Source organism: Lysinibacillus sp. fkY74-1 (genome assembly GCF_053165895.1).
This window is the reverse complement of record NZ_CP170173.1, coordinates 1,902,668-2,016,470: the sequence shown is the minus strand read 5'-3', so window position 1 is coordinate 2,016,470 and position 113,803 is coordinate 1,902,668. Positions and strand designations below refer to the sequence as shown.

At 35.8% G+C, this 113,803-nt stretch carries 139 protein-coding genes, 7 pseudogenes and 2 CRISPR repeat arrays (2 of these 148 cut by a window edge); of the genes and pseudogenes, 33 read left to right on the top strand and 113 right to left on the bottom strand.

Annotated elements, in window-relative coordinates; genetic code table 11:
• The 18 genes from ACE1MS_RS09810 to ACE1MS_RS09725 all read right to left on the bottom strand — a co-directional run.
• On the bottom strand, positions 1–225 hold the beginning of the coding sequence (locus tag ACE1MS_RS09810; protein WP_447402895.1) for a hypothetical protein. 516 nt of this gene lie to the left of the window's left edge; the window shows 225 of its 741 coding nt (coding positions 1–225); the start codon lies at positions 223–225; its stop codon lies off the left edge, out of view.
• Positions 222–1,358: an ATPase, T2SS/T4P/T4SS family gene (locus ACE1MS_RS09805; protein WP_396627951.1), complete on the bottom strand. Its 1,137-nt coding sequence runs from the start codon at positions 1,356–1,358 to the stop codon at positions 222–224. Before ACE1MS_RS09805 ends, ACE1MS_RS09810 begins: the two co-directional genes overlap by 4 nt.
• A 3-nt stretch (positions 1,359–1,361) precedes the next feature.
• Entirely contained in the window at positions 1,362–1,601 is a 240-nt protein-coding gene (locus tag ACE1MS_RS09800; protein ID WP_031417588.1) for a YdbC family protein, read from the bottom strand.
• 37 nt (positions 1,602–1,638) lie between these two features.
• Positions 1,639–2,346, bottom strand: a complete 708-nt coding sequence (locus ACE1MS_RS09795) for a hypothetical protein (protein ID WP_031417587.1) — start codon at positions 2,344–2,346, stop codon at positions 1,639–1,641.
• The gene (locus ACE1MS_RS09790; protein WP_447402894.1) at positions 2,339–4,570 is read right to left on the bottom strand and encodes a VirD4-like conjugal transfer protein, CD1115 family; all 2,232 of its coding nucleotides are present in this window, start codon (positions 4,568–4,570) and stop codon (positions 2,339–2,341) included. The genes ACE1MS_RS09795 and ACE1MS_RS09790 overlap by 8 nt, the downstream gene beginning before the upstream one ends.
• A gap of 55 nt (positions 4,571–4,625) precedes the next feature.
• Positions 4,626–4,760, bottom strand: coding sequence for a hypothetical protein (locus ACE1MS_RS09785; protein ID WP_268988025.1), 135 nt, complete (start codon positions 4,758–4,760; stop codon positions 4,626–4,628).
• Between the two features lie 5 nt (positions 4,761–4,765).
• Positions 4,766–5,191 carry a hypothetical protein gene (locus tag ACE1MS_RS09780; RefSeq protein WP_031417585.1) on the bottom strand — a complete coding sequence of 142 codons (426 nt, stop codon included), beginning with the start codon at positions 5,189–5,191 and terminating at the stop codon, positions 4,766–4,768.
• Between the two features lie 86 nt (positions 5,192–5,277).
• Positions 5,278–6,459 carry a hypothetical protein gene (locus ACE1MS_RS09775; RefSeq protein WP_396627953.1) on the bottom strand — a complete coding sequence of 394 codons (1,182 nt, stop codon included), beginning with the start codon at positions 6,457–6,459 and terminating at the stop codon, positions 5,278–5,280.
• Between the two features lie 59 nt (positions 6,460–6,518).
• Positions 6,519–6,944, bottom strand: coding sequence for a hypothetical protein (locus tag ACE1MS_RS09770; protein WP_396627954.1), 426 nt, complete (start codon positions 6,942–6,944; stop codon positions 6,519–6,521).
• A 26-nt stretch (positions 6,945–6,970) separates the two neighbouring features.
• The gene (locus ACE1MS_RS09765; protein ID WP_447402893.1) at positions 6,971–8,371 is read right to left on the bottom strand and encodes a toprim domain-containing protein; all 1,401 of its coding nucleotides are present in this window, start codon (positions 8,369–8,371) and stop codon (positions 6,971–6,973) included.
• Positions 8,358–9,332, bottom strand: coding sequence for a hypothetical protein (locus ACE1MS_RS09760; RefSeq protein ID WP_207974152.1), 975 nt, complete (start codon positions 9,330–9,332; stop codon positions 8,358–8,360). The genes ACE1MS_RS09765 and ACE1MS_RS09760 overlap by 14 nt, the downstream gene beginning before the upstream one ends.
• 46 nt (positions 9,333–9,378) lie before the next feature.
• The gene (locus tag ACE1MS_RS09755) at positions 9,379–9,612 is read right to left on the bottom strand and encodes a pilin (RefSeq protein ID WP_031417580.1); all 234 of its coding nucleotides are present in this window, start codon (positions 9,610–9,612) and stop codon (positions 9,379–9,381) included.
• Positions 9,613–9,615: 3 nt separating this feature from the next.
• Positions 9,616–9,819: a hypothetical protein gene (locus ACE1MS_RS09750; protein ID WP_031417579.1), complete on the bottom strand. Its 204-nt coding sequence runs from the start codon at positions 9,817–9,819 to the stop codon at positions 9,616–9,618.
• A 93-nt stretch (positions 9,820–9,912) separates the two neighbouring features.
• Positions 9,913–10,074: a hypothetical protein gene (locus tag ACE1MS_RS09745; RefSeq protein WP_164908704.1), complete on the bottom strand. Its 162-nt coding sequence runs from the start codon at positions 10,072–10,074 to the stop codon at positions 9,913–9,915.
• A 74-nt stretch (positions 10,075–10,148) separates the two neighbouring features.
• A complete protein-coding gene (locus ACE1MS_RS09740; protein ID WP_164908703.1) occupies positions 10,149–10,310 on the bottom strand; it encodes a hypothetical protein in 162 nt (53 codons plus the stop codon).
• Between the two features lie 102 nt (positions 10,311–10,412).
• Positions 10,413–10,946 (bottom strand): hypothetical protein, encoded by a 534-nt coding sequence (locus ACE1MS_RS09735; protein WP_396627957.1) that lies wholly within the window; start codon positions 10,944–10,946, stop codon positions 10,413–10,415.
• 68 nt (positions 10,947–11,014) lie between these two features.
• The gene (locus ACE1MS_RS09730; protein WP_447402892.1) at positions 11,015–11,887 is read right to left on the bottom strand and encodes a hypothetical protein; all 873 of its coding nucleotides are present in this window, start codon (positions 11,885–11,887) and stop codon (positions 11,015–11,017) included.
• 272 nt (positions 11,888–12,159) lie between these two features.
• Positions 12,160–12,714, bottom strand: a complete 555-nt coding sequence (locus ACE1MS_RS09725; RefSeq protein ID WP_447402891.1) for a recombinase family protein — start codon at positions 12,712–12,714, stop codon at positions 12,160–12,162.
• 314 nt (positions 12,715–13,028) lie between these two features.
• Between ACE1MS_RS09725 and ACE1MS_RS09720 the strand changes: the two genes are divergently transcribed.
• On the top strand, positions 13,029–13,436 hold the full coding sequence (locus ACE1MS_RS09720; RefSeq protein ID WP_447402890.1) for a GNAT family N-acetyltransferase: 408 nt from the start codon (positions 13,029–13,031) through the stop codon (positions 13,434–13,436).
• Between the two features lie 1,260 nt (positions 13,437–14,696).
• Here ACE1MS_RS09720 and ACE1MS_RS09715 read toward each other — a convergent pair.
• The 27 genes and pseudogenes from ACE1MS_RS09715 to ACE1MS_RS09585 form a co-directional block, all read right to left on the bottom strand.
• On the bottom strand, positions 14,697–14,849 hold the full coding sequence (locus tag ACE1MS_RS09715; RefSeq protein WP_143815496.1) for a hypothetical protein: 153 nt from the start codon (positions 14,847–14,849) through the stop codon (positions 14,697–14,699).
• A gap of 2 nt (positions 14,850–14,851) precedes the next feature.
• Positions 14,852–15,211, bottom strand: a pseudogene (locus ACE1MS_RS09710) (heteromeric transposase endonuclease subunit TnsA); the annotation flags it as partial.
• A gap of 829 nt (positions 15,212–16,040) precedes the next feature.
• On the bottom strand, positions 16,041–16,376 hold the full coding sequence (locus ACE1MS_RS09705) for a hypothetical protein (RefSeq protein ID WP_447402889.1): 336 nt from the start codon (positions 16,374–16,376) through the stop codon (positions 16,041–16,043).
• Positions 16,377–16,470: 94 nt separating this feature from the next.
• Positions 16,471–21,309 carry a DNRLRE domain-containing protein gene (locus ACE1MS_RS09700; RefSeq protein ID WP_447402888.1) on the bottom strand — a complete coding sequence of 1,613 codons (4,839 nt, stop codon included), beginning with the start codon at positions 21,307–21,309 and terminating at the stop codon, positions 16,471–16,473.
• A 166-nt stretch (positions 21,310–21,475) separates the two neighbouring features.
• Positions 21,476–21,839 (bottom strand): annotated as a pseudogene (locus tag ACE1MS_RS09695) (heteromeric transposase endonuclease subunit TnsA); the annotation flags it as partial.
• 517 nt (positions 21,840–22,356) lie between these two features.
• Positions 22,357–23,487 carry a hypothetical protein gene (locus ACE1MS_RS09690; RefSeq protein WP_447402887.1) on the bottom strand — a complete coding sequence of 377 codons (1,131 nt, stop codon included), beginning with the start codon at positions 23,485–23,487 and terminating at the stop codon, positions 22,357–22,359.
• A gap of 721 nt (positions 23,488–24,208) precedes the next feature.
• Positions 24,209–25,264: a hypothetical protein gene (locus ACE1MS_RS09685; RefSeq protein WP_447402886.1), complete on the bottom strand. Its 1,056-nt coding sequence runs from the start codon at positions 25,262–25,264 to the stop codon at positions 24,209–24,211.
• Positions 25,265–25,307: 43 nt separating this feature from the next.
• Positions 25,308–25,700: a hypothetical protein gene (locus ACE1MS_RS09680; RefSeq protein WP_447402885.1), complete on the bottom strand. Its 393-nt coding sequence runs from the start codon at positions 25,698–25,700 to the stop codon at positions 25,308–25,310.
• 64 nt (positions 25,701–25,764) lie between these two features.
• A complete protein-coding gene (locus ACE1MS_RS09675; RefSeq protein WP_447402884.1) occupies positions 25,765–25,944 on the bottom strand; it encodes a hypothetical protein in 180 nt (59 codons plus the stop codon).
• Between the two features lie 81 nt (positions 25,945–26,025).
• Positions 26,026–26,463 carry a hypothetical protein gene (locus ACE1MS_RS09670; protein WP_447402883.1) on the bottom strand — a complete coding sequence of 146 codons (438 nt, stop codon included), beginning with the start codon at positions 26,461–26,463 and terminating at the stop codon, positions 26,026–26,028.
• Positions 26,464–26,513: 50 nt separating this feature from the next.
• Entirely contained in the window at positions 26,514–27,017 is a 504-nt protein-coding gene (locus ACE1MS_RS09665; protein WP_447402882.1) for a hypothetical protein, read from the bottom strand.
• A 54-nt stretch (positions 27,018–27,071) separates the two neighbouring features.
• Positions 27,072–27,296, bottom strand: a complete 225-nt coding sequence (locus ACE1MS_RS09660) for a hypothetical protein (protein WP_447402881.1) — start codon at positions 27,294–27,296, stop codon at positions 27,072–27,074.
• Between the two features lie 40 nt (positions 27,297–27,336).
• Entirely contained in the window at positions 27,337–27,849 is a 513-nt protein-coding gene (locus ACE1MS_RS09655) for a hypothetical protein (protein ID WP_447402880.1), read from the bottom strand.
• Between the two features lie 120 nt (positions 27,850–27,969).
• The gene (locus ACE1MS_RS09650; RefSeq protein WP_447402879.1) at positions 27,970–28,473 is read right to left on the bottom strand and encodes a hypothetical protein; all 504 of its coding nucleotides are present in this window, start codon (positions 28,471–28,473) and stop codon (positions 27,970–27,972) included.
• 234 nt (positions 28,474–28,707) lie between these two features.
• Positions 28,708–29,250, bottom strand: a complete 543-nt coding sequence (locus ACE1MS_RS09645; RefSeq protein ID WP_447402878.1) for a hypothetical protein — start codon at positions 29,248–29,250, stop codon at positions 28,708–28,710.
• Between the two features lie 26 nt (positions 29,251–29,276).
• A complete protein-coding gene (locus tag ACE1MS_RS09640; protein ID WP_447402877.1) occupies positions 29,277–29,948 on the bottom strand; it encodes a DUF2786 domain-containing protein in 672 nt (223 codons plus the stop codon).
• Positions 29,949–30,026: 78 nt separating this feature from the next.
• Positions 30,027–30,305, bottom strand: a complete 279-nt coding sequence (locus ACE1MS_RS09635; protein ID WP_447402876.1) for a hypothetical protein — start codon at positions 30,303–30,305, stop codon at positions 30,027–30,029.
• 9 nt (positions 30,306–30,314) lie between these two features.
• Positions 30,315–30,680 (bottom strand): hypothetical protein, encoded by a 366-nt coding sequence (locus ACE1MS_RS09630; RefSeq protein WP_447402875.1) that lies wholly within the window; start codon positions 30,678–30,680, stop codon positions 30,315–30,317.
• Positions 30,681–30,713: 33 nt separating this feature from the next.
• Positions 30,714–30,878 (bottom strand): hypothetical protein, encoded by a 165-nt coding sequence (locus ACE1MS_RS09625; protein WP_447402874.1) that lies wholly within the window; start codon positions 30,876–30,878, stop codon positions 30,714–30,716.
• Positions 30,879–30,946: 68 nt separating this feature from the next.
• The gene (locus ACE1MS_RS09620) at positions 30,947–31,270 is read right to left on the bottom strand and encodes a hypothetical protein (RefSeq protein ID WP_447402873.1); all 324 of its coding nucleotides are present in this window, start codon (positions 31,268–31,270) and stop codon (positions 30,947–30,949) included.
• A gap of 29 nt (positions 31,271–31,299) precedes the next feature.
• Positions 31,300–31,725, bottom strand: a complete 426-nt coding sequence (locus tag ACE1MS_RS09615; RefSeq protein WP_447402872.1) for an ArpU family phage packaging/lysis transcriptional regulator — start codon at positions 31,723–31,725, stop codon at positions 31,300–31,302.
• A gap of 96 nt (positions 31,726–31,821) precedes the next feature.
• Positions 31,822–32,028, bottom strand: coding sequence for a hypothetical protein (locus tag ACE1MS_RS09610; protein ID WP_031417561.1), 207 nt, complete (start codon positions 32,026–32,028; stop codon positions 31,822–31,824).
• Positions 32,029–32,130: 102 nt separating this feature from the next.
• The gene (locus ACE1MS_RS09605; protein WP_196243971.1) at positions 32,131–32,286 is read right to left on the bottom strand and encodes a DUF6906 family protein; all 156 of its coding nucleotides are present in this window, start codon (positions 32,284–32,286) and stop codon (positions 32,131–32,133) included.
• Between the two features lie 14 nt (positions 32,287–32,300).
• Positions 32,301–32,915, bottom strand: a complete 615-nt coding sequence (locus tag ACE1MS_RS09600; RefSeq protein ID WP_051889589.1) for a Rha family transcriptional regulator — start codon at positions 32,913–32,915, stop codon at positions 32,301–32,303.
• A 21-nt stretch (positions 32,916–32,936) separates the two neighbouring features.
• Positions 32,937–33,308, bottom strand: a complete 372-nt coding sequence (locus ACE1MS_RS09595; RefSeq protein ID WP_036167994.1) for a hypothetical protein — start codon at positions 33,306–33,308, stop codon at positions 32,937–32,939.
• A 334-nt stretch (positions 33,309–33,642) separates the two neighbouring features.
• The gene (locus ACE1MS_RS09590) at positions 33,643–33,921 is read right to left on the bottom strand and encodes a hypothetical protein (protein WP_447402871.1); all 279 of its coding nucleotides are present in this window, start codon (positions 33,919–33,921) and stop codon (positions 33,643–33,645) included.
• Between the two features lie 84 nt (positions 33,922–34,005).
• On the bottom strand, positions 34,006–34,197 hold the full coding sequence (locus ACE1MS_RS09585) for a hypothetical protein (protein ID WP_447402870.1): 192 nt from the start codon (positions 34,195–34,197) through the stop codon (positions 34,006–34,008).
• Between the two features lie 151 nt (positions 34,198–34,348).
• Between ACE1MS_RS09585 and ACE1MS_RS09580 the strand changes: the two genes are divergently transcribed.
• Complete coding sequence (locus ACE1MS_RS09580) at positions 34,349–34,870, top strand: helix-turn-helix domain-containing protein (RefSeq protein WP_447402869.1); 522 nt, start codon at positions 34,349–34,351, stop codon at positions 34,868–34,870.
• A gap of 236 nt (positions 34,871–35,106) precedes the next feature.
• Here ACE1MS_RS09580 and ACE1MS_RS09575 read toward each other — a convergent pair whose 3' ends face one another.
• Entirely contained in the window at positions 35,107–35,271 is a 165-nt protein-coding gene (locus ACE1MS_RS09575; RefSeq protein WP_447402868.1) for a hypothetical protein, read from the bottom strand.
• A 341-nt stretch (positions 35,272–35,612) separates the two neighbouring features.
• On the opposite strand from ACE1MS_RS09575, the gene ACE1MS_RS09570 reads away from it, so the two are divergent.
• Together ACE1MS_RS09570 and ACE1MS_RS09565 are read left to right on the top strand one after the other, a co-directional pair.
• Complete coding sequence (locus tag ACE1MS_RS09570; protein ID WP_447402867.1) at positions 35,613–36,812, top strand: tyrosine-type recombinase/integrase; 1,200 nt, start codon at positions 35,613–35,615, stop codon at positions 36,810–36,812.
• Positions 36,813–37,117: 305 nt separating this feature from the next.
• Positions 37,118–37,250, top strand: a pseudogene (locus ACE1MS_RS09565) (IS1595 family transposase); the annotation flags it as partial.
• Between the two features lie 111 nt (positions 37,251–37,361).
• On the opposite strand, the gene ACE1MS_RS09560 reads toward ACE1MS_RS09565, so the two are convergent.
• From ACE1MS_RS09560 to ACE1MS_RS09520, 9 genes are all read right to left on the bottom strand, one after another.
• Complete coding sequence (locus tag ACE1MS_RS09560; RefSeq protein WP_012294197.1) at positions 37,362–37,517, bottom strand: hypothetical protein; 156 nt, start codon at positions 37,515–37,517, stop codon at positions 37,362–37,364.
• Between the two features lie 187 nt (positions 37,518–37,704).
• Positions 37,705–37,989 carry a hypothetical protein gene (locus ACE1MS_RS09555; RefSeq protein ID WP_036161459.1) on the bottom strand — a complete coding sequence of 95 codons (285 nt, stop codon included), beginning with the start codon at positions 37,987–37,989 and terminating at the stop codon, positions 37,705–37,707.
• A gap of 13 nt (positions 37,990–38,002) precedes the next feature.
• On the bottom strand, positions 38,003–38,713 hold the full coding sequence (locus ACE1MS_RS09550; RefSeq protein ID WP_036161455.1) for a hypothetical protein: 711 nt from the start codon (positions 38,711–38,713) through the stop codon (positions 38,003–38,005).
• A gap of 485 nt (positions 38,714–39,198) precedes the next feature.
• A complete protein-coding gene (locus tag ACE1MS_RS09545) occupies positions 39,199–40,080 on the bottom strand; it encodes a helix-turn-helix domain-containing protein (protein ID WP_207974148.1) in 882 nt (293 codons plus the stop codon).
• A 1,419-nt stretch (positions 40,081–41,499) separates the two neighbouring features.
• A complete protein-coding gene (locus tag ACE1MS_RS09540; RefSeq protein WP_197224378.1) occupies positions 41,500–42,048 on the bottom strand; it encodes a histidine phosphatase family protein in 549 nt (182 codons plus the stop codon).
• A 565-nt stretch (positions 42,049–42,613) separates the two neighbouring features.
• Positions 42,614–43,405 (bottom strand): nucleotidyl transferase AbiEii/AbiGii toxin family protein, encoded by a 792-nt coding sequence (locus ACE1MS_RS09535; RefSeq protein WP_447402866.1) that lies wholly within the window; start codon positions 43,403–43,405, stop codon positions 42,614–42,616.
• 558 nt (positions 43,406–43,963) lie between these two features.
• Positions 43,964–44,536, bottom strand: a complete 573-nt coding sequence (locus tag ACE1MS_RS09530; protein WP_447402865.1) for a hypothetical protein — start codon at positions 44,534–44,536, stop codon at positions 43,964–43,966.
• A 65-nt stretch (positions 44,537–44,601) separates the two neighbouring features.
• Positions 44,602–45,390, bottom strand: coding sequence for a class I SAM-dependent methyltransferase (locus tag ACE1MS_RS09525; RefSeq protein ID WP_447402864.1), 789 nt, complete (start codon positions 45,388–45,390; stop codon positions 44,602–44,604).
• Entirely contained in the window at positions 45,378–45,809 is a 432-nt protein-coding gene (locus ACE1MS_RS09520) for a BrxA/BrxB family bacilliredoxin (protein ID WP_012294187.1), read from the bottom strand. Before ACE1MS_RS09520 ends, ACE1MS_RS09525 begins: the two co-directional genes overlap by 13 nt.
• A 360-nt stretch (positions 45,810–46,169) precedes the next feature.
• Here ACE1MS_RS09520 and ACE1MS_RS09515 point away from each other — a divergent pair, with 360 nt between their 5' ends.
• Together ACE1MS_RS09515 and ACE1MS_RS09510 are read left to right on the top strand one after the other, a co-directional pair.
• Positions 46,170–46,727, top strand: a complete 558-nt coding sequence (locus tag ACE1MS_RS09515) for a hypothetical protein (protein WP_197148931.1) — start codon at positions 46,170–46,172, stop codon at positions 46,725–46,727.
• A gap of 107 nt (positions 46,728–46,834) precedes the next feature.
• A complete protein-coding gene (locus tag ACE1MS_RS09510; RefSeq protein ID WP_197148929.1) occupies positions 46,835–47,017 on the top strand; it encodes a hypothetical protein in 183 nt (60 codons plus the stop codon).
• A gap of 481 nt (positions 47,018–47,498) precedes the next feature.
• Here ACE1MS_RS09510 and ACE1MS_RS09505 read toward each other — a convergent pair whose 3' ends face one another.
• The 5 genes from ACE1MS_RS09505 to ACE1MS_RS09485 all read right to left on the bottom strand — a co-directional run bounded on the left by ACE1MS_RS09505 (position 47,499) and on the right by ACE1MS_RS09485 (position 49,042).
• Complete coding sequence (locus ACE1MS_RS09505; RefSeq protein ID WP_447402863.1) at positions 47,499–47,942, bottom strand: IS3 family transposase; 444 nt, start codon at positions 47,940–47,942, stop codon at positions 47,499–47,501.
• 8 nt (positions 47,943–47,950) lie between these two features.
• On the bottom strand, positions 47,951–48,136 hold the full coding sequence (locus ACE1MS_RS09500) for a hypothetical protein (RefSeq protein WP_012294199.1): 186 nt from the start codon (positions 48,134–48,136) through the stop codon (positions 47,951–47,953).
• Between the two features lie 12 nt (positions 48,137–48,148).
• Entirely contained in the window at positions 48,149–48,271 is a 123-nt protein-coding gene (locus tag ACE1MS_RS09495) for a transposase (RefSeq protein ID WP_197148927.1), read from the bottom strand.
• 173 nt (positions 48,272–48,444) lie between these two features.
• Positions 48,445–48,669: a hypothetical protein gene (locus ACE1MS_RS09490; RefSeq protein WP_197225035.1), complete on the bottom strand. Its 225-nt coding sequence runs from the start codon at positions 48,667–48,669 to the stop codon at positions 48,445–48,447.
• 145 nt (positions 48,670–48,814) lie between these two features.
• Complete coding sequence (locus ACE1MS_RS09485) at positions 48,815–49,042, bottom strand: hypothetical protein (protein WP_197225024.1); 228 nt, start codon at positions 49,040–49,042, stop codon at positions 48,815–48,817.
• A 1,590-nt stretch (positions 49,043–50,632) separates the two neighbouring features.
• Between ACE1MS_RS09485 and ACE1MS_RS09480 the strand changes: the two genes are divergently transcribed.
• A complete protein-coding gene (locus ACE1MS_RS09480) occupies positions 50,633–51,160 on the top strand; it encodes a GNAT family N-acetyltransferase (RefSeq protein ID WP_197148914.1) in 528 nt (175 codons plus the stop codon).
• Between the two features lie 266 nt (positions 51,161–51,426).
• Here the strand turns inward: ACE1MS_RS09480 and ACE1MS_RS09475 are convergent, their stop codons facing one another.
• Positions 51,427–51,609 (bottom strand): hypothetical protein, encoded by a 183-nt coding sequence (locus ACE1MS_RS09475; RefSeq protein WP_036215091.1) that lies wholly within the window; start codon positions 51,607–51,609, stop codon positions 51,427–51,429.
• 1,114 nt (positions 51,610–52,723) lie between these two features.
• Here ACE1MS_RS09475 and ACE1MS_RS09470 point away from each other — a divergent pair.
• Positions 52,724–52,846, top strand: a complete 123-nt coding sequence (locus ACE1MS_RS09470; protein WP_080695187.1) for a YjcZ family sporulation protein — start codon at positions 52,724–52,726, stop codon at positions 52,844–52,846.
• A gap of 239 nt (positions 52,847–53,085) precedes the next feature.
• On the opposite strand, the gene ACE1MS_RS09465 is transcribed toward ACE1MS_RS09470, so the two are convergent.
• From ACE1MS_RS09465 to ACE1MS_RS09445, 5 genes are all read right to left on the bottom strand, one after another.
• Positions 53,086–53,313, bottom strand: a complete 228-nt coding sequence (locus ACE1MS_RS09465) for a hypothetical protein (protein ID WP_012294177.1) — start codon at positions 53,311–53,313, stop codon at positions 53,086–53,088.
• A 194-nt stretch (positions 53,314–53,507) separates the two neighbouring features.
• Entirely contained in the window at positions 53,508–53,708 is a 201-nt protein-coding gene (locus ACE1MS_RS09460) for a cold-shock protein (RefSeq protein WP_008175097.1), read from the bottom strand.
• Positions 53,709–54,018: 310 nt separating this feature from the next.
• Positions 54,019–54,579, bottom strand: a complete 561-nt coding sequence (locus tag ACE1MS_RS09455) for a DUF4256 domain-containing protein (protein ID WP_099805201.1) — start codon at positions 54,577–54,579, stop codon at positions 54,019–54,021.
• 1 nt (position 54,580) lies between these two features.
• Complete coding sequence (locus ACE1MS_RS09450) at positions 54,581–54,889, bottom strand: RNA polymerase alpha subunit C-terminal domain-containing protein (RefSeq protein ID WP_447402862.1); 309 nt, start codon at positions 54,887–54,889, stop codon at positions 54,581–54,583.
• Between the two features lie 73 nt (positions 54,890–54,962).
• Positions 54,963–56,393, bottom strand: coding sequence for a hypothetical protein (locus ACE1MS_RS09445; RefSeq protein WP_036166175.1), 1,431 nt, complete (start codon positions 56,391–56,393; stop codon positions 54,963–54,965).
• Between the two features lie 368 nt (positions 56,394–56,761).
• Between ACE1MS_RS09445 and ACE1MS_RS09440 the strand changes: the two genes are divergently transcribed.
• Complete coding sequence (locus tag ACE1MS_RS09440; protein WP_447402861.1) at positions 56,762–56,926, top strand: hypothetical protein; 165 nt, start codon at positions 56,762–56,764, stop codon at positions 56,924–56,926.
• A gap of 134 nt (positions 56,927–57,060) precedes the next feature.
• A pseudogene (locus tag ACE1MS_RS09435) lies at positions 57,061–57,255 on the top strand (SDR family NAD(P)-dependent oxidoreductase); the annotation flags it as partial.
• Positions 57,256–57,424: 169 nt separating this feature from the next.
• Here ACE1MS_RS09435 and ACE1MS_RS09430 read toward each other — a convergent pair.
• The gene (locus ACE1MS_RS09430; protein WP_447402860.1) at positions 57,425–60,643 is read right to left on the bottom strand and encodes a collagenase; all 3,219 of its coding nucleotides are present in this window, start codon (positions 60,641–60,643) and stop codon (positions 57,425–57,427) included.
• 376 nt (positions 60,644–61,019) lie between these two features.
• Between ACE1MS_RS09430 and ACE1MS_RS09425 the strand changes: the two genes are divergently transcribed.
• Positions 61,020–61,184: a YjcZ family sporulation protein gene (locus tag ACE1MS_RS09425; protein WP_012294171.1), complete on the top strand. Its 165-nt coding sequence runs from the start codon at positions 61,020–61,022 to the stop codon at positions 61,182–61,184.
• An 894-nt stretch (positions 61,185–62,078) separates the two neighbouring features.
• Here ACE1MS_RS09425 and ACE1MS_RS09420 read toward each other — a convergent pair.
• The 4 genes and pseudogenes from ACE1MS_RS09420 to ACE1MS_RS09405 form a co-directional block, all read right to left on the bottom strand.
• A complete protein-coding gene (locus tag ACE1MS_RS09420) occupies positions 62,079–62,276 on the bottom strand; it encodes a hypothetical protein (protein WP_447402859.1) in 198 nt (65 codons plus the stop codon).
• A 9-nt stretch (positions 62,277–62,285) separates the two neighbouring features.
• Entirely contained in the window at positions 62,286–62,750 is a 465-nt protein-coding gene (locus tag ACE1MS_RS09415) for a hypothetical protein (RefSeq protein WP_422762419.1), read from the bottom strand.
• Positions 62,751–62,800: 50 nt separating this feature from the next.
• Positions 62,801–62,893: pseudogene (locus tag ACE1MS_RS09410) on the bottom strand (HAD hydrolase-like protein); the annotation flags it as partial.
• Positions 62,894–62,913: 20 nt separating this feature from the next.
• Entirely contained in the window at positions 62,914–63,309 is a 396-nt protein-coding gene (locus ACE1MS_RS09405; protein WP_031419957.1) for a pyrimidine dimer DNA glycosylase/endonuclease V, read from the bottom strand.
• 78 nt (positions 63,310–63,387) lie between these two features.
• Between ACE1MS_RS09405 and ACE1MS_RS09400 the strand changes: the two genes are divergently transcribed.
• Positions 63,388–63,849, top strand: coding sequence for a GNAT family N-acetyltransferase (locus ACE1MS_RS09400; protein WP_036161441.1), 462 nt, complete (start codon positions 63,388–63,390; stop codon positions 63,847–63,849).
• A gap of 370 nt (positions 63,850–64,219) precedes the next feature.
• On the opposite strand, the gene ACE1MS_RS09395 is transcribed toward ACE1MS_RS09400, so the two are convergent.
• Positions 64,220–65,992, bottom strand: a complete 1,773-nt coding sequence (locus ACE1MS_RS09395) for an oleate hydratase (protein WP_012294163.1) — start codon at positions 65,990–65,992, stop codon at positions 64,220–64,222.
• A 302-nt stretch (positions 65,993–66,294) separates the two neighbouring features.
• The gene (locus tag ACE1MS_RS09390) at positions 66,295–66,549 is read right to left on the bottom strand and encodes a hypothetical protein (protein WP_031419952.1); all 255 of its coding nucleotides are present in this window, start codon (positions 66,547–66,549) and stop codon (positions 66,295–66,297) included.
• 150 nt (positions 66,550–66,699) lie between these two features.
• Here ACE1MS_RS09390 and ACE1MS_RS09385 point away from each other — a divergent pair, with 150 nt between their 5' ends.
• From ACE1MS_RS09385 to ACE1MS_RS09375, 3 genes are all read left to right on the top strand, one after another.
• On the top strand, positions 66,700–67,152 hold the full coding sequence (locus ACE1MS_RS09385; RefSeq protein WP_031419950.1) for a CBO0543 family protein: 453 nt from the start codon (positions 66,700–66,702) through the stop codon (positions 67,150–67,152).
• A 387-nt stretch (positions 67,153–67,539) separates the two neighbouring features.
• Positions 67,540–67,734, top strand: a complete 195-nt coding sequence (locus tag ACE1MS_RS09380) for a hypothetical protein (RefSeq protein WP_031419947.1) — start codon at positions 67,540–67,542, stop codon at positions 67,732–67,734.
• Between the two features lie 393 nt (positions 67,735–68,127).
• Positions 68,128–68,343: a hypothetical protein gene (locus ACE1MS_RS09375; protein WP_416277773.1), complete on the top strand. Its 216-nt coding sequence runs from the start codon at positions 68,128–68,130 to the stop codon at positions 68,341–68,343.
• A gap of 461 nt (positions 68,344–68,804) precedes the next feature.
• On the opposite strand, the gene ACE1MS_RS09370 is transcribed toward ACE1MS_RS09375, so the two are convergent.
• Complete coding sequence (locus ACE1MS_RS09370) at positions 68,805–69,233, bottom strand: HEAT repeat domain-containing protein (RefSeq protein ID WP_012294160.1); 429 nt, start codon at positions 69,231–69,233, stop codon at positions 68,805–68,807.
• A gap of 217 nt (positions 69,234–69,450) precedes the next feature.
• On the opposite strand from ACE1MS_RS09370, the gene ACE1MS_RS09365 reads away from it, so the two are divergent.
• From ACE1MS_RS09365 to ACE1MS_RS09345, 5 genes are all read left to right on the top strand, one after another.
• On the top strand, positions 69,451–70,404 hold the full coding sequence (locus tag ACE1MS_RS09365; RefSeq protein WP_036166190.1) for a bile acid:sodium symporter family protein: 954 nt from the start codon (positions 69,451–69,453) through the stop codon (positions 70,402–70,404).
• A 185-nt stretch (positions 70,405–70,589) separates the two neighbouring features.
• Positions 70,590–70,778 carry a hypothetical protein gene (locus tag ACE1MS_RS09360; protein ID WP_031419943.1) on the top strand — a complete coding sequence of 63 codons (189 nt, stop codon included), beginning with the start codon at positions 70,590–70,592 and terminating at the stop codon, positions 70,776–70,778.
• Positions 70,779–70,981: 203 nt separating this feature from the next.
• Positions 70,982–71,854 (top strand): DMT family transporter, encoded by an 873-nt coding sequence (locus ACE1MS_RS09355; RefSeq protein WP_447402858.1) that lies wholly within the window; start codon positions 70,982–70,984, stop codon positions 71,852–71,854.
• 133 nt (positions 71,855–71,987) lie between these two features.
• Entirely contained in the window at positions 71,988–72,185 is a 198-nt protein-coding gene (locus tag ACE1MS_RS09350; RefSeq protein WP_227256804.1) for a hypothetical protein, read from the top strand.
• 74 nt (positions 72,186–72,259) lie between these two features.
• Entirely contained in the window at positions 72,260–72,763 is a 504-nt protein-coding gene (locus ACE1MS_RS09345; RefSeq protein WP_012294157.1) for a DinB family protein, read from the top strand.
• Positions 72,764–72,818: 55 nt separating this feature from the next.
• Here the strand turns inward: ACE1MS_RS09345 and ACE1MS_RS09340 are convergent, their stop codons facing one another.
• The gene (locus tag ACE1MS_RS09340) at positions 72,819–73,622 is read right to left on the bottom strand and encodes an SDR family NAD(P)-dependent oxidoreductase (RefSeq protein ID WP_031419939.1); all 804 of its coding nucleotides are present in this window, start codon (positions 73,620–73,622) and stop codon (positions 72,819–72,821) included.
• 165 nt (positions 73,623–73,787) lie between these two features.
• On the opposite strand from ACE1MS_RS09340, the gene ACE1MS_RS09335 reads away from it, so the two are divergent.
• A complete protein-coding gene (locus ACE1MS_RS09335; protein ID WP_031419938.1) occupies positions 73,788–73,988 on the top strand; it encodes a hypothetical protein in 201 nt (66 codons plus the stop codon).
• Positions 73,989–74,451: 463 nt separating this feature from the next.
• Here the strand turns inward: ACE1MS_RS09335 and ACE1MS_RS09330 are convergent, their stop codons facing one another.
• The 6 genes from ACE1MS_RS09330 to ACE1MS_RS09305 form a co-directional block, all read right to left on the bottom strand.
• The gene (locus tag ACE1MS_RS09330) at positions 74,452–75,003 is read right to left on the bottom strand and encodes a DUF1697 domain-containing protein (RefSeq protein WP_012294154.1); all 552 of its coding nucleotides are present in this window, start codon (positions 75,001–75,003) and stop codon (positions 74,452–74,454) included.
• 94 nt (positions 75,004–75,097) lie between these two features.
• A complete protein-coding gene (locus tag ACE1MS_RS09325) occupies positions 75,098–76,135 on the bottom strand; it encodes a threonine aldolase family protein (protein ID WP_036161437.1) in 1,038 nt (345 codons plus the stop codon).
• Between the two features lie 342 nt (positions 76,136–76,477).
• Positions 76,478–76,693 (bottom strand): hypothetical protein, encoded by a 216-nt coding sequence (locus ACE1MS_RS09320; protein WP_051563229.1) that lies wholly within the window; start codon positions 76,691–76,693, stop codon positions 76,478–76,480.
• A 235-nt stretch (positions 76,694–76,928) separates the two neighbouring features.
• Complete coding sequence (locus tag ACE1MS_RS09315) at positions 76,929–77,111, bottom strand: hypothetical protein (RefSeq protein WP_230584388.1); 183 nt, start codon at positions 77,109–77,111, stop codon at positions 76,929–76,931.
• Between the two features lie 72 nt (positions 77,112–77,183).
• Positions 77,184–77,741, bottom strand: coding sequence for a hypothetical protein (locus tag ACE1MS_RS09310; RefSeq protein ID WP_031419931.1), 558 nt, complete (start codon positions 77,739–77,741; stop codon positions 77,184–77,186).
• Between the two features lie 190 nt (positions 77,742–77,931).
• A complete protein-coding gene (locus ACE1MS_RS09305) occupies positions 77,932–78,135 on the bottom strand; it encodes a KGG domain-containing protein (RefSeq protein WP_036161432.1) in 204 nt (67 codons plus the stop codon).
• 225 nt (positions 78,136–78,360) lie between these two features.
• On the opposite strand from ACE1MS_RS09305, the gene ACE1MS_RS09300 reads away from it, so the two are divergent.
• The 3 genes from ACE1MS_RS09300 (at position 78,361) to ACE1MS_RS09290 (ending at position 80,910) form a co-directional block, all read left to right on the top strand.
• Positions 78,361–78,981, top strand: coding sequence for a hypothetical protein (locus ACE1MS_RS09300; protein ID WP_012294147.1), 621 nt, complete (start codon positions 78,361–78,363; stop codon positions 78,979–78,981).
• 149 nt (positions 78,982–79,130) lie between these two features.
• Entirely contained in the window at positions 79,131–79,838 is a 708-nt protein-coding gene (locus ACE1MS_RS09295; protein ID WP_447402857.1) for a DNA alkylation repair protein, read from the top strand.
• Positions 79,839–80,307: 469 nt separating this feature from the next.
• On the top strand, positions 80,308–80,910 hold the full coding sequence (locus ACE1MS_RS09290; protein WP_447402856.1) for a stalk domain-containing protein: 603 nt from the start codon (positions 80,308–80,310) through the stop codon (positions 80,908–80,910).
• 42 nt (positions 80,911–80,952) lie between these two features.
• Here ACE1MS_RS09290 and ACE1MS_RS09285 read toward each other — a convergent pair whose 3' ends face one another.
• On the bottom strand, positions 80,953–81,237 hold the full coding sequence (locus ACE1MS_RS09285; RefSeq protein ID WP_012294144.1) for a hypothetical protein: 285 nt from the start codon (positions 81,235–81,237) through the stop codon (positions 80,953–80,955).
• A gap of 113 nt (positions 81,238–81,350) precedes the next feature.
• The gene (locus ACE1MS_RS09280) at positions 81,351–82,130 is read right to left on the bottom strand and encodes an N-acetylmuramoyl-L-alanine amidase (protein WP_036161427.1); all 780 of its coding nucleotides are present in this window, start codon (positions 82,128–82,130) and stop codon (positions 81,351–81,353) included.
• Between the two features lie 610 nt (positions 82,131–82,740).
• Here ACE1MS_RS09280 and ACE1MS_RS09275 point away from each other — a divergent pair.
• Both ACE1MS_RS09275 and ACE1MS_RS09270 read left to right on the top strand, forming a co-directional pair.
• Positions 82,741–83,022, top strand: a complete 282-nt coding sequence (locus ACE1MS_RS09275) for a hypothetical protein (RefSeq protein ID WP_243432685.1) — start codon at positions 82,741–82,743, stop codon at positions 83,020–83,022.
• 57 nt (positions 83,023–83,079) lie between these two features.
• Positions 83,080–83,196, top strand: a pseudogene (locus ACE1MS_RS09270) (phosphotransferase); the annotation flags it as partial.
• 226 nt (positions 83,197–83,422) lie between these two features.
• Here the strand turns inward: ACE1MS_RS09270 and ACE1MS_RS09265 are convergent.
• The 5 genes from ACE1MS_RS09265 to ACE1MS_RS09245 form a co-directional block, all read right to left on the bottom strand.
• Complete coding sequence (locus tag ACE1MS_RS09265) at positions 83,423–84,235, bottom strand: DnaD domain protein (RefSeq protein ID WP_207889865.1); 813 nt, start codon at positions 84,233–84,235, stop codon at positions 83,423–83,425.
• 213 nt (positions 84,236–84,448) lie between these two features.
• Positions 84,449–84,868 (bottom strand): hypothetical protein, encoded by a 420-nt coding sequence (locus ACE1MS_RS09260; RefSeq protein ID WP_031419921.1) that lies wholly within the window; start codon positions 84,866–84,868, stop codon positions 84,449–84,451.
• 108 nt (positions 84,869–84,976) lie between these two features.
• Positions 84,977–85,285: a hypothetical protein gene (locus ACE1MS_RS09255; RefSeq protein ID WP_036166213.1), complete on the bottom strand. Its 309-nt coding sequence runs from the start codon at positions 85,283–85,285 to the stop codon at positions 84,977–84,979.
• A gap of 103 nt (positions 85,286–85,388) precedes the next feature.
• A complete protein-coding gene (locus ACE1MS_RS09250) occupies positions 85,389–85,598 on the bottom strand; it encodes a hypothetical protein (protein WP_447402855.1) in 210 nt (69 codons plus the stop codon).
• A gap of 34 nt (positions 85,599–85,632) precedes the next feature.
• A complete protein-coding gene (locus ACE1MS_RS09245; protein WP_031419919.1) occupies positions 85,633–85,917 on the bottom strand; it encodes a DUF5316 domain-containing protein in 285 nt (94 codons plus the stop codon).
• A 178-nt stretch (positions 85,918–86,095) separates the two neighbouring features.
• Here ACE1MS_RS09245 and ACE1MS_RS09240 point away from each other — a divergent pair, with 178 nt between their 5' ends.
• The 3 genes from ACE1MS_RS09240 to csaA all read left to right on the top strand — a co-directional run bounded on the left by ACE1MS_RS09240 (position 86,096) and on the right by csaA (position 87,533).
• A complete protein-coding gene (locus ACE1MS_RS09240; RefSeq protein ID WP_031419918.1) occupies positions 86,096–86,812 on the top strand; it encodes a hypothetical protein in 717 nt (238 codons plus the stop codon).
• A gap of 114 nt (positions 86,813–86,926) precedes the next feature.
• Positions 86,927–87,103, top strand: a complete 177-nt coding sequence (locus ACE1MS_RS09235) for a hypothetical protein (protein WP_008179752.1) — start codon at positions 86,927–86,929, stop codon at positions 87,101–87,103.
• A gap of 97 nt (positions 87,104–87,200) precedes the next feature.
• Positions 87,201–87,533, top strand: coding sequence for a chaperone CsaA (gene csaA, locus ACE1MS_RS09230; RefSeq protein WP_012294135.1), 333 nt, complete (start codon positions 87,201–87,203; stop codon positions 87,531–87,533).
• A gap of 11 nt (positions 87,534–87,544) precedes the next feature.
• On the opposite strand, the gene ACE1MS_RS09225 is transcribed toward csaA, so the two are convergent.
• The 3 genes and pseudogenes from ACE1MS_RS09225 to ACE1MS_RS09215 all read right to left on the bottom strand — a co-directional run.
• A complete protein-coding gene (locus tag ACE1MS_RS09225; protein ID WP_447402854.1) occupies positions 87,545–88,432 on the bottom strand; it encodes an AraC family transcriptional regulator in 888 nt (295 codons plus the stop codon).
• Positions 88,433–88,839: 407 nt separating this feature from the next.
• Positions 88,840–89,397 carry an isochorismatase family protein gene (locus ACE1MS_RS09220; protein WP_036215800.1) on the bottom strand — a complete coding sequence of 186 codons (558 nt, stop codon included), beginning with the start codon at positions 89,395–89,397 and terminating at the stop codon, positions 88,840–88,842.
• 102 nt (positions 89,398–89,499) lie between these two features.
• Positions 89,500–89,785: pseudogene (locus ACE1MS_RS09215) on the bottom strand (O-methyltransferase); the annotation flags it as partial.
• An 89-nt stretch (positions 89,786–89,874) separates the two neighbouring features.
• Between ACE1MS_RS09215 and ACE1MS_RS09210 the strand changes: the two are divergent.
• The gene (locus ACE1MS_RS09210) at positions 89,875–90,075 is read left to right on the top strand and encodes a hypothetical protein (RefSeq protein WP_036161417.1); all 201 of its coding nucleotides are present in this window, start codon (positions 89,875–89,877) and stop codon (positions 90,073–90,075) included.
• A gap of 245 nt (positions 90,076–90,320) precedes the next feature.
• Here the strand turns inward: ACE1MS_RS09210 and ACE1MS_RS09205 are convergent, their stop codons facing one another.
• From ACE1MS_RS09205 to ACE1MS_RS09180, 6 genes are all read right to left on the bottom strand, one after another.
• On the bottom strand, positions 90,321–90,857 hold the full coding sequence (locus tag ACE1MS_RS09205) for a CueP family metal-binding protein (RefSeq protein WP_447402853.1): 537 nt from the start codon (positions 90,855–90,857) through the stop codon (positions 90,321–90,323).
• Positions 90,858–91,122: 265 nt separating this feature from the next.
• The gene (locus tag ACE1MS_RS09200; RefSeq protein WP_036215788.1) at positions 91,123–91,956 is read right to left on the bottom strand and encodes a GNAT family N-acetyltransferase; all 834 of its coding nucleotides are present in this window, start codon (positions 91,954–91,956) and stop codon (positions 91,123–91,125) included.
• Positions 91,957–92,362: 406 nt separating this feature from the next.
• A complete protein-coding gene (locus ACE1MS_RS09195) occupies positions 92,363–92,518 on the bottom strand; it encodes a hypothetical protein (RefSeq protein ID WP_012294129.1) in 156 nt (51 codons plus the stop codon).
• Positions 92,519–92,675: 157 nt separating this feature from the next.
• Positions 92,676–92,846, bottom strand: a complete 171-nt coding sequence (locus ACE1MS_RS09190; protein WP_155273159.1) for a hypothetical protein — start codon at positions 92,844–92,846, stop codon at positions 92,676–92,678.
• A gap of 14 nt (positions 92,847–92,860) precedes the next feature.
• Positions 92,861–93,481 carry an NAD(P)-dependent oxidoreductase gene (locus tag ACE1MS_RS09185; protein WP_036161414.1) on the bottom strand — a complete coding sequence of 207 codons (621 nt, stop codon included), beginning with the start codon at positions 93,479–93,481 and terminating at the stop codon, positions 92,861–92,863.
• Between the two features lie 80 nt (positions 93,482–93,561).
• A complete protein-coding gene (locus ACE1MS_RS09180) occupies positions 93,562–93,948 on the bottom strand; it encodes a hypothetical protein (RefSeq protein WP_036161410.1) in 387 nt (128 codons plus the stop codon).
• Positions 93,949–94,147: 199 nt separating this feature from the next.
• Here ACE1MS_RS09180 and ACE1MS_RS09175 point away from each other — a divergent pair, with 199 nt between their 5' ends.
• Positions 94,148–94,516 carry a hypothetical protein gene (locus ACE1MS_RS09175; protein ID WP_031419906.1) on the top strand — a complete coding sequence of 123 codons (369 nt, stop codon included), beginning with the start codon at positions 94,148–94,150 and terminating at the stop codon, positions 94,514–94,516.
• 89 nt (positions 94,517–94,605) lie between these two features.
• Here the strand turns inward: ACE1MS_RS09175 and ACE1MS_RS09170 are convergent, their stop codons facing one another.
• Together ACE1MS_RS09170 and ACE1MS_RS09165 are read right to left on the bottom strand one after the other, a co-directional pair.
• Positions 94,606–94,905 carry a hypothetical protein gene (locus tag ACE1MS_RS09170; RefSeq protein WP_012294124.1) on the bottom strand — a complete coding sequence of 100 codons (300 nt, stop codon included), beginning with the start codon at positions 94,903–94,905 and terminating at the stop codon, positions 94,606–94,608.
• Positions 94,906–95,066: 161 nt separating this feature from the next.
• Positions 95,067–95,267, bottom strand: coding sequence for a hypothetical protein (locus ACE1MS_RS09165; protein WP_012294123.1), 201 nt, complete (start codon positions 95,265–95,267; stop codon positions 95,067–95,069).
• Between the two features lie 75 nt (positions 95,268–95,342).
• On the opposite strand from ACE1MS_RS09165, the gene ACE1MS_RS09160 reads away from it, so the two are divergent.
• Positions 95,343–95,639, top strand: a complete 297-nt coding sequence (locus tag ACE1MS_RS09160; RefSeq protein WP_031419903.1) for a hypothetical protein — start codon at positions 95,343–95,345, stop codon at positions 95,637–95,639.
• A 6-nt stretch (positions 95,640–95,645) separates the two neighbouring features.
• Here ACE1MS_RS09160 and ACE1MS_RS09155 read toward each other — a convergent pair whose 3' ends face one another.
• From ACE1MS_RS09155 to ACE1MS_RS09145, 3 genes are read right to left on the bottom strand one after another with little or no spacing between them, the layout of a single operon-like run.
• The gene (locus ACE1MS_RS09155) at positions 95,646–96,329 is read right to left on the bottom strand and encodes a DUF1963 domain-containing protein (RefSeq protein WP_012294121.1); all 684 of its coding nucleotides are present in this window, start codon (positions 96,327–96,329) and stop codon (positions 95,646–95,648) included.
• Positions 96,319–96,894: a DNA-3-methyladenine glycosylase I gene (locus ACE1MS_RS09150; protein WP_031419900.1), complete on the bottom strand. Its 576-nt coding sequence runs from the start codon at positions 96,892–96,894 to the stop codon at positions 96,319–96,321. The genes ACE1MS_RS09155 and ACE1MS_RS09150 overlap by 11 nt, the downstream gene beginning before the upstream one ends.
• Before the next feature lie 24 nt (positions 96,895–96,918).
• The gene (locus ACE1MS_RS09145) at positions 96,919–97,515 is read right to left on the bottom strand and encodes a class I SAM-dependent methyltransferase (protein WP_012294119.1); all 597 of its coding nucleotides are present in this window, start codon (positions 97,513–97,515) and stop codon (positions 96,919–96,921) included.
• A gap of 167 nt (positions 97,516–97,682) precedes the next feature.
• On the opposite strand from ACE1MS_RS09145, the gene aac(6') reads away from it, so the two are divergent.
• The gene (aac(6'), locus tag ACE1MS_RS09140) at positions 97,683–98,117 is read left to right on the top strand and encodes an aminoglycoside 6'-N-acetyltransferase (RefSeq protein WP_447402852.1); all 435 of its coding nucleotides are present in this window, start codon (positions 97,683–97,685) and stop codon (positions 98,115–98,117) included.
• 68 nt (positions 98,118–98,185) lie between these two features.
• Here aac(6') and ACE1MS_RS09135 read toward each other — a convergent pair whose 3' ends face one another.
• The 11 genes from ACE1MS_RS09135 to ACE1MS_RS09085 form a co-directional block, all read right to left on the bottom strand.
• Positions 98,186–98,377 carry a hypothetical protein gene (locus tag ACE1MS_RS09135; protein WP_012294117.1) on the bottom strand — a complete coding sequence of 64 codons (192 nt, stop codon included), beginning with the start codon at positions 98,375–98,377 and terminating at the stop codon, positions 98,186–98,188.
• A 452-nt stretch (positions 98,378–98,829) separates the two neighbouring features.
• Positions 98,830–100,389, bottom strand: a complete 1,560-nt coding sequence (locus ACE1MS_RS09130; protein WP_426390116.1) for a right-handed parallel beta-helix repeat-containing protein — start codon at positions 100,387–100,389, stop codon at positions 98,830–98,832.
• 279 nt (positions 100,390–100,668) lie between these two features.
• Positions 100,669–101,376: direct repeats of the CRISPR family, unit length 33 nt; unit sequence ATTTCAATCCACACTCTCCATACAGAGAGTGAC.
• Between the two features lie 170 nt (positions 101,377–101,546).
• Complete coding sequence (gene cas2 / locus ACE1MS_RS09125; RefSeq protein ID WP_036215780.1) at positions 101,547–101,837, bottom strand: CRISPR-associated endonuclease Cas2; 291 nt, start codon at positions 101,835–101,837, stop codon at positions 101,547–101,549.
• Positions 101,838–101,846: 9 nt separating this feature from the next.
• Positions 101,847–102,878 carry a type I-C CRISPR-associated endonuclease Cas1c gene (gene cas1c / locus ACE1MS_RS09120; protein ID WP_036215776.1) on the bottom strand — a complete coding sequence of 344 codons (1,032 nt, stop codon included), beginning with the start codon at positions 102,876–102,878 and terminating at the stop codon, positions 101,847–101,849.
• A complete protein-coding gene (cas4, locus tag ACE1MS_RS09115; protein ID WP_422762518.1) occupies positions 102,878–103,528 on the bottom strand; it encodes a CRISPR-associated protein Cas4 in 651 nt (216 codons plus the stop codon). The genes cas1c and cas4 overlap by 1 nt, the downstream gene beginning before the upstream one ends.
• On the bottom strand, positions 103,518–104,354 hold the full coding sequence (cas7c, locus tag ACE1MS_RS09110; RefSeq protein ID WP_036227498.1) for a type I-C CRISPR-associated protein Cas7/Csd2: 837 nt from the start codon (positions 104,352–104,354) through the stop codon (positions 103,518–103,520). Before cas7c ends, cas4 begins: the two co-directional genes overlap by 11 nt.
• Positions 104,355–104,367: 13 nt before the next feature.
• A complete protein-coding gene (gene cas8c / locus ACE1MS_RS09105; protein WP_422762428.1) occupies positions 104,368–106,281 on the bottom strand; it encodes a type I-C CRISPR-associated protein Cas8c/Csd1 in 1,914 nt (637 codons plus the stop codon).
• Entirely contained in the window at positions 106,278–106,994 is a 717-nt protein-coding gene (cas5c, locus tag ACE1MS_RS09100; protein ID WP_036215766.1) for a type I-C CRISPR-associated protein Cas5c, read from the bottom strand. The genes cas8c and cas5c overlap by 4 nt, the downstream gene beginning before the upstream one ends.
• Positions 106,995–107,168: 174 nt before the next feature.
• Positions 107,169–109,607: a CRISPR-associated helicase Cas3' gene (gene cas3 / locus ACE1MS_RS09095; RefSeq protein WP_447402851.1), complete on the bottom strand. Its 2,439-nt coding sequence runs from the start codon at positions 109,605–109,607 to the stop codon at positions 107,169–107,171.
• A gap of 211 nt (positions 109,608–109,818) precedes the next feature.
• Positions 109,819–111,117: direct repeats of the CRISPR family, unit length 33 nt; unit sequence ATTTCAATCCACACTCTCCATACAGAGAGTGAC.
• Positions 111,118–111,363: 246 nt separating this feature from the next.
• Positions 111,364–112,314 (bottom strand): LPXTG cell wall anchor domain-containing protein, encoded by a 951-nt coding sequence (locus ACE1MS_RS09090; protein ID WP_447402850.1) that lies wholly within the window; start codon positions 112,312–112,314, stop codon positions 111,364–111,366.
• A 72-nt stretch (positions 112,315–112,386) separates the two neighbouring features.
• On the bottom strand, positions 112,387–113,803 hold the 3' portion of the coding sequence (locus ACE1MS_RS09085; protein WP_332290482.1) for a methyl-accepting chemotaxis protein. Its footprint extends 266 nt past the window's final position; only the last 1,417 of its 1,683 coding nucleotides appear in the window; its start codon lies off the right edge, out of view — the gene reads right to left on this strand; its stop codon occupies positions 112,387–112,389.

The window sequence follows — 113,803 nt, the reverse complement described above, 5'->3', positions numbered from 1 at the left end:
TAATAACTCACTTATATGCATTTGGTACTTTTTTAATTGGCGATTTTTTACGGTAAAGACAAAGAAGAAAAAAAGAGCACCTATACAGCCGACAATAATACTTGTAGTACGCTCTTTTGAAATGAGATAGAAAAACTGATAGTTTGCCAAAAACCAGATAAATAAATAAAACGCGATTTCCCAGCCATAAAATAGAGCGCGTGCTTCTTTTAATAATTGTTTCATGACTGTTTACTGCCTCCTTTTGGCAAAAATTCGTCTGGAACTAAATGAATTAATTCTTTATCCTCTAGTTCTGCCAATGTCTTTTCTGATAAAGGGTGATAACGCTGTTCAATACGATATTTGCCTGTTTTTTGGTCCCTTACTTTCACTTCTCTATACACATAGTTTCCTACTGCACCCTTAGAAGTAAAATCTGTATATTCCATCAACTCTTTGACCCTCCGTATAGTTTTTCCTCCTTTCTTTCTTTTCCCTTGTAAATAACAACCCCAACGTAGAAATTCTACAATTTCACTACCAATTAATTGATCTTCAATAATGGCATATGCTGGCGATTGACGTATCATTGGAATAAAACGGGAAGGAATATTCTTAGCTCCTTTGGCATGAAGTGTTGTAATAATAGCATGATCTGTTTTAGCACTATCTAATACATCTGCTGAAACTGCCCCACGTGTTTCAGCGATAATGGTCCAATCAGGATTATTTCGAAGTGCTGTTTTCACACCATCGCTCATTTCAAAGACTCCTGGTATTGTCTTTAAACTCGTAATATCCTTTTCAGGATATAATGCTTTAATATGACTATCACGTGTATCTTCAATTAAGAAAATATTTGCATCTTCTTCTGTATATCCAACTAACAACTTTTGGAATTCAGTTTTCCCCGAACCTGTTCGTCCACAAATTACTAGGTTGTCTTCTGAGAGCATTAATACATTAAATAATCTTTCAAGTGGTTCATGCTCTCCTGTCACTAAATCAGCAATTGAACTAATAGCTAAATGTGGACGAGAAATACGGATTGCTAAATTAATACCGTCTGGACTAATACGTTGGTGTGTTGCACTAATACGCAAAATTCCAATTTCCGTATCCAATTGTGGTTCACTATGTGAAAAATTCCTTTTTTGAACATCAGAAATTTGTTTCACTAGCCTCTGCACTTCTTCCTTGCTTGGTTGGTCTGGCGCTAAATATCGTCCTTTTTCATTATCTTGTATCCTCAATTGTGTTCCATTAAATCTAATATCTGTGATAGTTAATTGTTTCAAATAAGGCCCTAAAAAACTTTGCTCCAATATTTCATTAATTCTTTTTTCTAGTAGTTCCTGCTCGCTCATTACGTTCATTTTTTATACCTCCATTTGTTCAATAGACAAACATTTTTGTAATCCTTCCAACAATAGTTGGGCTTCTTCCATCGTAAGTGATACGCCTTTTCCTGCTTTTTCTTTTTGAGGAGACCACCACCGTATATCAATAGTAGTTGGTTTATGATACCAACTTACTTTTGACAATTCCCTTGTCCATCCCGTATCAGCAGTCCGTAAAAGTGCTACATCTTCAATAATTTCAAATGTTTCTTTAGCCAATTCACCATCCTCCTTTGCCGTATATTTTTATAATTTTTTATTTAGGCATGGTATTTAATGCATCTGTCACATTCGTCATGTAATGCATGAAAATGACACCAGCAAATCCGATCACTAAAAAAAGCGATATAAGGATTGGAAATAAACCAAACTTATCGCTTGCATTCATCTTATGTTGAATCAGTTCATCGACCTTATTTTCCTGAAGGTTTTGGATATATCGCTCTAATTCCTGTATAGACTCTTTTTCTACGCCTTGTTCACTAAATTGATAAATCATGTTCATAACCATGTAAGCTTCACTAGAACCTATATAATCCGCAAATGCTAAATAGGCATTTCGATCATTACCATTCTCGATTTTTTGTATAAGTTTGATCAATTCCTTATCTAATGGATCAGGCGTATAGTATATTGTTGCTTTCAATGTTTGATAGACATTTCCTGAACTAGGCAATAATGCTATGAAGCTTTGCAGGAACTGCGGAAACAAAAAGGAATTCTTTACATCAATATTGTTTTTGGTTGATAGCAATTTTAAATAGGCAAATTTCCACCCTAGATAAAAGGCAGCAGGCAAACCAATTAGCCATATTGGCATTTTAATGACCATTATGACCATTGCATAAAGCATGGTTACAACTACAGCATATAAAATCCGATGGATTAGAAATTTCTTCTTGTCTTTTCTAAAGAACTCCAAATGAGCGTCAAGCAACCGTTCTTTCAACAACTCGTTAAACATCTTCTTTTAAACTCCCTTCCATAATCATTTTTTGTATAGTAGTTATCTTTTCATCCTGAGTTGCCACATTTTCATCCAGCATTGTTTTTGCACGTTGTTCTCGCAGAATGTCTGTCCATTCTCTCAAAACTTTATTTGGCAAATATTTTTTTAAATCCGGAAAAATTCTCCGTTCAAAGACAACCGAATCAATACTTGATCCATAAGTAAGGTAACTAAAGAACTGTAAAAATGACCACGTTGGAATTTCGTCTACATAATCATCATTTGTTCGTAAAACCTGATACAAGGTCCTTGTCAATTTAGAAAATTCAGCTGCACTCATTGCTAAAGACATGCATACATAAAGATCCCTTTCACTTTTAGAAGTAAAGACCATATCTGACATTTTTAAATTGTGATACTGATTAGACATGATTGGCAGCGATAATATGGATTTACTATTATCAAAATCCTCTGCTAGATACTCCCAACGGAACTTTGCAGCTGTAACTCCCGTATTAAAAATTGGCTTAGGTACGATTTTTTTCCGCTCATTATCTTGACGCTTATTGGCGCGAACAACCACTGATTCTCCCTCTTTTAACTGCATTAATTCATCAGGCATGAGTAAGGCACGTTCTTTCACAGATTCGCTATGCGATTTATCTGTAGACAATAGTTTCCCACTACGACTCACATCTGTAATAGTTTTTGTCCCAATGAGTGCAGAGAACTGTTCTGCTGTCGCTTTATCTTTCGTTAAAATATATATTTGGTTTGAGCAGTTACCAATGATTGTATCTGCATCGTCACCATACAAGGATTTCATTTGAGAATAGGCTTGTATAATTAAATGGAACCTAAACCCTCGGCCAGCTCCTACAGTAACCATACCGTCCATACCATCCACTACTGGCATATTCCCGAATTCATCGAGTAAAGCATGGACATGGCGTTTCATTTTTCCACTAGGACTCATCGTAGCCTTTTCAGCATTTACTCGATATAATTGGCTCACAAAAATACTGGCTAAAACGTGGTTTGATTTATCATAGTCAGGCGTTACCATAAAGACAGCAATCGGTTTGTCACCAAATCCGATCTCTGTTAAATCTAAACTGTTGTAACTTGTTAGTTTTGCATTAGGCTCTAATGTGAAAATCTGCAATTTATCCATCGCTGATGAGAAAATTCCTGCACGTGTATTTCCAGCAGCAAAGTTACTTGTGGCATACATCATTCGAGCCGGATTGATTTCATCTCTTGCTTGGAAAAATTGGTCTAATGCGTTATCCCCTTCCTCACTGTTATCACTACCAAGTGTAGAAAGGAAATTAGCCACAGAATATAAATTAATGGTATCCTCTTTACCTGTAAGGAGGGCATCTTCAGTCAAGGCTAAAATGATTGCCGTTACCAAAGATTGAGCTGAGTTGGACCAAAACTTATCTTTTGCTGATGGATCATTGTACAACATGAATCCTACGCTATTTGCATACTGTTGGGCCAAACTCGTATTTCCTGATTTCCACGCATCGATAACAACTTGCAATGGATTAAATCCCATTCCCATATATTGTTGAATTAAGTTAAATACATGTACTTCATAGCCACGAGCTATTAGCGTGTCATAACTAGCTGCAGCAAGCTCCCCCTTTGGATCGTTGACAACTAAGGAGGGCTTATTTTTGGCTCTGCTTAGTACATCTATTTCAGGAAAAACAAAAGTTTCCCCTTTACCTGATCTCGTAATCCCAATAACCATCGTATGAATAGGTCCCTCATCGATTAATAGACGGTACGGACGCCCTTTTTCCTGTAACGCTGAAATAATTACGCCACCATCACCGTCATATTCTTTTTCTGCTGCAGGGATAATTTTGTATTGCTTCTTTAATTCGCGTGGTTGTTCGAATTCACTTGTGCCATGCTGGCCTTTATTCAAATCAACAAAATTCAACCGAATTCTATAGATAAATTTCACGAATCCTATAGTGCTTAGGATTGCAAACCCAATATAAAAAGGCATCCAGTTCGATTGAAATTCTAAAAAGCTTCGCCAATCGATTGAAAAGGATACACTCTTTGGATCTGCCTGGAATTGTTGAAACGATGCTAGTAATGATTGAAGGAATGCCAGCACAAAATTAGAAACAAAAAACATGAGTGACCAAAAAACAATTGAAAAAACAAGAAGCCCTCTAGGTTGCGCTAATCGTTGTAAATATTTTGTTTCATTCATAGACCTAACTCCTTTCTTTAAATTTCCAACAAAAAACACGTCCTGGATGTAGTGATTACATCTGAACGTGTTTGATTTCTTGTTCCTCTTTTTGAGGGGCAATATCTTCATAACTCATATTTATATAAGCCATAGTAGCGACACATACAAAAAACAAAAACCAAATTGCTTTTTTGAGATATTTTTTCATAGGCATCACCTTTCAGGCGTTTTTGCAGAATACGATTTTGTGATTTCAGTTGGCGGATTAGCTTCATTAGAATTACTACCATTTTTCCCTGTGGAACGCTTCATAATGACGATTTTATCCTGGACATTTAGCGTTTTCTTACCACGCACATTTTGATATTCGTAATTATATCCAATGACAATTTCTTCTCCAAACTTGACAAGCCCTGGCTTGGAGAAAGTCACCGTTAAATCCTTTTTCTTTAAGCGTTTAGTTACTTGTGTAACATGCTCAGACACACCGCCCTCTTCTTTAACAAGCTCTGTGACCTCTTCAGTCATCTTCAAAAAAGCATGTTGTTGGAAAGCATCGATAGACATCATGAGAAGAAAAGGAAAAACCACAGCTGCAAATAACGCTGTGGCCAGAATGGCACCTTTTAAGTTTGACATATCATTTCTCACTCCCTTCTAGTGAATTGCTAACCACTTGGCCAAAGCTTATGGTCCTAGCAATTAAAGGTAGAAATTTTTTGTCCTTAATTACTCATATACTCAAAGTCTAGTTGATATTGATAGTAGTTATTGTAAGTACGTGTGTCTTTTTCTGGTCTTGTTACATTGCCCTGGTAAAGAGATACTTCTGGACGCTGAACAGTACCACTATATAACAATTTTCCAACAACAAAATATTCCGTTCCCGAAGCTTGCAAATACATCCAATCTTCTTCTAGATATATTCCTTCTTCTGGATACATTTCTTTACTACATGGTGATTTAAGATTTACCTTTTGACCTGTATTGTCTAATAAACCATACTCATCAACATAGTCTGGGTTATTCATAACGGTATTGTAGTCCATTTCTATCTTCTCAAAAGTACCACCATATTTTTCTCCTATATAGCCCTCATACCCTTCTGAATCAGAATACTTTGTATGACGATTTAAGCTAGCTGAATAACCTTCTTTTTCCCACTGCCCATTATGACAAGCGTATCCCATTCTTCCATATAAAGGTTGTTCATAATCAACAATTTTCTTTGATGAAGCTGGTATTTTATCATAAAGTTGTAATGTTCCTCGGTAACCATCTTTATTGTAATCAAGAGCTTTTTGTTCAGTAACAAACTTCGTATCAGCTGGAATGTATTCCCCACCTGTTTGAACTTTTTTTGAGATGTTTCCTTTAGAAACCTTCACGGTTACTTCCTCACCATTAACACGAACAATTTCGGCATCTCCAGTATTTGAAGTAACACGTAGTAAATTTTTTAACCCAGGTATCCTAATTGTGTATTCTCCATTAGCATTCAACGATTCAGGTGTTGTTGCAGAGTATGTTTGAGGTAACTTCGGTGGGTTACTACCACCATCTGCTACTATACGTTTGGCAATTACTACTTTATTTTGTGTATCTAACTTTTGTTTCCCCCGTACATTTTCATATTCATATTGATAACGAATAACAATCTCTTCCCCAAATTGAACTAAACTAGGTTTTGAAAAGGTCACTATGTAGCCTTTACTTTTTAGGTTATTCGCTACCTGTTGTACTTGATCAGAAACTCCGCCTTCTTGTCTAAGAAGCTCTGCCATTTTTTCGGTTGTACTCAAATAAGCACGCTGCTGCAAGGAATCGATACCAAAACTTAATAAGAAAGGAAACACTACACCAACCCAAAGTGCCATCGCTAAAATTGCACCTTTAAGATTTGACATGCTTGTGTTTCACCACCCTTCCCTTAAAATAAAAGGCACTCACCAAATTTGGCGAGTACCTACTCCAATTCATTCAGTGTTAAGTGTCGTTCAGCAGTTCCCTTTACTTTACCTTTTTGATCAATATATCGAATTCGATACTGGATACCACGAATATCTTTATCAATAGTTGTTGCTTTTCCTCCAGCGTCTACAAATGCATAATTCACTTGAAGCTTGTAGGTAAGATTCTTTTGAGTTGTCGCGATTTCAGCAAGTAAATTTTCTACTAATTCCTTTTTGTCCACATACAAAGCATCCTTTTCTGATTGTCCCCGTTCATTTAGGTCCGTACGAATAGCACCTATATGAGCCGTTTCCAATAACACTTCTGTTTCAGCCATTGTACGTGTCGTTATGTTCTGTATTGATGCCCCGTAAGCAATGTAACCTACGAATGCTACAAACGCTAATAGTGGTACAAACCATTTCAAAAAAGTCGTCATTAAAACAAAATCTCCTTTCTTGTGTCTTATCGTTCATATGGAACTTTCCGCATTTGATTTTCTTTTTTGAAAAGTTGCTGATTAACAGATTTCTCAAAAGACTTGTGATCATCCAGAGAAAATCTTATTGGCGATAAGGCATCATCAGGATATTCAAAAACTTTGTACTCTAAATTCATTTTTTCTAAAAATATGATCATTTTATTTGTTTCTTCGTGGCCAGCTAATGTTTGTGGCATAGCCAAAACAAATGTTTTGTCTCGGAGTTCCCTGTTTAACATTAATTTCTGAATAGGCTCTTTAAAATCAGCTTTGTCCTCTCCCTGTAAAACCATTACACCACATTCTGAATTAACACTTCGGAACGATAAGGCATCTAATCTGGAATCGCATATTACCACATGTTGCATGGACTTTTTAATATCAATATAATTTCTGCTGTTTGTATCAAATTTTTTATCGAAAAACTGAAAATAACGATGGAACTTCTCTTTCTCCTTTACTAAAAAATCATTGCCGTCTTTACATGTTTCAGGGTATATAAAAATTTGATAATCAGCTTGAATTTCTTCGAGACAACCGACTATTTCCTTTGAAGCTTTATAGCCAGCTATATCATCATCCATAGCAACAAGAAATCGTTTATTTTGAAACTTTTCCGGATTTTCTTTGATATAGTTGCAAAGAGTCCTGTATTTTCGAGAACCTGTTAAGGCCATAACTCCAACCGTTTCATCGATTTCGCGGAAAGATAAACTATCCAAAATAGCTTCTCCAATAACAATCGTCTTTGCCTCTTCAGGAATATCCACAAAAAAATCCCTCGCATCATTTGAGGGATTCACAACTAATTGTATTTCTTTTGGTTCGATACTGGTGTTTATGGATGAGCGTAATAAAATTCGATCTATACGGCCATCCTCACCAAATAACGGAAGCACTAGGTTTCTTTGACACATCCAATGATTATTTGCATAATCTTTCGGCAATAATCCATTCGCATATTCAAACATAAATTTTACGCCTTCTGGATTGGAAAAATCGGCAATAAACGGGGTAGTAGTTGACCTAGAAAGACCACGATAGCCGTTGTCTAATGTATCACTTTCCATATTGTGAATAACATGATTCATTAGTTTTGTAAATTCGTCCAGCTGTTTAGCTTGTTTAACACTAAGTCCCTTACTTTTTTCTTGTTCAGTAGAATAAAGGACTTCAGCCTCTTTTTCCTCATAAGTTAAAATAAAACGCTCACCACAACTATTTTCTCGATTGCATTGAATAAAATTCATATTGTTTTTATAAATAAACGCTTCCTGGTGCTCGCACTCCGGACACGTACAAATGAAATACCTGCCTCGATCCTTTGCATTTAACTCGGTCAACATCTCATTTATATCTTGATAAAGTAACTTATTGTGGCTCATCCTCCTTCACCTCATCCCCCTGTAATTGCTTTTCAATATCCAACTTATATTGTTGTAGAATCGGACTTAGAACAAGAGACTCAATCATTTCATCATTAGCAAGTGAGAAACCTTGCGATAAAATAGCATCATATTTATCTTTTAAAGCCTTTACCAGTGTCAAATGGATTTCATAAGCTTCAGCAAAACTATTTTGTTCTACAAAAGTTGAAAAAAGAACCAGCTGTACGGTCTGGTACAGTTTAAAATTGGGACATAAAGCCTCAATGCGGTGCTTACCTACAGACTGAAAACTTGCACCAGCATATTGAGTAAATTGTTTGAAGGCTGTATCATCTTGTAATAACAAATTTACTTTTTCCTCTAATAATTTTTGCTGTTGAAGAAAGTCTGTTTGTTCACCTTCCAGAGTATTTTGAGCATCCAGGATTAATTTTTCTAATGCAGTTTTTATAGCTGCCATCATTTGTTCTAATTCAGCATAAAAACCTGTTTTAACAAGTGGCTGCATCGTTCCATATACTTGATTTAGTTGTGAACCATCCAAATAAATAGGGAAAGGTTCAAAAGCAGAAACACCAAATAGTTGGTCGTATCGAATCGCAAATGTCGCATATTCTTTATTGATAAAAAGCTGCTTTTCTTCTTCAATATACTCCTTCAGCGTATTGACATACTTATGACGCATATCTTCTTCCCAACTATCAAACGTTAGAATAGTATGCTCCAGCTGTTTTTGAAGGCTTTCTTTTCTATCGAAATGAACTTGGCTTATGACTAAACATTGGCCATCCATCCAAAACTCAAAAGATTTAGTAGAGTCATCTCTTTTTTCTTTTGCAAGCCTGTCACGAATCCTATTTATAATTTCTTCTGCTTCAGTAAAAAAGTAGTTTCGCTCTTCATCTATTTCTCTAAAGTAATCACCGTCATCCTTGAAACGAATTAATAATTTACGCAACACATTGTTTTCTCCTTTCTCTTCCTTTCCCTAAGAAAAAATCCAATTAGAATCCTGCTACTTTCCCTGTCATCCAAACCACGAAAGATGCAGCAAGATAGACAATACCGAATCCGATAAATACGTTTACCATCCAAGATTGTGCACTTTCTTTCTTTTGTGGATCTTTTGCAAACATCCAGATAAGCCCGATGATAACTAAAACCAGACCAGCTACTGCAGGAGCTAATTTTTGTACATCCGTTGCAATCTCATTAATCAACGTAATGGCATTATCCATACGCTATACCTCCCTTTCTTTAGCTAGAGAAGCTATTATTCCTTTGTTTTCTAAATTAAACTCGATTATTCGAGCTTGGTGCTGCTGATGAAGCCAATCAAAATAAGACTGACCTTGAGCTTCAAATATTTGTTTTACCAGGGCCTCCATATCAGCAAATCCTTCTGGTTTAGCCTTGCTCTGACGCCTTTTTTCTGCTTGTGACAATTTGCCATTCTCCTTTCGGTAAAATAAAAAAGCAGAAGATGATTATCTTCTGCTCACCACGACTACATAGATTCGGCTAAAACTAGGGTTTTATTAAACTCCAATTCCTCTAAATACGTTGTCTACCATCTTTGTCCAACCAGCTCCGATTTTCGCCATTAACGGATCGATTACGCCAGTTGCGAATGCGATCATTCCACCGAATAAAACTAATACAATGATAGCTAATGTGATCTCTGCTTTGTAGTTATTCAAATACTATACCTCCCTTCATTTAGAACAATAAAAAAGAAGAGTCCCAAACGTTCTCTTCATAAAAAGCAATTATTTTAAACGCCAATTCCGCTAAATACGTTGTCAACCATCTTCGTCCAACCAGCACCGATTTTCGCCATTAACGGATCGATTACGCCAGTTGCAAATGCAATCATTCCACCGAATAAAACTAATACAATGATAGCTAGAGTGATCTCTGCTTTGTAGTTATTCAAAATTCTTCACCTCCCTTCGAGGCAATAAAAAAAAGAGTGGCCAACGCCCTCTTATGAGTTCATCAATATTTAGTTCCACCTCAAGCTGCCTATCGAACGTTATTAAAACAACGAAAAGACACTGACAATTGCATCAAATACAAGTCCCTCATAAGAAACATTTAATTGTCTCAAATCTTGTGCTGTTACAACTAAATGGGTTTCGTAATCCGTACAAACTTTAACAAAGTCTTTGAACTTACCAGCATCAATAAGATCACGAAGTGCATATGTTGTTTCATCCACTAGAAGTACATCAAAGTGTTTCAGCAAATTCTCAATTAACGCAAAATGAAATACCTTTTCACCATTTTGAATAGCAGTCAGAGGAACCTGTAAAAACATTAATTGTTTCACTTCACCTGGAAATTCATCTTGAACAGGGTCAAAATAAGTAACGATATTTTGATCAACGTTCATTCGATTTGGTATTTCAGAATACTCCTTCACTTCAATCACACACACTTTTTTACCTTGCGAGATTAACTTTTCTGCAAAGGTACTTAGTTGCACGGTTTTACCTGAACCAATTGGACCAACAACAGCAATGCTTTTAGTCTTATGAGTAGGACCACTAACAAGCATAGAATTTAACATAATAATCAACCTTCTTTGGTTTTTTATTTTTTTAAAAATAATAAGGACTCACCTAATTTGGCGAATCCTTATCGTTCATGTGCTTGTGCAGCCATAGCTTTGTTTTGCTTCCTATCAAGTTGTACTGGCTCATGTTCAGATAATTTCTGATCGATGGCATTTGTAAAGTCCTTTAAGCGTTCGTTCATGTAAAGAATGGTCTGTTTCACCGTTGACTTAGCTGTGTCTTTTACTTCTACGATATTATCTCGAACATCATTGCGTAACCCAGTTACTTTGTCATCCAATTTTTGTTTGGAAGTTACAGTCTTTTCAACAATGGAGTCTTTAAAATGCTGACGACATTCCTTTAAAAGGTTCTTCATTTCATCACAATAGTCAGCAAATGTCCTTTTCCTTGATTGCTGTTCCATAGATTCGACCAGATGTCCAAGACCTTTTTCAATACGATTAAAATGAACGCTTATTAATTGTTCCACTTCTTTCTTAGTTAAGAAAGATTGATCATTTTCATCACCAACTAACTGCGTTTCAATGACTTCCTGTAATTCTGTACTGTGTTGAGTCATTTCATTTTTCAAGTCGTTTGTGAATGTTTCCTTCGCCTGTTGTCGTTTTTGATACTGTAGGTACATGTCTTCATTAGTTAAATTAGGGTTAAGTCCTTCATAAGAAAAACTGTGTTCTTCAGCAAGTTCCTTCACATATTTTTCAGCGCGCCAAAGCTGTTTATACGACTTTAATAAGAAGGTTTGATGCTCATCTCGTCCTTCACGCCCTTTATAGCTTACAGCTGCATCTACATGCCACTTTCCAGCATCACCATACATGCTCAAATTAACTTTTGGTTTATTGCCATGTACTTCTTGCCTACTTTCCACAAAAGACAACACATCTGAAATGTCCACGGGTTCAAGATCATACCCATAACGTTCTGTCATCTCTATTTTCCTCCTATCTACTTAAAATATTTCAAAAGAAAAGGACCCTTCCTATTTTAATAGGAAAGATCCCTTATGTATCCTAAGAAAAGTAACTCTTTCCTCTGGACATAATCTTCTGATACTAATACTTTAGCACAGATTTTCCGAAAAAAAGTCCGCAGATTGTCCGGAAAAAGTCCGCAAATCGTCCGGAAAAAGTCCGGAAAAAGTCCGCGTGTTGTCCAGGGTAATACTCAGCATCCGTTTCCAAGACATCAAACCTTTCCGATTTATTGTTTTTCTAAATAACGATAAATCGTAGTACGAGATACACCCCACTTTTCTGCAACATCTTTAATCGGTGTCCCACTTTCAATTAAAGCTTTCATCATTTCAATATCTTTTGATCCATACTTCTCTGGGCGCCCACCAAGTCGCCCACGAGCTTTAGCAGCTGCTCGTCCAGCAGCCGAACGTTCTTCAATCAGATTTCGTTCAAATTCCGCAAACGCTGCGAACAAGTGAAACATCAATTGTCCTGTTGCATTGCTTTTGTCCATTGTTAGGTTTTCTTGCAGACTATGAAAGCCAATACCTCGATCATTTAAGCTGTTAACAATATGAATCAAATCTTGCATGTTTCGTCCTAATCTGTCCAATCGCCAAACTGCAATAGTATCACCTTTACGAGCATACTGAAGAGCTTCCTCTAAACCAGGGCGCAGTTTTTTTGTCCCACTCATTTTGTCATGAAAAATTTTCGTACAACCATATTGAGTTAAAGAATCAAATTGTAAATCTAAATTTTGCAATCCTGTTGACACACGCGCATATCCAATCAACACCAAAAATCACTCATTTCTCAGTTTTTCCTTCTTTTTTTATTGTAACATAAGATAATTAACGAAGGGTTAATGGACATAGAATAATGAACGGAGTTTTGTTACATTTCAATAGCAAAAAAACGCCCCTTTTGATTTTAAAAGGAGCGTGTTCAGAAAAGGACGAGTTTTGTAACATATATCTAGCTTGTGAAATATTAATATGTTATCATTTTGATTAAAGGGGCTTTTTAAATTTTGTTCCGCAATCGGGTCAGATTGTAGAGGAAAAGTTATGGAATATGTTAATAAAACAAAGATAATTGGGAGTGCTTTACATGGAAAACATAATACATTATACAATTAAACCTCCTGAAAATTTCAAGCAATTACAAACCTTATATGAATCTTTAGGATGGAACTCACTTAATTTAACTGTTAATGATTTGGAACAACTGTGCAATCAAAGTTGGTATACAATATATGCTTTTGAAGGACAACAATTAGTGGGGACGGGACGTGTTATATCAGATGGTGTGATTACGGGAATTATTTGTGGATTATGCGTGCTACCGAAATATCAGTCTAAAGGTATCGGTAAAGAAATGCTAAATCGAATAATTCAACATTGCGAGCAGAATAGAGTTATTCCCCAACTTATGTGTGTAGAAAATTTAGAATCCTATTATGAATCTTTTGGATTTAAGAAATTTTCGATTGGTATGTCTAGAAATTTAAATCGATAATTGTTTTATACCAAACTTTATTTTTTTGAGTTTAAGTTAGAATTTGTTGTATTAAAAAATTGTCATTGTTGAACTATAGGGCGCATTTATGAAAGAACAAAAAGGTCTAATTTCCCCATTTTAATGCTGGGAAATTAGACCTTTTTTATATTTCATATATTGCAAAATAGTACTTAAAACTGTTGGTTTGGAATAAGGATTGATTAAAAGCAGTTTGCAAACGCTGATTTTATAATAGATGAAACCCACACATTTTGAATAAAGATTGATCAAAATGGGTGGGTTTCATTTTAGCATAAATTATTTTTTATAAAAAAAGATTGATTAAAACTTTGTTTTTTCGCTATTGATGTAATTATGATCCAACATCCTAGTCAACTAATCTGTCTTTTACTTCAACAAAAAGAGCACTTCGCCTCTTGAAAAATTGACGAATTCGCGGTTACGTCATAGCTTGCATCCATGTTCAAAACATTAAATTCATAACTTACGGCATTTGTAAAGTCTTCAACCCTGTTTAACAGTTCGAGGGAAGATTCTTTGAAAGTATCACTCAAACCTTGCATAAAATCAGACATCTACGGTTCATAATCGCGAAGTTCGGTTTTATCAGGACGGGAGAAATACAAGAAATGGTATCCAAAACGCACAAAACCGCGCTTATGACTCAGCTAATTGCATTTTTAATGCCGTTTGATCTACAACACATCCAAAGCGGTATTTCTCAATTCGCTAGTTGGAATTAAAAATGAACTAGCCTATACGTTGAACGAATACTCCAAATCCCGAAATAAAATAGGTGTACTAAAGGAGAAAGTTGGGAATGGTGACTAAGCCGATTATTACAGCACTTATTAGCGGCGGGCTTGGCAAATTTTTTGCAATTCTGAAGGTGGGAACCTTTGCAGCTGCCATTTACAAAACGCCTGACTTTTAACAGGCTGGTTTAATAAGTTGCCCGAAATTATAGGCTGGATAAAGCCCTTTTGATACATATAAGTAAACACAGGTTCATGGATTTTAACTGTTTCTCAAAGGGGGTTTGTTTGGTGGTCCTTGGTATAGATCAGATTACTAATAAGATATTTATTTTTTATCATGCCCAATTAAAATAATCTTAAAAAACAAACAAAACACTTTAAATTCAACGTTTTGTTTGTTTTTTCGTTCTAATCAAAAATTACATTTTATTTGCGGCTATGAACATATATAAACTCTAATAAGTCCAAAATTTACAAGTGTAAAGGGGGACTTTTCTATTTAATTGGGAAAAGGATAAGTTTTACACTGTGAACGGATCAGATCAAAGAGAGCCTGTACTCTCCCTTTACCACGATCTTTAAACTGGGTTTGGAAAATAGGATGATGAGCGAGTAAGAGAGCTGCAAGCCCAGTTACATGTGGAGCTGCCATCGAAGTACCCGATTCTGGCTTAAAACAACTGGCTCATTCGTTTTAGGGTCTGTAGGATGTTTAAGGCCTAATTCATCTGCAATAACAATTGTTTCTTCTAATGGCAATAAAGGAAATTGTTCTCGAATATCGACTGCGAAATCTGAATATTCAGTTAAATAAAAGTAGTTTCGTTCCAAATCTGATAGAAATTCATGCTGCCTTTTCGTTTTAATACCTTTTAAACGAGTGGATCTTCCCAGTGAGGAAACATCTTGAATATTTAACCACGGTTTATAATCGGCACCAATTCCCGAGCCACGACCTTCTTTAATCCACTTTTCAACTTTAGATGTTCTAGTTCTTTTAACATAAAAAAACACCCCTTTGGCTAAATAATAACCAAAGGGGTAAAGCTTCGCAACATTTTTACAAACATCGCAACTTTATTTCAAAGCTACAACGATAATATCGTAAATGACCATATATGGACTTAAGTTGAAAGTCTCTTGGTTCGAAATCATTGGGAACACCACCTGCATTTAGTCTCTCAATTATAAATTAAAAAGGCGAGGTATTCGACGAATGAATCGTCGAATACTTCGCTAAGTGGAACCAGATCAAGTTTTTCAGTGCCCTCATACAATATCGAACTCAAGCCCAAACCGCTGCCTAATGAAATAACCGTGTCTAACTTTTAGGGGTCACTTCATTGAACAAATAAATAATAAGCAACGAAATAGTAGGAATTAGATAATGTTTGGGAGGTCCGAATGCTATTCCAATTACCCATAAGCCTATTATAAATAGAATCGCTCTAAAAATAAATAAACGGAATCTTTTTACTAGATAGTGTGAAATTTTCATATATAATGTTTATTTCTTGTCATTGTTAATGGATGACCACTTGCGTCATATGTGTAAGCTTTAGTAATCGCACCACTCGCATCTTCCTCAAACAACACTTGGTTCGACAGACCATTATATCGATAATATGTTTCAACATTATTGTCTTTACTATATACACGACGTCCATTTTCATCATAACGTTAAGATGTAACTGTTGCACCCGTTTGAGACTTGACTTCTGTTAGTTTTCTTTCTCCATTTTTAGTGGAGAAGGTTGTAAAGACGTTTCCCCTTTTTCAAACAAATCATACATTTCAAGGAGGCTGTTTTCGTTTTAATGCATACAGTATTCGAACTTTCTTTTTATTTCCCCACTTTTACATAAGTATTAATATTACCTAGTTTACTAAATTTTTTATCAAAGGGTATTCTTCTATTAAAGTTTTCTAGCCAGTAGGTAGCTTTTTCTAATTCCTCGTTCTTTATAAAAATTTTAATAATTTTACTAAAATTAGGGCTGAAATAAAATTCTTGATGTTCCACAATTTTCAAGCCTTTATGAAAATACTCAGAAGCCTTATTATATTCTTTTAAATCTCCATATAATAGTCCGATATAAATAAACGCACTTGATTTTTCTAAATCTGTTAAGGGTTCCTTTAAGCCAGAAATCATTGTGTCAATAGCTTTGTTTTTCATAAAAAAAATATCAAATAGGTTCGCTCTTTTTACAATACTATTATATATTTTAGATGATTTATTTTGAGAAATACTAATTCTAACAACCTCCAACTTATTTAATTTTTCTTAATAGATATTGTTCTGCATTAGATAGAGCTCTATCAATAGTTTTTCCAAGCCACGTTCTATCAAACCATGCTTCATATTTAAAAAGTTTACCTCCTATATTCGCTGCTGAACTTGCAGCTCCTTTAAGAAATCCACCAGAAATATATGCACCAAATCCACCTGTGATAAAACCTTTAATTGCTGCTTTATTAGGTGCTCTATTCAACATAGTAAACCCCTTTAATGCCAATTTTCTTGCAACAAATGCGCCTACACCACCACCACCTACAATTAACGCAAAATTGGTTAATGTATTAGCACGAAAATCAGCGAAAATCGCCTTAATAAAGAATCTTAACAATGATTTTAAACTATTTGCAATTGAAAATGTTCCATCTGGATCCACATTCATCACAGGGTTATTATTCGCATAATTATAGCCATTCAACGTTAAAGGATTCATTGTATCTCCATGAACAGGGTCTAACGATAAGAACACTCCTGTATCTGGATTATAGTAACGGGCCATTAGATAGTAAAGTTTTGAATCTTCATCGTAACGATATCCTGCATAGCGATATGGATTGATAGTTGCCATTGCACCACTTTGGCTCATAATATTGCCCCATGCATCATATGTGTATTCCGCTACAATGTCACCATTTGAATTCGTTAGGGCTAGTACATCTCCACGATAGTTCGTTAAGTAGTAATACAATGAACCCTGATATGTCATTGTTAATGGATGTCCGTTATCGTCATACATGTAGGCTTTTGTAATAACACCACTTACATCTTCCTCAAATAGCACCTGGTTCGTCAGACCATTGTAACGATAATACGTTTCACCTTTATTGTCTTTACTATATACACGGCGTCCATTTTCATCATAACGATAAGATGCAACTGTTGCACCTGTTTGAGATTTGACTTCTGTTAATTGATCTAAAGCATCCCAAACATATTGGAAAACGCCATCATCCATCAGATTTCCATTGGGACTTACAGTATAAGATGTCTCACCTGCAGCTGTCATCTGATTCGCATAATTGTATCTATAGTTGATTGTAGTCGTGTTTCCGTTTTGCTCAATAGTAGTTTTGGATGTACGGTTTCCTACTGAGTCATATGTGTAAGAAATGCTTAATCCATTGTTGTATTGCTCTTTGACTAACTGGTTTAATGCATCATACGTATAAGCGACCGTGTCAGCATTGTTCGTTACTTTTGTAATTTGTTGATTTTTATCGTACTCATACGTATTCGTACGCCAAGTTGTCGAGCTATTTTTTTTCAAAGTTTCTGTTTGTAACTGATTAAAATTATACGTATTTAGGATAGCTGCACCATTTTTAAAAGTCGTGCTCTCCAATAAGCTATTTTTATTCCATGTGAAGTTCGTTGCCGGTTGTCCATTAAGTGTGAGTTCAGTTGTTTGACCGTTCTCATCTGTTTCGTACTCAATAGTATCTGTACCGTATTGAATCCTTGCTAAGTCTTTTTCATTTTTATAAGTATAGCTAATCGAACGATTCACAGGTGCGCTAATGTCTACTCTTTGTAAAAGTTCGTTTTCAGATTGTGTATACGTAACGTTTTGATTGTTCAGTGTATGATTTGTCACAGTCGTTGTTAAGCCATCTGCTTGAGATGTATACTGATTAACACCATTGATTTTCACTACTTTTTCATTAGTATCTGTAGAAGTTGTATAGGCAATTTTATCATTTGTTGGTTTTACAATCTCAATTAAATCGCCATCTGCATTATAATTATAGGATGTTACTGCAGTTGTTACATCATCTACTGCAAGTGTTTCTTTGGATACGAGATTTTGTGCATTATAACTAAGAGACATTTGTTTACCAGCAGCATTTGTCACAGATGTTAAATTACTGTTACCATCATACGTATAAGTAGTAGTTTTATTTGCAGCATCCTGTACTTCTACTAATTCATTTTTTAAATTGTAGCGATACCATGTAGTTTGTTTTTTCCCATCTTCATATGAAAGAATATTACCATTAAAATCTGTTGTTGTTTTAGTAGTAATATCTAGTTTATCATCTCGGTAAGTTGTTGTTTTTTGATTATTCTCATAGTTGGTGCTATACGTTTGGATTTTTCCATCTGGATACTCTACTTTTGTCATATCCCCAAAATTATCATAAGTAAAGGTTGTTGTTTCCCCTTTAGGTGTTGTCGATGTCTTCAAATTACCATTCTCATAAGTGTTAACAGTCGTTTGCTGATTGGCATCTGTTTGTGTTAAGAGATGACTATATGCATCATACGTGTAGGATTCTGTCACACCTTTTGAATCAATAGTGCTTACCACATTTCCTTTCGTATCGTAGTCATAATTTTTAGCATACGTAGATCCATCTGTATAGGCTACTTCTTGAGATACAACATTATAGTTTTCATCTAATTCATAGGTTGTTGTATCCCCTGAAGGATCGAATATTTTCTTCACACTAAAATTATTATTTAAACCATAGCGTGTAACTGTACCTTCTGGGCTAGTAACCGATACAATATTGTTTGTTCGATCTAAAGAGTATTCGGTGATAGAAGCTACTTGTCCATCTAAAGATGGTTCTGTAACAGAAACTAAATCCAAATTGCTATTATACCCATAAAGCATGATTTTTTGATTACTGTCTATGATTTTCGTTAACTGTCCATTAGTCGTGTAGTAGAACGAAGTAGGTGTTGATGTTATGTTGTCTTTCTTAACCAATACTCGTGTTAAGTTACCATCTGTATACGTATAGGTAATATCTTGATTATTGTATTTTGCATTCGTAATAAGCCCATTCGTATACGTAAACAGCAATTTTGTGCCTAGATTAGTACTGATAGAAGTAAGCTGATTTGATGTATCATAATTATAAGTGATTGTATTGCTATTTAAATCTTTTTGCTCGGTAATATATGCTACTTCAATATCTGTATCACTAGTGCTTTCTCTAACTTTAAATGTTGTTGTGATACCATTTTTGCTAGTCAGTTTAAAAGTGTACTTATCCGCCATAACTAAACTATCATAATTACCTGCTGGTGCAATATACTTATCTCCATCCCATGTGTAAACATGGACCGTACCATCTGCATCTTTATATTCGACATTAAAATATTTATCATTATAAAATAATTTCTCTGAACCTGTAAAACTCCAACCATAGCCAAATGGAGATTTTTCAAAATCCTTACTATTATACGTTCGAGTGAAATCTAGACCAAAGCCTGCATAGTTGAACAAGCTGAAATCAGTATATTGGACAACATTATTATTTGTCCCTAAATTTACATAGTTAACTCCGTTTGAAATATCATGTGATGCATAATCCCAATAGTCTTCCAATCCTAAACGGTTTGGCGTTTTATAAGTCACAACGAGTTTCGGTTTATAAGCAAGTGGGTTTGTCGTATTTTCACTACTAATGAATTTTTTATAAATCAATGTTCCTTCTGTTGTACTTTTTAATAATAAACCTAGATTTGTATTTGGATTAGTAAGCCAACCACTCACCATAGTCGTTGGAATAGACCATCGTTGAATTCCATCTTCTACATTACTTGGTACAGAAGAAACACCTGTGACAGTCGAAAGAGCCGTCGTATTAAAATCCCCTCCAGCTGTTGTCCAGCCACCTGCTGTTCCGTAGTTATTCCATGTTGCCGTATTTTCATCCCACGAACGTTTCATGGCGTGCATACTTAGATTAATAGGACTTGGATCATTTGTTGAAGATAGATATAGACTTACATCAGCGGACATAATGATGCTTTTTTCAGGAATAGGTGTCACATCAAATTTCAATAAACTTCGTACAACATTTCCGTCTGTCGCTGTACCTACACCTAATTCTGTGTCATTTCCTCCAGTTTGCGTTGGGAACTTTTTGCGAATTGTTGTATCTTCCATTTTAGAATTTCCTTGGATACGCACAATTGTAGGATCAATAACAATTGGATATTGGCGTTCTTTATCCTGTAACCATGCTGCATCAGGTATTAGATCAATCCATAATGTATTGTTTTCCTTACGTGTCTTGAGGGTTATATCGTAGGACTTCGCTTCCTCTGGAATGGAATTAACACTATCAATAGATTGATAGCCTACAGGTCTAAAAGCATCGTACATCAATGGAGCTTCTATAACATATTTCTTTTCACCAGTAGAAGCATCCTTCAAATAAATTTGATTATCAATCTGTTCATAAGATAAATTTTCGAGAGATAGCTGATATGAAAAAGTTTGCGGTAACCCCTTTTCAGGTTTTTGGTTAATCGTAATATCTTCTTTTACGAAGTTTTCTCCAACAGAATATATAGTTGAAATATTATCAAATACATTCTCATACTGAATTTGATTATCTGTAGCAACCCCAACCACCTCTTTTGCAGGGGTTACTTCACCTTTTTGTTCAATTTCCTTTAGACCAATATCCAGATTATAATGACCATCTATCACTTGTACGTTGTTCGTCTCATCTTCAATTTTCTCATCGAAAGTTACAGCAAAGCTATTGGCTTTATTTTTATATTGACCTTTGCCATCGTTCTTGTGTTTTTGAAGCTCGTTATCAATATCTTTCCAGTTACCTTTATCATCTTTAAAATGAATAGGTGACTCATAAATTTCTGTTGAATAGGTGCCGTCTAAATTGTTATAAGTTTTAGAGGTTTCAGTACGTTCCTCTGCTACTTCAAATTTTTCTTTTCCTTTCTGTGCAATTTTGTCTGACTGTACTTCAGCAGCACTTACAAAATTCTCAAAAGGAATAAATGCTATAAACAGCGTAAGTACTATGGTGCAAATTAATATTTTCCCCAAAAAACACCTCAATTACATTCCACTCCTAAACATATATATATTTTTGATATCTCTCCAAAGACATCCAATACATATTACCACTATTTACACAGATAGTTATAAGGAAATATATAGTTGGTATTTTTTGTATATTAAATAATAGTCATGCACACACTTATCCAATCATTTTGTCTACTGTTAATAAAAAATCCGTTGTCATCACAACTTCAAAACTGGTTTATTTGTTTTTGGGTCTGTAGGATGTTTAAGACCTAATTCATCTGCAATGACAATCATTTCTTCCAACGGCAATAAAGGAAATTGTAAACCGACAACATAATCATAATATTCCGTAAATAAAAGTAATTCTGTTCCAAATCTGATAGAAATTCATGCTGCCTATCGGTTTTAATGCCTTTTAGACGTGTGGACCTACCTAACGATGAAATATCTTGGACTTTTAGCCAAGGTTTATACTCCGAACCAATACCGGTGCCTCGATCTTCTTTAATCCATTTCTCAGTTTCCGATGTTCTCGCTCTTTTAGACATAAAAACACCCCTTTAGATCAAAAAAAATCTAAAGGGGTGTTTCGTCGTAACTTTTTTACAAACATCGCAACTTTATTTTAAACATCGTATCTTTTTTATAAACATCGCAACTTTATTTCAAATCAACAAAAACGAGTACAATTTATCTCCAAAAGTGACACCAACATTACTTGAATTTTTCTTTGAATATTGTTTATATAGCTTTTTACTTTTCAAGATTATGAAAAGCGTGTTATTTGACTATTTAATACTTCATTTTTTGTTCCTATACTTCAATTACAGAACCTTTAATTGAAAATCGATCTTCAACAATCGGGGGCTTTTCTGGAGTAACGATAAAAGCCCAATTTCTCAATTTTAATGAGAGAAACTAGGTTTTTTAAATTTACTTATATCGCAAAATAACGCTTATAATAAGCGCAAATTGCCAATTAACTAACTTCATCTATAATTCTGACCAATTTGGTTAATAAAGTGGGTCAAGTTACAATCTGTGATGCCCTCCATTACACTTCATTTAAAACAGAGATAACGTTTGTTGTTCCAATTTCTCAGTTTCATTCCTTCTATCTTCCTCATGGTAAGGATTCACATAGAAAATACAATCCACTATGTTTGATGATTCATCCATAATTAAATTTCCTTTATCCACTTGTTTCTTCAAAGCCAGTAATACATCAAAATATATGAACGGCCTTTGAATTGTGCCTACAGACAGACATTTATCAAACCCAAAATCATTGGCCATAATACGGCTAATCGCTACGGCACTATGTAGACCGTTCAATACAAGTGAATATGCTACTTCATCAAAGGAAGCATGATACCCAAGCTGTGCTTTTACTGACTTAGCATCTCTCACCCGTTGCTCTTGTGACAATTTTTCTATACGTTCATTTTCCTGTTGTTGTCTTTTAAATTCAGTTTCTTGTTTACTCTTTTTTCCAGCTTCTAAATTAGCATCAATTTTTTTCTTTTCTTCAAGTAATTCTTCAATTCGGCTACTTTCTTCCTTACGTTTTTCGAGTTCAACCTCACGCTGAATTCTACGTTTTTCTTCCTCTAATGCTTCCATTTGTTTTTCAAAATATTTATTCAAACGATTAATTTGTGGGTCTAAAAATGGAAGATTTAATTCAATATGCTTTTTAATGCTTTCAGAAACTACTGTTTTATCAGGGATTCTCTCATAGTATTCGTGGTAGTACTCATTATTCTTTGTTTTCCACAAGAGTACATCTAGTTCATAATCAATGTCATCTAATTCTTTTATTATTCCATTTACGTCTTTCACTTCTATATTTAAAAATATGCTTAAATGATCCTTACCATATTGAAGTTTTTTATGCGTTTTCTGATGTTCTACTGTAAACATATACCGCAGCCTTCGATTACAAGCACAACGACCAATATAATTCCCTGGACCAAAATCATCATAATCAGTTATCATCCAGTCTATTACATTTCTCTCATTATCCTCTAGTGTTATATCTACAGATTTAAGTGCTGTTATTTTTTCATCTCTCATTAAACGTTCAAACACAGTCTTTCTACTACGTTTCATTTCGTTCTCTAAATAATTCCGTTGTTCTCCGGTTAGTAAAGATAATCGTTTCTCTCTTTCATCTGCTGAAAGTCTTTCATACATATACATCTCCTACTTTCTTTAGCTTAAAAATGGAACGGATAACTGTGACTATGTAGAAGCTGTTCTAGTTAATCCACATTATTACTTCTTTTATATATATTACTTAAATTATAACAAATAAAAATTATGCTTTGTTCTGTTCGTTTAAGATTGAGAATCTATATTTTTTGTATGTTTTATAAGAAAAGGTAGGCATTATTTATAACTTAAAGATTTTTCATTCTTTCCTTGATAGAAAGAAAAACATAACCAACTTCGACAACATCATCATAGATGAGGAAAGTATAATAGAAAAAAAGATAGAGAAAAAACATTGCATAGTAATCAATATAGTACTCATATATTAATAGAGAGCAATTACACTGCTTACAAATCCAGTGATAGCAAGGCTTTCACGACTTATTAGATTCCGCAAATGGTTTATCCGCTAAAAATGACGAAAAGAAATGGTTCATTCACACAACCATTTCAACTATCCTCAATATAGGTAACCCACGAAAAAAATCATCCACAGAATTAAATGTATTTAGTTTTTAAAATCCCACTATTCCACAGCTTGAATTAGATTAAAAATCCATAAAAAAGACAGCACCCAAACTTTTTCCTGGTGCTGCCAACAAATTATTCTATTTTTTAAATTATTTTAGCTGGACATTGTACATGTGCATGTATTTCTTCATGACAAATAGCCCTTTCTGAATGATTTTTTCAGAAAAGGCACTTATTGAAACTGCTCAGGAACATCCCAAGTTGCGTCTTTGTATGAACTAGCAATGAGATAGCGTAATGGCTGCTCTTCTTGCAAAATACGTTTTGTCTGAAGCCTTAAAGTTTTACGGAAAAATGCCCCAAGCACTTTAACATTGCTAGTTTGGCGTTCAAGCTCTCGTACACTAACGCTTAAAATATCTGCCATGACAGCTTTCACCGTGGACATAGCTTTTTCATTCGCCTCAACAGCATAATACATTGGCGTAATGACTTCTTGCTTGCAAGCAAACTGGATGTCTTGTAATTCATCTTTTGTATAACGTACACTACTTGATCTCAATAGAGATGACAATGTATTGTGAGCTGATGCCTGGAATTGGTCAAATTCCGGATCTTGCTTTCTTTCTCTGAAAGCTGCTTCTGTAAATTTCAATTCATACAAACCATCTACTTCCTGTTTAACTTGAATCAAACTATTCTGGCCATAGAGTACACGTTGCAGCCATTTGTTAAATACCTTCTTAGACTGCTGGAATTTTTTAAACAACGTGGTTTTCTTGCGTTTTAACCATGTACTACGCTTACGCGAATACTCCCTATAAAGACCATTTATAAGGTCAAGTAACCCTAATAAACCGCGTACATCACGCGCTTTAATGAACCCTCTTAAAAAGTTGCTACTAAAAATAACTTTTGGTACATAGAAGTAACCAGGTATCTTAGGATCTTTTGCAGTAGGCACATAAGCAGCCACTATTGGAAGTTGAATATATGTACGACCATTTATTCGGTCAATGTTTATTAAACCAATGTCAAAAAGACGATGATAACCATTATGTATCGAACTATAGGGAAGATTACGTTTTTCGCATTCTTCCTTTAAATTTAAATCTTGCTCCAAAATAAGGCCCACTTCATCACAAAGTGAGCGTAGTAATAAGTATGTAACTAAAGAAGAAGCAGTCATTTTTTTCTTCGGATCATGCACATATTCAAACTCGTACTTGTTTAAACACTCTAATTCTTTGTCAAAAAATTGAATACCATCAACTACTTTTACATTCATCTTCCTGCTCCTCCTTCCGTTGTTCTTAGTCATTTAAGTATGGTTATTTTGTTTTTGCATAATTATTAATCTCACGTAGTTTAGTCCATTCATCCATAAACAGAACTTCCTTAAAATTTCCATGCCCTTTAGTTTGCAATTTTAAATTTTCATTGCTATTTAAGTTGACATGGTCATAATCCCATCCACTTACCTTAATGCCGTAGTATTTCTCGTCCTCAATACTTTCGAACATTAAGTACAGGCGTCCATATTGGCTATATTTCTCTATATATACTAAGTCTTTCTCGATAAAAGGCTCATTTTTTAAGTAATCATACTCGAATAGCAAGAAAACCATATAGACTACTAAAGGTATAAAAAGTATTATAATTATATATTTAGAAAGTCTATCTCTACGTTCTTTACTTTTATGTGATGATTCTTTATAGGACACTTTGATTCCCCTATCTGTTCTGGAATAATATACTCAAATTGTTCAGTAGATAAAGCACATTTAATTATTTTCTTTTTAAGGCATAGAAAAAACCTCCAAAAAACATTAAAACTAAAACAACGAATGCAATCCAGTTGTATGATAACTGCTTAACTTTTTCGAAATTAGTAATATCTCCGAAGAATACAACCCATAAGGTAAATATCAACGCAGAAATTGAAAGTACCACTGTAGTAGCCCCCACTTAATTCCCTCCTTCCCATTACTCACCAGAATGGTTACTGAACAACATCTTTCAAATATTCAGTAATCATCAAAATTACTATTACTTTTTAATTCTTTTAACCTCACCACTGATTAATTCATACAAAACGCTTGATCCCCATTCTTCATATCGATATTCAATATGTTCAGCTTCACTAATAATTTTGGGTAAAACTTCTTTAAAGAATTGTTCAATTTCACCCTCATAATTTTTTAAACTACATTGAAATGTCCAATAACCAGTTTCTATATCAATATTTCTTTCAAACCCATCTGTAGCAACTTGGTTAGGGTATTCACCAGTTTCCCATCTTGATGGCATATAGCATACTCCACCTCTTGGAATAAATTCGGCTCTATCCTGTTTCGCATAGGATGTTAAAAACGGAAATTGTTCTTCAAAATCGCTCCAATCTGCTCCTTCATTAATTTCCTTAATCATTTGTCGGTACTCATCTTTAACCGTTACCTTCATTCTTAATCCTGTATACATTCCCATTTTCATTCTCCTTTTCAAATGAATAATATCCTCAGATTGTGCAGTAATCTTTATTTATCGAAATCAGTTTCTTCCCACTTGCACCATCCGTCAAAACCTTTTTCTGCTGGATCATCTTCTCTATCCTTATCATCAACAATGCAAGCTACCTTTTTAACTTCTAAAACATATACCTGTTCATCTCCAGACAAGCTCTCTTCCATGATCGATTCCTTAGTTGCCTCATACTCGTCTAAAGCACTTTTATAAGTATCATGTAAGCTGAATTCGTTAAAAGTAGACTCATATACAGCGAACTTATCTGGTCTAAGAACTAACTTGCTATACTCTAACTCGTTGGCATAGCCCTCGCTAAATGCTAATGCTAAAATACAAAATGTTTCATCATCGCCATATTTATTAATTGCTTCACTTGGTACACCTACAGCATTTAACTTTTCATGATTAGCTGCATTATTTTCAACAAGAATATAAGCATCTTCTCCACCGTTTTGTTCGATTACCTTTAAACCGTTTAGAACATTTAAGATTGCTTGTTTATCAATTGTTTTCATACTTGTTACCTCCAATTGTTTATATGTATTTGTTGAACAATATCTTTCGATTATCTATTCATGAAATGTTTTGTTGCGTTGAAATTGTTGGCAAGCATTTAATTGACTTTCACAGCGTTTAAACTGCTCTGACCATACTGACTTATTTTCAATCCGATTTACCCTGTTAGAATCCATATAAACAACTCGCTCTTGATGTGTCTCAGTGTCAATTGCTAAACAGTGAAAATAGAATATTTCACCATTTGTATTAACGTAATAACCCATTTCAAATTGCATTTGAGACCTCCTTTCCGAACAATATCTTTCTATTGTGCTGTTATTCTTCTTTATGTTCCGCCTCATATACCTCTATCGAGATAGGTTGTATATGACATTCAGATGTCATTGCTTGTTTAGCTACAAAAGGTATTAGTCTAAGTTGTGCTTCATTATATTTTGTCGTTGCATATTCTTCAGAAACGCCTATCTTGATTTTCACAAATGCAGGTGCAGCATTCCCCTCTGCATCATGAGCTAATTTGGCTGCTGGTGATACTTTATAAGCAAATTCTGTATTCATCAGTATTCCTCCTTTTGAACATTCTAAAGGGTTATAATAGGATGTAGTGGCAGAGGAAAGATCAATAGTGGCCACTTTGTTAAAAGAATTGATAAAAATTTGTTTGTATGTTTCTATTTTTTTGTCGTTTTCTTCTTTAAATTCTTGCCACTCAGAATATTCCCCAACAGCATCTGTAACAGATTCAGCCACCATATATTCATCTGTACCAAATAAAAACTCATATGCTGCTATGAACCCTAATTTTTTTAATGTATCTTCACTTAACATCATTAGAACCTCCTTTTATATTTAAAAACCCAATGAGGAACACTAAATAACTTAATGTTCCTTGTTCAGCTTTTAATCCTCATAATTGGACCAATTCATTCACCTTTTTCTACCTATTCACTAAAATTCATTAAGTAAATTGTTTGCTTCATTTTTGACTTTATTAGCAATCTCTTGTTGATAATTCTCGAAATCTAATATCATTTGATAGAAAATCTTTTCAACATTCTCACGTATAATTTTTTCACTCTCCAATATTACTGTTTTATTAATACTCCTTTTATCTCCAGATTGCATATACTCTAATTGATGCTTTGACTTTTCTAACTCAGGACCATATTTATCAAAAACATCTTTCAGGAATAGTGTTTTATAATTAGTTTCAAGTCCAGATTCTCTTACAATTGTTTTAAAATCATTAACATCCTCATTAAGAGATCTATCTGTACTTTCGAAAACTTTTAATAAATAGTTATAGTCCTTAAATAACTTACATCGTTTATTTTTGAAGGTTATATGTAACCGTTCGAAAAAATCTAATACTGCAAAGTCAGATATACTAATTAAAAATAAACCTAATGGTATCAATGGGAAAAACAGCAACAGCAATAATATTAAGTCCATGATTCCTTCCCCCTTCACCAAGCTTTTTAGTGCGACATTTCATTGTTTCCCCCTCCTTGTGACATTATTGCAATTGTTTTATTCAATCATTTCCCGTCCACTTTCAAACTAATGTCCCCTGTTAAACTTTTAATCTTTTAAATAAACTTCAGTCCATTCCCGAGCAATTTCTGCTTCTCTTGTTTTAATGGCATGGATATGGGCATCTTCATCCCTTTCTATGCTCTCAGCTATTTACTTTGCTATTTCTTTTGCTCTTAAAGCTGCATGTTCCACCATTGCTAATTCAACTTGTTTTTTATTTTTGATGATTTCACAGATATGCTCAATTTCTATTTCGTAATGCTTAACGGTCTTTTCTGTAATTGGATAATTATGTTCCTCTAGAAAAGAACCCTCTATTTTTTCTAGATCTTGTTCTCTCAAAATGAATCTCAAAATGAAATGTCTGTTTTCTAAAAACTCTTTAATTGTATTTAAATTTTTAAGTACTGGTATTTTTTTAAAAGAATGATGTTTAGCTATAAGTTCCAATCTATAGGGAAATACAACACCTATAAATAAAAGTGATACATTAAGAATAAATAAACCCATTACATAATTACTGATACTGATAGGTGCTTCACCTTTTATCACTGCTATTAAGATTAAAAATAAAGTACCCACCCCACCTATAAGGAAGAATAAGTGAAAACAAACTGGTATTATTACGATTGGACCTAACTCTCCCAAACGACTATTGTATTGGTATAGCCACCTTTTAGTGCGCCATTTCAACGTTTCCCCTCCTGAATTCAATTTTTTTATTCAATCATTTCTCGTCCACTTTCAAACTTTTTCCCATCGTTGTATCCGTTCCGCCAAGCTACATCATCACCAGCTTTCTTTGGTGAAGGTAGATCAAGAGAAGTTAAAGAAAGCGAATTATTATATTGAATTACTAATGGATCTTGGACGACTATAAGCTCCAATGATTCTGATTTGTTTTGTTCTAAAAATTTCCGATTTAATCCTGCAAGGTAGCCCTCAATATAATCATTTTTGAATTGATGTTTTCTTTTCCATTTTCTTTTGATTTCTGGTCTTAGTAAAAAAGCTTTAGAATGGTAATGAATAGATGCCCTAGCAAAGTTGTAAATCATTACAGCAATCTGTACATCTTCTTCTAAACCAACAAAACGAATCTCTGCTTGATAAGAATCTATTGTATTTCGGTAGTAGCTGCATCTAAAGTGACGGCCAATAATTTGTGCCAATCTTCTATGCCACCAAATTAATTTATTTCTATATACTCTTTCATTAACCACTGTTTTATCATTTACATAATTAGAAACAAGTTCTGATTCCTGAATATTGTGTTTCAACATAAGCCTTCTTGCGTGTAACATAACCGTTTGTGACTCTTCATCCGTAGCATCTTTTGCTAAAGTGAGTAACTTTTGAATTTTTGTTTTGATAGATTCGCTCAACTTCATTAGAACCCCCTTTTTATATTTAAAAACCCAATGAGGAACACTAAATAATTTAATGTCCCCTGTTCAGCTTTTAATCTTTTAAAATGTTAATTCATTCGCTCGCATAATTTGCAACTGTCCAGCAAAGTTGACCCTATACTGATTTTTAGGTAAAATCTCCTCAATCTCCCCAGGCTTCTTTAAAACAATTGGGCAGTAAGCTTCTATATACGTATATGCCTCATAATCACTTTCTGGTGTAGTGGCAACATATACCTTGTCACCGACAATAAATGTTGGTTGATCTTTTTCATCTTTTTCTAATACATCGTATATTGTGACTTGTCCTAATGCTTCCATTGCTTCAAAATGTGTCATTACGTCACCTCACCACATTAATCCAAAGATATTTTGATAAAGTTCTCTTTCTGCTAAATAGTGATTGTGTCGTAATTTTTTTTGATGATTTTGTAGTATCGATACCATTTCTTCTTGGAAGGTTAATACTCTAGGAAACAGGTTATTTTGATTCTTTGGTGCAGGGAGAAATAGTTGTAATTCTCTATAGCCTGTCCCCATTTCTCCACTGACATAAAGATTGAATGGAATTGGCACAATATTTAAAGAGTCAAAAAACGTTTTTCTCAAATGAAAGGCTGCACCTTTCCCCACTTTTCCAATGACAAGGGCATTGGAAGTTCTATCAAAAGTATCCACAAAAAGTAGCTGTCCGTTTTCATCTACTGAGTTCATTTGTTTTCCCCTTTGCTTTTATGTCATAAAGTGTTACTCACTACGAGTAATAAGATCAATTTTTTGTGACCTTTCTAAGTACGATTTTATGTACGTTACATCAGCTATTGAGGGGTGGTAGATTCTCTCATCACCTAGCCATTGATACGTCATAATAGGATTTTCTGGTATTGGACTACGAAAAAATCGTTGAAACATTGCTACTCTCCTTTTGATACTGCATTACTGAAGTATTTGAGCTACCTCACTTTTACATATTCTCTTCTTCAAAATTCATAAAATATATGCCATTTATCATCGAACTTAATTTCATACCAAGAAATCAAACCCAAAACATCAGATATTTTTTGTATCTCGAGATCCTCTAAAAGGGGATTTTCCTCAATGTTCCAATGGTCATATTCGTATCTGTTAATCTTCATTTTGTAATAAACCTTATTTGTATCATCTGCAAAAATTGCATATGCTTGATCATTCTGTTTCTCTAATTGAAGAAACGTTACCGATACTTTTTCTTCATTCTCTCCGCATCCACTAAGGAAAAATAGTGAGGATAATCCCAAGACTATTAGCATTGCTTTTACCTTCATGTAACTCCTCCTGTATAACTGACTTTCCATTATTCACTCTGGATAACCGTATCATCTGCAAGTTGAAGTCCTAACCAATAAAGTGCATCTTTTTTTAAAAGATAATAGGCAGAGCGACCTAAATTCAGTTCTGTGTAAACTAAGTCGTCACTTAAATATTTACCATCAGAACTTTTTGATAAGTATTTAAGCTGAATCAACTTCCGATGTAACTCTGGCAGACATTCTAAATTTGAATGAAATGCTTCTACCCATTCAGCTGCTGAAGCTCTTTTGATTGCTGTAGATTCCGTAGAGCTATGAAGACCGCCAGAATGAGCCGGTGTATCGCTCCAACGACTAGTCATGCTAGGTAAATGGCTAGCATTAGCTTGTAACGCCATTTCAAAATACTTTTGAAAACATTTATCAAGTACCCATTTAATTAACTCTTCTCTATTTTCTCGATTAGCCATTTCAACAGTTACAACCCTCCTTGTGAAAAATAGAAGTAATTGAAATACTAAAGATTTTGCTTTATATTTCCACACTCTTATGTTGTATCTAGGACACTACCAACCTTTAAAACATGCATCAAATAAGGATTGTCCATACCTTGATAAACTACTGTTCTTAATAGCAGCTGTTTGCTGTACAACTTTTGTCAAATCCCCATGTCTTCTACGTTTGGAAACGACAAAACCCACCCTATGGACCATTCCATCTGAAAATGTCATTGTCACTAATGAAACGAGCGTACCTTTTTTTGATTCTGGCATATTTAACTCTCCTAACTTTTTAAATTAAATATAAATAAAAACAACAGATTAAAATTATGAGAAAACACACTACATCTAACAATTCCTCACACCTTCCCATTGTTAAGGCGCAGGAATAACCTGTGCTCTACCAGAACTACGTTCGACAATTACCCATTCAACATTTGTTTTTTTGCTAAGTAGCCAATCATTCGGATCTAACCCCAATGATTGAAGATGCTGACGTTGCGAGACTGTTAATTTTTTACCATTCTTCATTGGACAACCCCCTTTTATTCGGTATATTCAATATCCTGAATCTCTTTAATTTTTTGGGGACTCCCCAATTTTGGCGGGTCCCAATTATTAATAATTGCCAATGCTTCAGCCAATGAGCTCCTTGGAATATCTTTATAGGACAACACTTGAAATTGTTCCTTCAGTGCCTTATATAAAGCAGAAAAATATTTTCTCTTAGCAAGGGGTGATAGATTTGGATATAGATTGGATATCCTCTCTTTTACAGCACTACTAATAATTTGTTGTTCATTAAAGAGCAAAGTATTTTGTCGATTAGCTAGTAATTGATGTGTATGATTAAATGCGGCTATGTAAAGTTCTTTGAATTGCATTGCCTTTTCGCCTGTATAACCCATAGCCAAAATAACAAATCCATCAAATGTTAAGACATACATAGGCATTTTTCGCCCTTGTCCATTTACATAATCCGCCTCGCCAATATTGGCGAGACGAAAAGCTTCTGAACATTTTAAGTTTCGTATATCGCGTAAAACCTTGTCATGCCCTTTTTGAAAGACCTTTGCAATAATCCGACTATCTGTAAAAGCTTTATTATCATTCACGAAAACAATTCCTTGATGACCTTCCAGCAATTGTTGTAGAGTCAAAACTAATGCCCCTTTCTATAGTTAAACTGTTTCTCTTTGTCTACTATCTACGCTCCACATTTCTATCCCATCGATAGTGACTTTATAGTGTTCAATTAGCCAATTTTCATTTGTTGTTTCTTTAAACCAGGGCTGTTGCTGGTCTTTAGTTGTAATGGCCAAAAAAGCTTCTTTTGTGAGTAAAACATTGCCAATTTTATTATTTTGATCTTTAGAAATACTGATAATGCCTATTCTTAGAGCTTCCGTCTGAAGATCCTGTTGTATTCTAACAAAACGCGGATTGAGGTTGAAAAAATAGACATCTTGATTGGTCTTAAAATGTTCCTCGAAGTCTTGCTGTACCTGTAAAACCATATCGATAAATGATCTAATTTGGTTTAACCTTTGCATCAATATTCCTCCCTTTAAAATTTAATAGTCCTCATCAATAATAGGGTACATTCTGTACTTTCCTAGGACCCTCATTATCCATCATCAATTTTTGATATTTTTAAAAAATTTAATGTCCTATCCTCTAAAACAATTTTGTAATTATTCCATTCGTTACACCATTTCATCAGTTTCCTTTTACTAACCTGCTATCGAAAATACCTCTTCTCTAAGCAATAAAGGAACCTCTCCCACGTTTTTTAATATTTCGCTTGGAAAGTTCAAATAAATAGCAATAATATGATTTTCAATTCTTACGCGCTGCCAAGCTTATAATTTAAAATCCCATCAACTATTACCATTCACTTGTAATTTCTTTCATTACATCACGTGCCTCTTTTGCAGGCCACCAACGCTTTTTTACTTTTCTAACTTCAATCGCTCGCATCCGTACATCACAAAAAATTTCATCCTCCAACCATCTTTTTGACATACATGTAAGTGCAGACAGTTTATCTGCATCGATATACCATAGCTCCCACAAAGCTTCATGCAGTGCTTCATCCAACTTTTTTTTTACATACTTCTGAGCTGATTGTTTATTAAATGGTGGTTCAACGATTGTTGGTTGCATATTCTAGACTCCTCTCTTCAACGTAATTATTTAAGGATATGCCCATAGTCCACACCCACTACAAATATGTTTCTTGCAATATCACTAAACTAAAATCTTATTTTCATTTAATTCATTTTTCTGTGCTTTACCAATACAAATACCAGCCTGAATACCCGATTCATAACCTTTGATGTAATTTTCAATTGAACGTTGTTGTTCTTCTGTTAAAGTCCCCAACAAATGCACCATACGTTCAAATGAAGGTTTATCTTTAATGTTTAAAATAATATCCATCTACTATCTAACTCCTTTCATCATTATCGGATAAACTATATATTATTATAGATAATCTATTTAATCAATATGTTTTTCTATTTCATTTTATAGACTATCCGATTTTTTGCTGATATGATGAGAATAATCTATATAGGAAGGAGGAAAGATTTTGTATAGTAATTTAGATATTCATGAGCGAATAAAATATCTAAGAGAAAAAGTACTCAAGCTTAAACAAAGTGAAATGTCCTTAAAAATTGGATTAAAACAAGGTTCTTTATCAGACATAGAAAGAAAAAAAACTAAAACTGTAACGGATCGTATTATTAAAGACATTTCTCGAGAATTTAACATTAGTGAAAACTGGTTAAGGACTGGTAAAGGGGAAATGTTTATTACATTAGAAACATTTTCCCTAGATGAGCAAGCTAAAAAGAACAAACTCACAGATTTAGAAATTGCAATCATGCGAAGCTATATGAATTTGGATCGTGAAATACGTGAGAAATTGATGGATGAACTTGAAGCGATTTTTAAGACTTCTAATGAAACGGCAGCTACTATTGAAGATAAGGGTATAGATGCTGAGATTGAAGCTGAACTAGAAGATTATCGGAAGGAATTAGAAGCTGAGAAAAAGGGGAAAATATTATCAGCATTACCAAAGTCAGAAAGAAAAGAATCCAGTTAAAAACTAAGAATAAGAAATAAAGGGATTCGCCAATGTAGGCGAATCCCTAAATACAGCTCTTAACTAAAAATGCTGTGGTAAAATTTCTTGTAAATCAAATAACCACCCAATCATAAATTTGATAGGTGGTTTTAATATTGATTTAGAAGTAATATTTAAATATTAGTTAGTTTAAATTTAACAATAATAAAGTTATTTAATAATCAAAAAAAGAAATACCTTAAAAAAGATGTAAGTTAATTGCATTTTTGACATTCTAAAACCCAGTTAAATTGAACTTGTTCTATATCTTTTTCTGTGATCTCCGTTAGTTCCTCACACACTTCACAATATAAAGGTAGCGCCTCTAATTTTTTTAATATTTCCAACATCATTTCTTTACCTTTGTCAGCATTTAACATACTAATCCACTTAGTTTTAATTAAGATATTATTATAAAACTTGGGAGGTGGAAACAAATTTTAACTTTTATTACCAATATTGATTTCCCCAAAGTTAAAAACATTCGTTCGCCTATTAAATTATAAGTGAATGGACGTAGTTTATTCAAACATTTAAACAAATATTTTACATTTTAGAAGGCTTTTTTTGTAAACAATTTAAACAAATCCAAAAACCTCAATTTGCAAAGGTGTTATAACAACTATTATAATATTTATGTAGTTATCGAAAAAAATTACTACATTACTTCGTTTATATTCTTCAGACTTACGCGCTGCCAAGCTGGAAAGGACTGAAGTGAATGAAGTTATTTAAATCAAAAAAAGAACCAGAAATATACTACTATTACAATGTCAAAGGCGAAAAACTGTGGATGTATCGTCACAAATTTTATGATGCAGCTGGAAGTAGAAAAGAAAAGAAAAAAAGCAGCTTTAAAACAGAGAAAGCAGCTTTAAAAGCCCTACTAGAAGTAAAAGCTGCAACACTACAAGGCGATACAAAGCATATAGAATATGATAATTTAACTGTTGGGCAATGGCTAGATACTTGGCTTGAAATGAATAAAAACAAGTGGAAAGTTACTACGATGAAGCAACGTAAATTAGCGGTAAAAAACCATTTTAAGCCACTAATTGGCCACTATAAACTACAAAAGTTAGATCGTATAACGTATCAAAGGGTTTTTATTGATATATTGGAGCAAAAATTTAAACCTGGTACAGTTTATTTATTTCATTCAATTTTTAAAATTGCTATTAATGCAGCTGTCGAAGAAGAATTACTTATTCGCAACCGTTTTACAAAAGTTGTTATAAAAGACGAATTTAAATTAACAAAAGAAACCTACAACTATTTAACCATTGAAGAATTAAATATATTTCTCCACACAGCAAAAAAGTATGAAGACATTACTAGTTATACTTTTTTATTGGTAGCTGTCTACACAGGTATGCGCAAGGGCGAAATTTGTGGCTTACAGTGGGAAAATATAGATTTCAAAAATAATATAATTACAATTGAACGGACACGTGATGATATTGGTACACGTACCCCTAAAACTAAAAATAGTTATCGAAGAATTTTGGTTGATGATCTTGTAATTGATCAATTAAAAAAATATCAAGTATGGTGTAAACAAATTTTATTGAAACATGGCAAACAATTTGACAATCAGTTATTTGTATTTATTAATAAATCAAATAATCTATTGCATGGTGCTGCCATTCATAAATTGTTTAGAGATACGATTTTAAAAGCTGGTATATTAAACAATGATGGTGAACCAAAAATTACTTTTCATGGTTTACGTCATACCCATGCAACAATTTTATTAAATAGCGGACAGAACGTAAAAGCAATTGCTCAGCGCTTAGGAAATACTCCAGCAATGATTTATGAAATTTACGGCCATGTAATGAAAGAGTTAGAAGAACAAGCAGTGGAAGTTTTCAGTAGAAGTTTGGAATACGGAACTGGGGCTAGCAGTGGGGCTAATTAATATAAAAGTCCGTGTAAACGTTGATAAATCAATACTTTTGTCATTTATTTAATGTTTCACGGACTAATTTTTTTATTTTGTAATATGTACCCTACAAAGCCCTCAAAAGCCTGTTCTATGCAGCTTTTGGGGTTTTTCATTTTTCTTTACAATGCACAATGCAGATTAACGCAAAGTAAATTTATGTAGTAATGCGTATTAACTTTTGGCTGCATTAACTGTGCATCCACCCATCGCCTTTATGAGTATCGATTTCTGCATCAAAATTGGACTAATTTTCTGTTTAATAAAGTCTCTTTTTCTTTGTGAACCGACTACATGCACGTTTAAAACATTGGATAAATCGTTTTAAAGGAGTTGTTTGTAAATACCTCAATCATTTACTTACAGCGGTTTTTATTTGTAGATAGTCATAGCAATGAAGGTACAAAAAATGACAGAAACATATCGTAGTGGACACTGTCGTATTTTTTATTTAGTAGTTCAATGACTATTGAAGATACTTTTAATAAAAATTAGAGCCACAGTTTAGTGACTCTAATTTTATGTCTATTCTTTACAAAAATCCACAAATTTTTTTGCCTGTATTAAGGACATATCGGTTTGCTCTCTCACAAACTTCACCGCTTTAATTTCACCGTCGGACTTTATTTTCTCTTTTACTAAGGCAATCAGTTCTTTATTATAGATTTTAGTATAATCCATTTTTCCGACCTCCTCTAATCTATAATACCTTATACGACTACTTTAACCATTTAGTTTCAAATATATATTAATACCACAAAAAGGCATTTTTAAAAATAAGGAAAAATCGATTGTAAGGGCTCATCTATACCAGATAAAACAACATTAAAATTTAACAGTGCCTTATGTTTAAAAAAATTCTAAGTATTTAAATGATCCAGTATGTCATGCCAATAGCTGTTAGAACAGCCACTCCAAAAGATCCCAGTACTAACCAGCGCGGAACATGATTAGTCTTCTTTATTGTCACATATTCTATCACTCGAACTACTACGTAAATAAAAGCAGCCGGCATAATAAGCGTATCAAAAGTAATAGGTCCATTCAATGCAATCATTAAAGCAATAAATAGCATCCCAAAAACTAATAATGACATGAATCCATGACTAATTGGATCAAAAATTCCACTTTGCGAGGTCCTAGGGTTCTTCATTTAAACACCTCTCTTATTCAAAGCAATAGGTTTGAACTCCATCGATACCTAAAATTTCAGCAGCCGCTCCTCCACCAATTGCTAACCAATCGCTAGTAGTTGATGCTTTAGCTAATAATTGAACAGTAGCTTTAACTCCGCCTAATCCTTTAATTGCTTTATAGGCAGCCGCTCCTGGAACAAATACTGCTGTAATGGCAGCTCCACATTTAGCTATATCCCAAGTTTTACCAGCTATAACCTTTATGTCGTCCCAAAGATCTCCCCAAAAACCTAATGGCATAATTTCATTTTCCCCAGATTTTTTAATAGCAACTAAATCACCATTCTCCTCTACTATAACAGATTTGACATCTGCTGAAAAATGAACAGGAGATCCAAGTTCTTCAAACATGTCATTTAAAACCGTTACTTCTTTAGCATTTTCTGCTAATACAATATTACTATCTAATTGATCTGTACTAAAATTAGGGTCAAATAGTGCACCTAAAAAATCTTCTTGTTGTTTCTCAGTGTCTAACCCTATTAATACTTCATTAATTGCTTGAAGTTGTGTCACCACTTCATCTGCAATATTTTGTTGTTCTGGTGTAAACTGTGAAATTTGACTCGCCTCTAAGCTAATAGTATCCTTTTTCTCTGCGGCAAATGATGTTGATGTGCCTATTAAACCGAAAGTCATAACTGCGCATGAAACTGAAAGTACTAATTTCTTTAAAACCATGATATCATACACCCTTCTAATTAAATTTTAATGAAATAACGACAGAGTCATATAATTCTAGTCTATTGATGTTTTTAGCCTGTCAACCAAATAACTAGACTATTAAAATAATTACTTTCACTTACGCAAATAAACACCCTCAGTAACCCATAACATTAAGTATCTAGTTACAGATTACAGCAACTTCAAAAATCAACCATTATAAACATAGATTTTTGATTTGCGTACCAATAATGGCTTTTTCATCATCATTTCCCCCCTTTGCGTTTAAGGATGTACTCATAATAATACAAATATTGTAAAAAATCATTTCGATCTGAAGTGAAAAATATAAAGATACTTATATTTACCCATTTAGCCTTAGAAATGGGTAAGAATAGGATATAAGAATGTTTCACTAGGAGGTATATGAATTATGAAGAGTGGGTAAATAAAAAAAAGCTCCCCTTTTACCTGATTCATAGGGAAGCAATTTTTTATACATATCATGTGAACAAGTGCCTTTGCTCATGGTAGACAATTTGATAATACAAAGAATTATTTAATAATTTAAAGAAGAATCCTGCATTCTTATAATGCGTGTTTATTAAATCCTTATTTTCTCCAACACGTTCATAACATTTTGCTAAATAATAATTATAGTGACCAAGAAAAGACATATTTTCTAATTTGACAGATCGTTTAATCCCTTCTTGTAGTAAATCTATTGCTTCCTTATATGACTTCATATCATAGAAAGTTTTGGATTTATTATAAATAACTCTTAATATATAAACGTCCCTGCTCATTTTTGGTGAAGTTTCATTAAGTAGCTCTAAATTGATTTTATTATAGTAAACCAATGCGGATTTATAATCATTATTCGTTGCATAGATAAACGCAATAGTATTACAAATACGTTCCTTTAAAAAATCTTTATCTAATATCACAGAGTATTTTGTTGATAGGAGCTCTTTTAAATTACGTATTACTTCATTGAATCGTATTTTCTTTAATTTATAAGAACTCAAATTTAATTGCCATTTTAAGAAATGGTTAAGCCATGGATCAACGGGTTCTGCGATTTCTTTTACCGCAATTTCATAAATTTGCTCATATTTATGTTTTGCTGTCAATTCTTCGAAATACATGACCAGCTGGTGGACTTGACTGTAATTATTCATAAACAAGACATGGAGGAAATAAGAAAATGGTTTTTTCAAACGGAGAGATAAGTAATAAATTGTATCTAAGCTTGGTAATATTTCACCCTTCTCAATTAAACTGATTGTCGGTTGTGTACATATTCCATCACTAAGCTGCTTTTGGGTTAGCTTTAAGTTTTTTCTAGTATTATATATTACATTTCCTAACTCTTGTATATTCATTTTCTAACACCTCTTTACCTTTAAATATACTTAAAAGGAGAATATCAAATGAAAAAATTAAAAACAGTATTAATTCTTGCTCTACTAGCTACGCTAATTGTTACTGGTCACGACTCAATTATTACAACACTAGATTTACCTTATGAAGCTTAAGAAATCCAATATATAGTAATTAAAAATTTTATTTCTCAGGACCCACTCATCGTTGAATTAAACCTAAATGAAAAACCATGTGCCCTCTTATATGGAAAGCGCAAGGTTTTTCATTTTTTTACAATTGCTTTTTAATACAATTCAGTTCATTGTAAAGATCGTAGCAGCACGTTGGACATTCTTCACATTCCTTATTAAAGAAATGTTCCCGATTGTTGAATATCGTTTATCACTTAAAGACCCTATAATTGAAGTATAGGAACGATAGAAAATGTAGTTTTAAAGCGTCAATATACAGGTTTTTATTCAGCAAACACACTTACACATCAAAGCTGTATAAACAATAATCAAAGGAAAATCCATGAAATGTTGGCTTAACAGCATTTCTCGAATTTCGATTTCTCTCCAAACTTTAATTTGGGAATGTTTTTAAGTTTATCTATGTATACGTTAAATCCTCTTTTCATTAAAGCACCACCCGTGTGCCTTCCTTGTAGGGCCAAGTTAGCACGCCATCACAGAAATTGAAAGCTGGTTAAGTTCTCGAGTTTAATTTCGTTATATGCGAGTTAACGGTGTTTCTGGTCGACTAGAGCAATACTTGCAAGTAGGATCACTACATGTTGATTCAGTCCAACTATTACATTTAGGACAAAAATAAGCATCAAAATCATCGTAATATAATTAATTACATTTGCATTTAGAACATTTATCTTGTTTCATTTCACCATAAAATTCAAAATCATCTATCATCACTTTGCCGTAGCCTTCTGTTATTTTCATAAATAACCTCCTTGAAATCAATTAATTGGTAATTGATTACCATATTAGAATATATTATCCATGCAATTATTTCAAATATTTTACATTATTTTTCACCTTTCTACTTCGTTAAAGAGCGATTTGGAAAGCTTTCCTCGTAGCGTCACCACAGTAACCTCCAAAAATTTTTGAATTAAACTATTAATCTATTGGAGGGCATAATGAACACGAACAGAAATGAGGGCCCTATAAGCTATAAAAATAAAAAATTCTCTATTTATTCATTGGAAGAAATTGAAAAACTGCTTGAACATTTTTTATCATAAAAAAATTATCGATGATAGTTGTTTTCTATTGGCAACGATAGATGTATCTAGCACATAAAATTAAGCCAAAAAAAGTCGGTTTCCTGTGCGTTCAGGAAACCAACTGCTCAATCTAAACTGGTCTATTAACATATGATTTCTATAACCAAACTTTAAGCACATGCATTAGCCGTCCTTACTACATGCCTAGCCTCTTAACACCCACCAATTGCTGTCCCCTAAATTCCATTTTGTATATATCCGGCTTGGTTGTTTGTAGCAAAAAATCTAAATTGTACGTTTCATGAAAGTATCCCATCATCAAGGTCATGACTAATGCATGAGTTCCTATTACTACTTTTTGTCCCTCATAAGTAATTAATAGCTCTTTTAAAGCTCTTACAGCTCTTGTTTGACAATCGGTATTCGATTCTCCACCCTCTATTGCAAAATTGGGGTCCAAGAAGGATTTCTCCAATAGCGGAAATAATTGACTATCAGGTAATCGCTTTTCTTCTGAAGAAAAAATTCTCTCTTTTAATTCTTCACAAACGATCACTTCCTGACTCAATTGTTTAGCTAATGGCTCAACAGTTAATATTGAACGAGTATATGGACTGGATAGTATAATATCGATTCCTTCACTCTTTAACACATCAGCTATACTTTGAGCACCTAATTGTCCTTTCACAGTTAACCCTCTTGTCCGTTCATTTCCAACATACGGAGATTCACCGTGCCTTACCATATAAATGAACGTCGTTTTTCTATTATCAAATGCCACCACACTCACCTCGTGTATTATTTAGCAGGAATAATATATTAGATTAGATTCCAAAAATATATTCTTTATCCTTTTTTTAGTACCATTTTATAGAACGAATCTTAATGAAATGAGTTTCAAGAAATGTAATTTAACACCATCAATCAGCTCACATTGGTAATTTGATAAAGAATAAAGAGCTTTCTATTCGACTCGATCTGCTCCAATTCCTATTCTAAATTAAAAATAAAGAGCATCATCCTTTTCAGGAATGATGCTCTTATAAAACCATATTTACGTATGTTCAGGGTCTTACTATAACTGATAACTGCTATATTATGCTCCAACGGCTTGTTTATATATACCCTAGCTTGTTAAGGAGACAATTCATTATTATCGCCAATTCTGCACGGGTTGTGGTTGAAGTCTTTAAAAATCACCTTTATTATCCCCTATTGCGATACCGTTGGAAATGATTTTTTGCATTACCTCAGTAGCTCATATCTAACAATTGGGGTGCAGCTCATTATTATTCGCAAGGGTAGTATTTTTATTGCCAAGCTTGCTCCTTACTATTCCATTGTTTAAAAAACTCTCCATCTGCCACCATGGCTTCATATATGGGATCGAAAAATTGCTTAACGATTCCTTTTTCTAGTATAGGTGTTACCTCTAATGTCAGACGATGTTGATCAAGCATTTCTTCAAGATAAGCCTGTAATTTACGACCTTCTATGTGTTGTGTTTGTAGTACCCTCTCTATATCCAATACGACCTTTGAGGTCACAGCTGGATATTGGTAAATGTCAAGCAGGGCTTGGGCAACTAAATATTCAATTGGATATGTATAGAGCTCCGCTGGCTTCATGTCTAGCACTGATGGGGAAGTAATGATCTGTGGTGCGACTCGATTTTCTATAAAGGTTATTTTTACTTCTATGTATGTAGTGATAGAGCCCAATGTAGCTGGTATTTTCAAGTGAATACTCGTATCCATTATGATACTTTCTATGTCATTTTCGAAAAATTGAACACCGTCCTCTGGTATCTTAATCGAACAAATTTCTGCAAATGCCTGTTGAACTAAGTCGTTTTGATAAGCGCTTTGTTGGGCTGTAAGCGTTAGTTCATTTGGTGGCATCCCTACTCCTTCAGCCAATGTAAAGAATAAAAAATCCCCTTCTATGTAAAATTGATCATAATAGGATGATGTTGATAAACGGTTGAGAAGTCTTTCCTGACAATAAAACGGTATTAATTGCTCAATGCTTGCATTCTTCATTTCTGCCATTTTTGTTAATTGTGTGATTACATCTGCTGATTGTGTATTGATTTTCTCCATAAACTTCCCTCACCTTTTTGATTTTTCAGATTTTCAACTATAGAATTTTGACTTTTACTAAAATTCTTGCTTTCATTATTACTTATTTGTCTAGCATAGTAAACGGCAATGTATACCAGCATAATTTTGGCAACAAAAAAACTGCCAGCAACTCATGCGACAGCGTTCATCAATTAGACAAGGGGCAGCCTCGCTCATGCGAAACTACCCCTTTAGTATTTATAGGTAACATTTTCGTAAATTGTAAAAGTCTCAACCCAATCATCTGGGGAATATTATCTTGAAACAATAGTTGTTTCATCACCGCGGTAAAATTCCACTGTGTGCTCTCTAACTTAAGCAACGCAAACCCTACCATCTTTTGCGTCCTTGCAGCCCCAAAGCATGCGCCAGTGTGAATAAGTATCTACAAAAACAAAAAGCAGAATGCCAGATTACTGAAATATGCCACCTAAAATAGCACGTTTCCAATTATAGCACTCTACATTAAAAATGTAAAGCACTAATTTAAAATCTGTTAGCACCATTCGAATTATAGGACAAAAATCAATTGAGTTCCTATATTGAATGGCATTCTTTTCTTGAATAGATGAAGGCACCACCTGATCCCATAATCATTACATGTTTACCGGAAGGAGAAAACCCACATTTTATAGCACCATCCAAACGCTGTATATCAATAGCTGTAGCATGGTTCAAATAGCTATAACGGGGTGTAAATAGATACTCGAGTACTACTGTTGCACGTGGCCACCACGGGTAAATGACTTCAACCTGCCAGCCATCCGGTGTCACATGTATCCCATCTCCCGCTTCCAAGCCAAAAATGGCGGTAGGCTTTTTTGATATCGGAGAGTGAAAAATTAAGCGGTCTTCACTGACACAGTCCTCCGTCAATTCCTTATCTCGTTCTCGATGAAGACGAAGACCCGTTATCGGTTCAGTGACACTAAAGCCAGACCCACTTATGAGGATAATATTTTCATCTTGATCCCATCCACATGCTAGGACACCATTGGCAGCAATTACCGTTTCATGTTCCCACGGACTCGGAGGCTTTGTAGTTTTCAAAGATTGTGCCTTGGCTAGTAAATCTAGTTCAAAAGGGGTTCTAATTTCGTTAATCGTCATATGGGATTTGGAGCCTCCTTCTTATTACAATCTAGTTAAATAGAGGCCTGTCTAAAAACAAGCCCCTACACTTCGAGAACACCATAATGAAACTTAGCTGTCACTCGCTCGTATTGCTGAAAATGATATTTCCTAAACCATTCTGATCGAAAATGGGCTTTCAGCACCACTCTCTTTTTAGCGACCCGCATCGCTTCTTGCACCCATTCATCGGTTAAATTAACATGCTCACCTGCTAAGCGCAATGCCTCGAAATTATTGGACTCTTCAATCACTTCTTCGAACATAGGATCCATATAAACGACATCAAACGCATTCGCTGGCAATTCTTTTAAATAACGGACTGCCTCGGCATGGACGACCTCGATTTGTCGCATACAGGCCGTTAATGGTAGCTCTGTTGTATCATAAGTTTGCATCCCTTGCCCGACAACGAAGGCCACATTTGGATTCGCTTCCAAGCCTACTATGCGCCCTGTTTCCCCGACGATATAAGCCGCCAACATGGCATCCGCCGCTAGCCCAAGCGTACAATCCAGCACTGTATCACCTAGCTGAAGCTGGGCAGCCTCTAAAAATGGCTCCGCCTCACCTCGAGCGATCCGTTTTAAGCGAAACGCCGCAGAATTAGGATGGAAGAAAAACGGCTCTCCTGCCCCAAAAGCATAATAATCATAGCGATTCTTCCCTGCTACTAGGATATTCGCCTGAAATTCCTGTGACATCTTCCAAACAGAGCGCTTTTTCCTCGGCTCAAACGCAGCTCCTAATGTTTGACATGCAAAAGCAGCGAGCGCCATCGATTCCTCGTCTGGTCTGCCCGCTGTTGTTACAATCGTATTTATTGCTCGCATGTTTGCTCTAGCACGCCCGTTAAATGGGCAACAATTTGCTCCACAGGGAAGCCTTCAATTTGTTCACGTGGAATAAAGTAAGCCAATTCTCCATCCTTTAAAATCGCCATGGAAGGTGAGCTTGGTGGCACATCTTCAAAGTAACCGCGCATCGCCGCAGTCGCCTCTGGGTCCTGCCCCGCAAACACTGTCACAAGATGATCTGGCTTCACTGCCGCAATCGCCTCTCGCGCTGCTGGACGAGCAAGCCCTGCCGCACAACCACACACCGAGTTAATGACTACTAACGAAGTCCCCTTCGTCTCAGCCATAAATTCATTTACCGCATCAGCCGTCGTCAGCTCCGTAAACCCAGCTCCCACCAGCTCCTCACGCATTGGTTTCACAACCTGCTTCATATATTCATCATAAGCGTTCATGCTTTTACCCTCTTTCCTATGTATTCGCAAACCTTATTATAGCAAGGTTTTGTATGAATGTACAAAGACATGCTTTTTGTTTGATTTCGGGGGTTTTCGGGGGGAATGTGACTTTTTGTGTAACGAGGGTTGGTTTGTTAATCGCTTGTTACAACCCCAAAAACGGAATTAATGGGTGGGATTTTAGTTATTGCGGCCATCACTCTAATTTAGAGAGGATTTTATAGCTGAATCACTCAAAACTATTTAACACAATATTCTAAAAACAAAAATTAATTTTAATTTTTACAATATTCTGGTTGTTATTACAAATTAGTTTTGTTATCCTAATTTTAGGAAATGAAAGGAGGTTTTACTATTATGTACAAAAAAATTATTTTTTTATTTTTTTTAGGTGTCTTTTCTTTTCTATCTCTTTCAAGTACTTTTGTGGAAAAAGCTTCAGCTTCAACTGATATTGCTGAACCAGAGTACATAGAATATGAAGAGGGTATTTTTGTTAACAAAGAATTTTTTGATGAAGAAGGTAATTTAGATGAAGAAGCTGCATGCCTTCTAAAGAAAGCTACCGATAATCCTGGAGGCTTTACTACATTTGCAGTACCTGAAGATGAAAATTGCGTCTTTTGGTATAGTCAAAATTTTGATACTCTACCATATAATTATATCAATGGTTTAATTAATGGATTGCCAATAGCAATTGCATTAACTGACATTAAAGATCCTAGACTTAGTATACCTATTGGCTTAGTAACTGGTTTACTTGAAGCTATTAAAGCTCCAAATGTTTTTTATGGAAGAGTAGAATATTATAATTGTTACTATCCAAATGGTGGTGATTTTAAAAAGGTTATGAAATTAACAAAATATTTTTATGATCCAGGTAGAGCTTACCAATATAAAACATATGTAGGGTAAATTTCTAAAAAAGGCTTTCTCATTGATTGAGGTAGCCTTTTCTTTTTTTTAGTTTAAATGGTAAAATCATTATTAATTACGAATAAATTAATTAGGGGGTACTATTAATGAAAAACTTTATAATTAGCTTTTTAAGTTTAGTAATGGGTTTAACTATAGGTATTCTTATAATTAATAATAATAAACTTGATACAACTAATAGAGTCGTCCTATTATTAATTTTAATTTTAGGAATTGCATTATTGATTATGATACTATATCGTAATTATAAATTTAAATTTGGAAAATAATAAAAAGCCCGTTGCCAATTAAGGTAATGGACTTACCCCTGTCAAGTAGACATTTTTAAAAAGACTAAGCAGCCATCTGATGTCGATATTTTATCGGTGTCAGATGGTTGAGTCATTTTTGAAAGCGTTATAGTTATAAAAATAGATATACTGCTCAACTGCTCGGATCATTTCCTCTTCTGAATGATCTTGTAGAAGATACAAACATTCGCTTTTAAAGTGGAGAAGAAAGATTCAATGCAGGCGTTATCCTGGCAGTTCCCTTTGTGGGAATGGCTACCTATCATGCCGAGCTGTTCAACTGTTTGATGATATTTAAGAGATGTGTATTGAAAGCCTTGATCCGAGTGGATGATGCTTCGATACACATTTCTTTTGGTCGTTAACTCGCTTAATGTGTCCATCACGAGCTGTAAATCATTCCGTTTGCCTACTTGCAAGCCACAATTTCATTGTTGTATAAATCTTGAATGGCAGACAGCTATAGAAAGCCTGTTTTTGTCGGTAAATACGTAATGTCTGTGACGCACACTTCATTCTCTGCACGGTCTTTAAATTGGCGCTCTAACACATTCTCAAATGTACGTGATACTCGATTTTTCCATACGCGACGTTTCTTACGAATAATGGATTGGATGCCTAATTCGCACATCAATCGATACACTTTTTTGTGGTTTACCTTCAATCCTTTATAACGCAAAGCGATTTTTACGCGTGGATAACCATACATTTTATTTGCTTGATGAATGGTTAAAATGTGTTCTTTTAAAAGGATATCATCCTGTTTCCGCAACGATACCTTGCCATTTTTTAACCACTTATAATAGCCAGAACGTTGGATTTTCGCCATCTCAGCCAACCATGTAATCGGATAACGATTCTTCATTTCATCTATTATTTGATAACGATCTGGATAAGTAGGCATTCCTCCATTTACAGATTTGGATATTGCTTTTTTAAATAGTCTACCTGCGCCTTGTAATAGTCGCGTTCTTCTTCTATATCTTTGAAGTGAATCCGTTTGCCTTTTAATGGATTTTTTACGCCTTTCGCCCCTGATCCAGCAGATGGAAGACGGTTAAACGCGTCAATCGACCCTACTTCTTTAAACTTTCTCACCCATACCTTCACTTATGAAACATTACGAATCTCGTATTTTTCCGCAATCTTTTGCATACTTTCTTCTCCCGCCAAATAAGCCTGTACTACTTCTAATTTCAACTCATTTGAATATGTATTATTTTTTCTCGACATCGAAAAATCCCCTTTACGTATAATGTTATCTACAGCGTACTGTAGTTTTTTTAACATTGTCTACCTAAAGGGGATAATATCATAACGGGCTTTTTTCTTTAACATTGTGCAATGATAATCTTCAACCCTTCAAAATCACCACTTGTCAGATTGCCATTATCGAATTTCTCCAACTAAGATTTATTAATCAGTCCTTTACCGACTGCTTGTTTAATGTAATCACGTACAGTAGCTTTTGCAGTTGTGCTTGTGAATTTCATTGTGTCATCATCCTTTGCTATTGGTTTAGTTGTATTGCCTTCCACAGTTAATTGCACTTGGTATTTACTATTAGTTGGAATAATTATTTGACCTTCAATTCTGTACCCCTTCGGCATAATCCAAATTGGCTTAACCACAAAATGGGGATGATCAATATTACCTGTCCAATCTTCACCCCATGCCTAGCTTACGTGCAATAGCAACTACTCGACTTACAATTGCATCTGCAACTTATTTGGAAGAAATAACTTTAATAGGAACATAAAAAAATCTCTTTGTTTTTTATTTCTTAAGAAAACTATAAACTAGTGTAATTATTCCTAAAACAAAAAAAAGTGGAACAAATAAATTGTCGGTAAACGAACTTATTTTAATATCCGGAACTTCTCCGGACATTTTACCTGCAAAAAATCCAGCTTGAACAATGCTAGTTGATAGCATGGTAAACCCACGCTCTATTGTGTAAATCAATCCAGCCATAATTAAAAACGCAACTCCAATTATTCTCAATATAGACACCCCCAATACTTTTTGTGAATATATTACAATTTTTTCTAACAGGACATACTTATTAATTTTACCAAAAAATTATAAAAATACTATTTTACGGTTGCGTTTGATTTGTTTTTCACGCAAAGTATTCAATGTCACTGCTCTTTATTTCCGTTTTTAGCCCCTTCTATTTTAGCTAACCACGTCTTTCCACCATAAACGACTAAGATGGTTTCCGTACCTTTTCATCAAACATCTTCATTCTTCGAGAGATAAGAAGATTTAAACCAAACACGGCTCAATCTTTGTCTGCTAGTCGAATTTCTCAATTAAAATTTGGATGTATGTAAATTGTTTGGAGTCATTTGTGATGATGTAACTCCCTCAGTAACCACGAGTGCTGTCATTGGGATTGAATACTGCAGCACCATTTGACAATTCAAAGCTTTCAACATGCTTCATCGCTCCTAGTATAAATTTAATGTAAAGTATACTTAGAATTACTAAATTTACCAAAACACAAAGAAAAGCCTCGACTCAAATTGAGTACCTAGGCTTTGAAGTTAAAAATTATAATGGTATATATAGTTTTATAGAATAATTACTTTCTATATTATATGTCCACATGTGGCATTGTTATTCTTACAGCTAATTCTACAATTGGCTTTGAAAAAGTACTTGGAATCATCGGACTTGGTAAATCGTCAATATGGTTTGCAAGTCCAAAAGACACTTCTGCCTTTTTTGTAGGGTCCACTCCAAGAATTTCAAAACTTCTGGACTCGCCTGTTGAATTTGCTTAGCGAAAAGTTGACAATCCTCGCAACCACAATGAGTTTTTTCGGAAGTTCTTTATACAATTCAAGAGTTTTATCCTTATCTATTCTTACAATAAAATTATTTAATTTAATGTCCTCCATAAAACACCTCAATTACAATTTCCACTATTTGAGTTAGAGTTTTCTAGTAGTTTATTTCAATCTATCGAGAAAGACTCTTCATTATACAAAAAATCATTTATCACTTTTTCTTTATCCATTCCATTATTTACAAGTGTTTCTTGACTCAAAGAATTTATTTGTAAACCCTAAGATTCATTCGCCTTTGCAAAACTAGGTGAAATAATACTGAGAACCAATGTAAACCAAATTAATCCTATAATACTTTTAATTAAGTTATTTTTCATAATAAATTTCCTCCATTATCTAAATGGCAATTTTTCTAATTCAAGAGTCAATTCACGTCATCTGAGAACACTTTTAATGATGTTCCTAATTTTCCATACTACAAAAGTAATATTTCTTGTGAACATAAGAAAAAACAATTGAAAAAAACTAATTTCGAAATATCAAGTTAATAAATCTTCTTCACATAATTGTAATATTATGATGTGACCTCCTGAGTTTTAGGCTACTTTTTACTACATTGTTTAAAATATCTAATTCTTTCTAATCACCACTAGTCAGTATATCAGGCCCAACCTCAAACTTTCAGAAAACATCTCAAGGCACAGGTTCATATTTTTTCATTAAGGTTTTCTATTAAGCACCTAAACATTGTATGTTTTTGGTTGATTTTGTAGAATGAATGAAAGGGAGGCGAACTAGCTTGGAATTCACAACAGAAAGATTAATAATTAGACCTTTTAAGAATACCGATTTACAGGACGTATTTGCTATTTATAATAATGAAGATACTTGTAAGTTCCTATTACATAATAAATGGACTCATGAAAATATGGAGAAAAAATTCAATAAGAAAGTAGCAAATGGATTACTCTCTAATGAGTCCATGCTAAGTTTGGCAGTTGTATATAAGAACAAAGTAATTGGTGATTTGTCTGTATGGTATACAGATATGAAAGATACAGTTGAAATTGGATATAGCTTTTCTAATGAAGTGGCTGGGAAAGGTTTGGCAACCGAAGCAGTTAGTAGTTTAGTAGGTAAATTATTTGATGTTTTTAATGTACATCGTATACAAGCTAAACTGGATGCACGGAATATCGCTTCACAAAAATTATGTGAACGAATTGGCATGAGAAAAGAAGCCCATTTCACACAAGATTTTTGGAATAAAAATGAGTGGACTGATAGCATTGTATATGGAATGTTAGCCTCTGATTTGAAGGAATAATATATGTTAGGTATTTAATGTGCTAACAGAGGGCTAGCGTCGAATTACCAGGATTTTTTGAAATCCGTATTTTACCATTTACTATTGTTTAGCCCTCCAATTAGATACATATTAATAAGCATCCAAATTATCATAAGAGGATGCTTGATAAAAAAGATTATTCGGCTTTGATGTTTGCTTCGAAGCTACATCCAATTGAATTAATTCCAACGCCGTTACTGAATAATGTATTGTCATCGCCTAAGCAAATACATTGCCCCCTTCCCTTATTTTTTTATATTTATTTTGTAATCTGAAATAAAGAAAAAGAGTGAAAGTCCTAGTAAAATAACGGGAAGGAAAAAGAATCCTGCATTATATTTGATGGAATGCTCCATTTTTAAGCCAAACAAATAGATGAATAATGTAAATGAAAAACATAATGATAGTGTCCCTGCTAAACTTTTCATTCAAATCCTCCTTATGTCAATCAGATAACATAAAACTAATTCGTGATGCCAATCAAAGATGACAATTTCAACATGAATAAGACCTTGCCCCTGTCTAGTTATTTTTGTTTTATAGCCCCTTCCATTTAAGCTATCCACTCCTTTCCACCATAAACGACAAAGGTGATTTCTGTACCATTCCTATTAAACACCCTCATTCTTTGAGATAAAAAAGTTTAAATCAAGCACGGCTCATCTCCGTCAGCTAGATGTATACCTCACTATAATTTCAGATTCAGATTTCACGCATGAGCGGAAAGATCAGACATTGGTGGTCTTGAATTTCATTTAACTGATAATTGAATGCCGTAATTATGTAACTGCCATAGTATGCACATATAAAGCCTCGGGGAATAAACGTTGCAACACGTTTGGCAAATAAAGCCTTAACCACCGTTTCATCACCCCCATTGATTATTTTCCGCACACCCTATAATATACTAACAATTACTTAATATTCCAATATTAGGTTAAATAAATCCAATGCGCTACCTTTTGGCATTCTTCATCAGCTTATATTTTAGAGATTCCCCAAATAGAATATAGTCCTATAAAAAATAAATGAGGTGGTTAATCATTAGTGAGCATGGCTACAAAAAGTACAAAATTTATCCAGAATCAGAAAGATATACTGCCGTATTTTTATTGGTTTCTGTATTAGTTTGGGGAATTTATGATCGAGTTACGACGGGGAAGATGGTGGGGGCACCATGGTATATAATCATATCCACTTCTGTATTTAATACCATCATTAGATCATATTATGCAAGAAAAGAAAAAAGGAAAAAACTAATATGTAATGATGGTCCATTTGGATGTAGTCCCTATCAAAAGCAGGTGCTCGTGCGCTTACTTTTTGATTTTGGATTATTCATACAGCTTACAAATGACCGTTATATATAACCACACCCTTCCACTTCATAATTCAAAAAATCCTCCGTTTCCCTTTGTATCCAATTCAATTTCACCTTCATGAATTAAACTTTTAATTTTTTTCTGATGTTCCTATGACATTTATCGCTAATCAACTTGTTAGGCATACATATTATAAAATTACGAAAGGAGGTTTATCATTATGTCTGGATACTATGGTGGTAACGGTGGAGGCTACGGGAATGGTGCAGGATTTGCACTTCTTGTTGTTCTATTCATTCTTCTCATAATCGTTGGAGCTGCTTTCCTGTATAATTCATATTAATATTTTTACAAGGGTTCAACCCATTAATCCGTCCCGTGAAAGCAATAAATCCTCCAATACTGGGAATAACAATCATCCATACACTTATCTTTTTTAGAGTCACTTTCCTTGGGTGACTCTTTTTAATTTTTTCTTCCTTGTCAATAGAGTCAACGACATGATAAAAAACCCCCGTAAAAGTTAGATTGATGTCTAACTTTTACAGGGCAGTTCAAAACAGATGTGGCTTTCGTCATACATTAATCAAATTGTATAGTATGTTGTACGATGGATACCTTATAAACATCTTTCGTATTAATTAATATTGATTGAAAATGTTCAGTTTCTGTAAAGGTATACCAAGGTTTCTCGTTGAACCCATTAAACATTTCTTCTGTAAATGTTTCTTGGCCGATATTAGTTTTGATTTTATATTCCTCTTCACGACTTTCGTTGAAGTGGAACTTCACTGTATATTCATAATCCATGAACCAACACCCCCCATCTATCTTTATCATGGGAAAAATGGTGTGGAAGTAATCAAAAGAAATATAAATGTCATAAAACCCCATGCCATTATAAGTGTTCTTATGTAATCATAGAAAAAAAACCAGGTACTCATTATAAATGAGCGCCTGGTTTTTTATTAGTACCCGATATGGGTATTGAAAGCATGCAAATATTAAAGTTTTACGATGTTTGCAGCTTGTGGTCCACGTTGACCATCTTCGATTGTGAATTCTACTTTTTGGCCTTCTTCAAGTGATTTGAAACCTTCACCTTGGATAGCTGAGAAGTGTGCGAATACGTCTTGTCCGCCTTCTACTTCGATGAATCCAAAACCTTTTTCTGAGTTAAACCATTTTACTGTACCTTGTGTCATTTGAATGACCTCCATTAATTGTATTAAATAAAATCTTACATCTCTAAAGAAAAAATTCACATATTGCAAAAAGTATCCAAAAAACACGATTACTCTTTGTAATATGTGAATTCATTGTTTCTTTACGACTACGACCGATTTTATTAATATCATTGTATAATAAAAAACCATATTTGTCTAGTACTAAGTAAAAAAATCCATTATCAATTTTTTTTGCTCGTTACATGTTTGCATGTACTTATAAAAAAATCTCAGGCAATCAAGTAATTTGATTACCTAGAGATCATTGTTTTTTCATTATCATTTTTACTTAAACCTTTAGTGATCCTCGAAAACCTCTAGCAGCATAGTAAGAATCTGCCCCATTATGATATACGAAGATGGTGTCGTAGCGACGATCACAGAAGATGGCACCGCCCAGCTTACGGATTTTTTCAGGGGTTTGAATCCAGCTAGATGTTTTTAGATCAAATTTACCTAGTTGCTGTAACTCCCGATATTGCTCTTCCGTTAAAAGCTCTATTCCCATTTCTGTAGCCATATCCATGGCGGTCGTTTCTGGTTTATGATTTTTTCTTGCTTCCCATGCTTCTCGGTCATAACATACACTTCTGCGACCTTTTGGACTTTCTGCCGAACAATCATAAAAGATATATTCATCTGTCTCTGGATGATAGTGCACAACATCCGGTTCTCCCCCAGTTGCTTCCATTTCATGGAGCGACCACAGTTTGTCCAAATTAGCCTCCAGTTTAGCCTGGACATTTGTCCACTCAAGGTCTTCGTGACGATTCATATTTTTTTCAAATCGAGCTTGCAATGTTTGCAATAGTTCCTCGCGTTGTTCAACGGATAATTCTTTATTTGTCATTTTAGTTTTCTCCCTCACTCGTAAATGATAATCCCTCTTCTTTCAATGAAGCTCTCAACATAGGTACAGACGCTGGTCCAATTCCATGAATTTTTAATAGGTCTTTTTCGGTGTATTTGGATAGTGCATGTAAGGGATCAATCCCCTCGTGAACTAAGGCATTTCTTGCAGGAGCACTCAGCTTTGAAAGGAAGCCACTCGTAGGCTTATTTTCTTTATCACAGGTCGGGCAGCTGGGACAGTCCGTGCTTTTGTAAAAACTATGTCCTTTTTCGCAAAACCGTAAACGTTCTTCTGCTTTCACTATCATCCCTCCAGCATACATGCTATTAGTTTATAGTATCATATTTCACTTGTCGGAATGATAAGAAGAACCGTACTATTTAAAACGTTTGTAATTGGTTATCGGTTAAATTTTGTGCTCCCATATATTGAATTTTTGGTTCTCCATCCACATATTTAACTACCGCATATCTTTGTATATCTGGCTTTAGCCATACCCGAGCATCCATTGGCCAACTTGCAATGTCCTTCTTAAACATATCCTCAGAAGTGACCATTACATCTTTTGTTAAGGAATATTCTAAGTCATTAAATTCAGAGTCAAGAAATGTTACATAATAGACATCTTTAGATACTTGATAGACATCTTGATAATTACGATGAATGGAATCGAAATAAAAGCCAGTTGGATAGATATAAAACTTACCCAACTCATAAGTTACAATGTCTTGGCTATCTCTCGATGGAAAGTTCATACTATCTATAGCAAGTTCAACACCGAATGCTTCTTTATATTTCGCTTGAACGATAGCTCCATCATAAACCATTTCGCCATTGTCCGAATACTCATGATCAATATTGTACTTCTGGACAACGTCTAACACTAAAGACATGACAATTTTCGGGTCATGATGATTAATGCTCCTCATACTACTAAATTCATCTAATGCTTTAACAATCTCTTTCTTTTTATCCTTCTCAAGTAATTTTTCTTTGCCTACAATAGTATTTACACTCGGTGAAAGAGTTGCAAGGGTTTTTCCAACAATAGTGGCTGGACTAGAAGAATCAAAACCGTAATTTTTCTCAGCAAAATTGCTAATCAGTATGGGACGCTCCTCTCCATCATATCGTGCTAATTCTTCTTCGAACGTAATTCGATCTGTTTCCTCATCATTTAATGTATAAAAGAGATCACCCTCATTATTATGACCGAAATTACCGGACACAACTAATTCCATCTCTGATTTTTTGGAATCCTTTGCGTATACCCATATTTTGTTATTTGCAATACCTTGACTCATTTGATGGGAAAACATTTTAAGGAAAGTACGCCCATCCTTCCCCTTTACTAAAGAAACATTCATGTCACAAGCCGAACATACCAATTTATCAATTTCACTTGAAAAAGATAGCAACGCATTTTCTCCATTTGCATGTCCTGTCCAAATTTCTTGTATATAATTATCTTTATTACGATGAGGATAAGCGGATAGTGGGTAGTCAGCTCCTTTCATGAATGTATAAACCTCGTTAACACCATCATTATCAAAATCGACTAATTCCGCATATAAAACTCCTCGATCATGCTCATTGTCTGCAAAAGTATGCATGTCATATGTAAAACCTAAAGTTTCCACTGCTTCAGATAGTTTTTCATATAATTGACGATTGACCACTTGCTTCTCTTGATCATTTGTTACTATTTTTTCAGCATCCTTAGCTGTGACAGTAGGTGTCTCCTTTACTCCATTAGAACATCCATACATTAATACAACTAAAAATAATAATAATAAATAATTTTTCTTCATTTAAAGCTACAACCTTTCAATACCTTAATAATATCTATATCAATTTCCTATATTTACTACTTTATACCAATATAACGAAGCTGTATCTAGTAAAATTTTGATTTTACTTAAACACTATAAGAAAATAACCAAAAGGATGTTTATAAAAAAGAATGTATGATATAGCCCAATCCTTTCTGATTCATTTATAAAGTACCGTTATTTTGCAAAGTAATGCACACGTTTTAATTCTAAAAATTTGGCGCAATGAGCAAGTTGGTAGTCAGTGTTTGCTAGTTACATGGCGCGATGAAAAAGATACTATATATACTGTTCCGTTTAAACGTAACATCATCTACACAATAAAATGAATAAAGGAGCCTGATACGTTGATGTTACGTACGTCCACTCATATGAAAATGCCGTTAGGATTTTGGGAGGGGCTCCGTCAATTAGGGGTAGCCCCTCACGATGTTATTCAAAAAGCACAACTACCTATCGCATTGATGACTGAACCAACTGTTTCTTTAGCACAATATTACGGAATTTGGTAGGCTTTTGCTGATCTTATTGACAACATGGCCGAAGGAATCATTAAACTGGCAACTAGCTTTGATAGCAATCATTTCCCGCCTACTGTTTTAACGGCCTACCATGCTCGTGATTATCGTGATGCTCTTAAGAGAATGCTAATTTAGAGATGAGCTTTCCAGAGAAAGAAAAAAAATTTATGAAGACTAATCTCCCTCAATCGGAAATACAGAGATTTATCAAACCAATTGAAATCGGGAGAATTACTACATTTATTTGTAGTCCCTATGCTTCCGCATTCAAAGGCTCTCCAATTCGTATGGATGGAGGGATGATACCGACAATCTTTTAACATTTAGAGCTTGTAAACGTAAGGCCGATGATTGCCACTACAGCGAGTCGAACTGCTTTCCATCCTTTCATATTGACAAAAGCCATCAAGAGTGAATCCTCTCGATGGCTATTGTCTACCGCTGAACGGGCATATTTTCTATACTACTATTTGCATTTCCTTCCCTTCATTACTGCACTTGTACTGTATATGTTCCGTTCTCATTCTCAAATTTATAAACATATAAATAGTACTTTCCTGGCTCTGCATGTAATTTACCGTTTATCATGTTTCCCTCTTCCTGTCCAAAAGATGCATAATTTTGACTATCTGATTCATGATAAAGCACCCATGTCATACCAATTCGGTTTTCATTTAAAACAGATATATCTAGTTCTTTTGGAGATGTAACATTGAATTCGTAAACATCCGTATGATCATCATCCATTAATCGACCTTTTAATGGTGTATTAAATGGAAGTATAGTGGCTTCTTCTGGACGATTGTTTGGTTCTATCTCAGCTTTTGTATCATTTTGTACTTGAACGGTATATGTCCCATTCTTATTATCAAATTTATAAACATATAAATAATACTTTCCTGGCTCCGCATTAAACTTACCTTTGATTGTATCTCCATCTTCCTGTCCATATGCTACATAGTTTTGCATATCAGATTCATGATAGAGCACCCATGTCATACCAATTTGATTTTCATTTACAACAGAAATATCTAGTTCTTCTGGAGACGTAATGTCAAATTGATAGACATTTGTATCATTATCAATCAAACTACCTTTTAGTGGTTTATTAAATGGAATGATTGTTGCTTGTTCTTGCTCTGTCTGTCCTCCCTTTCGAACAGTTGCAATTGTTTGCCCCTTACTTGCTAGTCCCTTATTATTTTTCACTGTTAATGTCACATTGTAAGTTCCTTCTTTTTCGTATACATGAGTAGGGTTTGCCACTTCACTTGTTGTGCCATCCCCAAAATTCCAAAGATAAGAAACTATTTCTCCATCCTTATCTTTTGTCCCATCACTTTTAAACTGAATATTTTCATGGGTCATGCCTGTATATGGACCATTTATATTTACAATTGGTGCTTGCGTTTCGCCTTCATCTGTAGAAACGCCGTGGAAAACCACATCATACTCAAACTGGTTAGCCGCATTTACACGATAATTGACAAAATACGCTGTCATTGTTTTATAGCCGCTCCACTCTTTTTTAGATAATTGGTCCAGCACTTGGTTTACTTGCTTACTCATCGTTTTCCAATCCTGAGACTCACCCTGTGTGGCACTACCTACGTATGTCCCTTCAAGTGTAAATGTATTAAAAAATTGAGACTGATGCTTGGTCATTTTTGCATCCTGCAATTGTGCCATATCGACAATTTCTTGCTGAACCTCGTTTAATGCTTTTGGTTCATGCTGCATTAAATAATCCTCTGCTACTTGTGGCACCTCATATTTTTCTTGGTTATCGATCAATTGCTGCATATACGCTTGGAATTCCATATTAAGCTGTGAATCTTTACTTAACGACTCACGATAGTCATCATAATTTTTCACATCGTTCGCGCGAATTAAATCTTGAATTCTATCAAACATATCAAATTGATGAGTATACATATAAGACTGTAATGCAAATGAATAGTTATAGAATTCCCAGGAACCATATTTTGCAAACATTGTTTGTTCAGCTGTATAGCGTTGTGACGGATCATGTGACAGCCCACTAATTATGCTCTTACGTGGCACAACATCATTTGTACGTGTTGACCCAGCAAAAAACTCTGCATTTCCTTCCTGGAACCATGTTAATCGCTCATTTTGGTACATATCACCTGTCCCGAATAGACCAGGCACCTCAAATCTGCCTTGTAAAAAGTGCGTATATTCATGTCGGAACAGCTCTTCCAAACTATAAATGCTTTGCTCAGGTGTACGTTCATATGTAAAGAACGTTCCAGTCTCTTCAATATAAATACCACCATTGTTTGTTTCATATCCGTACAATTGACGGTTTAATCGATATTGATCGGGAGAGTTATAAATGACAACTGTTAAGACATCGTCAGCATTACCAGGCTCCAGTGCTTTATCATTCCCGATTACACGATGATACTGTGCTTTTACCTCTTTTGCAGCCCAGTATAATCTTTGAATTTTATCTTCCGTTACTTGATCTCCCGTTTTGAATACAATCGATCCATCATCAAATGTATATGTTTTCGGTAGATACTGTTTTTTTCCTTCTTCACGTACTTTTTGTAAATCCACCGTATTACCATGTAAGTCACGTCCACCATAATTGGTCGTAATTTGCTCTACTGCCACAAAATAAGCTTCACTTAAATAGGGATACATATGCATCGCCTGTGTCACAACTTCTAAACCTTTATCCGGTTTACTATGGAACTGCCCTAAACGCCCTGCATAATAAATGCCATTATTGATTAACCAACTATTGTTATCCGTCACATTATGTATAAGCGCAATGTTATTAACTTCCTCAATAAAGCCATCAATCTTTCCATACCACATCGTTGTATTAGCCTCTTTACGAGTATCATATAAGTACGACTGTAAATCATAATCAATACCCTGTATTAAATCGTAAATAGCTTGTCCTTTTGAATTTTCGGCTTCATATGTAGAAAGATTGTCGTTATATTGTTTTAAAATTTTCGTAGCATATTGAACGGTTTCCACATCACTAGAAGCATTACTTATTAATTTTCCATAAGAAGATACTACTTTATCCTGCTCATCTGTACCAAGTTTAAAGTTCGGATTATTGGCTATTGCTTTTAATGCTGGTAAACACTTATCATGGAAACTTCTCTCATTTAAATAACCTAGTTCATTATTATAAAACGCTACATAAAAAGCAGAACGGAGTACCTCAACAAATGTTTCAATCCCCTTTGAATCATCTTTTGTAAAAGAGCTTCCTCTATTCCCTAACTCATTGATAATTACTTGCATGCGCTCTTCATTTTGATAAAAGGCTTTTGTGTCATCATTGAATTGAAATAAGTCTGTAATTTGGAACCAACGTATATTTCCAAGCGTATGAATAAGCTCCCGATCGCTCATTTTATTTAGCTCTGCCATCGAGTACTGCTCTTGCAATTGCTGTGTATCCATGCGCTCTAAAGTTGGAGCAGGGCGTTGTGAAAAATCTCCAATTTCCAAACGTTCTTCATAGGATAATGTTTCCTCTGCCATAGTGGAATGCACCATTTCATCTTTCGGCATTTCTATGCCAATAGGTTTCATTTGTAATACATTATACGGTGTTTTTTCTGCTGCGGATGCTTCAGCCTGTAACCCACCTAACGAAATGGCCATTGTACTAACCCCAATTAATAACTGATTGAATGTAAATTTTTTCTTCATGTTATATCCTCCTATAGTCCTATTCAGGTTTTTTGGTAATATATTTAATTTTTAGTACTATATTACCTCTATAAAAATAACATATTATGTAAAAATATCAACATAAAATGTTATATTTAGGAATATTTTCTTTCGAATTTTGAACACTAAGACACATTTAGACGGTTTCTTTATAAAAAAAGAACCCAATAGACAGATTCTTTATCGGAAGGAACGTACCTTTAGGGGGAGACGACCATACTTGCTGAAAGAATAGCCTCTTTTATTTCCCTCTATTTATGCTATTCTTGAAAATAAATAAGCTAGTATAGGGTAAATAACATTTCTCTATCCTCCCCTCCTACATATTATAGGTTGTAGAAAGGAGGGATCTTCAATGGGATACGGATACGGCGGAAATGTAGGTAATATGAACAGTGGCGGTTGTTATTATGGCGGCGACAATGGCGGCAGCTATAACGGTTCATCATTTGTATTAATCGTTGTTCTTTTCATTCTTTTAATTATCGTTGGCGCTAGTTTTATGAGTGGTGGATACTAATACATCCCTTTAGCACCTAGAAATATCCCTTCAATATAATGAAAGGGTCACTTAAACCAGCCTAGTGATCCTTTTACTTTTCAGAAAGGAGCGATTATTTCTGCAACATTATCAACCGAACATCTTTATGAGAGTAATAAAAGGGATCTTTGGCTCTGCATTATTAACAATGGGCCTTATGTTTATCGTTATCACAGTAGACGATAGGCAATTTCTCCAAAACGTATTATTAAGAATCATCGGTGTCAGCAGCATTTTTATAGGCATCCATTTTTTACATAGACAATTTCATCCTCATTCATACAATAAACCAGGTACTCATAAATAATGGGTACCTGGTTTATTTCTTCATATAGCCTATAATTATAAATAGATTTTTTTAAGGGTCGGTACAAGGGTCTACAAAACCAAGTTATCCAATCATATAAATAGTAATGTTAAGCGAAAGTCGTTTAACAAGGCATCTCCTGATTTGTTACTGTGGGGCACTTCCGAGGGGTGTGCCCTTCCCATTTTTCGGTCATTGAATACGAGAGATAAGAACGGTCTACTTCATTCATTTGGTTAATCGTTATTAACATTGAAAGTAAGCATAATAATATTGTCTTGCCATAACTAAAAAAAATGAACATAATCAGTTGTAAATATAGTAGGTTTTTTGTTTTTGAACGAATACATGCACTCCTAATATTATCTTGTGATTAGTGTTTAATTTATTATTGATTTTCATTGCTTTTGTTCTTTATTTCCTTCTTCGATATATAAAACTAAATCTCTTCAGATATAAATTTAAAGCCTGTGAATTTTTACTGTTCGTAAAAATTCACAGGCTTTTTAAGTAGAGATTGTTTTTTCCCAACCCCTTTTATTCTCGTTATTAATTTAATAAATATTTTACTCTCTTTTTACATCTAGTCGCCGACGAAATACTAAAGCTGCAACAGCGAATATAATGAATGCTATTGTTGAAGCAGCTGTAACCATCAGTACCACATTTCCAATTGGAGATTTGAATAACAATGCGACCGAGATGATTAAAACGGCCCCAGTTATACCCATTCCCAAAATCGAGATTGCCAAAACCTTATGCATCTATTCACCTCACAGGTAATTGAAACAAGCTACCGCTCCGGCAATACCACCGGCACCAATAACTGCATATGCACCAATACATGCAGCACAAATCGCAGCAGTCACTGGTGTCGGTGTTGCACACGAACCACCACACGCAACTGCAATAATATATGCCGCCGTAGCACCAATACCAAGTACTGCACCAAGACAACTTGCCACTGCTCCTACACCCATCGCTTCCATAACTGGCTCCTCTGCAAGCATCTCTTCATCTGTAATATATGCAAGCTCAGTATCCACAGAATTACTAAGTGATCCATCCAAATACGTCTCAACTCGGAAGTTTCCTAAATCATTCTTGGTAACCAACATTTCATTTGTTTGTAATACAGTATTATCCTCATCGAAGAATACTGTTATATTACTAGGAAGGCTATAATCCCCATGCAAAGGAACTGTAACAACCGTAACTCCACCCCCAACAGTGTACACACTCGAACCTTCCAAATCAAAAGCAGACACAGGAGCTACATTCTTTGCGTTTCCTCACGCAATGTCCTTTGCAGCGACTGTAAAATCGCTTTTTCTGTATCCAACATCGTCCCATCTACATCAAAAATAATAGCCTGTAGCATGGCCAACCCCACCTTCCCTATCAATGATTGCTATTTACAAACATACATAATTGTTGATACATGTCCTCATCATAATCTTTCTGACCGCGAATAAATTTCTCTTTTAAATTATAATAACAAATTTCAAGATATTCCCTATTATGATGTTGCTTAAAAGGTGTTTTTGCCTCGACAGGCCCTAAATCCTCAAAGTATTTATTCATTTTTTCATAGGCTCTAATTTGATAGCCACGCTTCTTCATTTCAGCAATGACCATTTCCGTATAAATAAACAAGTCGTCTTTAGGATATTCATAAATATAATTAATGAGTATATGCTTATCTTCCTTGGCAAATATACTGTTTAATTCTCGCCATTGTGAAAGTAGCTGCCCTTTTGGTAGGAAGCCTATTACATCCACATGCCATAATCTCATGCTCTCTCCCCTTTCTATTATTCATCCAATCATGTAAAATATTCCATATTAGTAAAACATAAATGGAGGTATAGGACGATGGAAATAAAAATTGCCACACTTGATGCCATTCCACAGATCGAGGTGTTATACCAAGAGCTCTTTTTAGAAATGTCTATTCTACAACCTAAATATATCAGACCTGCTAAACAAGATGTTAATTTTATTCGATATACCATTATCGAGGATGATTCGGATATTTTAATCGCTGAAAAAGATCATGAAATCCTAGGATTTTTATTAATAAAGGAGATGACGACTCCTCGCTATACATGCATGGTCGAATACACTTACGCCTTTATTATTGATGTCATTGTTGGAAAGCGATACCAAAGTAAAGGAATCGGGTCTGCCTTACTGTTAGAAGCGAAGAAATGGGCTGATACTCGCAAATTAAATTACTTGGAGTTGAACGTTCTGTCTGGAAATAAAGGAGCTATAGCCTTATATGAAAAACTTGGGTTTAAGGATATAAACCATACGATGCGCTTTGAATTATAGTATAGTTTCTCCCTCGCTATAGAGCAATTTTATAAAAATGTTTGCGCTCCAATCTTCAAATGAATAGCATCAAAAAGTCGCCTATATAGGGGCGACTTTTTGATGTTTATTTCGTTTTATGGCAGCGACTCATACATATTTTCGCTCAAAGAACCTATTACCCATTGATTATTTCTTCGTTAATAAAATCTGCTGAGAAACGTAATTCGATTGATTCGGTATCCGCTCGCTACGATAGACTAAATTTAATAGTTTCATTACATTCCGTTCATTCTTTCTAGGATGAAGATTTATGTTCGTCATAAAAATAGACAAAGTCCCTTTAAGGGCTTTGTCTATTGAGTAAGCTGATTCCGCTAATTACCCATGTCTATATTAATTTACTTTCTTTCAATAAGTCATAAATAATCGTATCTTTTGTTTTGTGAATACCTAATTTACCAATTTGTTTTAAGATAAATGGGGCATCAATATCTGTTAATTGTTTGCCATCTAATAAGCGAGCAGTTGAAGCTAATAAAGTCCGAACATCAAAAGAAGATGCAAATACTTCTGGAACTCCACGATCAATATTTAATAGTTGATAGACTGCCTCCATCGCAGTTCTTACTGAATATTCAGTTGTAAAAACTGTATCTCTTGCTGTTTCACTAAAGTTACCAATGAAGGCTAAATTAGCAGAGCCTTCTGGTACGACTAGTGGACGATCCCCCATGGCTCTTGGCATGAAATAAGAGGTGATATAAGGCATATAGCACGGAATAGTATTACAAGAATTTTGGGCGATGTCAGGAATTTCATCAACCGGTACACCCATATGGTATAACCACTCTTGTGCTATCTCAATACCAGTACATTCCGTAATACTTTTTTTAATAAAATCACCTGGTTTATTTGATAGTAAACCATAAATCCAAACGACTAATTGGTCTTTTGGTTGTTGTTTAAAGTGAGGTTGTCGGTTTAACGTATAGCTTAGCATCCAATTAGAATCTGTAGCTGTGACAATGCCTCCAGTCACTACTTTACCTGCATAAGGGTCCCTTTTACTAATTTTCTCAATATAGGGAGCCACACGATCATCTAATGTCGTTAGAGTGGCGGAAACAAACCAGCTTTCTTCTGGAAGATGATCACAGAACTTTTCTGGTCGTCCAAAGTCTGTATCTTGGGCAGCCATGTTTTTCCACAGTGACCAGCTTCCACCTAAATCTTTATTGATAGGGGCTGGTGTATAGTTATCTCCGTATGTTGTACTCTCCGTGATACTACCATTTGTCACAAACACCAATTCATTTTCTGTTAGCTCAATATTCTTTTTCACGCCATTTTTTCTTAAAACTAACGTATGAGCTACTTTTTTGTCGCCCACTTTATCGACCAAAACATTCTCTACTACCGTATTATATTGAAAATCAACATCATGGCTTTCTAAATATTTTATCATCGGTAATACTAATGATTCATATTGGTTATATTTCGTAAATTTCAATGCTGATAGGTCTGGTAGTCCACCAATGTGGTGAATGAAACGCATAATATAACGGCGCATTTCCATAGCTGAATGCCATTTTTCAAATGCAAACATCGTAGACCAATATAGCCAAAAGTTCGATTCAAAAAATTCTTCAGAGAAAACATCTGTGATTTTTTTATCCTCTAGCTTTTCCTCAGGCGTAAAGAATAATTTAATCATTTCCTCAGATGACTGATCCGATAAGGTAAACTTGCCATCATCTTCAAGTCTTTGACCTCTATTTTTTATTAATCGGCATTTTGAATAATTGGGGTCTTCTTTGTTTAACCAATAAAATTCATCTAAAACAGAAGCATTGTCTACCTCTAATGAAGGAATGGAACGGAATAAATCCCATAAGCATTCAAAATGGTCCTCCATTTCTCGACCACCGCGAATAATAAACCCTCTCGTCGGATTAAGTATGCCATCCAGACTACCTCCTGAAATATCTAACTCTTCAAGAATATGAATGTTCTCACCTTTCATTTGGCCATCCCGAATTAAAAAACATGCTGCTGACAGCGAGGCTAGACCCGAACCAATTAGATAAGCAGATTTTTCATCTACCCCCTCAGGTTTTTTAGGACGTGCGAAAGCTTCATAGTTACCATTGCTGTAATACATATTAACGCCTCCCTATTTATTATTCCAATATAGAATAACACGTATTTCCACAGAAATGGTAAAACGAGCGAATGATTAACAAAATATTCAAATTTAAAAGAAAGCACGCCATTAGAAGTCCCCTATAATTGGACATAACAATCATTTGTATTTTTATAAGTGGATGATGAGGTATAAAAAATCACGATCCGCACCTAGCTCAATGCCTTAAAAAGGAAAATTAAATACAATAATTGGATGTATAAATTGCATAAATATTATACCGAAAAATCATTCATCACATAAATTTTGATTCTCCATAGCTAAACCTTTCTTTTTTGTTTCCCTAATTTTTCATTACCTCTTTTAAAATTGCCCGTCATTTTCGCTAATAATAATTGAACTTCTATTGTCTGTTGTTCCGCTTCATGGATTTTTGCTAAAAGACGCTCTGCCTCGTTTTCCTTAACCACTTTAATTTGTTTCCCCTCGTAATAAATAGCGACAGTCCCTTTTTTCGTAATTTCATACGTAAATGGCTCCTCGCTTAATCGATTACGTTTATCAATTCCACTCACTTTATTCAACTCCCGTCCTCATTATTGTCCACATCAATTAAAATATTTTTGACGTATTGTTATATTCCACATCACCAACATCTGTATGTTTCTACGGTTCTGCAGTAATACTAATAAAGATTAGATTAGTTAGTAATGAAAGGGTAAAAGATGATTTTACATTTATTTTTAGTTTTTCTCATTCCTTGGGTGATTTGTCTCATGCATCTATACAAAAAAGAAAAAATATTGCTTTTTTTAGTGGCTCCATTTTTTAGTGTCGTTGCTTATCTCATGAATGCTCTCGGCTTTTATTTCGATTTTTGGGAGGTGCTACCTTTTCCCGAACAAAAAAGTTTCGCTTCACTACCTTTTGATGTTGGCATATACCCTGTCTTATCCTGCTACTGTATCTATTTCATAAAAAAAACGAACAAACCTTTTTTGGTTCTATTTTTAATGACTTTGCTCACCACTTTTTTAGAAGGGATATTTGTTTTCTTTGAAAGGGTCATCTACCAAAACGGATGGAATATTTATTTTACCTTTTTCTCCTATTTGCTCCCTTATTTATGTTTGTATGGGTATTATAGATTTTTACTGAAAATACGCGTCCTCCGATAACTATTTTTTTGCTAAAAAAATAATTTTTCTTCAATATAGTTTTAATTTCTACTGAAGAGGCCATCAACTAGATATACGAAGTGAACTCATCATATATATAGTAATAGTTAAGCTAAACTAGTTTAACAACCTCCTGATTTGTTACTTAGGGTCACTTCTAACCAAAGTGACCCTTCATATGTTTTACATGACTTACATAAGTTATTAGGAAGGTTTAGTAAACATAAATTTTATAATATATTGAAACTATTCAATGATTAGTATGCTAAATATGGGCATCCTTATCTTTGGATCAATAGCAATTATCGTTACCCACTTCTAGTCTTTTAGGTACTTAGCAACATTATAGATTGATGATAAGTACATTATTTTAAAAGGAGGAAGGAAATGTCAAAAATACCCATTTATATAAAATTGCTCATTGGGATTGGGATGATTATTATACTAACCTCACTGTTTCTGTTAAAGGATCATCCCTATTATGTCTGGCTAAGATGGACAGGTAATATTTTATTGATCGTCGGTATTGTACGGATTCCTTTTTCGAAGGAAACTGATAAAAGACAAGTCAAAATTCGATAAATCCCTTGGACTTGAGGGTAATTTCAGCCCCCACGAACAGCCCCTTTCATTTTGAAGGGGCTGTTTTACTATAATGGAGACAAATATCAAATAATCAATAAAGAAACTATGAAATGATGCAAGTGAGACAAGCAAATTGATCAATAAAGTTTGATTAAAAATCCTTTGTTGATGTGCAGAATCTATTCATCTACAATCAGGTCAGATTGAAAGAAAAGATTCCAAACATAGCTTTTGGAACTTTAAGTTTCAGCATGTGATTATCTATTATTTTCACAGGGTATTTTAAATACTAAATTGCACTTGAATGATCACAAGGTTTATTGTTTTCCTTGTAGAATCTAATTACTATAATAAATTGGAGTGACTTTCAATTATAAAGGGCGTGTAAAAATGGACCTATTACTTTGGATAACTATTGGCTTCATAATAATTGGATTTATTGTTCTCACTTCCATGAAAAAAGGGATGGAAAGTAAGGTTGCTTTTATAAACGAGGAAAATTCATTCAAAGCTAAATCCGTAATTTGGTGGATATGGAGTTCCACTGCTTGGGGGATAGTGAGTATGTTTCTTGTTATTTGGTGTTTTCATCATTATTGTGGATAACTAATGTTTTGTATTCATTTTCTGATGTATTACTGCAATGACTATTCTTGATTAATAAATACTTTATAAATTATAAATTCAATAAACGTTCCCACACGAAAGCTTGGAAACACACTAAAAGGCAGGAATGTTGCTAAGTCAATGTTGGTGCTCTTTTAGCTATATATACATAGCTACGATAGGACTTTTCGAGATTCTTCAACGTGTGTTATCTGAATAAAAACCTGTAGTTAGCATACCAGCATTTTTTTATCATTCCTCTACGACACCTGATGCTTTCCTTATTTCGGAAAAGCGCCGGTTAATTAAAGATCGTTATGTATAGTATGCGTCGTTCCCTGATGCAAAGTAAAAAAGTAATACATTTTATTATTTGTTGAACCGCAGCTTTAGCTAAGAAAAAGCCATTCTCTCCACAATGGGAGAGAATAACTTTCCTTCATAAATCGGTATACAATTGATTACAGTTTTGCCCAACGTTCCTCTAACCAGTTCATAAATTGTACACCTTTGTCGCCTTCATACGCATCAAAGACATCTAAACGCATACGTTTTAGTTTATCTGCAAAGTCTGCCACTGTATGGTCCTTCGGCAAGCTTTTTTTAACCCGCAGGAAAATTTTGTCTGTTCCCTTGATAATATCAAAACGTGCAGGTGATGGTTTCTCTACGTCCTCGCCAAGCGCCACAAGTGCTTCATAGGCTGCTACCTGCACCTTGTAGACAGTATCATGCTGCATACGATTTAATAATAAATCTATGATTTTGTCATGTTGATAAGCCGATAACTTTTCGACTGCGTCTAAACGCTCTCGCCAGCTAGATGTATAATTGGCCTGTTTTTTTAATGTTTCATACTGCTCAGGTAATGCTGTTTCAAACTGTTTCAAGTAATTGCACCTCTTTTTTTAACTAGAGGAAAAATAAATTCTTTTTCTTCTGCTTCACTTATTATACGTTGTCTTGGTGAAAATAGCGATAAATCACTGGTAAGCCTATTAGACCGGATGCTATCGAACCTTCTGCTTTTTTATTTGCCTATCCCCCTATTCTTCCTGTTATTATTATAATTAAGGTATAAAATCAGATGAAAAAGAAGGTCTTTTGATGTTAGAAAAATTAAATGTATTTCTCCAAAAATACATTGCCATCTTGACACCATTAAGTTTAATTTTAGGTGTATTAGTTGAAAGCTGGGGACAAAATTTATTATTCCTCGTGTCCTGGCTATTTGCATTCATGACATTCTCAGGAAGCTTACATATGAAATTTAAAGATGTAAAAATCTTTATGAAGCATCCAGGACTTATTATCTTCTCCATTATTTTTCTTCACCTATTCATGCCGTTATGGGCGTATTTCTTATCCACTGTGATCTTTGACGACCATTTATTAACTGTCGGCTTTGTTTTAGCGGTTGCACTTCCAACAGGGGTTACAAGTGTTATCTGGATCAATATTTGCAAAGGAAACTTACCATTAGGCTTATCCATAATTTTAATCGATACGCTACTTTCTCCATTCATTCTCCCTTTCATTCTCTTCTTTGTGTCGGGTGAAAAAATTGAATTAGACGTTCTATCGCTTGTATTTAACTTAGTTTTAATGATTGTCTTGCCGACGATTGTCGGTATATTGGTGAATGAATGGTCAAAGGGAGAAATACCCAAGAAAATTGGAAAGAAGCTTGCACCTTTTTCAAAGCTATGTTTATTTACTGTCATTTTAATTAATAGCAGTGCGATCGCTCCATACTTGAAGGATTTTAATCTACACCTATTGTTCGTGATATTATTAGTGTTTTTAATTGCTGTATCCGGCTATGTTTTCGCCTTTTACATAGGTCGCTATTTGCTAAAAGACTATTCACATATGGCTACCTTTGTTTATACTGGCGGTATGAGAAATATTGCCGTTGGGGTCATTGTTGCTACTACATACTTCCCGGGTAAAGTAGCAATGCCTGTCGTGTTTGGCATGTTATTTCAGCAAGTGCTTGCATCAATTTTTAGTAAACTGGTGATAAAAAGAACCACTTTGATGGATGAAGTTTCAAATTAGGTGGTGTTTTCATGAAAAAGGACATGATTACAGTTATTTCTGTTTATGGAGTAGGAGCTATTTTAGTTTTATTGGTGTCCCTCCTCTTTTATAGGTTTTTTTAGGCTGACTATTCCCTAAAAGAGCAAAAAAGAAGTGGCATGTATCAAGCTTCGTTCGCCAATCTAATTTTCAGGGGGGATGTGATGACTGTTAAGAGTAGGATTTTCATCTGTTTAGTTAGCGGCTTAGCATTATTTTTAGTAGGAGCCTATAAAATCTTTACCAATCACTTGGAAGCTATGTCCCAGCTTGTAGCTTATATGTTCTTCGTTTGTGGATTTATAGGCTTTGTTTTTAGTAGTGTATCGTTGTTTAGAACAGCTCGAAACTAGTATTGCTATTCAATCTGAATCGCCTTGCTGAAATCAATGACGTTTCCCTTGTACTTATAAAAATATATGAATAGGATGGTGTGATCTAAATGATGTATGCTCCATTGTTTGAACAGGACGTTCCAGCACTTCTTCTTCCTTAACGGTAGAAGCGCTTTTTCTCCGTTAAGGACATAGGTATCTATGAAAACGGAGGAAAAAACATGAGAATTAAAATTATCGGTGCCCTCTTTTTATCGCTTGCGGCGAGCATTTGGGGCGCTATGTATGTAGTTGTTAAAGTAGTGGTGGAAGTCGTGCCCCCATTGGAGCTTGTTTGGATTCGTTATTTGATTGCCGTATTAGCGCTTGGTTTAATTGGCATTATGATGAAGCAATCTTGGAAAATCGCCAAAAAAGATAGGCTCCTTATTTTTGTTGTCGGCCTCATTGGGAATACAATTTCGATAGTTACCCAAGAAATGGGCACTATGCTTTCCACTGCTCAAATGGGTGCGATTATTACGGCTACAACACCTGCTTTTATGGTGGTCTTTGCTCGTGTCATATTGAAGGAAAACATAACGCCGAAAAAAGGATTGTCCATTATTCTTGCCACAATTGGCGTTGGTGTTATTGTTGGCCATGGCGGAATTAATTTAACCCAACAATTAGGTGGACTCTACTTATTGGTTGCTGCATTGACATGGGCATTAATGTCAGTACTAGTAAAAAAGGTTCCAAGTCATTACTCTCAAATTGTTGTAACAACCTACTCTTCTTTGATTGCCGTCATACTACTAACGCCTTTTGTCATTCCAAGGCTAAAAGATTTGAATTTATCCGTTGTTTTACAGCCTACAATTTCAGGCGGCTTGTTATACTTAGGTATTGTTTCAACTGCTGGAGGTTTTTTATTGTGGAATAAAGGGCTTCAACTAATGAATGCTTCTAGTGGGGGCTTATTTTTCTTCCTTCAGCCCGTTGTAGGCACAATTTTAGGCTGGCTTCTTTTAGGTGAAGCGATTGGTCTTTCGTTTTGGTTGGGCTCCCTATTTATTTTTAGTGGAGTATTTATGGTCATTCGCGAAGAGTAACAGTATGTGCGTTTCTATCTTGTATAGAGGCGCGCTTTTTTCTTAAACCAGCTACTGGCGGATATCACGTATTTTGTTGTCATGTTCATACAGCTCGGCTCATATATTGCAACAGCCTAAAGGAGATGATGATTTGATTACCTTATTAGATTCCTTAAAGGAGCTATCCTTTATACTCATACTTATTTCTACTATGGTGTATCGTCGACATCTTAAATTAACGAGATGGAAAAGAAAACTAACGATGGGTGAATGGATAATGTATATCGTTACGTCCACTGCCCTTCCTGTTTATGCCGTACTTTATATGGTTTTTCTTTTGGGAACTTAATTTGTGGAAAATAATCCTATTCACTATTAATAAATATATAATTGAATGGAAGATTTCATTTTAGGAGGTTTTTTATGTTTCAAACAGTAGAGCATTTTTTACAATCCTGGACATTTGAGGCCACTGCTACGCAAAAACTATTACAACAGCTTACTGATGAATCGCTTCATCAAGCCATTACTGCTGAACATTGGACTTTAGGACGTATAGCGTGGCATACGGTCACAGCCATTCGAATTATTTCTGCGAATACCCATCTAACATTCGAGGCACCAGCAGAGGATTTTCCTGTTCCTACTTCAGCACAATTGATTGCAGATAGCTATTACCAAGCGAGTAATGCCTTTATGGAAGCTTTAAAAACACAATGGACAGACAAGACCATGAATGAAACAATTGAATTTATTGGTCAAACCATCCCTAACGGCTCCCTCTTATTATTTTTATTGCAACATCAAAGTCATCATCGTGGACAAATGACTGTGCTAATGCGTCAAGCAGGCTTACCTGTTCCAGGCATTTATGGTCCAGCCAAAGAGGAATGGGCACAGTTCGGGTTACAAGCTCCCAACATGTAAATCAAACAATTAAATCGAGGTTGCCTATTAAGGGACAACCTCTTTTATGGAGAACTTAGTTAAGAGTAGCTAACCCGTTATTCGTGTCTGCAATGGTTGGGTTTGCTAAATAATGCCCACCTTCAATTTGCAATGTTTGACCTGTCATAAATTTCGATTCGTCAGAGGCTAAAAATACCACTGCATGACCAATATCATCTGCTTCACCATGATACGGTAGAGCATTAAATTTAGAATAGATTGCTAGCATTTCTTCTGGCATATTATTTTTCGCTGCTGGTGTTAAAATGAGACCTGGTGCGACCGCATTACAGCGAATTTTATCTTTACCATATTGTGTGGCAATGTTCTTCGTCAGATTGACCACGCCTGCTTTTGTAGCCCCATAAGCTGTACGGATTTGATCACTAGCGAATGCGGCCATGGAAGCTGTGTTAATAATAGAACCCCCTCCTGCCTTTTGCATATGTGGAATCGCAAAACGGCTACCGAGTAAAATGGATTTTAAGTTCACATTGACTAAACGATCCCATTCATCTAAGTCTATATTGACAACATCTAAATCCTTCTGCAAGTTCGTTAGACCCACATTATTAAATAGTACTGTGAATGTGCCGTATTGTTCCACCGTGAAGTTCACCGCTGCCTCTATAGAAGAGGCATCTCCTGCATCAAGGAAAATAGCTGAAGCTTCGTATCCTTCTTTCACTAAAGAACTGGCCGCTTCTTTAGCACCCTCTACATTGAAATCGGCAATAACAACTTTTGCGCCTTCCTGTGCTAATAAGGTCGCTGCTGATAAACCAATCCCTGATGCGCCACCTGTTACTAATGCTACTTTATTTTGTACACGATTCATTTACAATTCCTCCTTATAACTAAAAAGAGCAACCAACTCTTTCTTCCTGAAAGGTAGTTTAACATTAAACTATTTATTTTTAAACTAAAAAGACTAGCTTATCGATTACCTACGCTCTCTTTTTTTATGTTAAAATTTACATATATTACATAAAGAGGTGTTCATATGGCAAGCAATAAATTGAATTGTAAAGCATGTGGAAACGATGCCTTTGCTTCAGGACAAATTGGCAGTTTCACAAGTGAAGGAAATATACGGCCGATGGGCTCCATTATGGCTACTGGATCTCCCCTCATCTTAACGTTTTGTACAAAATGTGGGGAAGCTTCATCCATCAAAGTGGCTAAGCCGGAGAAATTTAAATAAGGCGCATGGGTATTGTCAAGACAAACGTCGATGTACTGGCTTGAGCTATCGTTTTCTTTTTCAGCTCATCCGTTGACAGTGCGTGTTTTTTCAAGTCACCAACTACTAGAAAGTGCAATGTTCAAGGGTTAATTTAGTGTGACCATACACCTAATTCCTACCCTTCTATACAAGAACTAAATAATTATGCTATAATACATAGGAAAACCTCAAAGGGTCAACCAATTCTTGGCTGTAGCGAATAATCTCGCTACAGCCCTTTTTATTATCTATTTAAAAAAACGAAAGCATCCTTAGTTGCTCCCGTTTTTATGCTTCCCCTATTATTTTTCTTCCCCATTGATACAGTTTTTTCGCCCAATTCCACATCAAAATAAAGAGATAGATGATGAGCATTTTTGATGAATCGTTTTTACAATGAAATAACTAATAGGTTAAATGAGTAAACTTAATGGAGCTCGCGTCATGAATCAAACATGGTTGTAAGCTTCATGATAGTTTTCCAATTACGAACCGTTGCGGGCACCTCGAGCTTGGGCAATTGTTGACTAAGCTTAGCGTTGCGAATGCTATTGTAAAATAAAAGATAAACCTCTCTGCCGATGATGACACAACGCTCTTGCTCATTCACATATGATAAATATTTATTACTATTTTCTTCCGTAGGGGCAGCAGGTAATAAGGCGACATGAAGGCATTCCCCTATTGCCGCGGCACTAGCGTCAGCCATGTCTTGCTGAGAAAATGGGCAATTGTTGACGATATGCTGAAGTTCCTCAGCGGTTCTAATGATGACTGTACTTGTAATATCAAAGTTTATTTGGATTGTTTCATGAATTATCTTCTGCAAAACTTCCTCTGATTCGGTGGATTCAAAAAGAATATTCCCGCTTTGTATATAGGTACGAATATTTTGCAATCCAAGTGGTATAAGAGCTTCCCTTAAGTCAGCCATTTTTATTTTATTATGTCCACCTACATTAATGCCTCTCAGTAATGCTACGTAGTTAATCATACACCCCCACCTTTCTTCCTAATTGCATTATAGCAATATTTAGGGAATAATAGGAAAAAAACTGCACTCGGGAAGTCCAAGTGCAGTTGAATAATTATGCTAGTCGCTCGATGTCCTTTATTAAACGCTCCACATTTTCTTTTTTTGTCGCCCAGCTTGTGCAAAAACGAACAACCGTATGGGTATCATCGAAGGGTTCCCAAACAGAGAAGGAGTATTTTTCGCCTAATTTCTTAAGTAAATCGTTCGGCAAAATGGGGAATTGCTGATTGGTTTTTGAATTATAGCGTAAGGCGAATCCTTTTTGGATAAACGCCTGCTGAATGAGCATTGCCATCTCTACCGCATGATGGGCAATATCCAAATAAAGATGATTCTCCAATAATGTTTCAAATTGAAGACCTAGTAATCTGCCTTTTGCGAGTAGCCCACCTCTTTGTTTGATCATATAGCGAAAATCTCGTTGGTAAGCTGGATTCACAATTACGACCGCTTCGCCAAATAAGGCGCCCATTTTTGTTCCACCTATATAAAATACATCGCAAAGCTGAGCAATATCTTTTAACGATAAATCATTACCGTCTGCTACTAAACCATAGCCTAAACGAGCACCGTCTAGAAACAATGGCAATCCACAATCCCGGCAAACTTTACTTATTGCACTTAGCTCTGCTTTACTATATGTTGTTCCATTTTCTGTTGGATGAGATATGTACACTAAGCCTGGCTGTACCATATGTTCATGTGTGCTGTCTTGCCAGTGGGCGTCATAGCATGCCTTTACCTGTGCGGCCGTTATTTTACCATCATCGCTAGGCAAAGTGAGCACTTTATGACCGGTCGCTTCAATTGCCCCTGTCTCATGGACAGCAATATGGCCTGTAGTTGCCGCAATGACTCCTTGATGAGGACGTAGGATGGAGGCGATGACAGTTGTATTCGTTTGCGTGCCACCAACTAAAAAGTGAACGTCTGCCTGCTCAGCCGCTATCTCTTTTTTGACATAGGCTTTAGCTCTTTCCGAATGCTCGTCCATCCCATAACCTGGAGATTGCTCCTCATTGGTTTCCACTAATTTTTGCAAAATTTGTGGATGGGCACCTTCTGCATAATCATTTTCAAATCGTATCATATCTTTTCCCTCCAATTTCTCTCTGTATCTATAGCTTATTTTACAACCTTAGGATGGTAATAATCTATGGTTAGTTGGTGGTCTAAAGGACTTATTCGCTATTACAAGGAACGCTTCGGGCTGAGATACTAATTATAGGAATGATTATCATTTTAAAAATCATTCTCTCCCCCCTTTAAAGGAGGCTTTATTTCATTGTTATAAATCTAGTATGTCATCTGTAAATCATACTTTTAGCCATAATTTCTATTTACGATGAAAAAACTACAATCTTTCTATAAATTTGCCTAATGATAAATAATAATCATTAGGCTTTCTTACTAAATTAGATTTCCTCATTGCTCAATCTCCTGAAGGACCACATGACGAATCACTAGTTGTTGAGCTATCAGCACAATGATGGTTCTCGTGAGTAGTAGTATGCAAATGATGACCATTCCAATCGTTTGTTGAATGTAAATCATGTATCTCCTCATTGGATTGATTAGATTTTTGGCTAAAGCTACTAAGGATACTGACGACTATGATGATGCCAATAAACATAATAAAAAATTCCACTATTTCCATCCCTCCTCTTTCATTATGTATGATTATAGCATGCAAAAAATGGAATCTGTTCTCTTTATACCCATAGTTTTTATATAAATCTGGTAATTGATAGGAATGGATGTTAATTTGGTATCTGTTTATGCATTGTATGTACGGATTCAAACCATCTTCTCTACTTTAGTCTACTCATAGGTGAAATTACGGACAAAATAATACCACAATCGTATGGATTGTGGTGTGTGAATTATGATTGAGATTTACATGATGATGATTCATTCGCACGATTCGTATCGTTTGAATTTTTCTTTTGTTCTTTTGTTAAAGAATTATCTTCACGCACATCTAAATCATCTGGACTTAAATCTGTCGCTAATTCCGCCAACTCTGACTGACGTTTATATTGCTTGCCCTTTGTCAAAATGATCACCTCCAAGTAGTATTACATTGCCCTAATTGGTTCGATCTCATTCTTGGAAAGGTATGAAATAATCATTTCTAGCTATGCTAATTGAGGTACAAGCTGGTTCAAAAGATGGTGATATGCTTGTAAATCTTGGTCATATAATTTTTTATAGGTCGCTAGGCTATAATGCTTTATATAATCAAAATCCTCATCACTTACTAAGTGATGTTTATGATTGAGAGCCCAAGCATTTTCCCATGCAGTTTGCTCAAATTGAATATTCATATGATGTTCTTCCAGCAACATAGATAACAGATGCTCATGAAGATAAATTTCCTGTAAGCTATGTTGTTTTTTCATTGTAAAAATTTCAATGGTACGCGGAAGCGATGATTGTAATGCTTCACGATCCACCGCATGACCCAGCTCATGTAAGGTCATTGTTTTTACATACACTTCAAGTGAAGGTGGATGTGGCAGCTCATTCTTTGCCTCGATTAATCGCTCGGCATCAAAGCCTACATAATGCCCAATAAAGTTATAGCTCATATTAATTCCTGAATGGTCCTGCTTTATAGTCATCCGCATGCCAACAGCCTGCACAACGGAGTTGATGATATCATATAGTTCTTTTTCATTATGTTGTTTTGTCATGATCCGTCCTCATTTCCTCTGCAAACAATCTCATGTAACTATAATGGAAACGGATTAAATATATACTACAATTCATATAAATTCAACAAATAAATCCTGTAGATCTTGAGGAAATGCTCCACAAAAAAGGCGCTTGTAGTAAAAACTACAAACGCCCCGTGTGTGAAGGGTCTTATCTTATTTAAAGGGATTAGTTATTATTGTTAGTTCTTCGATTTTGGTTAGTGTTATTACTACGCTGTTTGCTGCGAGCCTCGCCGCCTTTACGTCCTATTTCTTCATAAAAATCACGATCATGATTTCTGGAGGTAGCTTCTCCGCCTTTACGTCCCGCTTCTTCGACAGTCATGTTTTCATTGTTGTTTCTGTTGCGATTGTTTTGCTTGTTAGCCATTTTCTATTCCTCCTAATTTTTTTTGAGCTATTGACTAGCTCGCTATTTATATTCCCAGCTACATCCTATCTAAACATCCTTTTTTCAAAAAATTGATTTTTCTATAGTAGTAGAACCTTGCCATTCCAGCTCTCTTCAGTCTTCGAGCAATCATATAAATTTACTCGTACCAATATAATACTAATCTATAACATTGTAATTTTATGAAGGAAGGGTGATGTGAAAATGACAATTTTGACAAAGCCATCAATTGGCTTAACACAATTTACGGACTTCACGATGAAGGGAAGTGCCGCCAAGACGAAATTTGTGAAAGATATTAAATATCAGGGCGATTATCATCCAATTAAGGATTATTGGAAAGCATTACGCGAAGGGTTAAAAAAATACCATGAACATCATTTTAATGACTCCTACCTTCTCGATCTTGTAGACAATGCCCTCCCTGCTCGTCAGAAAAATTATCAAGAAGCTATAAAAGCCTATTTAAAATTTTTTAAAAACAAAAATGTGCAATGGTTTGAACCCGGTAAATCTAATTGGGTTTGTGATGACTTAATCGTCCGTTCAAATCCAGAGCTTGGTTTAATCGTTGATGACATCCCCTACCTTATAAAACTATATTTCAAAGGAAAAAATGAACGCATTGATAAACATAAATGTCGATCTGCCCTTACCCTCCTAAAGGATTCTCACTACTCCGTTGAACATCCTGCTTCTGTTAAACATGCCATTTTAAATGTTCAAAAAGGTCGCTTAATTACAGAGGATGAATCGACCGAGTATCACCAACTAGCCCTTGAAGCGGATGCTGCACAATTTATGTTTATTTGGAATAGGCTTTAATCGTGAACAACTATATTTGAATAGCGTATTTTTTATTCGAATAAGATGGAAGCATTTCTAGACGAAACTAGTTCAATCATGACAAAAGGGCATGCCCTATAGGATAATAGTAAAGAGCGTTGAAATCAGATAATAAAGGAAGTGCTTCTATGAATGCAGAAATGGTGATGCAGGAGCTGAAGGAGCTAGGCAAAGAACGGACGAAAAAAATGTATATGTCGAATGGGGCACATGAGCCGGTTTTTGGTGTGGCAACAGGAGCCATGAAGCCGATTGCCAAGAAAATTAAAATCGATCAGGCATTGGCAGAAGAGCTTTATGCGACTGGCAACTATGATGCTATGTATATTGCAGGTATCATTGCAGATCCAAAAACGATGACGGCGGCTGATTTTGATCGATGGATGGATTCGGCTTACTTTTATATGCTGGCTGATTATGTAGTGGCAGTCACTTTAGCGGAATCACCTATTGCACAAGAGGTGGCGGATGCATGGATGGCGAGTGGTGAGGAACTGAAAATGTCAGCAGGCTGGAGCTGCTATTGCTGGCTTTTAGGAAATCGTAAAGATAACGAATTTTCTGAAAGCAAATTAGCAAGCATGCTAGAGGTTGTGAAAAAAACAATTCATACTGCGCCTGAACGAACAAAATCTGCGATGAATAATTTTCTTTACACAGTGGCGATTTCCTATGTACCCCTCCACGAAAAAGCTGTGGCAATAGCACAGGCAGTTGGTCCTGTGGAAATGAAGCGTGACAATAAAAAAAGCACGACACTGAATGCCTATGAAACTATTCAAAAGGAACTTGATCGAGGAAGGCTTGGTTTTAAACGTAAATATGTAAGATGTTAATGAATCAATCTAACAAGCATTGATCCCATTCGGATGAATGCTTTTTTTGTTATCGCATAAAAAATATTGATTTTCATTATTTTTTTAATTTCCTATATTTTATTTTAGAATTCATGCGTTTATGTAACGACAACAAAGAACAACCGAACAAGCATTGTACTATAGTCATCATTTTCTTTATCCTAACAGGGTACTGTCTATGATACTTCTTTATAGGAAAGAAGATATGACCGGTAGTATTATGAGGGCAATGAGTCTTATGTTTGCATCAAGTACCATAGCAACTTTTGCAGCTGTCCTCATCGCCTCTTGCAAAAACCGAAAAGAATTAACCGTTTTCTGTTAGTGCTCTCCATTTTGGATATGTAATAGCTTCCCTATATTTCACTACTATTTTACTATAAAAACATACCAAATTTTACTTTTTGATAGTATAATAATTACATATTTTGATAATAGGAGGATATATATGAAAAAATTAGTCTTATTTTTAGCGATGATTACCCTATTCTTCACCACTACCACGATTGCTGATGCACATCCAGGTCGTCTCGATAGCAATGGTGGTCATAATTGTTCAGACAAGTCAAAGGCAAAAGGTCTTTGTACAGGCTATCATTATCATAATGGGAATAGTGGCAGTGGTTCCTCCTCAGGTGGTCAAAGCAGCTATACACAGCCCACAAAAGCAATTCAGGCTCCAGCATTGACAAAAGTAGCCGTTTATTTGAATAATGTAAAACAAAGTTATACGCCAAGCGCCTACATGAAAAATGGCACAACATTGGTACCGATGAAACCAATTTTTGAAGCTCTTGGAGCAACTGTTTCTTATGATAATGCCACTAAAAAAGTAACTGCGACGAAGGTCGGGAAGAAAATCGTTATCGGGGTTGGCAACAAAACAGCTTATGTTGATGCAAATGGAACGACATCTACAATTAGCCTTAGCCACCCTGCCGAAGTTTACCAAGGAACGACAATGGTGCCTTTACGCTTTGTTAGTCAAGCCCTTGGCGCAGAGGTAACATTTGATGAAGCCAAATTAACCGTCTATATTACAACAAAATAATGGACAAACAAAAAGCAGCTTCCTTGGAAGGATGCTGCTTTTTTAGTGTTGTTCTAACTCGAACTGATATTTTTTATTAATTTTATTAGCTATTTTCTCTAAAAATGCAGCAACTGTCATATTTTCAACTTCATTTGTATACCATGCCAATTTGGCGCCATAATTTTTTTTATTATAATTTACTTCTAATGGCCAGAAATTTTTAGTCTTATAGGTATAATCAAATTTTATATATAGTTGTTTTCCCTCTGGACACTCCATGACCACGTTATATAACGGATTTTTTCTTTCCTGCTCAAATTTTACTTTTCTTATTTTCGTTAACATCCTAACCCCCGCCTCTCTTCTTTTTATTTCGACAAAAGTTCTAAAGATCTTTAAAAAAAAAAGATAAAGCACGCTGTTTCAACGAACTTTATCCTTTCTTTATTATAGCATAGTTATTTATTATCGACAAATTTATCGTAATAACGTTTGAGCATAGTAGCCATTTGCTCACGTGTGAGAACCCCTGCCGGATTCATATTTTTACTGCCATCGCCTCGGATAATGCCTTCTCTAATAGCCCATTCCCACGCTTCTTTATGAGATGCGGCTACTTCTCGATCGTATAGTAAACTAGCTTTTGTAGCTAATACGCTTTTTAAAGCTTCTATTTCCTGCTTCAACTCATTATATTGTGACATTGTTAACCCCTCCTCCAGGCCATTTTTTAAATCTTGCTGGAACTGTGCTTCGCTAATACCCATACTTATTAAATAGGCAAACGGATCTTTGTGTGTGGTGCCGCCCAAATTATCAGCTATCCAACGATGGGATTTGATGCCGTTGCCAGTACCATCTAAAATAGTGGGAATCCCTGCCTCTATAGCCATTTTGCGCAATAACCAAATATATGCTGCGTAATCCTTTTTAAATTGTTCCTTATCAGAAGTCCGCGCTAGCTCTACTTGGGCATAGCTATATGGATTCCCTTTAGGGCCACAACCATATTGAACGCGATTAACTGGTGCTATTTGCACAATGCGTCCGCCACCCCCTACCCAGTGAGAAACGAAGGCATTGGCTTTATTTTTATTCATATAGGCAATTTCATTTTCTAATGCATTTGGACCAGTGTTAGTGCTATTACCCGATTCATGTGCTACCACGTACTTAATGGCGGTGAGCGGTTGATTAGGTAATCCTGACATCATCTGCAATTCAATCACATAACTCATTATGCACCATCCTTTCCTATCATTTCTTTGCGAATGACCACCATGCTATTCATCAATAGTTCTGACGATTATAGGGGTGAATGGACAACTAGTTTTATTGCGACAGGCTAGCTATTTGCCATGGTTGACTGATGGGCTGAATGGATGACTGCTCTATTTCACCTTTTTTGCTGCTACACATATAAAGTGAATGAAGGATGAGAGTGACATTCACTTATTCTAGTAAATGCAAGCTACACCATTTTTTCTAGTTAGTTGTGCTCATGACTATTATTTAAAATGATGAATAAATGATCATTTCACTTCAACAGGTGCATTGACAAAGGACGGCTCCATATAGTATTTTGTATCTTCTAAACTGAATGAAGGAGAGAGATAAAGTGATTGTAGAAAATATCATGAATCGATTAACTAGCCTACACCGTTACACGGCTATTAAAAAAATCGACAAAGGCTATTCCTCTGATACCAAATATGTCGTAACCGTTAATGATACACCTTATTTGTACGCCTCTCCGATCTCGCACACCAAGAGAAAAGGTGGATTGAATTTACTTTACTACAGGACTTAGAGCTCCAGAGAGTTCAAACACATAAGGCCATTGAATATATGGTCCTCCCAGACGACCATCTTTCAGCGATGGTGATGAGCTATTTAATAGGCTCCCCTGCGGATGAAATCATTCTTCAGCTTTCGGACACAGAGCAGTATCATCTCGGTCTAATGGCAGGGAAAGAATTAAGAAAAATTCATCAGGTGAAATCACCAAAAACTATCCATTGGGAGACGTTACAAAAAGAGAAATTTACTAATTATTTACAAGCCTATCAGCAGGATTCTTATCAAATTCCGCAAGAGGCTAAATTATTGTACTTTATAGAAGAACATTGACCGCTATTAAGACAACGCCCAACTACCCTTCTTCATGATGATTACCACCTTGGGCACATTATTTGCCACCAAAATAGTTTTAATGGGGTTATTGATTTTAATGGCTATGATGTAGGTGATCCCTATCATGATTTTTATAATCTAGCCCTGTTTAGTAGACGGCATAGTGTCCCCTATTGCATCGGGCAAATAAATGGGTATTCCACCCAGCCACCAGATGATGAGTTTTGGCGACTATATGCCTTATATGCTGCCATAAATGTCATTTCAACCATTGCCTGACACGCCAATATGATCCGCAATCATTTGACGATGCGTTAGCCAGAATTCAGCTAATTTTACAGGATCATGCTTACTTTTCCTCCGTGAGGCCTTTATGGTATCCCGATCAGCAGGTCGTTTAGCCACTTTCGAGCAGCGCTAATATTTTTTGCCGCTCTGCTTCAAAATTAATGGCTGGCTGCTGTGGCCGTTCCTCTTCATGACGATGGTGAAACCACTGTGGAATAATCTCTTGACGTCTCTTGGCTGGCATGTCCGCCACTTTTTTCTTCTGGGCATGAAAGCGCATTTGGTCTGAAGCAATATCTACCATGGTCTTTAGTTGTTTATGATGCCAATTTTGCAATATCTTCTCAACATACCGCCAGCACAATACATTGTGCTCCACAGCTAGCTTCATCGCATGGATGACTATTTCCTCTGAAAAAATGTTTAGCCAGGAATGAATTTTTGCAGTCATATACGCCGACAGAGAGCCAAAGCCTTGTTGTTCGAAAAAGTAGTAGGCTGTCTGTGATTGTTGATTATCATCTTTATTGTTTAGTAATTGGTTATTTAGTAATTTATTATTTAGTTGTGTGGGCTTTTCCGTTTGTGGTGCGGCCGTTGACGGATAACCCGTTGACGGCTGGGCAGCACGGTTAGAGACTTCAAAAACGACAAACTCCACCTTGCTGAATTTTCCATCCTTTGCTCGCTCCTGTACCTTTTGAAGATAACCTTCCCGAATCAGTTCATTAACAATGCTAGCAGTCCCGTCACGTCCACATTTACTACGTGTCGCCAAATCTGTCAGACAAAAATCCCAATCATCTGGCAATGACAGCATATAGGCAAGCAATCCCTTTGCCTTCCAACTTAATTGGTCATTATTTAAAAAGCCCTTGTCCAATACCACAAAGTTATCGTTCTTCACTACTCTGTAGATCATGGCTATCCCCCTCCTCCACAATTACTCTCTGTACTATCTATATAAAAGTTTATGCTATAAAAAGGGACAAATTTTTCTAATTTTTTATTTCGCTAGAATTTATGGTCCTTTTTTTGAGGGTGTTCTTCTGAATACATGGACAAAAAAAGACACTTACCATTTCGTAAGTGCCTCTGCTGCAACGCTCACTGCCAATGTTGAGTGTGCCTTGTTTTATTCGTATAGTTCTTTATAGATAATAACTTTTAATGCAGCTATTTCTTCATCTGATAATTTGCCTTCTACCTGTTGTAATGCCTCTTCCTTCGTCATGGAGCCGTCCTGTAATTTCACACGAATATCATTTAGCTCTGTAATGCCTACTTTTTGAATGATTACTTTAGTAGCCTCTTCTTTCGACGTAAAAGGTAACGTACTACTATCTACCGTTTTCGCCTCTTCCATATAGGCTTTTAACTCCGGATCGTTTTCAATTGTATTTTTGATTTCTTCCTTTTGTCCACTATTCTCTAATTCTGTTGAGAGTGTATTGACAATTTTTTCTGACGCAAATTTCGTGCCAAAATGTAATACACCATAGCCAACTATACCAATGAAAATAATAAAAACAACTAACCATTTCATGAATCTCAAAATCGCTTCACTCCTTTATCCACGTTCATCATACTATATGGAGTGGGTGATTGAGAAACAATTCTCCCTAGAAATTATGTAAAAAAACCCCATCCGATGATGAGGCTTTTATTTGACGTATTTCAAATACTTGCGGACAAATTCTACAATATAAAGTATTTCTTCATCAGTCATACTTAAAAGATTGCAAACACGTTGCAGTCTTGCTGGTGAAGTTAATTGTTGACGAACTTGATGGATATACATGTATTTGCATTTACGTGGATTAACCTTATCCCGTATTTGCTTGTATCGAAGGTATGCGTAGCGAGCAAATGCATTAAGCATCTCCCGCTCCTGCTCATCACGTTCTTTTTTTCTAGCAGCTTCATCAATTATGTCCGTTTCAAATGTCCGTGTACCATCTGTTAATTGCATAGTACCACCTCTCTATTGCAAATGTACTCCTAACTATTAAATGCAACAAAAAAAGCCACACCTAGGGTAGATGTGACACTTTTATTGATTACCTATGTAAAGATTATTGAGAGTGCTTTCTTCTTTGATCTCGCTTCTTCAAAATATATCGTGTAATGCCAAGGGTGATAACAATTTCGTTTATTAATAAAAATTGAAAATCATTGGGAGTTGCATGTCGCCAATCATAGATGCCCCAAATAATAAGTGTGAAGAGAACAACTGCAAGTGTATATCTAGAAGCCTCTGAATAATAATCTTTTTCTTTATCCAAAATCTGCAACATCCTTTCTATTGAGACGGTTTTTTCACATATAATACGCAAAGATAGCGACAATAATATTCGGTAATGCTAACCATAAAGCGTTATTCATGATGTGATTACGTTCATCCCTATCTTCTTTGGTTTCTGTTGCAAAATTGGCCCGCATTCGATCCCCACTCCCCATTGATCCAGACATTAACAAAGCGAAAATAATGAGTATTCCACCTACAAGCCCCGAAAGGAAATGGGCTTTTTCTGTACCCCATATTAGGATTGAAAATACAACACCTAGGATGGACATGATCGTTCCGATGCCTACATATTTCATTTCCACACACCCCTTCTGTAGTATACGGTGGAAGCTTCATTTTCGTTTCAAAAAAACCAAAATTTTCATATTCATTACAGCCACTATATAATATAATGAGGAATTTTCTTTATTTATAAATCGTTGCGATGAGCAAAGTCGACGGTTTTCCAAAGAATACAGAAGGAGTAGATACAAATTGAAAAAAGAAATGGGTGCGTTGCTATTGTTGAGTGCTATTTTGTTTTCAGGTTGCCATTCAGATCAAAAAGAAAATCCCACAGAAGAAAAAACTTTAAAAAAAGCTTATAGTCCAACACATGCTGATGCCACATTAATGGGTTCCTCTGCCAATAAAGAAGTAAAACTGTATAAGAAAGGAGATGGCGTAAAACTGGAGTTTAATGGGAAAATGAAGGACTTTAATTGGAACAACCCTGATGATACAGGAACCGAGTCTCAAGTGTTTTACATAGATATGACAGATGACGGCGATGAGGAAGCTGTTATTATCCTTCAGACTGGTAGAGGAACGGGGCTAGATAATTATGATATTCATGTAGTAGATCAGGACTTACAAGAAATAAAGGTTCCTCATTATGAGGAAATTGTTGCTCAACATATGGAGTCAAACGTTGTGAAAAAAGACTTTGAAACATTAAATATTACGGGTCGAGCATTTGGCAAGGAATATCACTTTGACTATAAAATCGATCCAGAGCTAGAAATACAGCAGGATCAGCTAGGTTTTGGTGCAATAACGATTTATTATATAGAAAACCAACGAATAAAATTGACCCTTGCAGCTAGCGTATTTCCTATAAATGTGGCTGATTTCCATATTACCTATACATTCGATCATACGAAGAACGAATTTATGGTCGATCAAATAGAAGTAGAACCGATTCAACAATAAATAACAAACGAGTATTTTTCCTCTACTATTTATTCGTATAGGATAAGCTCCAAACGTTCATAGTAAGTATGGTATGAAACTCATACCGAATCATACGACGGAGGGATCAATTTTATGAATAATGTTCGTGAAGGTTTAATCCCAACTATTCTCGGGTCGGCTGTCACAGCGGCAGGATATGCCATGAAGCAAAAGCATGGTTCTAATAAAATGGTGGCCAACACCATTTTTGGCTTTGGTTTAGCTCATATTGTGTTAGGAGCTATTGACCTGGTGGAGCATCGTCGTTAAGAAAAGAAGGGCACTCTATGTGCTCTTCTTTTTATTTTGAATAATTTCCCATACAATGTTAGCATGATAATATAGTTAAATGAAGGAGAGTTGTCTATTGGCCACATTTGAAGATTTTACAGCGCTTGATCTACGAGTTGGTACAGTTTTGCAGGCACAGGAGCTACCAAAAGCGCGTGTTCCTGCTATTAAAATGAACATCGATTTTGGGGAGGAGATCGGCATTAAACAGTCTTCCGCCCAAATTACAAAACGGTATACGCCAGAGGCAATGGTCGGAAAGCAAGTTGTAGCCATTGTTAATTTTCCTCCACGCCGAGTTGCCGGTTTTAAGTCAGAGGTGTTAGTGATTGGTGGAGTGCCCGAAGAGGGAGACGTTATCCTGTTAACACCTGATCAGCACGTACCAAATGGCACAAAAATACATTAAAGAGCCGTGCATTATGCAAGAGGCTCTTTTTTGAGAATGGGTATCCATATTTCACTTGTAAAGGTTGGTGAGGAGAAATCAGTGCTCGCATGACTGACAATTTCAGGGCCAGCCACCTGATTATAGCCAGAAGACGGAAACCATTCGGCATAAATACGGCCCCACGATTCCTGAAGTGTTTGCGGGAATGGTCCTACCACTGTAAAGACTACCCATGTATTCGCAGGGACAGCAAGCTGACAAAAGTACCCAGGGTTTGTTGCTTCTGTAGTAGCTACTCCAATATAATGATCGAGTTCTCCCTTCTCCTCCATTCGCCCCTCTGAAAAATTTGTAGAGGCTTGGATGATGCCCTTAGGTTCCACATTGGACAGCTTTTTAAGCTGCTCAATATCTGTAATTGTTAGAGATTGCGCCATTTTCACAATGTCCGGATTTTCTCCCTGAAAAATAATCGGTACACGTTTCATCAAGCCAACAATGTGAAAGGCTTCTTTTTGCTCGAGTCGGTAATTCATTTCTTTTCCTCCTTGGATGGTAAGTTGGAAGGTCATCCGTGGGAAAGCTTTAAATGTTTGACCAGTTTGCCTTGCCTCTGAGGGTGTCATTCCATGTAAGTGCTGAAAAGCTCGTGTAAAAGCATCTGCTGAGCTATAGCCGTACATAACAGCTATATCAAGGATTCTCAAAGAAGCGTTCGACAAATCAAGAGCAGCCAGTGTCAAACGTCGCCGACGAATGTATTCAGATAGTGAGATACCAACTAGAAATGAAAACATTCTTTTAAAGTGATACTCTGAACAATACGCTTTTCTTGCTACTTCCCTCATGTCAATATCGTTTGTCAAATTGGCCTCAATATAGGCAATTGCTTCATTCAATCGTGTGCATGAATCCACTTGAATAACCTCCCTTTACACAACAATAGCAAGAATAGAATGATGTCATCCGACATATTGTGCCCTAATTAGTCGCCTTTCAAAAAATAATCTATCGAACAGGCAGATCACTAACTTTCAAAGCTACTTTCACATATATATAATAGTGTAAAGCTAATTTTAGCCTTACACCTCCTGACTTGATACTTAGGGTCACTGGTCGTACAGTGGCCCTATGAAGAAGAAGGTTTCCATATAACTTGTATCCCATTTTTACTATATCCAATAAGTTACCTGTTCCATTTCTAAAAAAACTCTATCCTTTTGGACAAGCTTTTGCTATAGCATAACGTCTTTCATGTAGTAAATTGGATGTTTTAGAAAGTAAAAGGAATGACCAAGAACTAAAATTCTTGGTCATTCTTATGTTAGCGATAGGTTGAATGGCTCGGCTCAAATAAATCTTCGTCGGAATGACGCACAAGGGAGAAATGGTCAACATTGTAATGACCATGTAATAAGTCATTATGATGTGCGATTATTGCGCCTGGTTCTAAAACCTTGGAGCCGTTCGTCGAATGTCCATCACCGACAACTGTGACATCAAAGCCTTGAACAGTGGCAGTTCTGACGGCGGTATCTACACAGTGCTCGGTTTTACACCCCATCATTACCAAGTGCTTCACATCATGAACCTTTAAATAGTCCAGCAAACCCGTGTTGTAGAATGCATTGGTAGCAAGTTTATCAAAAAAGACAGCTGATGTGGGAACATGGATTTTTTTATGTACTTGAAAGCCAGCTCCCTCCCCACCAGCTACATCTTGATCACGAACAAAAATAATTTGAGCATTTTCTTCGATTGCCTTGTTAATCACCTTATTGATGGTCTCTACTAATTCGTCTTTACGATAAACAGCTTGTTCCTCCTGATTACCTTCCATTAGTTCTTGCTGTGCATCAATCACAATTAACGCTTGTTTCAAAAGCATCTCTCCTTTTTGGGTTACTAACCATACTTTACCATAAAGGAGGTTTTACCTTTATTATTTTTTTACTTTAGAAACGGTTATGTCATCCCCAATTGGTCAAAGGATAGACTCCAGTTGCGGGTGGACTGCCACCAGCTCATTAAATTTCTTCATGATGGCTGTATAGCGTTTTGGTGTTATCTCTGGATCAGCAACACTACCCGACTATCCGTGACCATTAACGCACCAGTATTTTCTATTTTTATACAGTACGCTAAATATGGCTCATCATTTTCCTTGGGCATATTTTTCCTCTAACTCTAGTGAGGTTAATGTGCCCCACATCTTCAATTCCTCTCGCCAGGCAGATGCCACTATAGCCACCTAATGCTCCAATTTCTAATTTGTATACATCATGTCAATAAACATATTGCTTTCATCGTTCAACATATACTGGGGATAGCGATTACTTTTGAAATGGAGGTACGTGTATTGAAAAGAGTCATAAAATATGTTTTGGGGATTGGCACATTATTGATACTGTCAGGCATCTTTTTAATTGGTGCGCAATCTCACTATAATCAGAAGGAAATTAAAATTGCCAGTAAAATTTGTCTTGAAAATGGCGGACATCCTAAAATCATTCGTGATTATTTGGCTCTTAACTACTCCTTTTCCTGTCAAAAGGACTGAGGTTTTACATAAGATGGTGAATTAAATCATAAAGATATTTCTTATCAATCAAAGATGAAATGGATCCATTAACTAAATCGTTTGAGTTGCATTTAACTATTCGAATATGCTAAAAACACCGTATCTTTTTTATAAACATCGCAACCTTATTGCAAAACTAAACCTAGCATTTTAAAAATCTAAAAAGGAAAGGGTTGCCACAAATAATCAGCTTTCACTGACTTTTTGGACAACCCTACTTTTTTCTATTTTAATTGCATTGTTGTAATGCAAGTGCCATCGCTTTCATAAGTAGAAAATATCGATTCTACCGTTTTGCCTTTGTGCTCCATTTTTATGTTATACGTTTGGTCACGAGGTAGCCATAAATCAAAAAATCCATTTGCTAGAGTTTTCATGGTTTCGTCCACTAGCACATTACCTTTTGAGTCTTCAATATAGACAGCTATATCCTTATTAGCCAGTTCTCCTTGGCACCCCGTCAAGCTATGGTTAGTACAAGGGTGAGTTTCATTTATGTAAGGAGCTACAGAAACAAAAAATTCGTCTTCTGGCAAAGCATATGCTGACTCAATTCCTTCTTTATCAGTTACAATCAGCTGGTTTGATGTGATTGAAGCAGATTCGTCTTTAGTTTTGTCCCCGCTATATTCATTCACCAACTCCTTAATATTTTGCATCTCCACTTCTTTTCTAGGATTATCGTCATTAGTACTCTCTCCATTGCAAGCACCTAGGACAACCGTAGTAAGTAAAGTTACAGCAAAAGCTTTTAATTTCATTTTATTCACCTCTAATTTCTTCATTCTTTCTACTTTGTAAAACGCTGACGATTTATACTATAAACTATAAATAAGAAGAAATTGTGCAGAGGAAAAATACATACATTACAAACAGATTTTATTTATTTGAGTATTGGTGACTGCAATCCATTCCAATGAAATAAACGTGATCATGTTGCTGATTATAGGATAGTTTTTTCAAAGTTACAGCAGAAAAAATTTTCTAAATTTTTAATATTATATACTTTTAAAGAGTATCTCATAATCATTTCCATTCAAACTCCAATGTTTTTAGTTTTGACTCAAATTCAAAGCCCAATTTTTTTGCTAAACGTTTAGATTCAAGGTTTGTTTCCATCGTTGACCATTGGGGTACTAGTCCATTTTTTATACAATCATCTAAATATGCTGAACATACTAAAGTTGCTAATCCTTTATTCATGTGTTTCTCGTCGTATGTTTCAACACTAATTTCATGCTTATTCTCGTGTACACAGCAAGAAAAACATGCACTTACTATTTTATTATCCCTTAGGATACAATATCCCAGTCCATGAGTATTAAAGTCTTCAATTGAATACCAAACCTCTTCTAATACGTCAGAAAGAATTCCATCTGGGTCGTTCTTAATGACTTCGGTATCAATTTTTTTTATTAGATAATTATCCGGTAAAGGTTTGTATTGCTCTTTTAAGGCAACGAAAGCCTTAGGATTGAATTGATAATACAACTCATAATCTGGTTCGTATTCTTTATCAGCAATAACATTTTCTACTACTTGTTCCCATATCTCATCTTTTATGACTGCAATAAACCAGGTTCCACCACACGATTCATAAGTATCCATTTTTAATTCATTATCAAGAAAATCTCGTAAAGAATCAATAAACTGTTGATTAGTCGCATTCCCAATAAAAATACTGCTTATTCCTGTTACATCTATTAGTGCTGTATTGGGTTCTTGCAGATTGTCTACATAAATTGTCCCTCTGTTCATACCATTAATTATGGAATTTAATGTTAAATCATTCTTCTGATCAGGTGTTTGTAGTAACCTTTTTATTTTGTAGTAGTCTCTTTTATCCAATTTATAAATCATAAAACAGCTCAGCTCCTTTCATAATCCGATAAAATATTTGTTTGTATTTAAATTCCTATAGTTTTTTTAGAAAAAACTGCTTTATACAGGCAGCTATTAAATGGCGTAGCGATGATGCATTTTCAATCTTACTGATTTTATTTTTTTATCTGTACGAAAGAACTATAGGGTAAAATCCTTAATCAAATAATTATCCAGCATGAAATAGCCCCTTCTAGCTCTTTTCATTTTAAACGTTCTGATGTAATATTTAATATTTTACCATTTTATAACTTTTTATAAAGTAAAGCTAATAACTGCACGTTTTGATTCACCAATAAATGAGGGAACTTTTTCCTGAATTGATTACTTCGGGGCAGGACTAAGCTTTACTATTAATGATGCAAACCCATAATAAAAAAAGACGTCAGGTAGACGCCCTTAAAGTTTGATCGATATCCTCTATCAACCTATCCACTTGTTCCTTTGTTATCTTTATGACATATAGCTCTGTCTTTTCGTTTCCATCTTGATTGGTTAGGTGTTCAGGATATTGATAGTGGTTTGATATCTCTTTGCCCATACAATCACCTCTTTAATGATATATATTCGACATAAAGTATAGCAAACCTTCAATAAAAAGGAAAATATCCATTTACTTTCTCACCCTATAAGCATAAGTATCCGCTATTCCTATTAAAACCCTGTCCATTGAAGGAATCCATTACTTAACAAAGCTATTACTTCCCCATTTTCGCAATTTTTTTTAGATAAAACACCCCAATAAACAGCAGAAGGATACCATATACTTTTACCATCATATTTCGAATGGCAGCATCCATCGTTGTATTTAGCAGAGCAAGCCCAATACATGTAATGAGCAGGCCAATGAGCATGTGAATGATTCTCATTTTTTACCCTCCTTTTAATAGGCGAGCCCTACTCGCGTTTTAACGAATTCCTTACTAAAGATTTGTTGGTAGGCAAAGTAGGCTGTATCGGCTACTGATATTTCACTACCGCCTTCAGGTAAAAAATTACGCTCCACTCGATAGGTTCCTGTAAATGATCCATCTGGTAAATAGGTTGGACAAACAATCGTCCAATCGACATTGGAAACGTGTAATTGTTCAAAAACGTACTGATGCTCCTTAGCAGCAAACGTAGATTTTCGTTTGGATTCCGTTGATTGATAACGAAGAATTGTTGGCGACACTCGACTTTGTAAAATACCCGCAGTGCCAATCGTAATAATTCTCTTTATCTTTTGTTGCTCCATAACCTCAAGTATGAGCGAAATACTAGTAGATAAAGTATCATTCCCATCTGTATTTAATGCACTTACTACTACATCCACATTCACCATAGCCTGTTCGAGATCTTTCTTATTTAAGACATTTCCCTGAAAGATATGTAATTTCTTATTGTCCATCTGTAATTTATGGGGATCACGGACAAATGTCGTTACTTCGTGTTGATCTTTTAACGCGAACTCAACAATTTGTCTTCCTACACGTCCAGTTGCACCCAAAACTAATATTTTCATAGACCTTCACCTCTTCATTCCATTATAACATGCCCCTTCTATGCAAAAGAGACACATGCAATATGTGTCTCCCGCTTTCCTTATTTTGTTTCTAATAGCTGAACATTCACTATAAATGCTCCCATATTCTCTTCTTTGGCCAGCTCATGGATAATCGTTTGAATCTCACTTTCTGTGCTTTTTTCTATTTCATTACCATCGTGTAATTGGATGGTGATGATTTGATGGTTAGGGGAATCTACCAAATAGCCTACTGTACTATCTGGTGAATAACCTGCCTTTCGTACTGCTTGTATAATCTTTTGTGTAAAATTAGTCTCTTGTAATTTTTCACTAAACTCTTCCGCATAGGTCGGAGTAGGAGAGAAACTTACGGCTATTGGTGAAGGCTGTTTTTCTACAATCAGCCATGATATCACTACTATAGCGAACATCAGTAAAAAGAAACCTTGTAGTATTCTCTTCATACACTCGCTCCCTTTCACCTTTATATTAACAGGCAGAAATCTAGTATTCCCCCCTAAAAACGGTTAGTTATGTACGACAAAGTTTCCATTTTTCTATTCCAAGGGCAAATTACCAAGAACTCTACTTAATTTTTCATAGATTAGATGTGTAAGGGTTGCGCGACCAATACTAAAAATTAACCATAAAGGAGATTAAAAGATGCAAGATTGTAGATTTAATCATTATATGAATTGGGGTCAACAAAAAGACGAAGCAAAAAAGTGCTGTGAGAAAAAATGTAAGCATACGTGTAAATGCGAACACAAGGAAGAAAAATGCCCTGAGAAAGATTGCTGTGAGAAAAACGAATGTAAAGGCTGTATTTGCCATCAATTAGAATGTCTGCCTATTGGCACACTTGTAGACGTCGTGTTAGCAGGTGGTTTTAGCTTAGCTGATGTCTTTTTCATTAGCCTAGATCCTAAAACGTGCTGTGCTACATTCTTAGAAGTAGCAGATGTAGGAGCTTCTCCGATTATCATAGATTGCCAACAAATTATTCTAATACGAAGAAGCACAATTGCTTAAAGAATTCTGGAATTGATATTTTCCAATATATGTAAACGGACTATTTATTTGATCTTCTGCCAGGTTGAATCCTGGCAGAATTTATAGGCTTATTCATTAATAATTACTTTCACAATGGGCTCAAGTTTTCCTCGATAAACATCGCCCAAATAATCCACTTCCACTACGACTACTCTCGGCTCAAAACGCTGGATACACTCAATCAAACGTTTGGTGTTCATTTTTTTCATACGTTGGAAGAGTTTACGAATATCTGACCGAATGCTCCATTCCCGTTGCGGGCAAGAGACCGTAAACGTCGATAAAATAAATGCTACATTTTGTAAAATACCTTCCACTCCCGTAGCTTTTCCATTCACATTACTTAATGCCGTTACTTGATGTGTCATGCTATCAACCTTTCTTCTACGTTCATACTGAAGTTTGTTCTCTTGAAAAAGAGCACTTTGTTATTTATGCTTGTTAGTCAATATTTATGAACGTTACTTTGTTTGTACCCCAAAAACTTTTGGAATAAACAAATACTTAGCTGATAGGTATGCTTTAAAGTTTAGCGAGTAAATGCATAATAGAGGACGTAGAGCCAGCTAAAGCATCCATGGATGATTGCCCATATGATGGAATGATGGACACTCCATGAAATCGTAATCGCTAAAACAGAACCAAAGCCTATGCCATTCTTGACGACTGTTTTATGCTCCATTTTCTTCACCTTCTTTATTTTTTTCATCTCCCCATCTTGCCATCTCACCTTATTCCCCTCCTCTATATCTTTGGTTTATGTACCAGCTAACAAGGGCATCCTGAGAAAAAAGGATGTGTGTGGATGAACGTCTTCATAATGGTTACTATCATTGTCATACCTGCTCTCATGGTCTATCTTCAGCAAAAAAGTGATAAAATGCGCCTTGTTTTCAATGCGTTAGGTGTCGTATCAGCTATTCTTTTTGGCTATATTGCCGCTACTTCTATAGCGCAGATTATTCGTGAGGATGTGGTCTTTATGACAACGATTCACGCTGTTTTCTTAAATCCTATTTTTCTAATGTCAGGCGCGTATCTAGGCTTATTTTTCATTCAATACATGATTGCTATCACAATACATTTTTGGGCTAAGCCTTAAAGAATGTTAATAAAAATCACAATAGACGCGCCATGTCTGTTCGTTTGGATTATAAAAGAAATAAAAATTGCCATTATCCACAATATTCAGTTGTGCCTTGGCATCTGAGGCAATCTGAAAGACAAAAGGTGTGTCTTCTCCAAAATCATAACCACTTTGACAAAAGGTCGGGTAGCCACCAATTTTGTGTTGCGGATACAGATCTTCGAGGATATCGTCAAAATAATTGAGACCCTTTTCATGCTCCAATCTTAGTATGTCCTCTTCAATTTGTGCAGGAATACCCCCGCCATCCCATACTGGATAATCATTGTGAATAAACTCTGCCTGCAGAGGAAAGGCTCGAATACGCTCATGCTGCCAGTCCCGCTGTACTAGGTTTTCTAAAGTGGTGTAGGCTCTTATTTTAAAAAAGTTGCTCAAATCATCCTCCATGAGATGTTCGAAAATATTCTCATGGACAAATAGCGTTACCAATTGAAATGGCTGTAAAGCAGGAGGAACATAGGGCAAATCTTTCAAAAATAATGTAGCAAGCGGTTGAAAATTGGAGGGTCGATCCTCCTCTAGTAAAGACCATCCCACATAGCCAATCCAACTTTCTAAAAGCTCATGGGTTGGACGGAAGCCACCCGTCTGGAATATGGTCGCTTGCTTGGCTAGCTGAGATTGGATATGTTTAATGCTCATGCGCAAGCTCCTGTTGTCGACAGCAGCAATCCGTTATATGATCATTGACCATACCAACTGCCTGCATAAATGAATAACAAATAGTACTTCCTACAAATTTAAAGCCGTCCTTCTTCAATTGCTTACTCATCCGATCACTACGATCTGTTGTCACTGGTACCTCTGCCATAGATGGCCATTCATTTACAATTGGTTGGTGATCGACAAATCCCCAAATATATTCAGAAAACGAGCCATATTTTTCTTGTATTTGTAGAAAAGCTTTAGCATTCGTCACAACGCTAGCGATTTTTAATTTATTGCGCACAATACGTGTGTCTTGCTGTAATGCCAAAAGCTTGTCCTCTGAATAAAGGATAATTTTTTTAGCCTCGAATTGATCAAATGCCTCTCGATAGCCCTCTCGCTTTTGTAAAATGGTCCACCAGCTAAGTCCTGCCTGTGCCCCCTCCAAACAAAGCATTTCGAATAAATGCTGATCATCATAGACGGGTACTCCCCATTCTTTGTCATGATAATCTACATACAACGGCTGATCTAGCTTGACCCACGAACATCTTTTCATCGAAAAACCTCCTATGCTTATGTATTATTTTATGGCCGTAATACATAGCCATCCTTTACTTGTCTTTTCACTTATATATACCGTTTGGAAACCGGTTTTTTTCAATAAATCCTTCATAGCTGCTGGTGTTTGGAATGCTTCCATATGGTAATTCATTTTGTAGAGCTCCGCAATGACAATAAATTTCCCTCCATTTTTTAATACCCTCCATACTTCCCCAACATCGTGCTCCAATGATGGCCAAAAATAATGGGTTTGAAAAGCTGTAATTGCATCAAAGAATTGGTCCTCATATGGAATTTGAGACACACTTGCCTCCTTAACAATGATGCTGCCACTTGCGACATTCGCTTCATTCATTTTGATGGATTCCTTTACTGCCTGTGCAGAAATATCAATCCCATAAATTATACCATTGGGATTCAATTTCGATAAAATTCCGAGTGTTTTCCCTCCGCCACAGCCAATATCTAACACACGGTCCCCATCATTGATGGCACCTTGCCGGATAAACCAACTATTCATGCCACGATGAGTGATATTCATGATACGTAGCATCCATGAACCCATCCATCCTTTTGGATTTTTTGCCTGTTCAATTAACGATTGTAATAATGACATATCGGTTCCCCTCTCATCAAAATCGATGTGGATTTTATCCTTTTTTTACATGTATACCCTGTATATAATGATAGAAAGCACATCAACGACAGAAACTCTTACTAGTTTGTACGTACAAAAAAGATTTTTGTTTCGTTTTCGGAATGAATAGGATGGAGGAACTTTGAATGATTCAACAAGCAGAGCAACAGGATGCCCTGGCAACTGCGACATTAGCTTTATTGCTGTGGCCTAATCATACAGTAGAGGAATTTACTGAAAGCATGACACATTTATTGAAGGATGACAATGCAGCTATTTTCTTAGCCTACGACCATGACAAGGCGATTGGCTTTGCCCAATGTCAGCTGAGAACAGATTATGTAGAGGGTACGGACTCTAGTCCAGTCGGCTATTTAGAAGGATTATTCGTCATGGATAACTATCGACAGCAAGGCTATGCTAGACAGCTTGTAGCACATTGTGAACAATGGGCCAAGCATATGGGATGCTCAGAATTTGCAAGTGATTGTGAATGGGACAATACCGAAAGTTTACAAGTACATTTACAGCTCGGGTTTACGGAAGCGAATCGAATCATTTGTTTTACAAAAAAATTATAAAAAATGTGATAAAAAAATCACAAGTGCTTCGAATCCTGCACTTGTGATTTTTGCATCTATATATATGGTTAATTTAAATATGTATGGTTAGAAATATTACGTTCGCGCTCATCGATTATTAAATGGATCAGTAATGCAAGCTGTTGTTCTATGCGCATATTGTTTAGTTGTAAGATATCAGCAATCGCACTTTTATGCTTCTCTGCTAATTCAATTTCCTCTAACTTTAAAAGAATTTCCTCTTTTGTCAGCCCAAACATCTCTTATCACCCCCACTCCTTTTTATTATTATTTTAAACAAATTACACACACTTCACAAATAACATATAATCATCTTATATATGAACCATTTTTACTAATTATAGGCTAATTCACCGAAATTAATCAATCTATTATCTAAAATTTCTTACTATTTTTTTTACATCAATTCCAAACTTTATTATTCCAAAAATAACATTTACAAGAAAATATACCATTTTACTTCTTAATTTTTTTGGAAAATTGCAGTAATTGAAAAGAAGTTGTCTATACCATTATAAAAATAATCAGTCAGTTTGTCGAATTATAGAGTTTTCGCTGCCTATTTATCTCATCGTTTTTGACCCAAACATATTACTTTACCCATAAATATAAAGTTGAAACCTTCTGATGCCCGCCATAAAAAAAGTAATTTCAAAATTGAAACTACTTGTCTTAGTTGTATAATCGGTTATTAAATTATTTTTTTAATATCATGTTTCAGCATTTTTATATGGTTCTCTTCATTTGTTTGAACCATCTCTATTTGTGATACTCTTGAAGCTGTGTCTCGATGCCAAGTTGTTGTCTGAACATGCTTTTGCACATATAACTGACTGTTTTCCTGTACCACCGCTGGAGCCTTCACTGCACTTAAATCTGTATCACGTATTTCTAATAAAGATCGATTGGACAGAGCTAAAAATGGGCGTGCTGCTTCGCCTACTTTGCAATGTTCAATACGTCCCATTGAACGATCAGACCATATCATCGCATACGTGCTATCCTGGCAGTCTTTGAAATGGCTGTTGGCTACTTCAAAAATGGCGTCAATACACGTAATCCCGTTATTTTGCATTTGTTCAAACGTACAATGCTGTGTAAACAAACGGGCATTGTTCAAATATACATGTTGCTTTTCCAGCTCTCGAATGTTTGTATGGTGAAGCATAATTTTGGCATGCTCATTGCCATAAATACCACCTGATTGCCCAAATTGAATAGTCGTTTGATGGAGCTGTAGCCCACTTGCATCCACAATGATATGAAATTGCTGATGGTTTTGGATTTGACATTCGGTCATCGAAACATCAGCTTCATCTACGATGGTCATACCAACAGCCATTCCATTACGTACATGGCATTTGCGAAACTCTGCCTTGCTATTCTCTATCAGCATTTGTGCTTTTACATGACGGTTAAACTGACAATCGTAGAATTGAGCTTCAGTTTTTTCTCCCAGGTACAGCCCGAGTCCTTGGCCATCCGAAAATATAGAATCAGATACCATTACCTCACTACGGTGGACAATCATATTCGTGTCATGATGATTCTTAATCTCACAGCCATCCATACGTAAAATCGTATCATCAAAAAGCTGTATACCAACCCCCTGTCCTTGGTGAATAAGGCAATTGGTGATTGCCAGCTCACTAGACGCCGCTACAATTTGCTCCTTTTCATGACCATGAACTTCACAATCCTCCATTACCATCTTCACATGGCGAATCGCAAAAATACCATGTTTTTTCCCTTCGAGTAGCAGACAATTGCTTAATGTCATTTCACAATTTTGTGCAATAATTTGAGCTTTCACATGATGCTCAAGTGTTGTATCAACGAGAATAACACTGGAACCATTAGCAACACGCAGACCAAAATGATTGAGCGATGTAGCAAGCACAGCACAATTTTTCATCAGTAAACTACCATAGCTGACCATAATCTGTGTGCGAATCAATTGCTCCTCTATAATACAATTTTCTAACTGAAGATCTCCTTTCACATAGAGCCCCTGTCCTTGACGAAAACGTAAATTGCGCATATCTACATGGGTCTGGTAGCGAATAAAAACACCACCTTTAATTGTAACATTGCCAACTCCATACAATGTCAGCCGCTTGGAAATATCCAAGCTTTCCTCATAAATACCATCTCGAATTTCTATCATATCCCCAGGCATAGCCTCTTCAATTGCCTGCCCAATGCTTTGGTACCGATGCATAATACTTCTCTTTACTACAAGTGTTGCCATTTACACACTCCTCAGCCTAAAAATGATCGTACCCTATTTATATACCGAACAGGCTTGTAGTTATTCAATTTTGTGTAAAATTACTGGAATTTGCATCCGTTCACGTAAAAATTTTGACATTTTCATGAATGTCCATGATTTTCGGTAATAAAAAATGAACAGCGATTGTTGGTCAACTGACCTTACCAAGTGCTGTTCATCTTTTTATTTTATTTGTAATGGCTATTTAGTTGTATAGAGAATGACAGAACGTATTACTGTGATAGAGGGACTAGCGGGATTTCAATACATACTCTCTATACAGAGAGTGACGTTTTTCACAACTAAACTGACCATAAAACCTAATATTTCAATCCACACTCTCCATACAGAGAGTGACCGCTGGACTAAGCGAGGACTTACGCAAAGCAGTCATTTCAATCCACACTCTCCATCCATACAGAGAGTGACCGTACAGCCTATAACAATAGGAGATTACTAGTGATTTCAATCCACACTCTCCATACAGAGAGTGACGCAAGTATACGCAGATTACCACGGCTGCTTACCGATTTCAATCCACACTCTCCATACAGAGAGTGACATCGAGGAGGTGGCAGATTGGTTGTAAATGATAACATTTCAATCCACACTCTCCATACAGAGAGTGACTAGGTGTCAACGTTATTCCTAATAATGTGACATATATTTCAATCCACACTCTCCATACAGAGAGTGACGAAACGATTCACAAAAAGAAGATGGGTAGGATTATATTTCAATCCACACTCTCCATACAGAGAGTGACTAAGAAATCGGCAAATTATAGTGCTCCAACGAGTATTTCAATCCACACTCTCCATACAGAGAGTGACCTTTTTCTTTTTGCCAAGCGACTTTTAATTGATTATTTCAATCCACACTCTCCATACAGAGAGTGACGTACAGCTTGTACCAGTCGATGAGGATGGCAACATTTCAATCCACACTCTCCATACAGAGAGTGACTGCAAAATTTCATTAAAAATTATCACTTTTAATATAATTTCACTAATTCATTTATATATGACCTTTCTTTATACTCATCAAGATTGTAATTTTGATTAAGCTCTTACTAAAAATAGGTGCGGATCCTCTAGGAATTTTATGTTTGCTTTGCATCCGCGCCGAGGTGATATTTATAAAATTATGGTGTCCTCCACATTAAACGTTTCTTTGGCACCAATGTGCTTGACTTTTGATTTATAGTTGTTGCCAAGCTGATAAAAGCGTAGGCTATCCAAATCTACATCAATAATTGCCTGAAGTTCCAGTTGAAGTTGCTTAAATTGTGTTGCGTCTACTACGCATTCAAAAACGGAATTTTGAACACGGAGGCCATAATTTTCACAAGTTTTTGCTACTTTGCGTAATCGTTTTTGACCAGCAGCCGTTTTTGTGACCACATCGTACGTTACTAATACTAGCATAACCAAACCTCACTTCCATAGAAAGGGTGGATATTCTTCTAAATCACCTCGTAAATATCGTGCAAGTAGTATAGCTTGCGTATGTGGTACAAGACCCCAATTTATTTTTTCATTTAAGTAGGGATGTGTTAAGCTTTCTTGCTTTCGTTCTTGCCAAGATTTGATGAATTTTTTACGACCCTCCTCTGTTAGTAAGACAGCACCATTTTCTTTTTGTACAAAATCGACTGGCTGCATAATTTTCTTATTAATAAGTTTTAACACAAAGCGATCGGCCATGACACCACGCAATTCTTCCATTGTATCAAGTGCAAGTGAAGCACGACCTGGGCGATCACGATGTAAATACCCTACGTATGCATCTAATCCTACCATTTCTAATGCAGAAGCTACATCTGAAGCAAGTAATGTATAAGCTAAGGATAATAAAGCATTGACATGGTCTGTTGGAGGACGTCGATTACGATTTTTAAAGACGAATGTCTCTTTTTGTTGTAGAATCATTTGATTAAAAAGCTTAAAGTATGCTGTTGCAGCCTGCCCTTCCAACCCTCGTAGCCTCTCTAAATCCTCTGCCTGTAACACTTCTTTCATTGTGGCAGTCAAATCGCGAGAAACCTGTTTAAAAACAGGAACATCTAATCGCAACGGATAATCACGCGCCATACGCTCTACTATCCATTTTTGGTTAGAAATTTTAGCAAAAATAAAGTTACGAGCAATTTTGGCGCTTTCCAATTCACTTTCAGACAACCGATATTGTGTTTTCCGAAGGATTACATTTCCTTTGCTTTCTCCAACAATCCGTGCTAAAAATTTTCCAGACCTCGATAAAAAAGTCAAATTAATATTCCGTTCTGCACACGCATGCATTAATTTCGGACTTGCTCCTGCATATCCAAATGTACAGATAGCTTCGAAATTGTGTAAAGGAAATCTCCCTAATTGCTCTTCTTCCTGTGTAATGACCACATTTTCCCCTTTTAAAGATAGATAAATATTTGGGGTTGTAATAAATAGCGTATTTAATAATTTCCGCATTATAAATACCTCTCCATATAACGACGAACAGTTGTTGATGTCATTAACTCTGGTAGACATAAATTTTGTAGCGAGCAACTCACACAATGTTTACCAATTTTAACTTTTGGCGTATGCGTTCGCTCGAAATAGCGATGCATCTCTTTAAACATAGACCTCACATCTTCCTTCATCTCATTCGTAATTTCGACTTTTACACGACGCTTTATTTCATCGTAAAATAAATAGGCAAATGGAATTTCACAAACTAACATTTCCTCTAGACAAATAACTTGTGCCACCAGTTGGACAATGTCTTCCTGTCCTTTCTTTTGTTTGCCACGTTTATATTCAATAGGTATAGGCAAATAATAGCCATCCTCACCCTGGATAGGTACACCATTTGGATGTTCGAGGAATTCCACCACATCACATATGCCATTTGTTTTTAAAGAATGCGAGCGAATAGGCATCGCTCGCACAATTAATTTATTTCCACGTTTTTCACGCAAAAAGGGTTGATCTGCTTTTTCATGTACATGCTGACCCTCAATTGTCAAAACATTTTCAGCCCACTGTTGTTCAATGTGTATCAGCGCCCATTGTCTAGGGCAAAATTGAAAATGTTGAATACCTGACAGCATTAAATAGTCAGCATCATCATTTTCCATCCAGCTCATAAACTTCTAACCCTTCTAAAGGTTCTACAGAAATTGTTAAATCACTTAATGATTGTCCTTCTACGTGTAAGGAGCGATGAACTTTGGCAGATGAGTATTGGCCAAGCTTAGAATTATGCTCCCACCAAATCACCTTATGTACTTCCAATGAGCCCTCTGGTCGGGCAGAAGAGGCATCATTTTCAAATAATGAAATCAGTGCTTCTTTTAATTTTTCAGCATCTGTATTCGTAAAGCCTGTTTTTTCCGCTAATTGTGTATTAATGCTGCCAAAAAATTTGTAAATTCCAAAGTCTACTCGGTGCTTCATTCCCATTGTATCAGAGCCTTTTTTATCACCTGTCACTGAGTTAACACTTTTCGTAATCTGAATACTTGTAATATCAATTGGTGCAAGACTCATTGCTGTATGGATAGAGACTGGTCCACGTACGCCAACCGATAGCGAATCGCCTTTAAAAGCAAAGACTTGTCCAAATGCCCTTACATCAAACCATGTCTGACTTGCAATCGAAGCATAGACATCGGCGTTTCCCTTTTTGTCTGCCTTAATTTTTTTCAACTCGGGAATAGCATCGGCACGATCATTTAAACTTTTAAAACCATCGTTATTACGATCATCGGATTGGACAAATATTGCCTCTCCCATATCTTGAAGCCGATTGCGCAATTTCCTCTTTATACATACATCTGATACTTCACCGAAGCCATCATAATTTTGACGTGGTCGATTCCCGTTTAATGGATCTCCGTTAGGGTTAGCATTTTTTACTGAAAACACTACTGCAAAATCAATTTTATGATCTAATGTTGTCATGGATTATTCCTCCTCATTCTTCTCTTTTTTTCGAATACAATGCCTGTCGTTGACTGTAGTAACCAAGTAAATATTTCCCAGTAAGTGGTATATCAGTGAAGTCTTGAATCTCCATTTGAGCACCAATTTCATCTATAAGCTTAGTATAATAAATGCCTTTTTCTCTTAGTTTCATTTGGTAAGGTTGTAGATTGCGCTGGATTGTATCCCACGTTCTAGCAGGATGGCGAGAAAATGCATTCATGTAACGTAAAGCATTTGTTGGCCGATTTTCTTCCTTACCTAATGCATTACGCTCTAACACATCTGCAACTGCAAGTAAACGACCAAATAAATAATCACGATCTGAATTTTTCGTATCAAGTGCCACTTTGTAAACCTCCTTATCTTTGTCATCGTAATGTTTTTTCACAACAGAACAGGCGACACCAAGTGCTTGCTCCCACTCCCATGATTGATCATAAAACTGTGGATTTGAAGCTCTTACTATAGCACTTCGCACAATATCCATCGGAATTTTTCGCCCATCCAACACGCATGGCAACATCCGTTCCATAACCCCTTTAACGACCTTATCACTTGGTCTTGGCCCATAAGCAGCATGTGCAATCGTGTAAAAAGAAGGCGCTCCGAAGTATCGTACCCACTCATCATTCTTTTTCCTTGTATGTTGCCAACTACAATCCTCATGCCATTTTAATAGCCTTTCAAAATAATCTTTAATATCCAAATCTCGATAATATAGTACTGCTAGACGTCCAGGTGTTGCTGCATCCAGCGTTAAAATATAAACTTTTTCATCCTCGTATTCCTGAATATTCAAGTTCTTTTTTATACCGCTAATGATTTGACTATGCTGGTCTGCCAATATTTTTTTAGAATCTTCACTTTGGATAAGCATTGTATCTCGTTGCTCTAATAAAGAATTTAGCCCTCGAAAAACGTCATTAGATAAATCATTTGAGACATCAGGTATATCTGTATTTTTTGATCCCCAAACAAGGAAGATACGACCGTCTACTTGCTTACCTTGTCGTTCAATCAACCATTTCAAGGCATTATGTGCTTTTTGTGAGACATCATAGCTAATATTAGCAGCCTCAAAGCTATCCTTAAATCGTCCACGATAAGTAAAACCTGTGCTATCATTTGCTGAAATTAACTTTGCTTTATCGCCTGAATTTCTTAATTTGTTAGGATGGCGAACAGTAAAAGGATTGTATTCACCTGTCACATAGCATAGGTCGTTATCTTGTAATTTTGTTTGATAGAAATGGCTATATGCATCATAAATTTCCTTATTTATCCAAACTGGATCTGTGACTTTCTCAGGCACATGTATATTGAAACGAACAAAGGCACTTTCTTGAGCTCCTGCTAACATTTGAAATATCGGTGGTTTATCTCCATCCTGCTTTGTATCCCATTTTGAACGCAATAACCCGGATTCAGTGACATGTAGTATTGAGCGTTCCACAAGATCTTGAATAAGCGTCCCCTTTTTTACATATTCATAAATGGCTTGTACATGCGGATGACTATAAGCGGATGTACACCATTCACCAAGCTGCTCTAAATAAAATAAATGGGCATCACGCTTATCCTTTTCTTGAGTGTAAGTGACATAATCACCTGCAACATACATCAACTTATCCTGCAACATATGCGACACATAGTTCTTTCCTGCACGACTACCAGAGCTCTCCGTAAATGGTAAAATCGTATTGATTTTTTCGATCACCTTCGCATCATATAATGTCCCATCTAAGGTAATCACCATTTCAATATGTGCCGTTTGCGTTGTGTGAGAAATGGGCAGTAATGTATATTCGATTTCTTTCTTGTCTTTCGTTTCTTTTGTAAAAACCTCTCCTGCTAGTGCTTCATGTTCCTCATATGTTTTATATAAAGCACGTAAATAGCTCATTTATTCACCTCCAGTTCCGCGTATTCATCATCCACCGCTGTCAATGATTCACCTAATTTAAAAGATTTTGCTTGCATTTCTTTGATTGGACGAATAAGTGAACACTCTTCTGGGCGAATGAAAGTAATATACCCTTTTATCATTCGAGGTTGCCAAAGTCTTGTTTCCAGTAAATTACGTCCTGTTTCATCAGGATAATTTAAACCATGCACCATCGTACCAAAATGTACTTCATCATAGTCATCATAATACCCTTCTCCAGTTCCGTATTCACATGGCTCGACATATGCCTGACATTCCCTTGTGCCTAGAAAAACATCACGACGCCCCCCCTTTTCGACACAACGCTTAGCAATGTTATGATGTTTAAATTCATTGAAATCCTGTTGTAAATCTGAACGATTAGTATTGAACTCAAAATGTGCCTTTACTTGATAACGTACATCACGCAAATAGCTATAATTCGCCAATGTATTACCACCTGCCATATCAATAGGGCGTACACCTTTTGATTCCATACGTATCGCATTCATGACACGGATTTCATCGATATACCAGATAATGGATGGCTTCCAATAGATAGATTCGACGATTCCCTTTAGCGATTGGTAACTAGGAATTTGTGTCGTCATTTTCTCACCACCAAGCTTCATGAGTGGATCTGTAAATAATGCATAAGCACCATACACCTCAAACTCAATTTGATTGCGTATTTTTGTCATGTTATCACCTCCTTAATGAATACTGTAAAAAATTACCTTATAGATTTTAAGGGAGATCTACTATAGGGGGAAAATAGTAAATCACTCACCTAAAAACTTAGATAATTTTGAATTATCTAACCATGCAGCCCACTACCTGAAAAGCAATGAGCTGCTTTTCACTTCCTACACAATAAAATCCGTTAGCTGTGCTTCTCCCTGCGTACTAATGCCATACCGTTCATCATAAGCCGCATCTTTTGCTGCATAAATCGCTAATGAACCAAAATGTACAACTATCAACTGATTATTTTGCTTTAGAGCTTCAAACTCATGCTTAAAAACATTCACACTGTACTGCTGAGCTTTCTTCAAAAATAGTGGATAATCCGGAATTGACTCACCACTCGTAAGCTGGGTTATAAGTTCTTCCCCCTCCCCATATGGTACAAGTATCCCTTGTGTCTTTGCGTCAATCACTTCAAAGTGTGAGAAAGCGGTTCTAAAGCTCGTTAGTATTGCTAATGGATTTTGTCTACCTTGTCCCTTCAGATAATTTTTATTCCAGTCCGTATCTACACGAAATAAAAGCTCATAAATAGAAGTTTGTAATGCTGGGATTGGATAATTTAACTTAGATTCAAACTCTTTATAGAAGTTTTTAAAATAATGTATCATGGACGTAGTCGATAATAGATTTCCCCCAAATAATGTAGAATTATGTTGTAAATCCTTCATGATATAGTTGGCACACTCGCCACCCTTTTCAATAGTAGGTAGTTTACTTAAAGATTCTTCTGCATGATTAATCACATAGACATCTCGTAACGCCACTTCACCATGACGATTGCATCGTCCAGCAGCTTGCGCAATGGAATCCAGCCCTGACAATGAGCGAATCACACAATCAAAACTGATATCGACGCCTGCTTCAATTAATTGCGTACTAATACATATAATTTTTTCCTTTTTTCGTAGCTTCTCCCGCATCTCCTTTATTTTTTGCTTTCGATGTGCAGGACACATACCTGTGCTCAAATGTATGGCCTCAATATCATCATAAATAAAATGGTCAAATAAATCTTTTACCGCTTTTTTTGTATTTAATATGACTAATACATTGTTATTTACGGTCAGTTTTACTTTAAGAAAATCGTACAATTCATCGGTACACCAGCCTTCATTTTTTAACAAAGGCTTTAAGGTTGTGCGTTGAAAAGCTTCTACAATCGAAGGTAAATTGTCCATCAGTTCTCCATCTATCTTTATATTATGACGTACATATTGGAGTGCTGGCTGGGTAGCTGTACAAAGTAACGATGTCGTTTGACATGTGTTTTTTAAAAAATTTAAGGCCTCATTAAATAAAGACACACAATGAGTAGGCACAGCCTGTACCTCATCAAATATTAATATACTGTTCGCTAAATTATGTAATCTTCTGGCACTACGTGATTTTCCACTATAAAAGGTCTCTAAAAATTGCACCATTGTCGTAAAAACAATGGGTATATCCCAATCATCCTTAGCGGCATCTAATCTTCTTGCAGCTTGATATTCCTTGAAAGTCAAACCTTCAAGATGTTCGGATTCTTCAATAACATTACTATGATGCTCCAAAACATAATCTTCTGCATGTAATACATCACGCACTTCTTGAGCATTTTGTTCGATGATTGTAGTAAAAGGCACGATATAGATAATACGTTCTTTTTGTTGAAGCTGTGCATGTCTTAATGCAAAACGTAGACTAGCTAATGTTTTTCCACCACCTGTAGGCATAGAAAGAGTATAAATACCTGTAGGAAGAGCTGCCTTTTCTAAACAAGTCTCTGACATATGTTCACGTAAACGGGTAATCTCATTTGGTAAAGCTTTGCGTTGTTTTTCAACCAGTTCATTATTTAAATGTTGTTCAAATATTGACCAAAGAACAGATGAATCGTCATTAGAACACTCTTCCTGTTTTTCAAAATCTCGTGAGTTTCGACGATCTCCATCAATTAATGCACTAAATATATACATTGTGAGATAACTTGTTAACTTTTGCATAATACCAGCCGCTTCACTAGTAGTTTTCGCATTTTTCAGTCTATTGTTGAGATAAGTTTGCAATTCATCAACCGCTTTATGAACATACATTTGCATATAATCAAGGTCATACATATGATGTAAAAAGTCTTGCTTCACTTGTAAAAATGAAATATCCTTTTCAGTCGTCCATCTTCTTACAAAAGGCGATTGCCCCTCACTGTCTACCATATCGAGTAATTGCCCATGATGTGTAAAAATGGCATTTGCCACACATTCCGTTAAAATCCGTTCTACTGGCCCACCTTGATGAAAATGCTCCAGTAAAAATTTCCCTCCTGCTGTAGAATGATCCACACTCCCTCTTTTTGGAGGATTATTGGGATTAGAGAAAGCTTCGCGAATATATTCCTGAAACGCTTCGCTAAACTTCCCCATATCATGTAACATTCCTGCAAGGCCAGTGACATGTGAAAGACCAATTTTCTGTCCAATTCTTTCTGTCAAAACTTGAACCTCTTTTAAATGATCCACCAACCGTTGCTCTGCACCATCACTCGATCGAATATGAGCAATAATATCTAAAGTAGTCATCTAACCCACCTTTCTCACGTATATAAAATTGTAATATTTAAACAATTATACCAAACCTTAGATCAGATGTCTAAGTACCTATAAAAAATACGGTTAATCTTTTTTCTACATACATAAGAAATGCTGATGATTAAAAAACCCACCATTTAATTTCAATTCATAGCTGTAGAGAGTGACAATCATCTGAAGTACTTGGGCAGCCGTCTTTTCGATTTCAATCCACACTCTGTATGCAGAGTGTGACATTAGATGTTGATTGATCAGTAGCCATTTTCAATATTTCAATCCACACTCTCCATACAGAGAGTGACTTCTCAGATTGCAACATCTCAATCTCTGTTTTAGATTTCAATCCACACTCTCCATACAGAGAGTGACAATCTACAGAAGCGATTATTCAATTTATGACACTATTTCAATCCACACTCTCCATACAGAGAGTGACACATTTACGCCAAACAACAAGATCACTAGGGCAATTTCAATCCACACTCTCCATACAGAGAGTGACAGGATGAAGATTTAGAGAGAGTCATAGTTAAAGGATTTCAATCCACACTCTCCATACAGAGAGTGACGTAGACGAATTTATAGAGGAGATTACCAATTTTATTTCAATCCACACTCTCCATACAGAGAGTGACGATTATACCATGCGAAGGCAACAGTTACATCGGAGAATTTCAATCCACACTCTCCATACAGAGAGTGACCTTTGATTCCGTAATTTTCTAATATCGCAATATCATTTCAATCCACACTCTCCATACAGAGAGTGACGGACCAATGGCTGCGGCTAATCCACCTAGTACAAATTTCAATCCACACTCTCCATACAGAGAGTGACCTGACAAAAAGAGTTGATTACATCCAACGGTTAATTTCAATCCACACTCTCCATACAGAGAGTGACTTCATCGGTACTTAAACAAATACTGTCCTCATATAATTTCAATCCACACTCTCCATACAGAGAGTGACAAATCGCTAATAACAGCATTGTGGTCCTAAATATTTCAATCCACACTCTCCATACAGAGAGTGACTTGGGCTGGAGTCGGTTCAGCAACATAATAACGATTTCAATCCACACTCTCCATACAGAGAGTGACTCTTGTACTGTTCCTCTTTTCAATTTCCATTCTTATTTCAATCCACACTCTCCATACAGAGAGTGACCGCTTTATGAAGTCTCGGACAGCCATATTAAACATTTCAATCCACACTCTCCATACAGAGAGTGACTTATCGAAAGAGCCGACGATGCTAGAATACTTCATTTCAATCCACACTCTCCATACAGAGAGTGACTGGAAGTAGTTCAGGCACTAGCACCAGTGGTGGAATTTCAATCCACACTCTCCATACAGAGAGTGACGGTGTCATAATTTCATTAAGTAGTTCAATACAAATTTCAATCCACACTCTCCATACAGAGAGTGACTACAAAGTTACAACAGTCAATAAGTCTGGTGATATTTCAATCCACACTCTCCATACAGAGAGTGACAGCTAAATTAAATAGATTCTCAACAAAATATCCTATATATTAATATTTATAAATAAAAAAACAGGTATTAATAACCCATACTTATCTATCTAACTAGCAATTTCTTCAATATTACTGGTGCGAATCATGCTATGAAATCATGTTCGCTTACTATTCGCACTTTACTTTATTATAGCAATCATTTCCTTTTAAAAAAACCAGCAATCACCGAAGTTACTCGATTATTGCTGGTTCCTATAAGTTGCTTTATTTTTTTCTCTTCACGAAAACAAGCGCGAAAATAGCTGCTAGGACAATTAGGATGGCAATCATCCATACTGTGTTGGATGTTGTGTCATCTGTTGCTGCTGTTTGTTGTTCTTTTGTTGTTGCATTCGATGACTGTACTTCTTTGGCGTCCTCTTTTGCCACTTGTGCAGTGCTAATTTGCACATATTGTAGCGTCGCTTCATCCGAGGCTGATGCTTCGTGTTCATGACTATCACCATGTCCTTCTGCATGATCCCCATGTCCTTCTTCTTGATCGCCATCATGACCATGATGGTGATCGCCAGCTGTTGTAAAAATAGAACGTTCTAGCTGTTGACCTACCCAGCTTTTAGCATCAGTTGATTCCGCAAAAATGCGAGGGTGGCCTGACAGCATATACGTTTTACCATTGATAATAATGCCCGTTTCATCTCCTGTCACGACATCTTCAATGGTACCAGTTGGACCTTCAGCATAACCACCCATTTGAAGAAGCGTGTGGCCGCCCATATCATAGTCCAGATGTTCCATTAAGAAGGCAATATACTCCTCCTTCGTCATCGTTGCATCGGGGTTCTCTAATTCGAGTTTATGATGAAAAAGTGCTGTATTTATTTCCTTGTATGTAAGGTCGCCCTCCAAGGAAGAAATGTATTCTTCTTTTTGTGCTGCTTGTGCTAATTCATCCACTGTTGCTCCTTCAAGTCCAAAGAAGCCACCTACCCAGCTTGCAAAATCTTTGCGTGATAAGTTGTCAGTTGGGTTTAAGGCCATATCTTTGCCATTATACCCAAGGAGCCCAATACTATGTAACACCATAATGTCCTGAATAGTTGAGGTTGTTTCAGGGACATCCGTAAATAGTGTACTTTTATCCATCGTATGGGCGTAGGCAGCAGGTGCCATGAATAAAGTACTCATTAGTAATAAAAGTAAATATTTTCTCAAAATGATTCCACCTTCCAATACATTAGTATACAGCGTAAATGTGATGGAAGTTTGAAATTAAGGGACATATCGTTATAGTTTAAATCGTCGTATTAGACTATTTAATTGCTCGGCCATCTCTGCTAAATACTCGGAACTATGTTTAATTTCCTTCATAGAACTAGCGGCCTGTTCGATGGTGGCTGATGTTTCCTGTATGCCTGCCGCTGACTGTTCAGAAATAGCAGCCATCTCGTCTACGGATTTATTAATCGTGTCAGTATTGTGAACGACATCATCTAGCTCGGAGGACGTTTGTTCAATATTTGTAGCAATGGCCTCTATTGCGTCAGCAATATGATGAAACGTTGCATTAGTAGTCGTAATTTGCATTGTCCCTTTCTCTACTTCGCCATAGCCTTGTTCAAGAGAAGCGGTCACTCTATTGGAATCATCCTGAATGTTTCGCACAATATTCGTTATATCTCCTACAGAAAATGACACTTGCTCAGCCAACTTTCGTACCTCATCGGCAACTACAGCAAACCCTTTTCCTTGTTCTCCCGCTCGGGCTGCTTCAATCGCTGCATTCAATGCTAGTAAATTCGTTTGTGAGGCAATGGATTGAATGACAGTGACAAGCTTAGAGATTTCTTGTGTTTGCTTGCTTAATCCATCAACCTGGTCTACCGCATCCTTCACAATACGTTGAATTGCTCCCATCTGCTTCGTAGAGGAGGACATTAAGTCACGTCCTTCTTTTGCTAAAGCTTTGACATCCTGAGAATAGTGCTGGACGTCTTTATTGCTTTGATGAACGGCAGTTACTTTTCCAGCAAAATCGTTCATGGAGGTAGCAATAGCTGTCGTATGACTGGCCAGCTCTTCCGTTCCACCTGCAATTTCTGTCATCGTATTGACGATTTGCTCGGTGCCTGTCTTTACTTCAGTTGTAGATTGCAATAGCTCCTCACTCTGGGTAGCTACATCATTTGATACCGTTTGAATATGCTGTAATAAGCGATTTAATATATCCGCCATCGTATTGGTTGCTGCCATGAGTTGGCCCACTTCATCTTTTGATTGAATCTTTAATGGGGGACCGCTTAAATCGCCATTCGTCATTTGTTGCAGCCGCTCCGTCAATGTAATAATGGGTCTTGATATACCACGAGCACTCAGTAACTCAACAATAATTGCAATGACAAAGATGAGTATACCTACGACGATGCCAATTAGCTGCTTATTTTGGCCGGCAACCATCACGTCGGCTCCTACCTCATTAATAGCTTGCTTGCGTTGTTTGGCTAGATCTTCATAGCCTTCACGAATGGTCGTTGCTGTTACATCCATTTTCGTCATGTTTTGGATAGCGAGCTTTGCGTTGCCCTGGTCATAAATAGCAAATACTTGTTGTTCAATATAGCGATTCCATTCCTTCGCCATTTCTGCAAGTTTGCTGAAATCTTCAGAGCTTGTTAAGGCTAATCGCTGTTTTTCATTACTCGCC

Coding starts and splice junctions, on each gene's coding strand:
- ACE1MS_RS09290 (WP_447402856.1), top strand. CDS start 80,308: ATGAAAAAATTAGTCTTATTTTTAGCGATGATTACCCTATTCTTCACC.
- ACE1MS_RS09630 (WP_447402875.1), bottom strand. CDS start 30,680: ATGAACTCAGTAGATGAAAACGGACAGCTACTTTTTGTGGATACTTTT.
- ACE1MS_RS09185 (WP_036161414.1), bottom strand. CDS start 93,481: ATGAAAATATTAGTTTTGGGTGCAACTGGACGTGTAGGAAGACAAATT.
- ACE1MS_RS09735 (WP_396627957.1), bottom strand. CDS start 10,946: ATGTTAAATTCTATGCTTGTTAGTGGTCCTACTCATAAGACTAAAAGC.
- ACE1MS_RS09505 (WP_447402863.1), bottom strand. CDS start 47,942: ATGCCTACTTATCCAGATCGTTATCAAATAATAGATGAAATGAAGAAT.
- ACE1MS_RS09465 (WP_012294177.1), bottom strand. CDS start 53,313: ATGGATTATGAATATACAGTGAAGTTCCACTTCAACGAAAGTCGTGAA.
- ACE1MS_RS09180 (WP_036161410.1), bottom strand. CDS start 93,948: ATGAAGAGAATACTACAAGGTTTCTTTTTACTGATGTTCGCTATAGTA.
- ACE1MS_RS09795 (WP_031417587.1), bottom strand. CDS start 2,346: ATGTTTAACGAGTTGTTGAAAGAACGGTTGCTTGACGCTCATTTGGAG.
- cas1c (WP_036215776.1), bottom strand. CDS start 102,878: ATGCGGAAATTATTAAATACGCTATTTATTACAACCCCAAATATTTAT.
- ACE1MS_RS09450 (WP_447402862.1), bottom strand. CDS start 54,889: ATGATAGTGAAAGCAGAAGAACGTTTACGGTTTTGCGAAAAAGGACAT.
- ACE1MS_RS09705 (WP_447402889.1), bottom strand. CDS start 16,376: ATGAAAAACAAAGCTATTGACACAATGATTTCTGGCTTAAAGGAACCC.
- ACE1MS_RS09265 (WP_207889865.1), bottom strand. CDS start 84,235: ATGATCTACAGAGTAGTGAAGAACGATAACTTTGTGGTATTGGACAAG.
- ACE1MS_RS09245 (WP_031419919.1), bottom strand. CDS start 85,917: ATGAAATATGTAGGCATCGGAACGATCATGTCCATCCTAGGTGTTGTA.
- ACE1MS_RS09535 (WP_447402866.1), bottom strand. CDS start 43,405: ATGGAGAAAATCAATACACAATCAGCAGATGTAATCACACAATTAACA.
- ACE1MS_RS09775 (WP_396627953.1), bottom strand. CDS start 6,459: ATGTCAAATCTTAAAGGTGCAATTTTAGCGATGGCACTTTGGGTTGGT.
- ACE1MS_RS09295 (WP_447402857.1), top strand. CDS start 79,131: ATGAATGCAGAAATGGTGATGCAGGAGCTGAAGGAGCTAGGCAAAGAA.
- ACE1MS_RS09805 (WP_396627951.1), bottom strand. CDS start 1,358: ATGAACGTAATGAGCGAGCAGGAACTACTAGAAAAAAGAATTAATGAA.
- ACE1MS_RS09340 (WP_031419939.1), bottom strand. CDS start 73,622: ATGAATCGTGTACAAAATAAAGTAGCATTAGTAACAGGTGGCGCATCA.
- ACE1MS_RS09135 (WP_012294117.1), bottom strand. CDS start 98,377: ATGTTTGGGCTGACAAAAGAGGAAATTCTTTTAAAGTTAGAGGAAATT.
- ACE1MS_RS09420 (WP_447402859.1), bottom strand. CDS start 62,276: ATGCATAAGGTTTTGGCAATCTCGATTTTGGGAATGGGTATAACTGGG.
- ACE1MS_RS09615 (WP_447402872.1), bottom strand. CDS start 31,725: ATGGCTAATCGAGAAAATAGAGAAGAGTTAATTAAATGGGTACTTGAT.
- ACE1MS_RS09395 (WP_012294163.1), bottom strand. CDS start 65,992: ATGTATTACAGCAATGGTAACTATGAAGCTTTCGCACGTCCTAAAAAA.
- ACE1MS_RS09375 (WP_416277773.1), top strand. CDS start 68,128: ATGGACCTATTACTTTGGATAACTATTGGCTTCATAATAATTGGATTT.
- ACE1MS_RS09495 (WP_197148927.1), bottom strand. CDS start 48,271: ATGTCGAGAAAAAATAATACATATTCAAATGAGTTGAAATTAGAAGTA.
- ACE1MS_RS09650 (WP_447402879.1), bottom strand. CDS start 28,473: ATGGACTTAATATTATTGCTGTTGCTGTTTTTCCCATTGATACCATTA.
- cas2 (WP_036215780.1), bottom strand. CDS start 101,837: ATGCTAGTATTAGTAACGTACGATGTGGTCACAAAAACGGCTGCTGGT.
- ACE1MS_RS09525 (WP_447402864.1), bottom strand. CDS start 45,390: ATGCGAGCAATAAATACGATTGTAACAACAGCGGGCAGACCAGACGAG.
- ACE1MS_RS09280 (WP_036161427.1), bottom strand. CDS start 82,130: ATGAGTTATGTGATTGAATTGCAGATGATGTCAGGATTACCTAATCAA.
- ACE1MS_RS09720 (WP_447402890.1), top strand. CDS start 13,029: ATGGAAAACATAATACATTATACAATTAAACCTCCTGAAAATTTCAAG.
- ACE1MS_RS09145 (WP_012294119.1), bottom strand. CDS start 97,515: ATGTCATTATTACAATCGTTAATTGAACAGGCAAAAAATCCAAAAGGA.
- ACE1MS_RS09520 (WP_012294187.1), bottom strand. CDS start 45,809: ATGAACGCTTATGATGAATATATGAAGCAGGTTGTGAAACCAATGCGT.
- ACE1MS_RS09665 (WP_447402882.1), bottom strand. CDS start 27,017: ATGAAAACAATTGATAAACAAGCAATCTTAAATGTTCTAAACGGTTTA.
- ACE1MS_RS09360 (WP_031419943.1), top strand. CDS start 70,590: ATGACTGTTAAGAGTAGGATTTTCATCTGTTTAGTTAGCGGCTTAGCA.
- ACE1MS_RS09595 (WP_036167994.1), bottom strand. CDS start 33,308: ATGCAAAGGTTAAACCAAATTAGATCATTTATCGATATGGTTTTACAG.
- ACE1MS_RS09365 (WP_036166190.1), top strand. CDS start 69,451: ATGTTAGAAAAATTAAATGTATTTCTCCAAAAATACATTGCCATCTTG.
- ACE1MS_RS09590 (WP_447402871.1), bottom strand. CDS start 33,921: ATGCAACCAACAATCGTTGAACCACCATTTAATAAACAATCAGCTCAG.
- cas4 (WP_422762518.1), bottom strand. CDS start 103,528: ATGGAAAATGATGATGCTGACTATTTAATGCTGTCAGGTATTCAACAT.
- ACE1MS_RS09530 (WP_447402865.1), bottom strand. CDS start 44,536: ATGACGATTAACGAAATTAGAACCCCTTTTGAACTAGATTTACTAGCC.
- ACE1MS_RS09640 (WP_447402877.1), bottom strand. CDS start 29,948: ATGAAGTTGAGCGAATCTATCAAAACAAAAATTCAAAAGTTACTCACT.
- ACE1MS_RS09555 (WP_036161459.1), bottom strand. CDS start 37,989: ATGAAGAACCCTAGGACCTCGCAAAGTGGAATTTTTGATCCAATTAGT.
- ACE1MS_RS09510 (WP_197148929.1), top strand. CDS start 46,835: ATGAAAAACTTTATAATTAGCTTTTTAAGTTTAGTAATGGGTTTAACT.
- ACE1MS_RS09730 (WP_447402892.1), bottom strand. CDS start 11,887: ATGACAGAACGTTATGGGTATGATCTTGAACCCGTGGACATTTCAGAT.
- ACE1MS_RS09670 (WP_447402883.1), bottom strand. CDS start 26,463: ATGGGAATGTATACAGGATTAAGAATGAAGGTAACGGTTAAAGATGAG.
- ACE1MS_RS09305 (WP_036161432.1), bottom strand. CDS start 78,135: ATGGCTAACAAGCAAAACAATCGCAACAGAAACAACAATGAAAACATG.
- ACE1MS_RS09235 (WP_008179752.1), top strand. CDS start 86,927: ATGAATAATGTTCGTGAAGGTTTAATCCCAACTATTCTCGGGTCGGCT.
- ACE1MS_RS09385 (WP_031419950.1), top strand. CDS start 66,700: ATGATTTTACATTTATTTTTAGTTTTTCTCATTCCTTGGGTGATTTGT.
- ACE1MS_RS09355 (WP_447402858.1), top strand. CDS start 70,982: ATGAGAATTAAAATTATCGGTGCCCTCTTTTTATCGCTTGCGGCGAGC.
- ACE1MS_RS09755 (WP_031417580.1), bottom strand. CDS start 9,612: ATGGATAATGCCATTACGTTGATTAATGAGATTGCAACGGATGTACAA.
- ACE1MS_RS09655 (WP_447402880.1), bottom strand. CDS start 27,849: ATGTTAAGTGAAGATACATTAAAAAAATTAGGGTTCATAGCAGCATAT.
- ACE1MS_RS09205 (WP_447402853.1), bottom strand. CDS start 90,857: ATGAAATTAAAAGCTTTTGCTGTAACTTTACTTACTACGGTTGTCCTA.
- ACE1MS_RS09170 (WP_012294124.1), bottom strand. CDS start 94,905: ATGACACATCAAGTAACGGCATTAAGTAATGTGAATGGAAAAGCTACG.
- ACE1MS_RS09610 (WP_031417561.1), bottom strand. CDS start 32,028: ATGCCAGAATCAAAAAAAGGTACGCTCGTTTCATTAGTGACAATGACA.
- cas3 (WP_447402851.1), bottom strand. CDS start 109,607: ATGACTACTTTAGATATTATTGCTCATATTCGATCGAGTGATGGTGCA.
- ACE1MS_RS09515 (WP_197148931.1), top strand. CDS start 46,170: ATGTACAAAAAAATTATTTTTTTATTTTTTTTAGGTGTCTTTTCTTTT.
- ACE1MS_RS09345 (WP_012294157.1), top strand. CDS start 72,260: ATGTTTCAAACAGTAGAGCATTTTTTACAATCCTGGACATTTGAGGCC.
- ACE1MS_RS09335 (WP_031419938.1), top strand. CDS start 73,788: ATGGCAAGCAATAAATTGAATTGTAAAGCATGTGGAAACGATGCCTTT.
- ACE1MS_RS09790 (WP_447402894.1), bottom strand. CDS start 4,570: ATGAATGAAACAAAATATTTACAACGATTAGCGCAACCTAGAGGGCTT.
- ACE1MS_RS09605 (WP_196243971.1), bottom strand. CDS start 32,286: ATGAAGAATGGTAAAAAATTAACAGTCTCGCAACGTCAGCATCTTCAA.
- cas8c (WP_422762428.1), bottom strand. CDS start 106,281: ATGAGCTATTTACGTGCTTTATATAAAACATATGAGGAACATGAAGCA.
- ACE1MS_RS09175 (WP_031419906.1), top strand. CDS start 94,148: ATGCAAGATTGTAGATTTAATCATTATATGAATTGGGGTCAACAAAAA.
- ACE1MS_RS09625 (WP_447402874.1), bottom strand. CDS start 30,878: ATGTTTCAACGATTTTTTCGTAGTCCAATACCAGAAAATCCTATTATG.
- ACE1MS_RS09190 (WP_155273159.1), bottom strand. CDS start 92,846: ATGAGAATCATTCACATGCTCATTGGCCTGCTCATTACATGTATTGGG.
- ACE1MS_RS09765 (WP_447402893.1), bottom strand. CDS start 8,371: ATGAGCCACAATAAGTTACTTTATCAAGATATAAATGAGATGTTGACC.
- ACE1MS_RS09160 (WP_031419903.1), top strand. CDS start 95,343: ATGAACGTCTTCATAATGGTTACTATCATTGTCATACCTGCTCTCATG.
- ACE1MS_RS09445 (WP_036166175.1), bottom strand. CDS start 56,393: ATGAAGAAAAATTATTTATTATTATTATTTTTAGTTGTATTAATGTAT.
- ACE1MS_RS09570 (WP_447402867.1), top strand. CDS start 35,613: ATGAAGTTATTTAAATCAAAAAAAGAACCAGAAATATACTACTATTAC.
- ACE1MS_RS09770 (WP_396627954.1), bottom strand. CDS start 6,944: ATGACGACTTTTTTGAAATGGTTTGTACCACTATTAGCGTTTGTAGCA.
- cas7c (WP_036227498.1), bottom strand. CDS start 104,354: ATGACAACATTAGATCATAAAATTGATTTTGCAGTAGTGTTTTCAGTA.
- ACE1MS_RS09690 (WP_447402887.1), bottom strand. CDS start 23,487: ATGTATGAAAGACTTTCAGCAGATGAAAGAGAGAAACGATTATCTTTA.
- ACE1MS_RS09330 (WP_012294154.1), bottom strand. CDS start 75,003: ATGATTAACTACGTAGCATTACTGAGAGGCATTAATGTAGGTGGACAT.
- ACE1MS_RS09585 (WP_447402870.1), bottom strand. CDS start 34,197: ATGGATATTATTTTAAACATTAAAGATAAACCTTCATTTGAACGTATG.
- ACE1MS_RS09380 (WP_031419947.1), top strand. CDS start 67,540: ATGTCAAAAATACCCATTTATATAAAATTGCTCATTGGGATTGGGATG.
- ACE1MS_RS09300 (WP_012294147.1), top strand. CDS start 78,361: ATGACAATTTTGACAAAGCCATCAATTGGCTTAACACAATTTACGGAC.
- ACE1MS_RS09285 (WP_012294144.1), bottom strand. CDS start 81,237: ATGTTAACGAAAATAAGAAAAGTAAAATTTGAGCAGGAAAGAAAAAAT.
- ACE1MS_RS09430 (WP_447402860.1), bottom strand. CDS start 60,643: ATGAAGAAAAAATTTACATTCAATCAGTTATTAATTGGGGTTAGTACA.
- ACE1MS_RS09310 (WP_031419931.1), bottom strand. CDS start 77,741: ATGACAAAACAACATAATGAAAAAGAACTATATGATATCATCAACTCC.
- ACE1MS_RS09400 (WP_036161441.1), top strand. CDS start 63,388: ATGGAAATAAAAATTGCCACACTTGATGCCATTCCACAGATCGAGGTG.
- ACE1MS_RS09575 (WP_447402868.1), bottom strand. CDS start 35,271: ATGTTAAATGCTGACAAAGGTAAAGAAATGATGTTGGAAATATTAAAA.
- ACE1MS_RS09195 (WP_012294129.1), bottom strand. CDS start 92,518: ATGGGCAAAGAGATATCAAACCACTATCAATATCCTGAACACCTAACC.
- ACE1MS_RS09150 (WP_031419900.1), bottom strand. CDS start 96,894: ATGAAAAGATGTTCGTGGGTCAAGCTAGATCAGCCGTTGTATGTAGAT.
- ACE1MS_RS09325 (WP_036161437.1), bottom strand. CDS start 76,135: ATGATACGATTTGAAAATGATTATGCAGAAGGTGCCCATCCACAAATT.
- ACE1MS_RS09685 (WP_447402886.1), bottom strand. CDS start 25,264: ATGAATGTAAAAGTAGTTGATGGTATTCAATTTTTTGACAAAGAATTA.
- ACE1MS_RS09715 (WP_143815496.1), bottom strand. CDS start 14,849: ATGGCAGCTCCACATGTAACTGGGCTTGCAGCTCTCTTACTCGCTCAT.
- ACE1MS_RS09255 (WP_036166213.1), bottom strand. CDS start 85,285: ATGCAATTAACAGATGGTACACGGACATTTGAAACGGACATAATTGAT.
- ACE1MS_RS09425 (WP_012294171.1), top strand. CDS start 61,020: ATGGGATACGGATACGGCGGAAATGTAGGTAATATGAACAGTGGCGGT.
- ACE1MS_RS09540 (WP_197224378.1), bottom strand. CDS start 42,048: ATGGTAAGGCACGGTGAATCTCCGTATGTTGGAAATGAACGGACAAGA.
- ACE1MS_RS09660 (WP_447402881.1), bottom strand. CDS start 27,296: ATGCAATTTGAAATGGGTTATTACGTTAATACAAATGGTGAAATATTC.
- ACE1MS_RS09275 (WP_243432685.1), top strand. CDS start 82,741: ATGGTCCTCCCAGACGACCATCTTTCAGCGATGGTGATGAGCTATTTA.
- ACE1MS_RS09635 (WP_447402876.1), bottom strand. CDS start 30,305: ATGACACATTTTGAAGCAATGGAAGCATTAGGACAAGTCACAATATAC.
- ACE1MS_RS09785 (WP_268988025.1), bottom strand. CDS start 4,760: ATGAAAAAATATCTCAAAAAAGCAATTTGGTTTTTGTTTTTTGTATGT.
- ACE1MS_RS09780 (WP_031417585.1), bottom strand. CDS start 5,191: ATGTCAAACTTAAAAGGTGCCATTCTGGCCACAGCGTTATTTGCAGCT.
- ACE1MS_RS09455 (WP_099805201.1), bottom strand. CDS start 54,579: ATGACAAATAAAGAATTATCCGTTGAACAACGCGAGGAACTATTGCAA.
- ACE1MS_RS09200 (WP_036215788.1), bottom strand. CDS start 91,956: ATGATTTATAAATTGGATAAAAGAGACTACTACAAAATAAAAAGGTTA.
- ACE1MS_RS09460 (WP_008175097.1), bottom strand. CDS start 53,708: ATGACACAAGGTACAGTAAAATGGTTTAACTCAGAAAAAGGTTTTGGA.
- ACE1MS_RS09470 (WP_080695187.1), top strand. CDS start 52,724: ATGTCTGGATACTATGGTGGTAACGGTGGAGGCTACGGGAATGGTGCA.
- ACE1MS_RS09405 (WP_031419957.1), bottom strand. CDS start 63,309: ATGAGATTATGGCATGTGGATGTAATAGGCTTCCTACCAAAAGGGCAG.
- ACE1MS_RS09155 (WP_012294121.1), bottom strand. CDS start 96,329: ATGAGCATTAAACATATCCAATCTCAGCTAGCCAAGCAAGCGACCATA.
- ACE1MS_RS09550 (WP_036161455.1), bottom strand. CDS start 38,713: ATGGTTTTAAAGAAATTAGTACTTTCAGTTTCATGCGCAGTTATGACT.
- ACE1MS_RS09130 (WP_426390116.1), bottom strand. CDS start 100,389: ATGGCAACACTTGTAGTAAAGAGAAGTATTATGCATCGGTACCAAAGC.
- ACE1MS_RS09560 (WP_012294197.1), bottom strand. CDS start 37,517: ATGGATTATACTAAAATCTATAATAAAGAACTGATTGCCTTAGTAAAA.
- ACE1MS_RS09475 (WP_036215091.1), bottom strand. CDS start 51,609: ATGAAAAGTTTAGCAGGGACACTATCATTATGTTTTTCATTTACATTA.
- ACE1MS_RS09545 (WP_207974148.1), bottom strand. CDS start 40,080: ATGAATATACAAGAGTTAGGAAATGTAATATATAATACTAGAAAAAAC.
- ACE1MS_RS09620 (WP_447402873.1), bottom strand. CDS start 31,270: ATGAAGGTAAAAGCAATGCTAATAGTCTTGGGATTATCCTCACTATTT.